The following is a 99,020-nucleotide window of genomic DNA, read 5'->3' on the forward strand; positions in this document are numbered from 1 at the left end:
TTATTGGTTGGGGGGGCGCCGGTTGGTGTGGTTTCCAAGAATTGCCCTTTTGTGCCCCCCCTTGCGGGGCTGTCGGTTCCCGGTAAACCCCCCACCCGCCCTGGGCGCGGCTCTACGGGACTTTGGGGACTTTCAGCTTCGCGGTTTACACCGCTCCCACAAAAATGATGCAAAAAAAAGCGCGGATCACCTGATCCGCGCTTGAGACGACGAGGGAGAGGGTCCCGCCGGCTCTTTACTCAGTAGCGCAGGTTCTGCTGCCAGTAGGTTTCGATCTGGCGGACCAGCGGGTCCGGCAGCGGCACGTAGTCCAGCTGACGGGCCTGGGCGTCGCCGTTGGCGTAGATCCAGCGGAAGTATTCGACTGCGGCCTTGGCGCCTTCAGCCGTCTTCGGCTGCTTGCGCATCAGGATGAAGTTGGTGGCGGTGATCGGCCAAGCCTGCTCACCCGGGGCGTTGGTCATCACCAGGTAGAAGTCACGTGCGTTCGCCCAGTCGGCGCTGGCGGCAGCGGCCGAGAAGGTCTCGTCGCGCGGCTGCACGAAGTTGCCGGCGGCATTCTTCATGCGCGAGAAGGTCAGGCGGTTCTGCAGGGCGTAGGAGAACTCGACGTAACCGATCGAGCCGCGGATCTGCTTGACATAGGCGGCCACGCCTTCGTTGCCCTTGCCGCCGATGCCGACCGGCCACTGGACGCTGGTGCCTTCACCGACGGTGGTCTTCCAGTCGGCGTTGACCTTGGACAGGAAGTTGACGAAGTTGAAGGTGGTGCCCGAGCCGTCGGAACGGTGCACGACGGTGATCTTGGTGTCCGGCAGGGTCAGGCCGGCATTGAGCGCGGCGATGGCCGGGTCATTCCACTTGCTGATCTTGCCCAGGAAGATGTTGGCCAGGGTCGGGCCATCCAGCTTCATCGCACCGGCTTCAACGCCCGGCACATTGAGTACCGGCACCACGCCGCCGATCACCGATGGGAATTGCACCAGGCCGGCCGCAGCCAGTTCTTCCGGCTTCAGCGGGGCATCGGACGAACCGAAGTCCACCGTGTTGGCCTTGATCTGGGCAATGCCGCCGCCCGAACCGATCGATTGGTAGTTCACGCGCTTGCTGGTAGCGGTGTTGTAATCCGCCGACCACTTGGACATGACCGGGTAGATGAAGGACGCGCCGGCGCCGGTGACATCGGCAGCGTTGGCGGCGAACACGGACGACGCAGCGAGGATGGCAACGGCTGCGCGCGATTTGATGGCGTGGATCACAAGTGGCTCCTGGGAGATGTGAATGTGCGGTGAGTTCCGCCCGGCGCCTATTCCATAACGATTTGATGACAGTGCAGCGTCTGTCACATGACGTTCAAATGACAATGCCTCATGTCATCAGAATGTTGCTTTGATCTCGCTGGGTAGCGGGTAGCTGCGACCCTTGGGCTGCAGCTTGAAACTGCGCACGGGGTGGTCCTCGCGCTCTTCACGGCAGTTGCCAGCTGCATCTTCGCGGCTGACGGTGCTGGCGCTGCGCTCACGTACCGTCAGCGTGGCCCAGCCCTGCGCCGGGGCGGGGCCAACCTCCAGCGTGCGCTTTGTTTCATGGAACTCACCGGCACAGCGTGTGTCCCATTCGCCGCCGCTGCTGGAGGTGACGATCTGTTCGGTAATCGCCTCCAGCTGGCTTTCGTTGATCACCAGTAGCTGCAGACGGGTTTCGCTGAAAGGGTTGGGCTGCGAAGAATTGCTGCGCGAGCTGCGGACACCGAACGCGCGCACGCCGGGTGAGAGGTTGTAACGCGCGGTATCCAGGCTGACGCTGTCGACATGGATGGCATCGCTGCTCATCACCTCGGGCAGGCGGAGGCTCGCGCGTGGGCGCAGGCTGGCGCTGTCGATCACCAGTACATCCAGGTCGCCTTGCTGGACCTCACCGTTGAACTCCTCCGGGCCCAGCACCGGCACCGCGATCAAGGTCAGGGAGGTATCGGCTGGCCAGACGCGGCATGCGCCGCGCTCGGCGTCGATGGCCCAGCCGGGGCGATCGGGCAGGGCATTGATATCGCGTTGCTGGTAGGCGTGGATGATGCGCGCTGCGCTGTCGTCGCCACAGTCCTGGGCGAATGCGGTGAAGGGCAGGGAGAGCAGCAGGGCGAGCAGGCAGGTGCGCATGGATCCGTCCGGTTGGAGCGCCCCCCTGAATGCGTTGTGGGAGCTGCGTAAGCTGCGAAGCTTACACAGCTTGGGCAAACGCAGCTGCGCCCGCTGTTGTAGGAGCGGCGTGAGCCGCGAAGCTCGTGCATTTTCAGTTTGCGAAAATCAGTCTCACGGCCGGACCACCAGCTTCGCGGCTTACGCCGCTCCTACAAAAGCGCAGTCGCTGCAACGACGAACGCCCCTTGCGGGGCGTTCGTGTAGTGCATACAGCCGCTGCTTACCAGAAGAACTGCAGGCGCGCTTCCAGGATGTCCGGCTTGTCGCTGACGAACTTCTTGCTGGACGAGGAGTACTTGTTGCTGTCGACCATCACGTAGTTCAGCGAGGCCTTGAAGTTGGAGCGCCAGTACCAGTTGGCGCCGACGGTCCAGATGTCCATCTTGCCGCCCAGCACGCCGTCCACCAGCGGGGTGCCGCCGACCACGGCCGGGGCCTTCAGGCCGCCGTCGTTCAGATCGATGTGATCAAAGCGCGCGCCCAGCTGCCACATGCCACGGCCCGGCTCATCCGGCAGACCCAGGCTCGGGGTGCCGCCCTTGTAACCCCAGGTCTCACCGGTGACGTTCCACACGCCACTGATGTAGTAGCCGTCGCTGCTGTAGTTGGCGTGGTCGTAACGCTTGGCCTTGGAGCTGTAGTACTCGCCCTGGGCCTTGAACGGGCCGCGCACGTACATGGCTTCGGCGCCGATGGTGCTCAGGCGGTCGGTGTCCTTCAGGTCGCCGCTGTCGACCAGACGCACGGTGGCCAGGTCGGCGTTCGGGCGGGCGCGCAGGCGCAGCAGGTCGGCGTCGGTGTCGTAGTCGACGTAGCTCAGGCCCAGGTGCAGGATGTTGCCCTTCTCATTGATCGGGGCGAAGGTGCCGCGCACGCCGTAGCCGCTGCCATGGGCCAGGTCGCGGGTCAGCTCGCGGCCGAAGGCCGAGGCGGTGACCGACCAGTTGGCATCGCCGATGCCGTAGCCGACACCGAGGCGGCGGGCAACCGCGTAGGTGTTGGTGACGGTAGCCTTGGAGATGAAGTCGTTGTTCTTGGTGCTGGACAGTTCTTCCAGGCTGTTCGGCTGCTTGAACTGGCCGGCCTGCAGGAAGTGGTTGCTGTTGCCGCCCAGCTTGTACTTGACGTTGGTGTCGAGGAACTTGTCAGCCTTGGCGTCGTAGCCGACCACCCACTCGATGTTGCCCGGGCCCTTGCCCTTCAGCACCAGCTCGGCGCGACGCAGCTCGAATTCGCTGTCCTTGCCGTTCTTGCCGGTGTTGCCGTTCAAGTCGGCCTTGTCATTGCTGAACCAGTTGCCGTCGGCCTGGACCAGGCCTTCGAAGGTGATTTCGGAACCGCCAATAACGTCGATGGCGACTTCAGCATGTGCAGCCGGCGCGAACAGTGCAGCAGCCACGGCCGCGGTAAGGAGTTGGCGATGCAGTTTCATTGGGTGGGTAGCCTTGCAGGCGGTTGGAGGTTGCTGCGAAGGCTAGGGCGTAAAGATTGCGTAAATGTGACAGTTCGGCGACCAGCTCTGGCCCCGTGGCACAAGGCCCTGCGTATTGGGCCTTGTAGCTGTTACGGGAAAGTGTCGTACAGATGGCAGCGGCCGACGTTCACGCAGCGTCGGCGGTCTTGTCCTTGAAGTGGCAGAGGTCGCGGATCACGCATTGCGGGCAGTCCGGTTTGCGTGCCTTGCAGACATAGCGTCCGTGCAGGATCAGCCAGTGATGCGCATCCTGCAGGAATTCTTCCGGGATGACCTTCATCAAGCCATCCTCGACGGCACGCACATCCTTGCCGGGTGCCAGCCCGGTGCGATTGGAGACCCGGAAAATATGCGTGTCCACCGCCATCGTCGGCTGGCCGAAGGCAGTATTGAGCACCACGTTGGCAGTCTTGCGGCCAACCCCGGGCAGGGCTTCCAGTGCGGCACGTTCGGCCGGCACTTCGCCACCGTATTTCTCCACCAGGATCGCGCAGGCGGCAATCACGTTCTTGGCCTTGGCGTTGAACAGGCCGATGGTGGCGATGTAAGGCTTCAGTCCTTCTTCGCCCAGGGCAAGAATGGCCTGGGCGGTATTGGCCACCGGGAACAATTTGCGGGTGGCTTTGTTGACGCCGACATCGGTGGCCTGCGCCGACAAGGTCACCGCTACCAGCAGCTCGAACGGCGAGCTGTATTCCAACTCGGTAGTCGGGTGCGGGTTGAGCTCACGCAGGCGTGTGAACATCTCCAGCACTTCGCCGGCATTCATGCGTTTGCTGCCACGTGTGGACGTGGCTTTCGCCGCTGCGGGCTTTTCTGCCGGAGCTTTCTTTACCGCGATCTTCTTGGCGCCGATTTTTTTTGCGGCGGTGTTCTTCGTCGTTGATTTCTTCACTGCCACTGCCGTCATGTGCCTGGCTTCTCTGCGGCGCGCGCCTTGGCCCGAGCCAGGATTGCTGCCGCTGCAGAGGGCAGGGCGGGTTTGCTATCCGCTAGCGGCGGCGGTGCACGGCGTGCCTGACGCTCGGCATCGCGACGTGCGAGACGCGATGCCCGGGCGCGATAACGCTCCCGCGCAGCCCAGGCCGTGTGCAACTGCTGCTGGGCCCGCTGCAGTTGCTGTGGCAGCTGCGGGTGCTCAGGGTCCAGCAGCGCGTCGCCGGGCTGTGGCAGGTAGTCCATCAGCCCGGCGCGCAGCGCCGCATCCAGATCATCGTCCAGTACGAATTGCAGCAGTTGGCGGGGCGTGGTGCTTGGGTTGGACATGGACAACTCAGCGATTCTTGAATTCCGGCTTGCGGCGTTCCAGGAAAGCACTGGTGCCTTCGCGCATGTCGTCGGTGGAGAACACCAGCCCGAACTGCGCGCTTTCGTACTCCAGTCCCTCCTCGATAGCGCATTCGCCGCCAACGTTGATCGCGTCGAGGATGCCGCGCAGCGCCAGCGGTGCCGCGTTGGCCAGCTGCTCGGCCAGTTTGGTGGTCTCTGCTTCCAGTTCGGCAGCCGGCACCACGCGGTTGACCAGACCCAGCTGCTGGGCGCGCTCGGCGCTGATCGGCGCACCGAGCAGGCAAAGTTCCAGCGCGGCCGCACGGCCGGCCAGGCGCAGCAGACGCTGGGTGCCGCCGAAACCCGGTACCAGCCCCAGATTGATCTCCGGCTGGCCGACCTTGGCGCTGTCGGCGGCGATGCGCAGGTGGCAGGCCATGGCCAGCTCCATGCCGCCGCCCAGCGCGAACCCGTTCACCATGGCGATGACCGGCTTGTTCAGGCGTTCGATCCGGCGCATCAGGCGCTGCCCGACCAGCGAGAAGTCGCGGCCCTGAACCGGGGTCAGCGTGTTCATTTCGGAGATATCCGCCCCGGCTACGAAGGCTTTGCTGCCGGCGCCGGTCAGGATCACTACTCTTACCTCCTCAGCCTGCGCCGCTTCGGCAAAGGCTGCATCCAGTGTTTCCAGGGTCAGCCGGTTGAGGGCGTTGAGCTTCTCCGGGCGCTGCACGGTGATGGTGCGGACGCCTGCCTGGGTGCTGATCGAAACCGGTGACTCGGACATAAGGAAAAAGCCTCGGAACGTTAAAAAAAAGTAATGAATTGAACTCTTTCAACCGAAGACGGTCATAGGTGAGCGTCGTCAGTGGCGGACAGCCTTTGTGACGGCTATCCTAACCCGTCGCCTCTAGCGGCATGCTTGCCCTGAGACACCATTCCTGGAGAACTGTTTGATGAAGTTGCGTTCTATCGCGGTCGCCGTGGCCGCCCTGGCCGTCACCGGCACCGCTTTCGCCCAGGACATCGCGTCCGAAAAGGGCAAGCTGAGCTATTACTTCGGCTATGACTACGGCAACAACCTGGCTGAGCTCACCGGTCGTGGCGAGCAGCTGGACATCGCTTCGGTGGTGAAGGGTCTGCAGGATGCCTACGCCAAGAAGCAGCCGGCCATCACCGCCGATCAGCTGAAGCCGGCCGTTGAAGCCTTCCAGCGTCGTGAGCAGGGTCGTGCCCAGGCTGCCAAGGCCGAGTACGAAAAGGCTGCCGCTGAAAACAAGACCCGCAGTGACCAGTTCATTGCCGCCAACAAGGCCAAGGCCGGCGTGCAGACCCTGGCCAGCGGCGTGCAGTACCGCGTGATCGAAGCCGGTGCCGGTGCCAAGCCGACCCAGGCCAGCACCGTTGCGCTGGAAGTTGCCGGTCCGTTCCCGTACGGCCAGCGTCCGACCGAAGCTCGCCCGGCACAATCGATTCCGTCGATCAAGCTGAGCGAAGTGGAAATGGCTGCCATGCGCGAAACCCTGCTGCAGATGCCGGCCGGCGCCAAGTGGGAAGTGACCCTGCCGCCGGACAAGGCCTACGGTGCCGATCCGCGTACCCCGTTCCCGCCGAACGTGGCAGTGCAGTTCGAAATCAAGCTGGTCAGCGTCAAGTAATACCGACCCAGTGATGCAATGGAAGCGCCGGTGGCAACACCGGCGCTTTCTTTTTGCCTGGAATGCGCACTCGATGCCGGTAGTGCCGAGCCATGCTCGGCAGGGGCTTTACCAGTGACACCAGCAGGAGCGCTTCATCAACGACCAGCCCAGTGCCGGCGCGCAACCGGCCAAAGCCGCAGTAGCCGACCATCGCAAGCTGGGTTGTTGCAGGCCAGGTAACTATCAGTGCCATGCAAAAAAGAAGAGCCGGCGCCATCAAGGCGTCGGCTCTTTGTTCACTATCCAGTGCTGTTTCTGGACGAACTGCTGGTTTCGCTTGTAGAGCCTCTGCCGAGCATGGCTCGGCACTACAGGCAATCCCTGCTCGCCCAGATCTACGGCGAGGTCACCTTTGCCGCGCAACTGCGGATGCCGGCCTGTTCAACGGTGCTGATCATGTTGATGGCTTTCAGCGAGGCAGCGGTGTCGTTCATGCAACGCAGGTAGAGCGCACGGTTGCCGTTGGCGGTGGTGCGGCACAGACGGTCCTGGGCCTGCACATTGGCGCCGGCGATCAGCCCCGGGTTCTTGAACAGCTTCACCCCCGTATCGCAACTGCCGATGCGCGCAGTACCTGCATTCAATTCCCAGCCCTCATCGACAAACGCCGCCAAGGTGAGGTCGACCATGCGCCCGGCATCGGTATTGGGGCTGTTAGCCGGCTCCATCAACGCGTCGGGTATCAACACACTTTCAAAGTGCGAGAAGGTCGAACCACTGGCAACCACCGCTGGGGCGTACAGCAGTGGGCGCCCGCTGGCATCGGCGCCGGCATAGCGTCCGGCAACTTCTCCCAGCGCTGCTGTGAGCGCCGTGCCAGCCTGCGCTGCCGCCTTGATCAGATTGGCATCGGTGAGGTTGACACTCAGGGTGGGGATGGTGGCGTTGACGCTGGGGTCTTCAGCCATGCCGGGGGCGGTGCCTGGATCGCCGGAACTGGCGACATTGCCGATGATCGCCGCGACTGCGCCTGCGGCCTGCGCATTGGCAGCCTTGATCTCGAACGCACAGCCGCCACGGTTGATGTAGGCAACCTTTCCGCTCAGGCTGCCGGCGGGGATCGCTTCGCAGGCATCAGCGGTGTCAGCGCCACTGCCATCGTTGGCGATCGCAACCGGACCGCTGAAGTTGGCGGGAGTGGCTGGTGGGCCGAACGATGCAGTACCAAAGAACTGCGTGACCACGCTGCTGCCATTGATCGACAGCACAACAGCGGGGTCAAGCCATAGCGGGGTTTGTGCCCTGGTGGTGGCGCCATTCCAGGCCGGTGCACCACGGGTCTTGATTGACGTGGCACGCAGCGCATTGGTCATGCCAGCTTCGGTGAAGCGTTTGCCGGACAGGTTGTCGAAGGCGTTCTCGGTATAGACATCCGAGTAGCCGTAGTACTGCGGTATACCGACGCGCGCGCCCAGCAGGCCGGTGTTGTAGTCGACGAAGCCGGAAAAGCCCAAGCCGTGGCCGATCTCATGCATCACCACGTCGAGGAAGCTGACCCGGTTGTCGGGTGCTTTGCCGTCCAGTCCGTAGTACCAGCCCGAGCCGGTCATGCACGGCGTGCCGTCAGGGTTGCTGCCGCCCAGGTTGTTGTTGAAACGGCTGGTGATATCGGTGCCCGCACCACTGATGGTTATACGGCTGCCATTGAGCGCATTGGCCAATGGCGCGTGATAGATCATGCCCAACGTCGACCCTGAAGGTGGCGTGGTTGCGATCCAGGAAGCGCCAGCAGAGCCCAAGGTGCCGCCGGTAGCGGTACAGGTAAGGTCCTGGAAGCTCGCACCGACGAAGGTCTCCACATCACTCTGCAGTACCGCACCCCATAGATCGGCGGCGAACTGATAGACGATGCGGCGTTGCTCGCCAACACTCTTGCCCGGGTTACCGCCTTCTGGTGCGCGTACGGTGGGATCGTTCAGGCCTTTGCCGGCAGGATCCTGATTGATCGGGGTGATGATCGCGGCGTTTGCCGATGCACCCAGCAGGGCGCTGCCGATGACGGCGGAAAGTAGCAAGGTCTTCATTCGGACACCTCCTGCCTGCCGTGCGAAAGCGGGGCGCCGTTCTCCAGGATCTGCACCTCGCCTGCAGCGTCGCGCTCGATGCTCAACGAATTCAGTGCCGACAGCGGCAGGTCGGCGGTGCTCATGCCGTTGCTTTGCAGCTTTATCGTCTTGGCGGCGTCGGTGCCGGTTTGCGGGATGCGCGCCCAGGCAGCATTGGTTCCGGCCGCGCTGCGGCTTGCAGACGGCATCGCGTTGGCCTTGTCGGCCAGCGCCCGGATCTCGGAATCGGTGAGTTTGCGCAGCTTGCCGGTCTTGGCATCGATGCCGGCGACCATGCCGCTTTCGGTAGGGGTACTTGGGTTGCCGTCCGTTGGCGGCTCATGGGCCTGTACTGAAAGGCTGGCGGACAGTGCCAGCGCCGATAACAACAAGGTGGGTTTTGCCATTCTCATTTCCGAGCTCCGCTTACAGAGTGAAAAGCGATAAGGCTCCATCCGTATGCAGGCGAGGCAGGCGTCGAACAGCCACGCTGATCGAGCGCGCATCACGCGCATCGGATGGTTCGTGTTCCCCCTGTCGGCAACTGGAGTGTGCCCTTAGATGAACCCAGGCTCAACCATAGTTTGATGCGCATCACATACTGAATGCGCTTGGGCAGCGCTGGGCTTGCTGAATTGGCCCGGGCGTTTGTCGCTGGTTTGCCATCCGGACAAGGCAAATCCCTTGCTGGCAAAGGCGGGAACTGGTCCGAAAGTGCGCCCCGCGTTACGCTAGCGTGATGTCGGAATTGATGGACGCACCTGCTCGTGTCATCTCCAGCCCCTGCCTTGGCATCTGCGCGCTTGATGAGCAGGGCTATTGCCGTGGTTGCTGGCGCAGTGGTGCCGAGATCGGTGGCTGGATGCGTATGAGCGAGGACGAGCGACGGCGGGTAATGGCACAGGAGTTGCCCCGGCGTGCGCGTCACGCGCAGGCGTTTGCCGAGCAACTGCAGGGCCGTGAACGGCTGCAGCAGGCCTTGATGCCACTGACCCAAGCGCCCACCGGGCCGGGTTGGAACCGGTCCGAGCTGGAGGATCTGTTGCCGCCTGGGCCGCCGGTGGAGGCGGCAGTATTGGCCGGGCTGGTGCCGCGCGCGCAGGGCACGCAGGTGATCCTGACCCGCCGAACGGAAGCGCTGCGCAACCATGGCGGGCAGGTTGGATTTCCCGGAGGCCGCATTGAAACCGTCGATCGCAATCCGCTGGCAGCTGCCCTGCGTGAGAGCGACGAAGAAATCGCCTTGCCGCGCAGTCAGGTGTTGGCCTTGGGTTACCTGGACCCCTTCATCACCATCACCGGCTTCCGGGTCACGCCGGTGGTCGCGGTGGTGGATCCCGCGTTCATCGCCCGGCCCGAGCCCGGTGAGGTCGCCGAGGTATTCGAAGTGCCGCTGGATTATCTGATGGACCCGGCCAATCTGCGCCAGGTGGATATCGAGCATGGCGGGCGTATTCGCCATGTCATGGAGTACAGCTGGCCAGGGCAGCGCATCTGGGGCGCTACCGCCGCCATTCTCTACAACCTTCGTCGTCGTTTGGAGCAGCTGGCATGAGCCAGACCAGTATTTCGTGGACAACGCTGGTTGATGCAGCGGACCTGGCCAATGCCTTGGCGCAACCCGAATTGCGTGTGGTCGATGCCCGTGCCACCGCCAGTACCGCGGTGCGGGTGGTGGATGCGCGCTATTCGCTGGCAGACAGGCAGTCTGGCGCCGCTGGCTATGCGGCCGGACATATTCCCGGTGCGGTCTACGCGGACCTGGAGAAAGACCTGTCGGACATGTACAGACAGGGGCATGGCCGCCACCCCTTGCCCGACAGTGCGGTCTTTGCAGCGCAGTTGGGACGTTGGGGCATTGCGCCTGATACCCAGGTGGTGGTCTACGATGCGGCCGATGGCAGCATGGCGGCGGCGCGCCTGTGGTGGTTGCTGCGGTTGATCGGCCATCGCAAGGTTGCCGTGCTGGATGGCGGCTTGGCGGCTTGGCGGCGTGGCAGGCGGCAGGGCAGGCACTTGATGCGGCCCCGGTTGCGGTGACGCCGTTGCCGACCTATCCAGGTCAGTTCGATATGACCCAGGTAGTCAGCGTCGAAGAGGTGCAGGCGCGCTTGTCGCAGACGCCGGCATGGCTGCTGGATGCGCGTGCCGGAGAACGCTACCGCGGCGAGGTCGAGCCCCTGGACCGGGTTGCCGGGCATGTGCCCGGTGCGTTGAACCGGCCATTCGGCATGAACCTGCGCGATGGTCGTTTCCGTCCTGCGCAGGAATTGCGCGACGAATTGGCGCCGCTGTTGTCCGGGCAGGCGCCGCAGCAGATGGCGGTGATGTGCGGTTCGGGTGTCACCGCTTGTCATCTGGCGTTGGCCTTTGCGCATGCCGGTATGCCCGGACTGCGTGTGTTCAGTGATTCCTGGAGTGGTTGGTCCAGCGATGCAGGCCGGCCAGTCGCCACAGCGTGAGTGATCAGTACGCCGCCAATGGGCGCGGTGCCTATCGGTATGAATGCTTCGGGGGAAGCGTGCGTTCATTGAAATGGCTGGGTGTAGCGCTGTTGGCGGCAGTTCTTGGTGCATGCAATGCGCCAGGTACTGGCCTGTCTGACGAAGCGGCGCGTCAGTATCTACGTGACATTGAACAATGGCGGGCGCAACGTCTGGCCGAGCTGCGTGCGCCCGATGGTTGGCTCAGCTACACCGGCTCGGGCCGGCTCAAGACCGGTGCGTACCGGGTGGGCAGCGCTGCTGCCAATGATGTGGTGTTGCCCAGTGGTCCTGCCGAGCTTGGCTTCCTGCAGGTAGACAAGGATGGCGAAGCCATCATCACCGCAGCTACCCGTGCGGGTGCGCAGATGAACGGCCAGCCGCTGCAGCGTGCGGTTCTCATCCCCGGTGTCGCCCATGTCAACGAGGCCAGCCGCGTTCAAGTGGGTGATTCGGAGTTCTATCTGGTGCGCACCGGCAGCATCCTGGGATGGCGCTACCGCGACCCGCAATCACCGCGGCGCCTGACATTTACCGCTATCGAGCACTTCCCGGTCGACCCGAAATGGAACATCAGCGCGCAATGGCGGTCGTTCCCGGCACCCAAGCAGGCGGTGTTGTTGACTTCGATCGGTACCCCATTGTCGGCGGTTGTGCCGGGTGAGGCAGTGTTTGAGGTCAATGGCCGCAGCTATCACCTGCAGCCGGTACTGGATGAGGCTGCGCCGCCATCGCGGCGTTTGTTCTTCCTGCTGTCGGACCGCACCAGTGGTCGCGACACCTATGGTGGTGCGCGTTATGTGTACGCAGCGATGCCCAGCGACGGTGTGGTGCAGTTGGACTTCAATCGTGCCGAAAACCCGCCCTGTGCGTTTACCCCGCATGTGGTATGCCCGATTGCGCCGGCGATCAACCGGCTGGATCTTGCGGTGACGGCCGGCGAAAAATTCCAGTACCTGCCGCAGTAAGCGGCGGCCAGGGAGTTGCTCAGTCCGGCAGCTGCTGCAGATCAACGGCGCGCAGCACCAGTTCCCAAGGGAACATCGGGCCCGGATCGAGCTTGCGTTGCACGCTGCGGCCGGGGGCATCGCTGGCCGGCTCCAGCGTGGTGTCCAGCTGCTCATGGCCGGCGATGTAGCGCAGCGATGGTACTGCCTGCGGCAGCCATTCCAGCAGCCGTACCAGCGCGGCGATCTGCGCTTCCGGGTAGGGCTCACTCATGGCCTGGTTGCTGGAGTCGAACCAGTTTGGCCAGCGCCCGCGGTTGACCAGCTCGATGCCGATCGAGCGCGGATTGATGCCGCGCACGTGGTGGGCGACGCGGTCCAGCGCGATGTATTGCTGGATGCTGCCGTCGCGGTCGATGTAGTAGTGGCCGCTGTTGCCGCTGCCATTGTCGTAGAGCGCACGCTCGCCGTACTCGCGGGCCGTGGCCAGGTCCGGCAGCTCGGTGCAGTGGATGACCACCAGATCGATGTCGGTGAGCTTGCGCTGCGCCAACTGGCGTTCGTAGGGCAGCGGTTTGGCAATGATGGGGGGCGGCAGGTGCATGTGTGGATGCTAGCATTCGCCCATGATTTCCCCCACGACCTGCCGCCAGCCATGAGCCGCGGCCATTGCATTCTGTCGCACGGCTTCGAGAGCGGCCCTGACGCCACCAAGGTCACCGCGTTGGCCGAGGTGGCTGAACGCCTCGGCTGGAGCCACGAACGCCCGGATTACACCGATCTGGACGCCAGACATGAGATCAGCAGGGTCGGCGACGTGCCGGCGCGGCTGCAGCGGCTGGTCGAGCGTGCGGCCGAGATGGCTGCGCGCGGCCCGCTGGTGCTGGCGGGGTCGAGCCTGGGCGCCTATATCTCGGCGATCACCTCGCTGCAGGTGCCGGTTGCCGGGCTGTTCCTGATGGTGCCGCCGACCACGATGGGACCGATGCCGGCGCTGGACGCCGCGGCGGTGCCGATCAGCGTGGTCCACGCCTGGAACGACGAGCTGATCCCGGCCGCCGACGTGATTGCCTGGGCCGCTGAGCGCAGGGCGCGACTGCTGCTGGTCGATGACGGCCACCGGCTGATGCGCCATGTGGACGCCTCCTGCCAGGCCTTCGAGGCCTTGCTGCGCGGTTTGTGAACGCGGCTGCCGGCTGAATCCGACGGCGCGGCGGGCAACTGCCTACAATAGTGGCCCTGGATGCCCCGGGGCTGGCCATCGTGCCTGCCCGTCTGGCTGGCCTGATTCCCCTTCTGAAAGTTGATATCTCCCGTGAATTTCTTTGTTTCCTGCGCCAAGGGCCTTGAATACCTGCTCGCCGACGAACTGCTGGCGATGGGCCTGCCGCGCGCGACCGCCACCATTTCCGGCGTCAATGCCGAGGGCGAACTGCGCGATGCGCAGCGCGTGGTGCTGTGGTCGCGCCTGGCCAGTCGGGTGCTGTGGCCGCTGCAGGAATTCGATTGCCCGGACGAGAACTCGCTGTACCAGGGCGTGGCGGCGATGCCGTGGGACCAGCACATCACTCCCGAGCTGACCTTGTCGGTGGACGCGCATGTATCCGGTACCGCCATCACCCATGCACGCTTTGCCGCGCAGCGGGTCAAGGACGGCGTGGTCGACAGCCTGCGCGGGCAGGGCATGGAGCGGCCGTCGGTGAACGTCGAGTTCCCGGATGTGCGCATCAACCTGTCGTTGCGCAAGGGTCGTGCCACCATCTCCATCGACCTGGGCGGCGGCCCGATGCACCGCCGCGGTTGGCGCATGGCGCAGAACGACGCGCCGTTGAAGGAAAACCTGGCCGCTGCGGTGCTGCTGCGCGCCAACTGGCCGAAGATCCACGCCGAAGGCGGTGGTTTGCTGGACCCGATGTGCGGCAGCGGCACCTTGCTGATCGAAGGCGCCCTGATGGCCGCCGACGTGGCGCCGGGCCTGCAGCGCCACGGCAGCATCCCACCGAGCCGCTGGCGCGGTTTCGACCAGGCGCAGTGGAAGGAACTGATGGCCGAAGCGCGCGAGCGCGAGCAGGCCGGTCGTGCCGCGCTCAAGCAGGTCATCCACGGCAGCGATATCGATCCGCAGGCCATCCGTGCGGCCAAGGAAAATGCCGAAGTGGCAGGTGTCAGCGAGGCTATCTGGTTCGGCGTGCGTGATGTCGCCGATGTGCAGGTGCCGCCGCAGGAAACCGGCTGCGTGGTCTGCAACCCGCCGTACGACGAGCGTCTGGCCGCGGATACCGTGCTGTATCGCCGTATCGGTGATGCACTCAAGCGGGCGGTGCCGACCTGGCGCGCGAGCCTGCTGTGCGGCAGCGCCGACCTGGCCTTCGCCACCGGCCTGCGTGCAAGCAAGAAGTACCAGATGTTCAATGGCGCCATCGAGTGCGCGTTGATTGTCTGTGATCCGATTGCGGTGCCGGAGCGCGAGAACGCCGGCCAGCCGCGCGAGCTCAGCGAAGGCGCGCAGATGGTCGCCAACCGCCTGCGCAAGAACCTCAAGAAGTTCAAGAACTGGCTGAACCGCGAAGGCATCACCTGCTTCCGCGCCTATGACGCCGATCTGCCGGAATACGCGGCGGCCATCGACGTCTACCGCGAAGACGGTGGCAAGAACCGCACCTTCCTGCATGTGCAGGAATACGCAGCACCGGCCACCATTCCGGACGTGGACGTGCGCCGCCGTCGCAACGAACTGCTTGCTGCGGCCCGTGAGGTGTTCCAGGTGCCGGCCGAGCAGGTCGCGCTGAAGTCGCGCGAGCGTGGCAAGGGCGGCAGCAAGTACGGCCGTTTCGAACAGCGCGGTGAGTTCATTTTGGTGCGCGAGAACAACGCGCTGCTGCGTGTGAATCTGTTCGATTACCTGGACACCGGCCTGTTCCTCGACCACCGCCCGCTGCGCACGCACATGGCGCAGGAAGCGCGCGGCAAGCGCTTCCTCAACCTGTTCTGCTACACCGGCGTGGCCAGCGTGGAAGCCGCGGTTGCCGGCGCCAGCTCGACCACCAGCGTGGACCTGTCCGGTACCTACCTGCAGTGGTGTGCCGACAACCTCGCGCTCAACGGCAAGGGCGGCAGCCAGCACACGCTGGTGCAGGCCGATGCGGTGACCTGGCTGGAAGCGGAGAAGAACCGCTACGACGTTATCTTCTGTGACCCGCCGACCTTCTCCAACTCGGCGCGCGCTGAAGACTTCGACATCCAGCGCGAGCACGTGCGCCTGCTGCGTGCAGCGATGGATCGTTTGACCTCCGACGGCGTGCTGTACTTCTCCAACAACTTCCGTCGCTTCAAGCTCGACGAAAATGCGGTTGCCGAGTTCGCCATCTGCCGCGAGATCTCCGCACAGACCATCGGCCCGGATTTCGAGCGCAACGCCCGCATCCACCGCGCCTGGGAACTGCGCCGGGTCTAAGCTTCACCCGTAGTGCCGAGCCATGCTCGGCAGAGGCCTTCCCGGCAATGCCAACCCGTAGTGCCGAGCCATGCTCGGCAGTAGCTTTCCCGGTAAAGCTCCAGCCGAGCATGGCTCGGCTCTACAACAGGCTTGCCGACGCCATCCCTGCGACTGGCAACACCCACGCCAATGGCGCGATCCAGCGCGGGCGGTAGGGGTACAGGCCGAACGCCAGCAGCAGGCCGGCGACGGTCATGGCACCCAGCCAGCACACCGGCCCCAGCGCCCAGCCGTGGCGCCAAACGCACAATGCAAACGCGGCAGCCAGCAGGCCCCAGCCCAGCCAACGCCATAGCCGCATACGTGAAGCGCTGGCGCGGTCCTTGCCATGCAGCTCCAACTGATGCTTCTCCATCGCCAATGACAAGGCGGCAAAGGCAGCGAACGACAAACCAAGTGTGAGCAGCATCATGTGCATGCCTCCGCCACGACAGCGGCCTGTTGCCTGCGTTTTTTTTCCGCCGCACTCAGCGGCGGCTGCCAGTGCTGCATGCGCCAGCCGCAGTACGCCAGCATCGCGCCAAAGGCGATCATGGTCAGGTCGAAGCTGGCCAAAACCCAATCACCGGCAGCGATGGTCGCACCGAGGTTCATAGGTGTGGTCAAGGCATTGAGCAACGGAATCAAGGCAAACAACGTCGCACCCAGATACAGCTGCCACGCCCACATCATCCGCTTCGGCCAGATGAAGGCGGCCAACAGCGACGCACCCCATGCATAGAAGAACACGCTGACCTCAGCGTCGCTGCGCTCGGCCAGCTGCACCGGCAACAATCGATTTCCCCAGAAATAAGCGGCAAAGGCAATCGGCAGGCCGGCGACGGCGCCGATGTTCAAAGCATCGACCAGACGCAGGCCGAAACCGGTCTTGCCGGACTTGGCATGCTTGGGCCGTTCCTTGACCGCCCACAGCACCACGCCACTGGCCACCATCAGGCAGCCGATCAATCCGGACAGGAAGAACAGGGCGCGCAAACCCCAATCGGCGAAGCGTGCCAGATGCAGCCCATACATCACGCCGCGCGTCTGTGTTGCGCCACCGGCGTTGGGACTGGCTTCCAGCAGCTCGCCACTGACTGCGTCATAGCGCAGCGACGGTGTATCCACCGACAGGCGCTTGCCATCGCGTTGCTGGATGTCGACCACTGCGTTGGCAGCACCCGGCCGATACACGGTGAAGCCGCCGATTTCGGCGCCGTTCCAGTGCCTGCGCGCACTGTCCATCAGTTGCTGGATCGGCACCGGCACTGCTTGGCCTTGCCCAGGTGATTCGATGTCGGCCATACGTGCGAAGGCCTCACTGAAGAACGCATCCTCGTCCTTGGGATAGGCAGTGCTCACGCCCCATGGCAGGTACATGAACATCAAGGTGACGATGCCGGTGTAGGTGATCATCGCGTGGTACGGCAGCGCCATCACCGCGCTGACGTTATGGAAGTCAAGCCACGAGCGCAGGCCTTTCTGCGGACGGAAGGTAAAGAAGTCCTTGAAGATCTTCTTGTGGGTGATCACGCCGGTGATGATCGCCACCAGCATGAACATCGCGCAGAAACCAACGATGTAGCGTGCCCACACAACGGGGATGTAGTGCAGGTCGAAGTGCAGGCGATAGAAGAAGTCGCCACCGCGTGTTTCGCGTGCGCTGACTTCAGTGCCGGTGTTGGGGTCGACGGTGGCGTCACCGAAGCGGCCGCCGCCGCGACGCCGACGTTTCTCGCCTTCGGTCGGTGGTTTGACCATCGACTCGGGGTTGCGCCAGAACATGCGCATTGCCGGATTGCGGGCGTCGGGCAGGGTGACGCTCCAGCTCTCGGCCAGCGCTGCCTTGTGCTGCAGGAAGTTGAGCGCGCGGGTGGCGGCGTCGTCGGCACTGACCGAGCTGCGTGGCAGCTCGGGGCGCATCCAACGGCTGATCTCCTCGCGGTAATAGCTGGCCGTGCCAGCCATGAAAATCAACAGCAGCAACCAACCGACCAGCAAGCCGGTCCAAGTGTGCAGCCACGCCATCGATTGGCGGAATCCGTTCTTCATGCGGCAGCTCCAAGCCACTGGGTGCCCAACCAGAACAGCGCGGTCGGGATCAGGATGCCGACCCATGCACGCAGCGCGCTGCGGGTGGCGAACGCCCACAGTGCGGCGCAGGCGCACAGCACGATGGCGACCAGCATGCCGGTCAGTACCGCCTGGCTGCGGGCGATCGGCAAGGCCACGGCGAAGAACATCGAGCATGTGGCGGCCAGCGCGTAGCCGCCGACGATGGCGGCAAGCGAGCGTGACAACACGCCCAACCAGGGGCGTGCGAAGAAACTGCCAAGACGGGTGTACCAAGGGCTGGCGAGAGGCGTGCTGTCCACGGGAACCTGCAAAGTCGGATCAATACGGACGCCACCGGCAAAGCCGGTGGCGTGGAATAAGTCGGCCGTCCCTGGCCGCCACTGCCGTGCAGTGGTTTCCCTGCAGGGATTACAGCTTCCAGCGCAGGCTCAAACGCACGTTGCGCGGCTCGCCCCAGTTGACGCCGTCATAGAAGCCGACGTTGCTGTAGTACTTCTTGTCGAGCAGATTGTTGATATTCAACTGCGCGGAGAAGTTGTCGTTGAACTGGTAACCGGCGAAGGCATTGACCAGTACCACCGCATCCTGGGTGATCGGGTATTTGTAGCGCTTGCCGCTGGTGAGGTAGTCGTCCGCCGGACGGTTGCTCATACGCCAGATTTCGCTCTGCCAGGTGACACCGCCACCCAGCGACAAGCGGCTCCATGCACCGCCTGGACGCCAGCTGGTGTTGAGGCGGAAGGTGTTGACCGGCGTGGTGGTGTTCTGGCGCACGCCGTCCTTGTTGCGGATGACGGTGTGTGCATAGCCGGCCGACAGGTTCCAGTGTTCGCTGATGCTGCCCTGGGCTTCCACTTCCCAACCCCTGACCTTGTTGCCCTTGCCGGTGGAGCGGTAGGCGGTCGAGCCATCGGGCAAGGAAGCCTCCGGTACCGAGTCATCGACTTCGGCAACGTTGTCCTTGACGCCCTTGAACACGGCTGCCGATGCGTTCATGCGACCGTCGAACAGCTCGGCCTTGACGCCGGCTTCCCACATATCGCCAACCACCGGTTCCAGGTAGTTGTTGTTCTTGTCGCGGTAGTTCTGCGGCTGGAAGATGTCGGTGTAGCTGGCATAGGCACTGAATGACTTGCTGAAGTCGTAGATCAGGCCGGCATACGGAGTGAGCGAGTCATCCGGCTTGTAACCGCCGCGGGTGGTGCCCAGCAGTTTCCCGGACGCGTCGCGTTCGTACTCCCAACTGCGGGTTTCCCAGCTGCCGTAGCGTGCGCCGAGCACCGCCATCAGCGGATCGGCAAGCTGCAGGCGTGCAGCAACATAGGCGGCGCGCTGCTTGAGCTCATCCTGCGAGGACAGCCAGTTGTAACGATTGACCTGCAGCGGCGCCACGTCGCCGGTCCAGTGACGCCAATCCGGCACCTTGTCATAGCCGTCGGCATAGTCGAAATCCGAGCCCGGGACTTCGCCCTTGCGCAGCGACTGGCCGAGGCCGACCACCAGCTCGTGCTCGCGGCCGAACAGTTTGAACGGGCCGCCGGCATTGAGGTCGAATACCTGCATGTCACCGCGTTCGCCGAAAGCGCCGATGTAGGCGGTCACGCCGGTACCGTCCGGACGCGGGTAGCCTGCCGCGCCGTACCAGACATTGCCTTCGGTCTCGCGCTTGGAGCGGGTATAGCTGGCCTTGATCGACCAGTCATGGCCCAGGCTCTGTTCCAGTCGTGCGAATGCGGTCTTCTCGACGATTGGCCAGCGGCTCCAGCGTGCCGACAGATTGGTCGAACGCGGCAGCTTGGCCGGCTTGCCGTCGACGCCCCAGTAAGGCACCACGCCCCAGGTAACGCCGGAAGTTTCCGGCGACTGGTATTCGTAGCCGACTTCGAGCAGGGTGCTGTCGCTCAGGTCAGCCTGGACAATGCCGTAGAACACATTCTTGTCCATCTGATAGACGTCGCGGAACGAGTCGCTCTGCTGCTTGGCGGCTACGATGCGCGCACGTACGCGGCCATCCAGTGCGACCGGGCCACCGATATCTGCTTCCAGGCGTTGGTTGCCCCAGCGGCCGAGCATCAGGTTGGCGCTCATCGCGAACGCATCGGTTGGGCGCTTGCGCACGTAGTTGATGGTGCCCGAGGGATCACCGGCGCCGGTGGTCAAGCCTGTCGCGCCGCGGACCACTTCGATGCGGTCATAGATGACGCTGTCGTTGTTGGTCTTGATGTAGCCACCGAAGGTGTTGAGCATGCCATCAACCTGGAAGTTGTTGATGGTGTAGCCACGCGAGACGAAGCTAATGCGCTCACTGTCGGTGACCGCTACGTGCACGCCGGTGACCTGGCCCATCACGTCGGACATCGCATACAGGCCCATGTCATCCAGGCGCTGGCGGGTAAGCACGGTCACCGACTGTGGCGTGTGCCGCAGCGACAGATCCAGCTTGGTGGCGGTACGCGCTTGTTTGACTGTGTACGAGGTGGGGATGTCGCCGTCGGCGACGACTTTCACCGTATCCAGATTGGTGGCGGCAGGCGCCGCTTCTTCCGCCCACGCGGAGGCGGCTGCGCTGCAGAGGGCGACAGAGAGTGCGGCGGCCAGTAGCGCTGGCTGTGGCAGGGTAGGACGGGAGGACATGGCGGATTCCTGTTGGGCAAAAGGATTGCCAACTACAGGAATCGCCCACGGCACAGCCCACACAATGCGTGGACGCCCCGGGTAGTGCCGCTCCCGCCAGCTGGCCTGCATGCACGGCGCAGCCGGCTACGGCGCGCGTGGCATCAGTTCGGATATCGGGGGTACACGGGGCGTGGCGGGATGGAGTGAAACATCCATGTCGCACGAGGCTGGGCGTACTGCCTAGGTGGTAACGATAATTGTTCGCATTTAAATAAGCAAGCGGATGTGTCATTGCTTCTGTGCTGGTTGCGCTCGCATCGTCATGCCGCTGACGCGTGCGCGATATCTCTCGCGGGGTGTTGTTGGGAGCGCTGGTGCGTGCCCATTGATGACGATTACGAGCAGTAGCAGTGAATGTCTGCTTGCTTCATTCAACAGTGCGTTGTGTTGTATGTGTCATCGCCGGGCAACACGTTGTTACGAGAATGCGAAGCTCCCTGCAGGCACTTGCCTGAAGCAGTCTTTCGAATTCCGGAGCAGCCAGTGAAGCGTTGTGCGTTGTCGATTGCAGTTGGATTGGTGGTGTTTGGTGGCGTGGCAAGCGGTGCACATGCGCAACAGATGGGAGCGACGCCAGCAGCAAAGGCGACCAACCTCGACGCTATGATCGTCACTGGTACGCGCGGTTCCAACCGCACCCAGTTCGATACGCTGGCGCCGGTGGATGTGTTCTCGCAGGAAGAAATCCAGGGCATCGAGTCGTCTGACCTTGCCGACGTGTTGGCGCAGCTGGTGCCCTCGTTCGTGGTGCAACGCATGCCGATGAATGATGGTCAGGTGTTCGTTCGCCCAGCCACGCTGCGTGGCCTGTCGCCGGATCAGACCCTGGTGCTGGTCAACGGTCGTCGTTTTCATCGCTCGGCACTGCTGGGTGCCCGTGGCGCGCAGGGGCCGGATCTGGCACAGATCCCGAAGAGCGCGATCCAGCGTATCGAAGTGCTGCGCGACGGTGCCTCGGCGCAATACGGTTCTGATGCGATTGCCGGCGTGATCAACATCATTCTTGATGACAGCGTTGGCACCGAAGTGAGCATGGGCCTGTCGCAATACAGTGAAGGCGATGGCACCTCGCGCAATGTCGGTGCACGTACCGGTATCGCGTTGGGTGATGCCGGCAGCCTCTCCTTGTTCGCTGACTACGACAATTCCGATGCGACCTCGCGCACCCGTCAGCGCGCAGATGCAATCGCTTTCCAGAACAAACATCCCGAATTGAAAGTGCCAAACCCGGTACAGCGCTGGGGCCAGCCGGAGCTTGAGAACAAACGCGCAGGCTTCAACCTCAAGCACTACCTGGGCGAAACCACCGAGATCTACGGCTACGGCCTGTATGGCAGGGGCGAGGGCCTGAGTGATTTCAACTGGCGCAACCCGGATGGCACCGCCTCGGTCTACAACACCACGGCGGTGTTCCCGGGCTGGGATGTGCGCACGCTATACCCGACTGGCTTCAGCCCGAAGTACGGCACCGACTATGACGATCTGCAGCTGCTGTTCGGTGCGCGCGGTCGCATTGGCGAGAATCTGGACTGGGATGTAAGTGGCAGCTACGGGCGCAACCGCATCGAGTACACCCTGGGGAATTCGATCAATGCCTCGCTGGGGCCGGACAGCCCTACCTCGTTCTACCTCGGTCGGCTGAGCCAGGAGGAGCGCAACCTCAACGCCGACTTCGTTTACAGCCTGCCATTGGCGGCGCTGGCGTCGCCGGTGAATATCGCCTTCGGTGCCGAGTTCCGTGAGGAGACCTATGGCGTGGATGCGGGTGACCCGGCCTCGTATGCAATCGGCCCCGGTGCGGTCGCCGGCCTGGCAGGCAACTCCAACGGGGCGCCTGGCTTCAGTCCAGCCAACGCCGGCAGCTGGGATCAGCGCAGCTATGCCGCCTATGTCGATGTGGAAGTACCGATGACCGCGCGCTGGAGCGTGGGCGCAGCAACGCGCTACGAACACTTCTCTAGCTTTGGCCAGACCGTGGATGGCAAGCTGTCCTCTCGCTTCGAGTTCACCCCGGATTTCGCCCTGCGCGGCTCGGTGTCCACCGGATTTCGTGCGCCTACACCTGGTCAGCTCTACACCACCAATACCCAGCAGGGCCTGGATACCGTCACGCTGCAGGTGTTCACCTCCGGGCGCCTGTCGCCCAGCGATCCGCTGGCACGCATGCTGGGCGCGAAGGATCTGAAGCCGGAGCAGTCACGCACCGCATCGCTGGGCCTGACCTGGCGCAACGATGCCGGCTTCTCGGGCTCGATGGACCTGTACGACATCAAGGTAACGGACCGTTTCAGCCAGTCGGCCTCGTTCCAGATTCCGGCCGGCGTCGCCAACCCGATGGGCTATACCTCGGTGAGTTATTTCACCAATGACTTCGACACCACCACACGTGGTATCGATCTGGTTGGCAGCTACGCCACCGATCTGGGGACGGGCCGTTTGAACGTGACCCTGGGCTGGAACTACAACAAGACCGAGGTCGACAAGGGCGCTACCGGCGTGGCGACCAATGCCAGTCAACGTGTGGTGTTCGAAGAGCGCCTGCCACGGCAGAAGGGCACCTTCAGTGCCAACTACGACGTCGGTAGTTGGAGTGTGCTTGGCAAGCTGCGCCACTACGGCGCGTGGACCGACTCATCGGGCAATGCCACCGGCGATATCTTCCAGCGCTTCGGTGCCATGCAGTTCTTCGATCTGGCAGTGAGCTACCGCATCAATGCGATGCACTCGCTGCGGGTCGGCGCTGACAATGTATTCAATCGCTATCCGGACGAAGCGACCTTCCAGGCCAGCCGTGGTCTGATCTACTCGCGCAATGCGCCATATGATACTGACGGCCGCAATGTTTACGCCGAATACCGGTTGAAGTTCTAAGCATGGATACCAATCGACGTCGTCTCCTGCGCTCGGCGGCCATGTTGCCGCTGATGGGCACTGCTGCCGGGGCGTTGGCATCGGCCACGCCAACAGCGTCACTGCCAAGCGCATCGGCAGGCAGGTCTGCCGCGCAGTTGGCCACGGATGAGACGTACTGGGCGGCAGTAGCCGCCCAGTACGAGCTCACCGACGAGGTGGTGATGCTGGACAACGGCTATTGGGGGGCAATGGCGCGGCCGGTAGTGCAGGCCTATCAACAGGCCACCGCTGAAGTGAATCAAGGCAATGCCTGGTTTGGTCGCGTCGAGTTCCCGAAGCGGGCGCGCTTGGTGCAGCAGCGTTTGGCTGCGTTCCTCGGTGTGGGTGAAGACGAGCTGGTACTTACCCGTGGCGCTACCGAGGCGCTGCAGGCGTTGATTGGTGGCTACAACCGGCTGCAGCCGGGTGACCAGGTGCTGTATGCCGATATCGACTACGACAGCACCATCACCGCGGTGCGCTGGCTGCAGCAGCGGCGCGGTGCCGAGCCGGTGGCGATCGTGCTGCCGGAGCCTTGCGATGCGGCAACGGTAGTGCAGGTCTATGCCGATGCGCTGGCCAGGTATCCGCGCCTGAAACTGATGCTGTTGACGCAGGTGAATCACCGCAACGGCATGCTGCTTCCGGTCGCCGAGATTGCGGCATTGGCCAAGGCGCGCGGCGTGGATGTCATCGTCGATGCCGCGCATGCGGTGGGGCAGGTGGACATGCAGGTTGGCGAACTGGGGGCTGACTTTGTCGGGATCAACCTGCACAAGTGGATAGGCGCTCCAGTCGGTGTAGGCGCGATGTATGTGCGGCGCGGGCGGGTGGCGGATATCGACCCGTATATGGGCGACCCGGATCGCGGTATCGCCAGTCGCATCCATACCGGCACGGCCAATTTTGCGGCCTTCCTTGCGCTGCCTGCGGCCTTGGATTTTCATGCCGCGATCGGTGTGCAGGCCAAGCGCGAGCGCCTGTTGCTGCTGCGCAACCGCTGGCGCGATGGGGTGCGCGAAGTGCCGGGCGTGCAGTTGCTGGGTAGCGACGAGGTGGCGTTGAGCAGCGCGATTTCATCGTTCCGGCTGCAAGGCCGCACATCGCTTGAGCAGAACGTGGCGATAGCGCGGCAGTTGCTGGAACAGCACGGTGTGTTCACCGTGCATCGTGATGGCTTGGCGCAGGGTGCATGCGTGCGGGTGACGCCGGGGATATTCACCTCGCCCGCGCAGATTGATCGGTTGGTGGATGCAGTGCAGGCGGTAGCGGCAAAGACTGCGTAGGGCGCCCCGCTTGTGGGAGGGGCGTCAGCCGCGAAGCTGACATGTATTCAATTCCACTGACCAACTGCAATCGGGAGATGCGGTTGGCTGTTGTGGATTGCAGAAATTACACGGGTCTGAAGGACTCCCGGCTTCGCGGCTTACGCCGCTCCTACGACAGCCGGGGTCAGAACTTCAGCCAGCCGGTCAGGGCATGCAGCAACAGGCCAATCAGGCCACCTACCACGGTGCCGTTGTAACGGATGTACTGCAGGTCGCGACCGACGCTGAGCTCCAACTGTTCGACCAGCTTTTTTTCGTCCCAGGCTTTCACGGTCTGGGCGATATGACTGGTGACGCCGCTGCGCAGGCGATTGGTCAGCTTTTCGGCGCCGGCCAGCATGTGCTGGTTCAGGGCGTCGCGCAGGGCGGGATCATTGCCGATGGTGGTGCCGAGCTTGCCCAGGCTGCGCTCCATGTGAGCTGCCAGTGCAGAGTCTTCGTGCGATAGATCATCACGAAGATAGTCGTGCACTCGTTGCCAAAGTCCTTGCACGTACTCTTGAACTGCGGGGTGATCGATCACCTGTTGCTTCAATGCATCGACCTTGGCAGCCAAAGCCGGATCTTCGCGGAGGCGGCGAATGTAGCCAGCGATCCACGCGGCGTAATCCTGGCGCAACGGATGCTCGGGCTGCGAAAGGATCGCCTGCAGCTCTTCCAGAGCCGCCCTGGCCAGTCTGTCGGCCATGGAATCGCCGATCTCGTCGATGGGTTTGACCCAGTCCACGGTGCTGGCCAGTTTTGGCCATTCCTTGCGGATGTAACGCACGATCAGGGCCGAGGCTTGCTGCCGCACCTTGTCGTTGTCCAGCCAGTGGGCAATGCGGGTGAGGCCTTCATCAAGCACGCGCTGATGGCGGTTGTCGGCGGTAAGCAGGCCCAACAGTTCGCCTGCGGTTCCTGCTGCGTTCCATTGCCGCAGCTGCGCCACCACGAAACCCTGGATGGAGCGGCGCACTGCAGCTTCGTCGAGCAGGTCCAGTGCCTGCACAGCCCAGCCGCGTGCCATGCCAGCCAGCATCTTGGCCTGCGCAGGTTGTGCCAGCCATTCGCCCAGGCGGGTGGCTGGATCGAATACCTTCAGCTTGGCCATCAGCGCCTCCGGCTCCAGGAAGTGGTCACGCACGAACACCGCCAAGCTGTCAGCGATGCGTTCCTTGTTGCGCGGAATGATGGCCGTATGCGGAATCGGCAGGTTCAGCGGTCGCCGGAACAGCGCGACCACCGCAAACCAGTCAGCCAAGGCGCCTACCGTCGCCGCTTCACAGAACGCACCTACCCAGGCCCACATACCGCGCTCACCGTTGAGGTGGCTGACGATGAAGCCGGCCAGCATCGCCAGCAGCATCGCCACGGCGTATAGCTTGAGCCGCCGCAGTTGCGCGCGGCGCGGATCGTCCTGGAGGCTCACGGTTTACTCGCCGTCCTTCTTGCTCACGGTGCGGCGGAAGCAATGGTTGCCGGCTGGGTGCGCCCATTCGCCAGCATTGCCGCGTTGGGGGCCCTCCGCGGTGCTGGTGTCGAACTGCGCGCACAACTCGTAGTGGGTGGCATCCAAGGCGCGGTAGCGGTAATCGGGCCCGCCAGCAGGGTCCTTGTAGGTCAGGATCATGCCGGGTTGCGCGGCGAGGGCGAGGAGGTTGGGCGGTAACGCGTCGTTCTCGCGCCAGTAGTTGCCGGCCGCGGTCTCCAGCGTCCGCAGATGCGATACGCGCGCATCATCCAGCCGCTTGAGTCGCTGTTGCGATGGCGAATCGATGACCCAGACGCCGGCTGCGATTGCGGCTGCAGTGACGATGCCGGTTGCCCAAAGTACGCGGGTGCCCCAAGCGGTGCGGCTCATGACTCGACCTCCTCTTGGCGCAGGTCCCACAGGTAGTAGCCGAACGCGGTACCGGCGATGACGCCGACCACCAGCACCTTGAGCAGGAAGCGCAGGCTCAGCTCGCCGCTGAGCAGGTTGTACACCAATGCGGTGAGGTCGCCGATCAACACGGTGGCGGCGACGAACAGGGTCAGGTAGGTGAGCCAGCGGCGTACCGGTGACAAGCGCTTGATTGGATGCCTGTCCACGTCGCGGCTGACCCGATGGGCGGCGAAGACGAATACCGGGAAGGCGATTACCAGTGCCGAGATTGCCCAGCGGATACCACCGCTCAACCGCAGCAGCTGCCAATCGGGATCGGCCGGGTCGGGCAGGGCATACTGGATCAGCTGGAACAGCAGGCTGCCCAGGTTCCAGGCGAAGAAGTACAGCGTGCTGAACAGCACCAGATAGGCGAAGGCTTCGCGTGCCGACAGTGAGGCGCGTGGGCGTGGCACAGGTAGCGGGAAATCAACTTCGGCCCAGCCATCGAGTACGCCGCTGATCTGCTGTTCGCTCCAGCCGGCGGCCAGCAATGCGCCGCTGACCTGCTGGCGGCTATGTCCGCGCATCAAGGCGTCGCGGACAAAGGTTTCAAGTTCGGGAGAGGCCGAGGCCATCACATGCTCCTTGCAGGGATGACCGCAGCCTAGGGTGCTGGCTCAGCGCAATCAAGCGTCGATGGGTTCTTCGACCTGTGCGGCCAGCATGCGCGCGCGCAGTGCGTCCAGTTCCATGCGCAGGGCCTGGTTCTCGGCGGTGAGCGAGGTCACGCGCTGACGCAGGGCCTGCAACTCGGCGCTGTCGCTGCTGCCGTCGAGGCCATCGGCTTCGGCCATGCTCAGCGGCTGTGCGTCGTCATCGGCGTCGTCACGCGCTGCCTTGGGTTTGCGCTTGGCATCACGCACGCGTTTGGCGGCCTGCTTCAGCTCGTCCTTGCCGCCACGCGCAGCTGCGCGCTGTTCGTCTTCGGGCAGGCTGGCCACGGTAGCGGCGGCGCTGAGCGAGATTGCGCCCACCCGCATCGCCTCGATCACTTCGGCGGTGGCGTGGTCGTGGATCTTTTCGATCATCGTCACCTGGCTGGGGCTGAGCTTGGCTTCGCGGGCCAGATCGGCCTTGGACAGCTTGGGTGCCGGGTCCCACGGCGGGCTGTCGCTGTCGGCGGCAGCGCTGGGCGCAGCCTCACCTTCGCTCTCGCGGCGCAGTTGTTCCTGCTCGCTGCGGCGCCGGGCTTCCAGGATGTCGCGCTTGCGCAGGGCAAGCACACCGCGCTGGTAATCGGACACGCTGCGGCGGCCCAGATGCTGCTCGATCATCCAAAGATGAACGTCGTCCATCGACTTGAAGCGGGTGTTCTGCACGGTATTGAAGGCGATACCGTGCTTGGAACAGATGCCGTAGCGGTTGTGGCCGTCGATCAGTACATCGCCCCACAGTACCAGTGCGTCGCGGCAGCCCTCGGCCAGCAGACTGCGCTCCAGCGCGTCGTGCTCGTCCTGCGTGAGCGGATCGATATAGGCCTTGAGTTCTTCGTTGACGATGATGTCCATGAGCGCTGCCGGAAACGTGGAGCGGCATTGTGAAGCCAGCAGGGGCCACGGCCAACCCTTGTATTTGCGGAAAATAACAGGTCCGTGCCGGTGCGCTACGGTGGCCGGCGTACCATGAACACCTGTTACAAGGCCTTGCTCACAGGAAACCATCCATGAACAGTCCCCATATCCGCGAACAATGGCAGGTGCTGGCCGACGGCCTGTCGCTGCGTACCCGCGCGTTCATAAACGGCCAGTATGTGGATGCCGTATCGGGCGCTACCTTCGACTGCATCAGCCCGATTGACGGGCGCGTGCTTGGGCGTATCGCCGACGGCGGTCAGCTCGACATCGATCATGCGGTAGCGGCGGCGCGGCGCAGCTTCAACGCCGCTCATTGGGCAGGCTTGAAGCCGGTCAAGCGCAAACAGGTATTGCTGAAGCTGGCGGCCTTGGTAGAAGCGCATGCCGATGAGCTCGCCCTGCTGGAAACCCTGGACATGGGCAAGCCGGTGGCGCAGGCACGGCAGGTGGATGTAGGCGGGGTGATCCGCTGCATCCAATGGACGGCCGAGGCGGCGGACAAGCTCTATGGTGAAGTCGCCCCGACCGGCGCCAACGAGCTGGGCTTGATCACCCGCGAGCCGCTGGGCGTGATCGGCGCCATCGTGCCGTGGAATTTTCCGCTGCTGATGGCGGTATGGAAGATCGCCCCGGCACTGGCCGCAGGCAATTCGGTGGTGCTCAAGCCTTCGGAGAAGTCACCCTTGAGCGCTCTGCGTTTTGCCGAGCTGGTGAGTGAAGCCGGCGTTCCTGATGGTGTGTTCAACGTGGTGCCGGGCAGTGGTAAGGGCGCAGGTGAGCCACTGGCGCTGCATATGGATGTGGACGGTTTGGTGTTTACCGGCTCTACTGCGGTGGGCAAGCGACTGCTGCAATGTGCAGGTCTTTCGAACATGAAGCGCGCCTACATGGAATGCGGTGGCAAGAGTCCCAACATCGTGTTTGCCGACGCGCATGATCTGGACAAGGCTGCCGAGGCCGCTGCGAGCGCGATCTTCTACAACCAGGGCGAGGTGTGTACGGCAGGTTCGCGCCTGTTGGTGGAGCGCTCGATCAAGGATGCGTTTGTCGCCAAGGTGATCGAGCACGGCCGGCATATGCAGCCTGCGCATCCATTCGAGCCGAAAGCGGCAATGGGGGCGATGGTGGATGAGGTGCAGACCACGCGCGTGCTGGGTTACATCGAGAAGGGGACGGCTGAAGGTGCGCGGCTATTGCTGGGCGGCAAGCGAGCGGATGTCGTTGCCGGCGGGTGTTACATCGAGCCAACGGTATTTGATGAGGTGAGCCCGCAACAGAGCATCGCCCGCGATGAGATATTTGGTCCGGTACTGTCCGTTATCGCATTCGACGGTGAGCAGCACGCCCTGCAGTTGGCCAATGACACCGAGTACGGGTTGGCGGCAGGCGTGTGGACGCGCGATGTTTCGCGCGCGCATCGGCTTGCGCGTGGCCTGCGTGCAGGCAGCGTGTGGGTCAACTACTGGGATGGCGGCGACATGACCGCGCCATTCGGCGGTTACAAGCAATCGGGCAACGGCCGCGACAAGTCGTTGCATGCCTTCGACAAGTACACCGAGATGAAGGCGACCTGGATAAATCTCGAAGGCTGATCTACTCCCTCCTGTTGGCCCTGCCGAGGGGCTGGGCTGTTCATTGAATCAATACGGATTTTGAAAGCCCATGCTGAAAGTGATTGCCGAGGATTTCATCAAGCAGGAACACATTGGCGATGTGCTTCCGCTGTACCGCGAGCTGGTGAAGGAAACACGACTGGAGCCATTATGTGTGGCCTACGATCTGTTCATCGATCAGAAGGACCCCGGGCACTTCATCTTCATCGAGCAGTGGCCGGACCGTGCAGCGTTGGACGCACATTGCGCCAGCGCGCACTTCCAACGTCTGGTTCCATTGATCGATCAGTACCAGCGTCAGCCGGGTAAATTTCTATTCATGGATGCTTTTGCCTGATCGCACCGCAGGGTCTTGCGGCAAGGGAATGACCGTCAAAGCAGGGATATTTGTCGTGTACCCGGGCGGCCGGGTACGGCGTTCTTGTATGGCACGCTGGAAGTCTTTGCAGGATTCCAGGCATCAGCGCCGAGAGGCAGCCCGGGGCAATGCCCGCGATACAGCATCCTGCGCAACGCATGCTTTCCAGCAGCGTTGCCGTGCGCAATGCGCCGTGGCCGCGCGCACTCACTGCGTTCTGGAAATAGCTGACGTTGGTGTAGTCCTGGGCTTCCAGTTGCGCGCGTACCTGCGCTGCGGTCAATGCATCCGTAGTGCCGAGCCATGCTCAGCAAGGGCCTCCCCGTGAACAGGCAGTGCTCAGGCTTGTGTAGGAGCGACGTCAGTCGCGAAGCCAATACACCATCTGATCGCGGCGATGCTTGCTTCTGATGCGATGCATGCTTCGCGGCTTACGCCGCTCCTACAAGGCTTCGTCGGGGTTCGCAGCCGAGGCCGGACACCCATGTGTCCGGCAACGTTCTGTCAGTGTTTAATCGTCGCCGCGCTTGCGCAGCTGGCCGGCAAAGCGATCCAGCCATTGCGCGAAGCCCTGCAGTACCGCACCGCCCTTGTCCTTGAGTCCGGCCAGCTCGGCTTCCAGACGCTCGCGGCGGGTGGACTCGCCCTCGTTGCTGGGCAGCGGTGGCAGGATGTGGGCGAAGTAGGTGTCGCCCAGGAACTTGTGCAGCAAGCGTTCGCCGATGAAGGGCTCGCCGTTGTTGAGAGCACGCGCACCCTTGAGCAGGTTGCGGATGTCGTATTGCGTGGGGCTGAGGTCGGGTACCTGCTTGGGCAGGTCGAGCAGGCTGTAGACCGCGATGCGCGCGGTGCGCACCGAGCTTTCCATGGTGAACACCACATCGTTGGCGGTCTCCACGAACTGGCCAACCAGCGCCAGGTTGGTGCAGCCGGCCGGCACCACATGCGGGCGATCACCGGCCGCGCGCGGCATGAACTGGGCGGTGATGTACGGCATCAGCGCCAGGCGCACCTTGGTGTGCGGGATGATGGCGCCGAGTTGATCGGTAATGCCAAGGTGATGACAAAGCTCGGCCACGATCTCGCGTCCCGTGCACTCAGGCATGGTCTTCTTGACGAAGTTGCCCGGCTGGTCCATCAGCAGTGCGTAAACCCACATCACCACCGTGTCCTTGGGCTGGCCGGGAAAATGTGGCTGACGGTTGATGGTGATGCTCAGCACCCAGTTCGAATCGGTGAAAGTGATGATGCCGCCGGTAGCGGTGCGGCCCGAGGTCGGGTCGTTGACCGAGAGCTCACGCAGCTTGTCGACCAGTGGCGATGGCTTGCAGGTCAGGGTGGCCGACTCCCACATGGAGCGGTCGATGTCACCACAGAATTTGTCGGGCTTGCCGAATACCGGTGAGTGCTTGGCAAGGTTGCGCCACAAGCCCCAGCTGCTGCCTTCGGCCGGACCGCCGTGGCGCTTCTTCAACACCGGCACGGTGTCCAGATCACCGTAGGCGGTGTCCTCGGTCATCGAGCCGGTCAGCGCGATCACCAGGTCACGCGGAGCGACGGTGAGGCGGCCTTCGCCGTCGGTGCCGCGTGTGTGCAGGGCAGTGACGGTGCGCTGCTCGCCCTGCACATCGAAGTCCATGTCCAGCACCTGCGTGCCGAGCTTTACCTGCACGCCTTTCTCGCGCAGCAGCTTGATCAGCGGGGTGACGAAGGTGTCGTACTGGTTGAACTTGGGGAAGACCAAGGTCGACATGTCGCCAAAGCCGTCGATGGCATCGAGGAAGCGGTGCATGTAGAGCTTCATTTCCAGCAGGCTGTGCCAGTTCTCGAAGGCAAACATCGAGCGGAACAGGAACCAGAAATTGCTGGCCAGGAAGCCTTCGCTGAAATGGTCTTCGATGGTCAGGTCATCGAGCTGGTCCTTGCGCTTGAGCAGCAGGCTCACCACTTCCCATTGCTGCTTGCGGCTCAGCCCAAAGCGGGTGAAGTCGGGCAATACCTGGCCCTGTTTGTGCATCAGCCGCGACTTGGACCAGTTCGGGTCTGCATCGTTGGCGAGCCGGTATTCGTCCAGCACGCTGAAGCCTTCCGGCAGCTCCAGCGCAGGCACGTCCTGGAACATGTCCCAGAGGTTGTCGTAGTTCCAGTTCATCTCGCGGCCGCCGCGCACGAGGTAACCGTCCTCGGGGTTGCCGGCACCGTCCAGCGAGCCGCCCTCAATACCGGCGCCTTCGATGATGGTGATGTTCTCGCCCGGCATATGGCCATCGCGGATCAGGTAGAACGCCGCTGCCATGCCGGCGATGCCGCCGCCTACGATCCACGCTTTGCGGGTCTGGATGCCTTCGGTGGGCAGTGGCTTGAAGCGCTGGTAGTTGCCGACCATGTCAGGTGGCGGCAGCGTGTTGAGGGGGGTGTTGTGCCAGTAGCGGGCGGTGGCGTCGGCTTCGTGCTCGAAGCGGGGGCTGGATTCAGTCATGAGGTTCTCCGGTCTTGGGGGGAGGTGCACAACGAACCGTCCCAGCCTAAACAGCGTTCGGGCTGGACGGGTTACATATCCGTGAATCGCGGAGCTGCAGGCTGTGATCGTGCGTGAGGCACGGTTGTGGGCTCAGCGGCGGCAACGCGCGCTTTCCTGCAGCAGTGCCGTGCGCAATGCGTCGCGGTCGCCGGCACTCACTGCGTTCTGGAAATAGCTGACGTCGCGCCGGCTCAGCGTGCAGGGATCGACCTCGTAGCCAGGCGGCCAAAATCCAAGGTAGCTGGCCACACCCTGGATCATCTGTTTCGGGCTCATCTGCGGCTTCAGCCGGAAGTAGCGAGGAGCGTGCTGGAACGTAGGGTCTTGGTTGAGGCGTCGAAACGGTTGTTGAGCGAAGCTGTCGGCGCTCAGTGGGGCGCCGCCGACGGCGTCTTCGGCAAGGCTCAGGTTCAACCGGGGCGGGGCTGGAGTCGCGGCCTGCGACGAGGCCGTGAGCGTTTGCTGATCGGTCGGTGGCCGGGAAGGGGATCTCGCCGACATCCTCGCTCTGGTGGTTTGCGCAGGTGCGTGCGGGGTTTGCAGGGCGGGTGCTGCGCTCGGAGGGCGCGGCAACCAGCGCAGGCTGGTACGCGGTCCGATGTCGGGCAGGCTCTGTTGGCGCGGCTGCAGCAGCCATAGCGCAAGGGCTGCATGGACTGCGACGACGGTGATGGCAGCACTCAGGTGGGCGAGCGGGTGTCGGAAACGTCCGGAAGTGGTCGTCATCGGCAATGCATCCATGCGGGGGCAGATGCTGTGACCGCCGGCTGTGCCAATAGTTTCCTGCTTTCAGGGTGAAAGCGGCAGCGTCGTCAAGCAACGGTGTCGGCTGCAACCAAATGGCGGCCGCCGCGGCACTGCATGGCAGACTGCGGCCATTATTTCCTCTGTTACGACCATGTCGACCGCCGCCAGCTCCGCACCTTTGAACTCCCCGCGCCGCGTATTGGCGGCCAGCCTGATCGGCACCACCATCGAATTTTTTGATTTCTACATCTATGCCACCGCGGCGGTGCTGGTGTTTCCCAAGCTGTTTTTCCCTGAGAGCAGCAACGACGCGGCACTGCTGCAGTCGCTGGCGACCTTCGCGGTGGCCTTCATCGCCCGGCCGGTCGGCTCGGCGGTGTTCGGGCACTACGGGGACCGGATCGGGCGCAAGGCAACCTTGGTCGCTGCGCTGCTGACGATGGGCCTGTCCACGGTGGCGATCGGCCTGCTGCCGACCTATCACGACATCGGCGTGACCGCGCCATTGTTGCTGGCCTTGTGCCGTTTCGGGCAGGGCCTCGGTCTGGGCGGGGAATGGGGCGGTGCGGTGTTGCTGGCGACCGAAAATGCGCCGCCGGGCAAGCGTGCCTGGTACGGCATGTTCCCGCAGCTGGGCGCGCCGCTGGGCTTCCTGCTGTCGGCCGGCACCTTCCTGCTGCTGGGGCGGGTTCTGGACGATGCCAGTTTCCTGTCCTGGGGTTGGCGCGTGCCGTTCGTCGCCAGTGCGCTGCTGGTGATCGTCGGGCTGTGGGTGCGTTTGAACATCCGCGAGACGCCGGATTTCCAGAAGGCGCTGGACCAGGGCCAGCGCGTGCGCCTGCCGATGCGTGAGGTGCTGGTCAGCCATGGTTTTGCGGTGGTCGTGGGCACCTTGGCGGCGTTCGCCACCTTCGTGCTGTTCTACCTGATGACGGTGTTCACCCTGGGCCATGGCACGTCGGTGCTGCGCTATGCGCGCGAGGACTTCCTGCTGCTGCAGATGGTCGGCATCCTGTTCTTCGCTGCCGGTATTCCATTGGCGGCGCTGTACGGCGATCGTCATGGCACGGTCAAGGCGATGTTGTGGGCGACCCTGGGCATCTTCGTGTTCGGCCTGCTGTTCCAGCCCCTGTTCCAGGCCGGGCATCCGTTGCAGGTGTTGCTGTTCCTGTCGTTGGGCCTGTTCCTGATGGGCCTGACCTATGGGCCCTGCGGGACCATGCTGGCCAGCCTGTATCCGGTGCAGGTGCGCTATACCGGGGCATCGCTGTCGTTCAATCTGGCCGGCATCCTTGGCGCCGCGCCAGCGCCTTATGCGGCAACCTGGCTGGCCGGGAAATTCGGCATCGCCGCAGTTGGCGGCTACCTGTGCATCACCGCGCTGGCAACGGCATTGGCCTTGCTGGCGATCAGCCGTTGGCAACGGAAGGGTGCCGCAGGGACGCCGTAAGTCGCGACCATCGCCGGTCCCACACAAGACCGGCGACCTGTGCGCCTTGCGGCGTTCCTGCAGCGATAAAACGCAGGAACGGCGGGGAGGGGATATCTGGGGGGATGTCTGCAGCCACGCCGTTCCTGCAAAAACTACCTTGACGGTCAGTCAGCGGAACAGGCGCTTCAGCGTACGTCCCAACCAGCTGCCTTCCTGGTGCTCCTTGGCAAACTGGTTGAGGTGGCGCTTGACGTGCTCGGCATAGGCCTTGTCGTCGCCGCGGATGTGGTTGAACAACCAGCGCGACAACATGTTGCGCAGCTCGTCGGTAACGTCTTCGCCGGACTGGAAGCGCATGCGGTACTCGGAGACGCGCTTGCCGAACACTTCATGCACACGCTTGTGCGCGGCGCAGAAAGGGTAACCTGCTTCTTCCATCAGCTCTTCTTCGAAGGCGAAGTGCGACATGGTGTAATCCACCAGTTCGTCGATGACTTCAGCCACGGCGACCCGTTCCAGGCTTTTCTGGGCGACGTGGAGGTGGTTTAGCATCTCCACGATGCGCATGTGCTGATGGTCGATGACCTCGACACCCGTATTGAGATCGTCCTGCCAAACCAGTAGTGCCACCGCCACTTCTCCCTCGTGTGCTTTGAGCTGCACTGTAGGGAGCGGGCCGGACAGGCGCGTTGATCTGGATCAATGCCTGCCGCGAGGCACCGATTTCATCCAGATATCGGGGTGAGGGTAATCAGTGCGTATCGGCGCTGCAGACGCGGTTGCGACCAGCAGCCTTGGCCAGATACAGCTGGCGGTCGGCTTCGGTGATCAGCGAATGCAGGTTGCCGCTGCGCAAGGGCATGCGGCAGACGCCGATGCTCACCGTCATGCTCAGGATGCTGTCACCAAAAGGCAGCCGCAACGCCGCTACCGATTGCCGCACTTTCTCGAAGTGCGCAGCACTGGCGGCTGCATCCAGGCCGGAGACCATCAGGCAGAACTCCTCGCCGCCAAAGCGCGAGCTGATGTCCTGGCTGCGGGTATTGGCCTGCAGCACCGAGGCGACGGCGCGGATGGCCTGGTCACCGGCTTCGTGGCCGAGGCTGTCATTGATGTGCTTGAAGTGGTCGATATCGACCATGGCCACGGCGACCATGCCGCCGTTGTTGGCCGCACCGAGCTGGCGCTGGCTTTGCTCGAGGAAACTGCGACGATTGGGCAGGCCGGTCAGGAAGTCGCGCGTGGCCAGGTCCTGCAAGGTGCCGATGAGTTCCAGCTGATCGACATTCTGCGAGACGCGGCAGAAGAACTCCTCGCGCGAGAAAGGCTTGCGCAGGAAGTCATTGGCACCATTCTTGAGGAAGCGCGGAATCAGTGACGGGTCCGAGTTGCCGGAGATGCCGATCACCGCCACCTTGTCGCGCGCACGCAGCGCTCGCAGCCGGCGGGTCAGCTCCACGCCCTGCATGCCGGGCATTTCCTCGTCGACGATGACCAGCCGGATCGCAGGGTCGGCCTCGATGGCGCGCAGTGCCGCATTGCCGTCATCGGCTTCGATGACGTGGTAGCCGTACATGGTGAGCAGGGCGGAGGCGTAGGCGCGGGCCGACGGCGAGTCGTCCACCACCAGGGCGGCGATACGGCGGTTGCGTTCCATGCGCTGCACCAGCCAGACCAGGTAGTCGATGCTGCCCGGTGTGTTTTTCAGCACGTAGTCGATGATCTGCTGCTGCAGCACGCGTTTGCGCAGATCCTCGTCGTAGACACCACTGACCACAATGGTGGGCAGGCCGCGGTCGACGAAGTACTGCACCACTTGATCGCGGTCGCCATCTGCCAGTACCAGCCCGGTCAGGACCAGGAACCAGCCATCCTCACTATCCAGCAGTTCGCCGGCCTCGGCCAGGCTGGAGGCCACACTGACCGGCAACTCCAGCCGTTGCTCGATGGCCTCGCGCAGCATTGTGGTGAAGGTGCGCGAGTTCTCAACCAGCAGGATGCGCTGCGGCAACGGCGCGATCGACGGGCTGTCGAAGGCGGCCTGTGGCGTGCTGGTGGTGGCGAGAGTCGGGAGCATCGGAAGTCATAGCGGCCGCTGGCACAGAAGCTTGAGGCTGTGTGTAGCTGGGATTGGGGATGCAGAACCAGACAAGCTGCATGGACGTCGCTTTTGCTTGCGAATCCCGAGTCCCAGCTTCACCACAACAGATCGCGCAGCTTGTACCAGGACATCGCCGCCACCAGCATCGGCATCCGCAAGGCCTTGCCGCCGGGGAAGACGCCGTGCGGAATGCGCTCGAATACGTCCAACCGCTGTGCCTGGCCGGCAATCGCGGCGGCGATCACTTCACCGGCCAGCCCGGTACTGGCAACGCCGTGGCCGGAAAAGCCTTGCGCGAAGTACACGTTCGGGGTGATCCGCCCCCAGTGCGGGGCGCGGTTGCGGGTGATGTCGATATAGCCGCCCCACACGTATTCCATCTCCACGTCGGCCAGCTGTGGGAATACCCGGCGCATGCGCCGGGTCATGCTGGCACGCAGGCCCGGCGGCGGCAGCGCCGAATAATTAGCCTGCCCCCCGAACAGCAGGCGGTGATCGCGGCTGAGCCGGAAGTAGTCCAGCGCCCAGTTCACGTCGGCCACCGCCATGTCATTGCGGATCAACGCCCTCGCGCGTTCGGCGCCCAGCGGCCGGGTGGCGCCGATATAGGTGCCGACCGGCATCATCCGGGTTTCCAGCTCGGGCGCGATGCCCTGCAGCCAGGCGTTGCCTGCGAGTACGACGAAATCCGCGTCTACGCGGCCGTGGGCGGTGATCAAGGCCGCTTGCGTACCGCGTTCGAGCCGGGTGACCGGTGATTGTTCATGGACAGTGACACCAGCGGCTTCAGCGGCCTGGGCCAGACCCTGCGCATAAGCCAGCGGATGCAGGTGGCCGCTGGCAGCATCGTACACAGCGCCCAGGTAGCGGTCGCTGGCCAGCTCCTGCTGCAGGCGCGGGCGGTCCCACCATTCCAGCGGATAGTCGTACCGCTGCGCCATGCGCTCGATGTCATTGCGCAGGGCACGTTCCTGGCGCGGTTGGATTGGCACGCTGGCATGGCCGTCACGCCAGTCACAGTCGATGCCGTGTCTGGCGATGCGCTGCTTGAGCATGTGCATGCCGTCGCGCGAGAAATCGAACAGCAACCGTGCATCGGCGTCGCCGACCAGGGCTTCCAGTGTGTCCTGCTCGCAGCCATAACCAACGATGGCTTGGCCGCCGTTGCGGCCTGAGGCGCCCCAGCCGACACGCTCGGCCTCCAGCACGGTGACCTTGTAGCCCTTTTCGGCCAATGCCAGCGCGGCGGTCAGGCCGGTATAGCCAGCACCGAGCACGGCCACGTCGGCGCGCGCCTGCCCATGCAGGGGCGCGCGTAGCGGGAGTTCGGGTTGGCTGGCGGCGTACCAGCTCGGGGGATAAACGGATGCAGCGGCGTCCACGGACATCAGGCCGAATCAGGGGCGGGAAGTGTAACGACCCCGGCGTATGCGGCGCGCGCAGGCCGGTGAAGAACCTGTGTAGTGTGCCTTGCGTTACTTGAATGCCGGATGGCGCTTGGTTGCCTAAACAGCGGGGCAGGGGTAGCGTGCTGGCACGTCTCATGAGCTTTACCCATGGCCAGCCTGCCGCTGGTCGGCTTGCCTACTGATAGCAAACCGATTGGCTCCCATCCGTTTCTTGTCGTTGGTGAAAAGTATGTGCGCGCCGTTGTCGATGGCGCGCAGGCCACGCCGCTGCTGCTGCCTTTGCTGCAACCACCGCTGCCGGCGGAGGCCTGGTTGGCGACGCTGGATGGCCTGCTGCTGACCGGGGCAACCAGCAACATCGAGCCGCACCACTACGATGGCGGCGACAGCTGGCCGGGTAATCCGCATGATCCGGCGCGCGATGCCAATGTGTTCGGGCTGATCCCGCAGGCGTTGGCGCTGGGCATGCCGATCCTGGCGATCTGCCGTGGTTTCCAGGAGGTCAACGTCGCCTTTGGCGGCAGCTTGCATCCCAAGGTGCATGAGGTGCCCGGGCTGGCTGATCATCGTGAAAACCCGGCGTCATCGTTGGAAGTGCAATATGGGCCGGCGCATGCACTGCAGCTGAGCCCCGGTGGTTGGCTGGCGGGCATTGCCGGTGGCAACGAGGTGATGGTCAACTCGGTGCACGGGCAAGGCGTAGCCAGGCTGGGCGAAGGGCTGCAGGTCGAGGCCTGCGCGCCCGACGGGCTGATCGAGGCGTTTCGTGGCAGCGGACCGTCGTTCCTGCTCGGCCTGCAGTTCCACCCGGAATGGCGGGTTACCGAAAACCCGTTCCATCTGGGCATATTCCAAGCCTTCGGCGAGGCCTGTCGCCGCTATCGGTCAAACAAACAAGTTGGTTCCCCATGACGTCGCGCCCCCGCACCCGCAGCCGTAAAACCGCCACCGCCGTCCAGGAAGAAAGCCTGCTGTTGCGCTGGCTCAAGGAGCGGCACATCACCGAGGTCGAATGTCTGGTGCCAGATATCACCGGCAACGCACGCGGCAAGATCATCCCGGCCGACAAGTTCTCGCACGATTACGGCACGCGCCTGCCCGAGGGCATTTTCGCTACCACGGTGACCGGCGATTACCCGGATGACTATTACGAGCTGACCTCGCCGGCCGACGCGGACATGATCCTGCGTCCGGACCCGGACACCGTGCGGATGGTGCCGTGGGCGACCGATCCCACCGCGCAGATCATCCACGACTGCTACACCAAAAGTGGCCAGCCGCACGAGCTGGCACCACGCAATGTGCTGCGGCGCGTCTTGGCTGCGTATGAGGAGCTTGGGCTGAAGCCGGTGGTTGCGCCGGAGGTGGAGTTCTTCCTGGTGCAGAAGAACACCGACCCGGATTTTCCGCTGCTGCCGCCTGCTGGCCGCTCCGGTCGCCCGGAGACGGCACGTCAGTCGTATTCGATCGATGCGGTCAATGAATTCGATCCCATCCTCGACCTGATGTACGACTACTGCGATGCGATGAAGCTGGACGTGGATACCTTGATCCACGAGTCCGGCGCCGCGCAGTTGGAGGTCAACTTCACCCATTCCGACGCGATGTCGCTGGCCGACCAGGTGTTCCTGTTCAAGCGCACCATGCGTGAGGCGGCGCTGCGTCACGGCATCTATGCCACCTTCCTGGCCAAGCCGATGGAGACCGAGCCTGGCAGCGCCATGCACATCCACCAGAGCCTGGTGCGCATTGCCGATGGTCGCAATGTGTTCGCCGGCCACGCCGAAGGTGAGTACAGCGAAACCTTCGACAACTATTTGGCCGGTCTGCAGAAGTACGTGCCGGCGGCGATGGGCTTTTTCGCCCCGAACGTGAACTCCTATCGCCGGCTGGTATTCGGCGAGGTATCGCCGAGCAATGTGGAGTGGGGCTTCGACAACCGCACCTGTGGCCTGCGTGTGCCGATGGATACGCTGGAGAACAATCGCGTGGAAAGCCGCTTTGCCGGCTCCGACGCCAATCCCTACCTGGCGATGGCAGCGACGCTGGCCTGTGGCCTGCTGGGCATCCGCGAAAAGCTGACGCCGACCACTCCGATCAGCGGCAATGCCAAGGAGCTGGGTTACGAACTGCCACGCTCGCTGGGCGAGTCGCTGGATGCGCTGGAGGGCTGCGACGCCCTGCAGGAGCTGCTGGGGCGACGTTTCTGCCGCGCCTATGTCTCGGTCAAGCGCAAGGAATACGAGACCTTCTTCCGCGTGATCAGCTCCTGGGAGCGCGAGTTCCTGCTGCTGAATGTTTGATCGCGAGGCTTGCCTCCCTCCCTTTTGCGCAGCAAAGGGGAGGGCTGGGGAGGGGTAGCTCTGCTGTGGCGTTTCAAGCATTGCCAGCTTCGCGGCTCACGCCGCTCCCACAAGCCCTATACCCATCTTCTACACACGAAGCGGCCGCAGATGGGACAATATGCCCACTTCCCGGCTTGGCCGGTCCCCCATACCGCTCCCGGATCACACTGGAGAACCCATGAATCTGCGCATTCTGACCGTTGGTGTCGCCATTTCCCTGCTTGCTGCCTGCGGTGGCAAGGAACCCGGCGCCAAGCCCGCTGAAGGCGGCGAGGCCAAGGTCCTCAATGTCTATAACTATTCGGACTACATCGCCGAAGACACCATCCCGAACTTCGAGAAGTCGACCGGCATCAAGGTCACCTACGACGTGTTCGACAGCGATGAGATGGTCGAGACCAAGTTGCTGACCGGTGACAGCGGCTACGACATCGTGGTGCCGACGCTGAACTTCTTCGGCCGCCAGATCCAGGCCGGCGTGTTCCTGCCGCTGGACAAGAGCAAGATCCCGAACCTGGCCAACCTCGACCCGGCGGTGATGCAGCGTATCGCTGGCCAGGACCCGGGCAACCAGTACGGCGTGCCGTACATGATGGGCAGCACCGGCATTGGCTACAACGTGGCCAAGCTGAAAGAGCGTTTCGGCGGCAGCGCCGACATTGCCAACAGCTGGGACCTGGTATTCAAGCCGGAAAACATCGCCAAGATGAAGGACTGCGGCGTGACCCTGCTGGACACCCCGGCCGACATGATCCCGGTGGCCCTGCATTACCTGGGCGAAGACCCGCACAGCGCCGACCCGGCCGTGCTGCAGAAGGCGGCGGACCTGCTCAAGTCGATCCGCCCGTACGTGCAGAACTTCCACTCCTCGCAGTACGTCGGTTCGCTGGCCAATGGCAGCACCTGTCTGGTGGTCGGCTGGTCGGGCGACATCATCCAGGCCCGTGACCGTGCCGAAGAGGCCAAGAACGGCGTGGAAGTGGCCTATTCCATCCCCAAGGAAGGCGCACCGCAGTGGTTCGACATGCTGGCAATCCCCAAGGATGCCAAGCACCCGCAGAACGCTTACGCCTTCATCAACTACCTGCTGGAGCCCGAGGTAGCGGCCAAGAACACCAACGTGACCCACTACGCCAACCCGGTGAAGTCGGCGACCTCGCTGGTTGATCCGGCCATCCGTGACGACAAGACCATCTACCCGGCCGAAGACGTGGCCGCCAAGATGTTCACCTATGCGATCAACAGCCCGGAGACGGACAAGCTGTATACCCGCCTGTGGACCGAGGTTAAGACGGGTCGTTGATTTCAGGCTGGTTTAGCGTCTGAATCTTTGCAGCGCCTCCCTCTTGCAGGGAGGCGTTGTTGTTTGTGGCGTTCGCGGGGTGTCGGTTGCCAGCGGAGATGGCGGAGCCGGCGCTTGGCCCCCTCCCTTTGGCGCAGCCAAGGGGAGGGCTGGGGAGGGGTAAGCTTTGGGGGGGGCTTTGGGCATTGCCAGCTTCGCGGCTGACGCCGTACTGGACGTGCTGCGTGTAACGCCCCTGCCGAGCATGGCTCGGCACTACAGTGGCGCCAGCAGGCTGCGGCTTGTCTCCCTCCCTTTGGCGTAGCCAAGGGGAGGGCTGGGGAGGGGTAAGCCCTTGGCGCCTTCACGCACTGTGAGCTTCGCGGCTCACGCCGCTCCTACAGGTCGTGCAGCTTCAATTGGACCCCAACCGCCACAGCCAGCGGTGTCGCCGACAAAAATGGGGGGCTAAACTACGCGCGTTTGTTCATCTGCCCGCTTCCGGAGCCCTACATGCCCGTTGACGCCAAGCCAGAGGCCATCGCTTTGAACAGCGAGCCCGGCTACCTGTCCATCCGTGATCTGCGCAAGGAATTCGATGGTTTCGTCGCCGTCGACGACGTCAACCTGGACGTGCGCAAGGGCGAAATCTTTGCCCTGCTGGGCGGTTCGGGCAGCGGCAAGTCCACCCTGCTGCGCTGCCTGGCCGGCTTTGAAACGCCTACCAAGGGCACGATCCTGCTCGATGGCCAGCCGATCACTGCGCTGCCGCCGTACGAGCGGCCGATCAACATGATGTTCCAGTCCTATGCGCTGTTCCCGCACATGACGGTGGAGCAGAACATCGCGTTCGGCCTGAAGCAGGATGGCATGGCCAAGGACGCCATCACCCGCCGCGTCGGCGAGATGCTGGAGCTGGTGCAGCTGCAGAAGCTGGGCAAGCGCAAGCCGCACCAGCTGTCCGGCGGCCAGCAGCAGCGTGTAGCGCTGGCCCGCTCGCTGGCCAAGAGCCCCAAGCTGCTGTTGCTGGACGAGCCGATGGGCGCGCTGGACAAGAAGCTGCGCTCGAAGATGCAGCTGGAGCTGGTCAACATCATCGAGCAGCTCGGCGTCACCTGCGTCATGGTCACCCATGACCAGGAAGAAGCCATGACCATGGCCACCCGCATCGCGGTGATGGACCAGGGCTGGATTCAGCAGATCGGCAAGCCGGACGATATCTACGAGCAGCCGGCCAACCGCTTCGTGGCCGGTTTCATCGGCTCGGTGAATTCCTTTGAAGGTGTGATCGACGAGGACCTGCCCGAGTACGTCACCGTGCGTACCGCCGACTTCCCGGCGCCGATCTACGTCGGCCACGGCATCACCGGCTACGAAGGCCAGCCGGTGGCGTTTGCGCTGCGCCCGGAGAAGGTGCATATCGCCAAGGAAGAGCCCGAGGGCGACACCAACAAGGCCTTCGGCGTGGTCGAGGACATCGCCTATTTCGGCAGCCATTCGGTCTACCACGTGCGTCTGCCCAGTGGCGCCAAGATCCTGTCCAACTTCGCCAACATGAAGCGCTGGGACAGTGACGGCATCACCTGGAACGACGAAGTCTGGGTGTCCTGGGACGACAACGACGGCGTGGTGCTGACCTCATGAGCGCGACCAATCCACTCGCCAGCGGTTGGCGGCGTTGGCTGCCGGGTGCACGCGCCGGTGTGATCGGTGTGCCCTACCTGTGGCTGCTGCTGTTCTTCGCGATCCCGTTCCTGATCGTGTTGAAGATCTCCTTCGCCAAGATGGCGGTGGCGATGCCGCCGTATACCTCCATCGTGGAGTACGTGGACAACGCCTTCACGGTAAACCTCAACCTGGGCAACTACACGGCACTGTTCACCGACAGCCAGTACGTGGTGGCCTACTTGAGCTCGATCAAGATCGCGGTGATCTCCACACTGCTGACCTTGTTGATCGGCTACCCGATGGCCTACGTGATCTCACGCATGTCGCCGTCGGCGCGCAACATCGCGATGATGCTGGTGGTGCTGCCGTCTTGGACTTCGTTCCTGATCCGCGTCTATGCCTGGATCGGCATCCTTGACAGCAATGGCCTGATCAACCGCACGCTGATGGGCATTGGTTTGATCGACGAGCCACTGCGCATCCTCTATACGCCGGTAGCGGCCTATATCGGCATCGTCTATTGCTACCTGCCGTTCATGGTGCTGCCGCTGTACGCCAACCTGGTCAAGCTCGACCACCGCCTGCTGGAGGCGGCCTACGACCTCGGTGCCAAGCCCTGGCAGGCCTTCCTGCGCATCACCTTGCCGCTGTCGCGCAGCGGCATCATCGCTGGCTGCATGCTGGTGATGATCCCGGCGGTGGGTGAATTCGTGATCCCGGAAATGCTGGGTGGCCCGGATACCTTGATGATCGGCCGCGTGCTGTGGGGCGAGTTCTTCAACAACCGCGATTGGCCGCTGGCCTCGGCGGTGGCAATCGTGATGCTGATCCTGCTGCTGATCCCCATCATCATCTTCAACCGTTCACAGCAGCGTGAGCTGGAAGGGAAGCTGGCATGAGCATGACCCGGCGTAGTTCCTGGTTGGGTTGGAGCATCCTGCTGCTCGGCTTCGCCTTCCTGTACCTGCCGATCCTGTTGTTGATGGTGTACTCGTTCAACTCCTCGCGGCTGGCGACGGTATGGGCTGGCTTCTCGACGCAGTGGTACGGCGAGCTGTTCCGTGACCGTCAACTGCTGCAGGCGGCGTGGATCAGCATCAAGATCGCGTTCTGGACCGCCTCGGCTTCGATGGTGATCGGCACCATGGCGGCGATGGCGATGACCCGCTTCAAGCGTTTTCCCAGCAAAACCATCTTCGGTGCACTGGTGACCGCGCCGCTGGTGATGCCGGAAGTAATCATCGGCCGGTCGATCCTGCTGATGCTGGTGTCGATGGGCGGCCTGTTCGGCTTGCCGTCCAAGGGGGTGGTGGCGATCTGGATCGCGCATGTCACCTTCACCATTTCGTTCGTGACGGTGGTGGTGTCCTCGCGCCTGCAGGAACTGGACCGCTCGCTGGAAGAAGCGGCGATGGACCTGGGCGCGAACCGGCTCAAGGTGTTCTTCCTGATCACCTTGCCGATCATCGCCCCGGCGCTGCTGTCCGGCTGGCTGCTGGCCTTCACCTTGTCGCTGGACGACGTGGTGATTGCGAGCTTCGTCGCTGGCCCCAGCTCGACAACGCTGCCGATGAAGATCTTCGCCTCGGTGCGCATGGGCGTGAGCCCGAAGATCAACGCCCTGGCCACGCTGATGGTGCTGGCGGTATCGACGGTCGCGGTCTTGGGTTGGTGGATATCGGCCCGTGCCGACAAGCGACGCCAGCGTGACATGCAGCTGGCGTTGCAGGAAAACGGCTGAGGCATGGTGTAGTGCCGAGCCATGCTCGGCAGGGGCTTCACCAGCAATGCCCATGTAGTGCCGAGCCATGCTCGGCAGAGGCTTTACTAAGTATCCATCAGCCGCTCCCACAATTGGTGATGGATTGCCGGTAAAGCCCCTGCCGAGCATGGCTCGGCACTACCGGGTCGCTTGGGATTTACCTGCGCGCAACATTCGCGGCGCTACCATCCCTGCATTCGTTGAATGCAGGTGAGTCCATGGCGTCGTATCAGACTATCAATCCCTTCAATGGCGAGATCGTGCGCACGGTTGAGCTGCTGACTGCCGCCACCATCGAGCAGCGTCTCGCCGCAGCTGAATCAGCGTTCCCACAGTGGTCCGCATTGTCGCTGGAGCAGCGTGGTGACTATCTGCGCAAAGTCGCAGCAGGTCTGCGTGAGCGCCGCGACGAGATCCAGCGCGTGATGACTGCCGAGATGGGCAAGCTGCGCCGCGAGGCCCTGGCAGAGATCGAGAAGAGCGCCGCCGGTTGCGAGTACTACGCCGATCACGCCGCCGACTACCTGAAGCCGCAGCCGATCCCGACCGAAGCCCAGCGCAGCTACGTGATCTACCAGCCCATCGGCTGCGTGATGGCGGTGATGCCGTGGAACTTCCCGATCTGGCAGGTGATCCGCTTTCTCGCGCCGGGTTTGATGGCCGGCAATGTCGCCCTGCTCAAGCACGCCAGCAATGTGCCCGGCTGTGCGGACCTGCTGCGCGAGGTGGTTATCGCGGCCGGTATTCCGGAAGGTGTGTTCGATGTGCTGCATATCGACAACGATCAGGCCGCCGAGGTGCTGCGTGATCGCCGCATCAAGGCGGTCACGCTGACCGGCAGCGAGCGTGCGGGGCGGTCGATTGCGGCCAACGCGGGCGACCAGCTGAAAAAGTGTGTGATGGAACTGGGCGGCAGTGATGCCTTCGTGGTGCTGGATGATGCAGATCTGGACCTCGCCGCGGCTGCGGCGGTGCGTTCGCGTTTCGACAATGCTGGCCAGACCTGCATCGCGGCCAAGCGCTTCATCTTGGTCGAGTCGATTGCCGATGCTTTCGTGCAGCGTTACGTCGAAGCTGCGCAGGCGCGTGTTTACGGTGATCCGCAGGATGAGGCGAGCACGCTTGCGCCGATGGCGCGCGCGGACCTGCGCGACGAGCTGCACAAGCAGGTGCGCGCCAGCATCGACAAGGGCGCGAAGGTATTGCTGGGCGGTTCGCCGGTGGCCGGTAGCAATGCGGGCTACGAGGCGACGATCCTCGACAAGGTCGGGCCGGGCATGCCGGCCTACGAAGAAGAGTTGTTCGGGCCGGTGGCGGCGATCATCCGGGTCAAGGATGAAGCCGAGGCGGTACGTGTCGCCAATGACACCAATTTTGGCCTAGGTGGCAGCGTCTGGACCCGCGATGTGCTGCGCGGCGAGAACGTTGCAGTGAAGCTGCAATGCGGCGCGGCCTTCGTCAATTCAGTAGTGAAGAGTGACGCGCGGTTGCCGTTTGGTGGCACCAAACGGTCTGGATTTGGGCGCGAGCTGGCGGGACCGGGTATCCATGAGTTCATGAACATCAAGACGGTGTACGTCGCCTGACGGCGAAGTTGTAGGAGCGGCGTAAGCCGCGAAGCTGGCAATCCATACGCGCCCACGAAAACCCGCAACTGCAGTGAAGCGGATTGCAGGCTCTTGAAGTGCTTCGAGCATCGCTGGCTTCGCGGCTTATGCCGCTCCCACATGGGCAGTTGGTAAAGCCCCTGCCGAGCGTGGCTCGGCACTACGCTCCCTCCCTTTCGCGCAGCGAAGGGGAGGGTTGGGGAGGGGTAGGCTTTTCGGCTTCTGATTTTGCAGTTGCTTCGCGGCTTACACCGCTCCTACAAGAACACCAATGCCGCTCCAATCACCCAAACGGCTGGTCGATCGACTTGCTCTGCTGGGTCATCAGGGCGGCACCATCCTCGGTGACGTAGAGGATGTCTTCCAGACGCACGCCGAAGCGGTCCGGGATGTAGATGCCGGGTTCGTCGCTGAAGGTCATGCCCGGTTCCAGCAGGTGCTTGTTGCCACGTACCAGGTAGTCCCATTCGTGCATGTCCAGGCCGATACCGTGACCGAGACGGTGGCTGAAATAGCGGTAGTCCGGGCCATAGCCGGAGTCGCTGATCACCTTGCGGGCAGCGGCATCCACATCGCCCATCGCCACGCCCGGGCGTGCGGTATTCAATGCGGCCGTCTGTGCCTTCAACACGATGTCGAATACCTTGCGGATCTCGTCATCGGGCTGGCCCAGCACCACGGTGCGGGTGATGTCGCTGGTGTAGCCACCGGCGCGGCAGCCACCGTCGAAGATGATCGGGGTGCCTTCGACCAGGTGCTGCGGTTTGTCCGAGCCATGCGGTGAGGCGGTGTACTTGCCGACGTTGACGCTGGCATCGCCATTCAGGCCGGTACGCGCGTAGGCCATGGCCAGCAGGCCGCTGATGTCCTGCTCGGTCATGCCCGGCTTCAAGGCCTTCCAGACTGCTTTGTATACCGCCAGCGTGGCTTCATTGGCCAGCTTCATCAATGCCAGTTCGGCCGCGCTCTTGACCCGGCGGCAGCCGGCTACCACCGGCCATGCCGGTACCACCTTGGCCTGCGGCAGGGCATCGGCAATGCCTTTGGCACGGAAGTAGGGCACGGCTTCTTCCATGCCCAGCGTACCGGTGGCATGGCCCATGTCGCGCAGCACCTTGGCGACCAGGGCATAGGGGTCTTCGTCTTCCTGCCAGCCGCGCACATCGTTGCCGAGTTTGATCTGCTCCAGCGTGCGCACGCGCTCGAACTCCGGTGTCACGTAGACCGGCTCGCCCCTGCGCGGAATGATCACGCCGGTGAGGCGTTCGCTGTCCCACCAGTGCATGCCGGTGAAATAAGTCAGTGAGCTGCCCGCGCCTATGAAGACTGCGTCGATGTGATGCTCGGCCATCAGTCGTTGTGCCTTGGCAACGCGCGCGATGCGCTCGTCATTGCCAATCGGTACAACCTGCGCGGCGACCGATTTCAGGGCGCGCATCGATTCCGGCAGGCCTGTGTCGTTGCTGCTGGCGGTTTGCGCGGAAGCGATCTGTGACAGCGGCAGCGCGGCGGCACCGGCGATCAGCGAATTGCGCAGGAAGTTGCGGCGTGCGGGATTGGTGTGGTCATGCTGCATGGTTGCTCTCTCGAAAGACGAAGTGGCTGATCAAAGCCAGCCGGAACGTTTGAACAGGCGGTAAAGTACGACGCAGATCACGCCGACGCCGACCATCAGCAGCGGGTAGGCGTAGCGCCCTGCCAACTCCGGCATGTTCGCGAAGTTCATGCCATACCAGCTGGTCACCAGGGTCGGCGCTGCCAGCAACGCGGCCCAGGCACCGAGCTGCTTGACCGTTTCGCCCTGTGCCAGCGTCACCAGTGACAGGTTGACGCTCAGTGCGGTGCCCAGCATTTCGCGCAGGGTATCGATGGCTTCGTTGACCCGTGCGGCGTGGTCCTGCACATCGCGCAGGTACAGGCGTACTTCTTCGTTGATCAGCTGCGCCTGGTTGCGTTGCAGCTGCGCCAGGGCATCCTGCAGCGGCGCAACGGCCAGTCGCATCTTGTTGAGCTCGCGCTTGAGCTCGTACAGGCGGATCACCGTACGCCGCTCATAGGTGTCGGCGAAGATGTTTTTTTCCAGCAGGTCCAGGGTGTCGCGGAAGCTGTCGGTGATTGGCAGGTAGTGATCGACCACCGCATCGAGCACCGAGTACAGGCAGAACGAGGGGCCCATCGCCAGCAGTTCGGGCTCCTGTTCCAGTCGCGCGCGCACCGGCGCATACGACAGCGAGGCGCCGTGGCGCACCGTCACCAGGAAGCGCGGGCCGAGGAATGCATGGGTTTCGCCGTAGCGGATGCGCTCATCCACCACCTGGGCGGTGTGCACCACCACGAACAAGGAATTGCCGTAGGTTTCGATCTTGGGCCGCTGGTGCGCCTTGCGGGTGTCTTCGATCGCCAGCGGATGCAGGTCGAATTCTTCCTGCACCTTGTCCAGGATCGCGTCGCTGGGTTCGTACAGGCCGACCCAGACGAATCCCTTGGCGTCGTCGGCGAGTACATCGCTGATGCTGTCCAGGTCGAGCGGACGCTGGGTGCCGTCGGCACCGTACCAGGTGCAATTGATCACGCAGGCCGGGTTGGCCTGGGCGGGAGTTGGAGTGATGCCGGTAGTCATCCCGGCATCGTGCCTCAGCTGGCCGACAACGCCAAGCTGCGGCGCCCCAGGATCAGCGCCAGTGTGACGTGGATGGGCAGCAGCAGCACGATCCACTGCATATTGAACTGCGCCTGCAGCGACAGCCAATGCAGCGGCAACGCCAGCAGCGCAATGCCGGTCATCAGCCACAGGACGACGCGGAACCAGGCGCGCGGTTGACGTCCGCGCAGCAGGCTCCATGCGCCAGGAATCAACAGCAGTGCCAGTGGGTTGAGCAACAGCAGGTTGCGATTGGCCCAGGCCGCCTGGTGCTCGCTGAAACCCCACAGGAAGGCCAGCAGGCCACCGGCAATGCCGCAGAACAACCAGAACGGCAGTGCGAACCCACCGATCAGGCGCAGCTTGCGACGTGCGGCGTACAGTGCAGCAGCAACTGCCAGCCCGATCAGCAGCCATGGCCACCAGGAGCGCTGCTTTTCCTTTGGCTCCGGCGGCAGACGCTGCGGTAGCAGTTCCTGTTCGGCCTGTACCAGCGGCCGGCCTTCACTGTTGCGTACTTCGCGCAGGCTGTCGGCCAGGCGCATGGGGACGAAGGCTTCCTGCCAGCGTGACAGCGGCTGGTCGGCATTCGGGCCCAGGCCGATGTCGAAGCCAAGCCACATCCACGGCGAAGGTGAGGCCAGTCGCACCGACTCGCTGCGGTAACTGTTGCCACGCGAACGACCCGCCAGCTGCGATTGCAGGGCGCCACCCATGGCCTGGTCCAGGCTGTCGCGCACCATGGTGGCGCAGTTGGCGGTGAAGTAGTCGTAGCGGTAGCGTGCGTTTTCGGGCTTGGCGCGCTCGGCCAGTGCATCGGCCAGCGCCTGTGCCTGAGCCGGCGGCAGATCCAGCCATTGGATGTTTGCGCCACGGCCGACGCTCTCGTATTGCGCCAGGTCCTGCTCCAGCGGCAGCGCGACCAGGTAATACATCATCCTGCCGCGCACGAAGTTGCCGATGAAATCCGGCTCGGACGGATCGAAGAAGCCAAAGTTGTACGAGGTTGCCTGCCCCGTTACCGGGTCCAGCACCACCAGTGCGTCATGGCCGAAGCGTTCAAAGAACACTTCGCCCGGAAGCATGGTCACCACGCCGATGCGTGGTGCCGGGTGTGCGTTGGTTTGGCTGGGTTGGTTGGCGACAGGTTGTGCGCTGCTGGCCATTGCGGCCAGCAGCAGGAACAACGACGCAAACGCGGACAGCAGCCGCGGCAGGCGCAGGGTGATCAAGCTTCGTCCTGGTCTTCAGGTGGCAGGATGGTCACGTGGAAGGCCTGCACGCGGCGCGCATCGGCCTTGGCCACCCGGAACACGAAGCGCTCCAGGGTCAGCTCATCGCCGATTTCCGGCAGATGGCCGACGGCCTCGGTGACCAGTCCGCCAATGGTGTCGTAATCGTCATCGGAGAACTCGGCGCCGAAGCGCTCGTTGAAGTCACCGATGGTGGTCAGCGCGTCCACCACGTAGCGGCCATCGGCGAGGATGGCGATCTGCGAGGTGTGGTCTTCGGTCTCGTCGTGCTCGTCGTCGATCTGGCCGACGATTTGCTCCAGCACGTCCTCGATGGTGACCAGGCCGGCGACGCCGCCGTACTCGTCGACCACGATGGCCATGTGGTTGCGCGAGAGCCGGAACTCCTTGAGCAGCACATTGAGCTTTTTCGATTCGGGGATCAGCACTGCCGGACGCAACAACTCGCGCACGCTGGCATGGCTGTTGTCGGCGACCACGCCGCGCAACAGGTCCTTGGCCAGCAGGATGCCGAGGATGTCGTCCTTGTTCTCACCGTGCACCGGGAAGCGCGAATGGCCGGAATCGACCACCTGCTTCATCAGCTCGATGAAAGGCCGGTCCACCGGCAAGGACACCATGTGCGAGCGCGGGATCATCACGTCGCCGACGGTCAGCTCGGCCACCGAAATGGCGCCTTCCATCATCCGCAGGGTGTCTGCGGCGATCAGGCCGTCCTGCTGTGCGGTCTGCAGGATGCCAACCAGCTCGTCGCGGGTATGGGGTTCACTGGAGAACGCCGAACCCAGGCGCTCCAGCCAGCTGCGTTTCTTCTCGCCGTTTTCGGGCGAGGTACTACTGTCGTCTTCAGACATCTCTTGGTTTGACTGCACCCGGCACGCCGGGCGGTGCCTGCAAGTCTAGCAGGATGTTTGCCGCCGCCCGCTCAAGCCGCCGGTGGGTTGGGGGTCTGCACGCTGGGCGCTACCGGCGGCACATCGGCCGGGGTATCGGCCGGTTTGGCTGGCGCAGGTGGAGCTTCTCCCTCGGCCGGCAGGTCCAGGCTGTAGGTGCAGCCGGCCAGGGTTTTGCCGGGGTGGGATTTGACCGTGGACACGCCCAGGATCACCGATTCAATCAGCGCTTCGCCGGTTTTGGCGTCGTTGACATCGCGGCTGACCAGCTCGCGGCCGGCCATGAACTTGTCCGGTGCGTCATAGCCGGTTTCCAGCTCCAATTGCTTGGCCAGCGGGCGCGGATCGGGCATGTCGAGGATGGCGATGATGGTGCCGCCGGCCATGGCGATATGGTCGGCGCTATGGCCGAACACCGTGATCGGAGTGTTCAGCATGTACTCGGCCATGAACAGGTTGCCCTGCGGCAGCGGCCGCCAGCCCAGTGCAACGGCCTTCAGCGGATCATTGGCGATGGGGGCCAATGTCGCGAACTCACTGACGCTCTGCCGGCACTCGATCAGCGCGGGCAGGTCGATGGTGGGCTGGGCGGCGGCCGAGCCGGTTGCGGCGAGCAATAGGGGGAGCAGGCAAATCGAGCGCACGGCATTCATTTGGTGAAGTGCAGGAGCCGATGATAGCGGCATTGAGGCGCAGTGCTGTTTTGTAGGAGCGGCGTCAGCCGCGAAGCAGATACATCTCCTGATTGCAGTCATTCCAGGCGCTCATGGAATGTCAGCTTCGCGGCTGACGCCGCTCCTACAGCCTCGCAGCCTATCGGGCAGGCGCGTGCCGAGCATGGCGCGGCACTACATGGGCCTTTCGGCCTTGACGTTTGCCCTTCTCCCGCTTACGGGATATGGGCTGGGATGAGGGGCGCTTTTGATCTTGCGGGGAAGGCCCCTGCCGAGCATGGCTCGGCACTACTGCTCGTTGGCGTAGGGGTCGGCGATGCCCAGGTCGGCAAGGATCTCGCGCTCCAGCTGTTCCATGGCTTCGGCTTCCTTGTCGTCCTCGTGATCCCAGCCCAGCAGATGCAGCACGCCGTGCACGGTGAGGTGGGCGTAATGCGCGTTGAGCGCCTTGTCCTGTTCCTCGGCCTCGCGGGCGACTACCGGGGCGCAGATCACCAGATCGCCCAGCAAGGGGAACTTCACGCCCTTGGGCAGGCCTTCGGGCAGCTCGGCCGGAAAGCTGAGCACGTTGGTAGCGTAGTCCTTACCCCGGTAATGGCGGTTCAGTGACTGCCCTTCCTTGGCATCGACTACGCGGATGGCCAGGTCGGCCTCGCGGATGCGGCCCTTGAGGGCGGCAGCCACCCAGCGACGGAAGCTCACCGCTGCCGGCAGGCCGGCGCGGGGCAGGGCGTAGCTGACGGCGACATCAAGGCGCTCGGGACCCTTGGTCATTCGCTTGCTCCGGGTTTGACCTGCTGCAGATCGCGGCGGTCATAGGCGCTGACGATGCGGGCCACCAAGGGGTGGCGCACCACGTCGCGCGATTCAAAGAAGGTGAAGCTGACCCCGTCCACGCCGCGCAGTACTTCGATGGCGTCGCGCAGGCCGGATTTGACGTGCTTGGGCAGGTCGGTCTGGGTCAGGTCGCCGGTGACCACGGCGGTCGAGCCGAAACCCAGGCGGGTCAGGAACATCTTCATCTGTTCGATGGTGGTGTTCTGGGCCTCATCCAGGATCACGAAGGCGTCATTGAGGGTGCGCCCGCGCATGTACGCCAGCGGGGCGATCTCGATGACGTTCTTCTCCAGCAGTTTGGCCACCTTTTCCACGCCCAGCATCTCGTACAGGGCGTCGTACAGCGGGCGCAGATAGGGGTCGACCTTCTGGGTGAGGTCGCCGGGCAGGAAGCCCAGCTTCTCGCCGGCTTCCACCGCCGGGCGCACCAGGATCAGGCGTTGCACGCGTGATTCGTTCAAAGCATCGACGGCCATCGCCACCGCCAGGAAGGTCTTGCCGGTGCCGGCCGGGCCGATGCCGAAGCTGATGTCGTGGGTGGCGATCTGGTGCAGGTAGCTGGCCTGGTTGAGGCCGCGACCACGCACGGTGCCGCGCTTGACCTTGATCGCTACTTCCTGGGCTTCATAGGCCTGTTCGGTCACGTGATCGACATTGGCCCGGTTCAGGCGCAGATGGATGGCGTGGCTGTCGAAGACGGCTTCGGCGGCTTCTGCGTAGAGCGCCTTGAGCAGCTTTTCCGCTTCCAGTGCGGTCTTGCCAGGGCCGCTGACGCGGAAGACATTGCCGCGGTTGGCGATTTCCACGCCGAGTTTGAGTTCTACCTGGCGCAGGTGTTCGTCGAACGGCCCGGCCAGATTGGCCAGCCGCTCGTTGTCAACAGGGTCGAGCGTGAAATCGCGATGCGTTGTAGTGGTCATGTTCACCAGCAGTTACTGGCCGGCGAAGCCGTGCCTTGGACCGGAGAAGGGTACCCCCGTGGCTGGCGGACCACCAGCGCGAGAGCCGCCGTCAGGGTTCTCCACAGTCGATGTGGATGTGGCGTGGGCCAAGCTGTGGATATCCCTGTCCAGCCCTTGCGGCATAAGCCTCTTGGTGGGTTGGTTAAAAAACCGCCACATTTGACGGTTATCAGCTGACGAGTTGTCCACAATTTATGTGGATCGATTCGGGATGAACATGTGGATAACCGTGCGCAGCCCAACAACGGCGGGCTCCGAGTCGGTGTGGCGAATAAATGACCGCAGCCGCCGGGCAACAGCCAAACAAGCGGCGAAGGCTCTCCCCTCTCCCGCTTGCGGGGTGAGAGGGGCGGTTTGCGAACCACTGGTTCGCTGCCCATCGAACGACCTTGCGCCAGCGCAGGGGCCGGGGCGCGGCGGCAGGGGGTGAGGGGGCTCCTGCTTCGGACCAGCGAACTTCGGTCCAAGCCCTCGCAGCCCTTTGTCCGCAAGAAGTGGCTCCGCCAACCAAGCCCGGCAATCCTGGGTCAGGCAACCTCAGTCCTGCGTAACCACACGCCCACGCAGCGAATTGCTGAAGGCCTCGGTGATCAATACATCGACAAACTGCCCGATCAGCCGCGAACTGGCCGGGAAGTTCACCGAACGCATGTTCTCGGTCTTGCCGGTCAGCTCATTCGGGTCCTTGCGCGAAGGGCCCTCGACCAGCACGTTCTGTACCGTGCCGACCATGCGCGCGGAGATGCCGGCTGCATGTTCATTGATATGTGCCTGCAGCCGCGACAGCCGGGCGTGCTTGTCAGCATCGCTGGTGGTGTCTTCCAGGTCGGCAGCCGGGGTGCCGGGGCGGCGCGAATAGATGAAGGAGAAGCTCTGGTCGAAGCCCACGTCCTCGATCAGCTTCATGGTCTTCTCGAAATCGGCATCGGTTTCGCCAGGGAAACCAACGATGAAGTCCGAGCTGATCGAGATGTCCGGGCGGACCGCGCGCAGCTTGCGGATCTTGGACTTGAACTCCAACGCGGTGTAGCCACGCTTCATCGCACTGAGCACGCGGTCGCTGCCGGCCTGTACCGGCAGGTGCAGGTAGTTGGCCAGTTTCGGCACGTCGCGGTAGGCGTCCACCAGCGAATCACTGAACTCCAGCGGGTGCGAGGTGGTGAAACGGATGCGGCCAATGCCGTCGATCTCGGCAAGGGTGCGGATCAGCAGGCCGAGGTCAGCGATCTCACCATCGCCATACGGGCCACGGTAGGCGTTGACGTTCTGGCCGAGCAGGTTGATCTCGCGTACGCCTTGCTCAGCGAGCTGGGCGCATTCGACCAGTACGTCCTCGAACGGGCGGCTGACCTCGGTGCCACGGGTATACGGCACCACGCAGAACGAGCAGTACTTGGAGCAGCCTTCCATGATCGAGACGAAGGCCGACGGGCCCTCGGCGCGCGGCTCGGGCATGCGGTCGAACTTCTCGATCTCGGGGAAGCTGATGTCCACCTGCGGCTTGTTCTGCTCGCGGCGGGCGCGGATCAGCTCAGGCAGGCGGTGCAGGGTCTGCGGGCCGAACACCAGATCCACGTAGGGCGCGCGCTTGACGATGGCTTCGCCTTCCTGCGAGGCCACGCAACCGCCGACACCGATGATGACGTCGCGGCCATTGGCCTTGAGCGCCTTCCAGCGACCGAGCTGGCTGAATACCTTCTCCTGCGCCTTCTCGCGGATGGAGCAGGTGTTGACCAGCACCACGTCAGCTTCTTCGGGGTTGTCGGTCAGCTCCAGGCCCTCGGCGGCGGCGAGTACGTCGGCCATCTTGGTCGAGTCGTACTCGTTCATCTGGCAACCGTGGGTCTTGATGTAGAGCTTGCCGCGCGCGCCGCCGGCAACCGTCGGCCGCTGGCCGGGCAGGGGAATCAATTCAGGTGTGGTCATTTCAACAGTAGGCGCGGCAGAGCCGGCCGTGATCGGCAAGGGGGTAGCTGGCGTCCCGGGCATGGCGCTTATTCCAGACGGGTGGGCGGGCACGCAGCCGCTGGGGCTGCATTCGTAGCTGGCTATTGTATCGGTCTGCCGGCCCCAGCACGAAAACCGCTGCGTCAAATACTTGGCAAGCCCCGGCGAAGCTGGGAGACTCCCACCCATGAAGGGGATTTTGGGGATCACCGGCTTTCTTGCAGCTGCATTGGTCGCTTTGCCGGCCTGTGCCGGCACGCTATACAAGTGTGTTGGCAGTGATGGAGTACCCAATTACGTCAGCAAACGTGTCAGTGGCGCGAGCTGCAGCGTGGTCAGCAGCTATCGGCCGACGCGCGATGTACCGCGCTATGTGCCGCCAGCCCCTGCGCCCGTCGCAGCCCCGGTTGCGGCGGCTACGCAGGCGGCGGCTCCCGCAACCAGTGAAAGTGGCAGTTCGACGGCGGTGGCTGCGCAGGCCGCCCCCGTCGCAGTGCCGCCCACGCCAGCGCCAGCAACCGCAGGACGGGCGCAGCGGGTGGTCAGCGGGCAGGTCTACTCTTATATGAAGGATGGGGTGCGCCACTACACCAGCAGCCGGCCAACCCAGGTGGCCAACATCGGTGCGGTGCGCACCATTCAATACAGTTACATCGAGCGCTGCTTCGCCTGCGGCGTGAACTCACGCGTCAACTTCGGCTCGGTGCGGCTGAACACACAGGCCTACAGCACCGAGATCGCCTCGGCCGCGCGCGAGTTCGGTGTCGAGGAAGCGGTGGTTCGCGCCATCATCCATGCCGAGTCGGCGTTCAACCCGACCGCACTCAGTCGCGCCGGGGCCCAGGGACTGATGCAGTTGATGCCGCCTACGGCGCGCCGCTTCGGGGTGTCCGATTCCTATGACGCCGGCCAGAACATCCGCGGTGGCGTGCAATACCTGTCGTGGTTGCTGCGTCGTTTCAATGGCAACCTGACCTTGGCCGCAGCAGGCTACAACGCTGGCGAAGGCGCGGTGGACCGGCATGGAGGTGTGCCCCCGTACAAGGAAACCCAGTACTACGTGCAGCGGGTCGCACAGCTGGCCGACCGCTACCGTGGCGAACTGGCCACACGCCAATAGACTGTCCCCGAATGATTCTGTTGCAGCAGGCCGTGACAAATTTCGCGGACTGGTGTTTGATCGCGTTGTGTCAGCGTTAAGCGTTCCGCTACACTCCGGAACGATTCGATTCAGAGCGGGATGGCCCCCACCAGACCGTTGGCAGCCTCTAGCTACCTAATCATTATCGGAGTGCCGGATGGCAAACGATGGGGTAAATGATCCAGTCAACACCGGACGTCGGCGGTTTTTGACAGCGACCACAGCTGTGGTCGGGGCAGTCGGTGTTGGTTTCGCCGCAGTTCCTTTCATCAAGTCGTGGAATCCCAGTGCCCGTGCCAAGTTGGCCGGTGCTCCGGTGACTGCCGATATCAGCGCTTTGCAGGAAGGCCAACGGCTGATCCTGGAATGGCGTGGCCAGCCGATCTGGATCGTCAAACGTTCCAAGGCCATCCTGCAGGCATTGCCTACCCTGGATGCGCGGCTCAAGGATCCGGAGTCCGGCAACAAGGACCAGCAGCCGGATTACGTGCTCAAGGGCAATCCCGAATTCCGCTCGATCAAGCCGGATATCTCCGTGCTGGTGGGCCTGTGTACCCATCTGGGCTGTTCGCCCGAGATGGTTGCCGAGATCCGCCCCGAGCCTTACGACGCGCAGTGGAAGGGGGGCTATTTCTGCCCCTGCCACAAGTCGCGTTTCGACATGTCCGGGCGCGTGTTCCAGGACGTGCCGGCGCCGATCAATCTGCTGGTGCCGCCGCACCATTATGTGGATGACAACACCCTTGTCATTGGCGTTGATCCGCAGGGGGCAGCCTGATCATGGCCGACAACATTCTTACCCGCACCGTCAGTGGAGTGGCCGACTGGGTCAATGAGCGTGCGCCCGGCCTGGTGCCGGTATACCGCAAGCATGTGAGCGAGTACTACGCGCCGAAGAACTTCAACTTCTGGTACTACTTCGGCTCCTTGGCGATGGTGATCCTGGTCAACCAGATCGTCACCGGCATCTTCCTGACGATGCACTTCAAGCCCAGCGCGGCCGAGGCGTTCGCCTCGGTCGAGTACATCATGCGTGACGTGGAGTGGGGCTGGCTGATCCGCTACATGCACAGCACCGGTGCCTCGCTGTTCTTCATCGTGGTCTACCTGCACATGTTCCGCGGGCTGATGTACGGCAGCTACAAGAAGCCGCGCGAATTGGTGTGGATCCTGGGCATGCTGATCTACCTGGTGCTGATGGCCGAAGCCTTCATGGGCTATGTACTGCCCTGGGGCCAGATGTCGTTCTGGGGTGCCAAGGTCATCATCTCGCTGTTCGGTGCCATTCCGGTGATCGGCAATGGCCTGACCGAATGGATCATGGGTGACTACCTGCCCGGCGACGCCACGCTCAACCGCTTCTTCGCCTTGCACGTGATCGCGATGCCGCTGGTGCTGCTGTTGCTGGTGGTGCTCCATCTGGGTGCGCTGCACGAAGTGGGGTCCAATAATCCCGACGGTGTCGAGATCAAGAAGGGGCCCAAGGGCAACCGCTGGTCGCCAACCGCACCGGCCGATGGCATCCCGTTCCATCCGTATTACACGGTCAAGGATCTGGTGGGTGTCGGCTTCCTGCTGACCCTGGCAGCTTTCATCATTTTCTTCGCGCCGGTGTTCGGCGGTCTGTTCCTTGAACACGACAATTTCACCGAGGCCAACCGCCTGGTGACACCTGAGCACATCAAGCCGGTCTGGTATTACACGCCGTATTACGCGATGTTGCGGGTGGTGCCGAACAAGCTGGGCGGTGTGATGGTGATGTTCTCGGCCATTGCCATCCTGTTCCTGGTGCCGTGGCTGGACAAGGCCAAGGTCAAGTCGGTGCGTTACCGTGGCCCGATCTCCAAGGTGATGCTGGGCATCCTGGTGGTGTGTTTCGTGTGGCTGGGCGTGATTGGCTCCGGCCCGGGCACGGCGATCTGGGAGACCTGGGTGGGCCGTGTGCTGACCTTCCTGTACTTCGCCTTCTTCATCACCATGCCGCTTTGGACGAAGATCGACAGCACCAAGCAGGTACCGGACCGGGTGACGACGCATGACTGACAAGTGGATTGTGCGGTTGGCGATGGCTGCCGCGATGCTGTTCTGTGCCCCGGCGTTTGCCTCCGGTGGCGGCAAGCTGATGCAGGCTGGCAATGACCTGGGTGATCGCGCATCGCTGCAGCGTGGTGCACAGGCTTACATGAGCTACTGCTCGGGCTGCCATTCGCTGAAGTACCTGCGTTACTCGCGCATGGGCGAGGATCTCGGCCTGACCGAACAGCAGGTGATGGACAACCTCAACTTCACCGGCGCGGCCTACGGAGAGCAGATCCAGGTGGCGATGCCGCATGACGAAGCGACCAAATGGTTCGGCAAGATGCCGCCGGACCTGAGCCTGATTTCGCGGGTACGTGGCAGCGATTGGATCTACAGCTATCTGAAATCGTTCTATGTGGACGAATCGCGGCCGCTGGGTTGGAACAACAGCGTGTTCCCCAATGCCTCGATGCCAAACCCGCTGTGGGAGCTGCAGGGCATGCAGCACGCCATCCACGGCAAGGCCGAGCAGGAAGGTATTGATCCGCCTGTCGTGGGCTTCAAACTTGCAGGGCCCGGGAAGGTTGATGCGCGGGCCTATGACCAGACGGTTCGCGACATCACCAACTTCCTGGAGTATGCAGGCGAGCCGGCTGCGCTCAAACGGCAGAGTCTGGGCGTCTGGGTGGTGTTGTTCCTGGCCTTGCTGACCTTCTTGGCCTATCTGGTCAAGACCGAGTACTGGAAAGACGTGCATTGAGCTGGGTGCAAGCCGGGGGCTGTGCGCAGGGGGCCTTGGCAACTGCGCCTGTGGCTTGGCACACTCGGGTAACCGTGGTCACCGTCGGCAAAGTGCTGGCGGGGCCGTAAGGTTGGCGGAATCCGACCGATGGAGAGCCTTTGATGGCGGCGAGTGTGCGTATGCGTAATACCCTGACCTTGTTCTCTGCAAACGACGATGCCCTGTGTCATCGGGTGCGGCTGGTGCTGGCGGCCAAGGGCGTGACTTACGATCTGGTGCCGGTCGATGCGCAGAACCCGCCGGAAGATCTGATCGATCTGAATCCGTATCACTCCGTGCCGACCCTGGTTGAGCGCGAGCTGGTGCTGTACGCCGCTTCGGTGGTGAGTGAGTACCTGGACGAGCGCTATCCGCACCCGCCGTTGATGCCGGTTGACCCCTTGTCGCGGGCACGGCTGCGTCTGGCGATGCTGCGCATCGAACATGACTGGGTTCCGCAGGTGCAGGCTATTCAGATGGGCAACAAGAGCCAGGCGGAGGCCGGGCGCAAACGCCTGAAGGAACTGGTGGCGCAGTCAGTGCCGCTGTTCAAGGCGTCGAAGTTCTTCCTGAACCCGGAAATGAGCCTGGCCGACTGCGCGATAGCTCCTATCTTGTGGCGGCTGGAGGCATTGGGTGTTGCGCTGCCCAAGGATGGCAAGGCGATCGAAGACTATTGCAATCGCATCTTCCGTCATCCGGGTTTCGTGCGGAGCCTGACCGATCAGGAAAAGAAGCTGCGCGAACTGCCAGGCTGAGCAGCTGCTGGCTGTATCCGAACTTATCGATCACCGCCCTTGGGCGGTGATCGCGCTTCAATGCCGCGTACACTTGTGTGATGACTGAAGAAACTTTCCGGATGAGCAGCCATCGCCCCTATCTGTTGCGGGCGCTGGTGGAGTGGATCAACGACAACGGCATGACGCCGCACGTGATGGTTGATGCCGGGGTTCCCGGCGTGCAGGTGCCGAGCAGTGCGGTGAAGGAGGAGCGGGTCGTGCTCAATATCGCCGAGCGCGCGGTTGTTGGCCTGCATATCGACAATGACGCGGTGAGCTTCACAGCGCGCTTCTCTGGAACCAGTTTCCCGGTCTATGTTCCGATCTCGGCCATCCTGGCTGTCTATGCAAGGGAGACCGGGCAGGGGATGGCCTTGCCGGATGACATTCCCGGCACCGAGACCACGCCGGATGACGACGATACGCCGCCGACTGATCCGCCAGAGCGTCCGCAACCTACAGCAAAGCGCCCGTTCCTGCGGGTAGTCAAATAATTCCACCGCCGCCGCAAGGCGGCGGTTTTGTTTGGGGGCATTGTGTAGTGCCGAGCCATGCTCGGCTGGGGCTTCCCACGCAGTGCCTGCAGGTGGTTGCGGGAGCGGCGTCAGCCGCGAAGCCACGGTCCTGTCAGGTCGCTGGCATGTTCGCAATTTCCGGTGCATCAGCTTCGCGGCTTACGCCGCTCCCACAAAATGCGTGCCGCGTCATGGGTTTGTCGGCAAGGCCCCTGCCGAGCATGGCTCGGCACTACCGGTCGGGTGTGCTGGTGATGCCCCTGCCGAGCATGGCTCGGCACTACCGTGGATCAGATGTCTTCGGCTTCTTCTGTGCTTTTGCGCAGGCGGCCGATCTGTGCGGCGGCGGGGCCGCTGAACGAGATCAGTTCACGGCCGCGCAACACCATGCGGCCGGTGTGGCGATCCTGGCCGTCGTAGGAATAGTCGAAACGGAAGCTGCGCTCGAAGCCCAGCCAGCCATTGGGCAGGCGGCACAGGCGCAGGCCGGTGCTGTGCACGCTCTGGTCAAGCCATTGCACGTCGGCAGCGCGGCAGGCATTGCGACCCAGTTCGGTGGCGCGGTCGGCAGCGGCGCGGGAGCGGTCCCAGAAGGCAAAGCCAACCGCGCCGACAATCATCAGGATAAGAAGGGTAGGCATGCGAGCACTTTAGGCGATCTGCTCATCCATGCGCAGCCCTTCCGTTCGCAGCGGATGCCTGCGTGCTGCGCAGGCAAGCCTCAGTGGGTGACAGGTGCAGGAATCGGTTCGTCCGGAGGTGGTGGCAAGGGCGCGGTTGAATTGAATGCCGGTGCGGGGTTGCTGGCGGTCAGCTTCAACAGTGCCGCCCAGTCCTGTCGATTGAGGTTGCATTCTTCCTCGTGGCCCGGTGAGCAACTCTGCTCTATCGCTGAGTTGCTTGCCTGCGCAGCGCTGGTTTTGGGCAGTTCGAGCAGGCCTGTGCGATCAAGCATGAGCTTGCGCATCACCACTGAGTTGGCGACGTTGCCGCCGATCAGATATAGCGTGCGGTCGCCGCCCATGTTGGCGCTGACCACGATTTCGCAATGCGACTTCCAGTTGCCAGCGCGGCCGCTGCCAAGCGCCTGGACAAGTCCGGCGTAATTCAAGGTGCTGCTGCGGTCGCGCAGGAAGCACAACATGTCGCCGGGGGCCGGTTTTTCGCTTGCCGGATCGGCGAGCCGGTACGGCATGCCGTTGCTGCCGCCTTGATAGGCGGCGCGGATGTAATCGATATGGCGCGGCGAGCGGACGAAACCCGGCACGGCTGCGCGTGTCATCACCCAGGAAATGAAGGCCGCCGACCACGGGTTGTCGATCAGGAATGCGCGGCAGTCGCTGTCGGTGTAGCGATTGCCGGCCGGCTGGGCGCAACTGCTGGCCCCCGGGATCGCTCCCATCGGTCCCAGCGTGCCGCTATCACGCCAATAGCCGACGACGCGCTGCCAGGCGATCAGGCCGTTGTCGGCCAGATGCTCGTTCTCGGCCTCGGTAACGCCAAGGCTGGCGATGCGGCCATCGCGGTCGATGAAGGGCCGATACCATAGCCGGTGTTCGCCGCAGGCGGCAGCGACCACAGCCTTGGCGGCTTCGCTTACGCCGTAGCGCGGCGGCACATCGCAGGCTTCGGCTGCCATCGCGGGCAGGGCTGGTAGCAGCAGGGTCAGGCCGCACAACAGGAAACGATATGCCACAGCGGGCTCCGCGGGGGGTGGGGGGGGGAGTGTCGCAGCCGGGGCCGTGTGCGTGTCGTGAGTCAGCGCGGCGGCGGACCCAGCTTCAGCGACAGATCGATGGCCTGTACGTGCTTGGTCAGGCCGCCGATGGAGATGCAGTCCACGCCGTCTTCGGCGATGGCGCGCAACGTGCTCATGTCGACGCTGCCGGAGACTTCCAGTGGAATCCGCCCTGCAGTGATGCGCACTGCATCGCGGCGCATCGCCGCGCTGAAGTCGTCGATCAGGATGCGCTCGCAGCCGGCGGCCAAGGCCTCCTGCAGCTGCTGCAGGTCTTCCACTTCGACCACCAGCGGTAGCTTGGGTTGCTGTGCGCGTGCGGCGTGCACGGCGGCAGTCAACGAGCCGGCGGCGCGGATGTGGTTTTCCTTCAGCATGACCGTATCGAACAGGCCGATGCGGTGGTTGTCGCCGCCGCCGCAGCGCACCGCGTACTTCTGCGCCAGCCGCAGGCCGGGCAGGGTTTTGCGGGTGTCGAGGATGCGCGCCTTGGTGCCTGCCACCGCCGCGACGTAGCGCGCGGTGATGGTGGCGGTGCCGGACAGGGTCTGCAGGAAGTTCAGCGAGGTGCGCTCGGCGCTGACCAGGCTGCGGCTGCGCCCGCTCAGAGTGGCCAGCACCGTGCCGGCACTGACGTGGTCGCCTTCCAGCACCCGCCAATCGATCCGCACCTGCGGGTCCAGTGCACGGTGGGTGGCGTCGAACCAGGGCCGGCCGGCGATCACCGCGTCCTGCTTGCACAGCAGGTAGGCGACGTCGGCGGCATCGGGCAACAGTGCGGCGGTGACGTCGCCGCTGCCGATGTCCTCGGCCAGGGCGCGGGCGACATCGGCGTCGATCTGTTCCTGCGGCGGGGCCAGCGGCGGGTGCGGCAGCATTATTTGGCCGGGAAGTCGGTGATCTGGGCGGTGGCGATGGCTTCATCGGCCAGCAGCACCGGGATGCCGTCATCGACGCGGAAGACCTGCTTGCGGTCGCCGCTGATCAGGGCCTCGCGCAGTGGCTGGGCCTGCGGGCTGCCGTCGGCGCGGATCACGCTGCCGTTGCCGATGGCGCGGTTGAGGGCTTCCAGGCCGGCGCTTTCCAGCAGGAACAGCGGCTGGCGGGTGTCGGGGGAGACGAGCAGGTCGAGCAGTTTGCGGTCCATCAGTTCGTGGTCTTGCGGGGAAGACGGCTAGAATACGTCTTTGCAGCAGGTGACGGCCAATGACCCCCAACCACCCCGCGCCGCTAGTCGGCATCGTGATGGGTTCCCGCTCAGACTGGGAAACCATGCAGCACGCCGCCCAGAAGCTTGATGCTTTGGGCGTTCCGTATGAAGTGAAGGTAGTTTCAGCGCACCGGACCCCGGATGTGCTGTTCAGCTATGCCGAGCAGGCGGGCCCGCGTGGTCTGCGCGCGATCATCGGCGGTGCCGGTGGTGCGGCGCACCTGCCGGGCATGCTGGCCGCCAAGACCGCCGTGCCGGTGCTGGGCGTGCCGGTGCAGTCCAAGGCACTCAATGGCATGGATTCGTTGCTGTCGATCGTGCAGATGCCTGCGGGCATCCCGGTGGCGACCTTTGCCATCGGCAATGCAGGCGCATCCAATGCGGCCTTGTTCGCCGCGGCGATGCTGGCTGCCGAGCAGCCACAGATTGGTGCCGCGCTGGAAGCCTTCCGCGCACGCCAGACCGAAGACGTGATGGCTGCGGACGATCCGCGCCAATGATCACGGTTGGCATTCTGGGTGGCGGCCAGCTGGCTCGCATGATGGTGCTGGCGGGAGCTCCGCTGGGCCTGCGTTTCGTGGTGTTCGATCCTGCCGCCGATGCGTGTGCAGGGCAGGTGGCGCCGTTGCAGGTGGGTAACTTCGATGACACCGAGGCACTGGCTGCGTTTGCAGCCAAGGTCGACGTCATCACCTTCGATTTCGAAAATGTGCCTGCTGCCAGTGCGCATTGGCTGGCCGAGCGCAAGCCGGTGTTCCCGAATCCGGCCGCGCTGGCGGTGGCGCAGGATCGGCTCAGCGAAAAGACCTTGTTCCAGGAGCTGGGCATCGCGCTGCCGGCCTTTGCCGATATCCGCAGTCGCGACGAGCTGGCCGCCAAGGTCGCCGAGTTCGGCATGCCGTGCATCCTCAAGACGCGGCGCTTGGGCTACGACGGCAAGGGCCAGTTCCGTATACGTGACGCGGCGGACATCGATGCGGCCTGGCAGACGCTGGGTGCGCAGGTCGACAAGACCGGGCTGATCCTCGAGGGCTTTGTGGCGTTCGAGCGGGAAGTCAGCGTGGTGGCCGTACGTGGTCGCGACGGCGAATTCCGCGCCTGGCCGTTGACCGCCAACTGGCACGTTGATGGTGTGCTGTCGGCCAGTCTGGCACCGGCCTCTTTGTCTGCCCGGCAGCAAGCCACCGCGATTGCCTATGCGCGTCGCGTTGCCGAGCGCTTGGACTATGTTGGCGTATTCGCGCTGGAGCTGTTCTGTCGTGGCGAAGAACTGCTGGCCAACGAAATGGCGCCACGCGTGCACAATTCGGGCCATTGGACCAGCGATGGTGCTGAAACCTCGCAGTTCGAGAACCATGTTCGCGCCGTGCTTGGCCTGCCATTGGGCGATACCCGCATGCTCGGCCACGCCTGCATGCTGAATTGGCTGGGACAGATGCCTGACGCTAAGCCTGTACTGGCCGAAGCTGCCGGTCACTGGCACGACTATGGCAAGCAGGCCCGCGACGGTCGCAAGGTTGGCCACGCCAACCTGCGTGATGACGCCCCGGCGGCGCTGGCTGACGCCCTGCTGCGCGTCGGCGAAGCTTTGGGTCGTCAGGCGCAGGTTGCGCCGGTGGTGGAAACGCTGCGTCGTGGTGGCATGACGGCGAGCTAATCATTGCCGGAGTAAGGTTCTCCAGTCCCAACTGGAGAACCTCCCATGCTCGACTGGAATGATTACCGCCGTGAGTTGAAGGGGCGTATTGGCGAGCTCGGCAAGCTCTCGCCGGATACGCTCAAGGGCTACATCACCTTGAGTGGTGCTGGTGCGCAGACCAATCATCTGGACGGCAAAACCCGTGAGCTGATCGCGCTGGCGGTGGCGGTGACCACGCGCTGCGATGGCTGCATCACCACCCATGTGGACGCTGCCTTGAAACAGGGCGCCAGCCGCGAGGAAATCGCCGAGGCGCTGGGTGTGGCGGTGGCGCTCAATGCGGGGGCGGCCTTGGTGTATTCGGCACGTGTGCTGGATGCGGTGGCTGCGCACGAGTGAGTTGCGTTGGAACGGCGCGGAAATTCTCAGGGCATCATTCCCGCGCAGGCGGGAATGACGGCTCAAGCCAAAGCCAAAGGATCGCGGGCATAGTGTCCGGTTGCGCTGTCAGGCGCTCTCAGCGCAGCTGCGCCTCAACGAAATCCCAGTTCACCAGCTTCCAGAACGCCTGCAGAAAGCGCGCGCGCTCATTCTGGTAGTCGTTGTAATACGCGTGTTCCCACACATCGCAGACCAGCAGTGGCGCGCTCTCTCCGGTCAGTGGAGTGTTGGCGTTGCGGGTGCTGACGATAGCCAGCTTGCCGTCCGGGTGTTGCACCAGCCAGGTCCAGCCCGAGCCAAATACTGCCAGCGCAGCCCGATTGAATTCCTCACGCAACTTCTGCACATCGCCGAACTGGCGATTGATGTGCTCGGCCAGCACGCCGCGTGGGTCGCCGCCGGCACGTGGGTGCAGGCATTGCCAAAAAAAGTCGTGGTTCCACGCCTGCGCCGCTGCCTGGAACAGGCTGCCCTGGCTGTTGCGCACGATCTCCTCCAGCGGCAGCTCGTCCAGCTCGGTGCCGGCGATGCGCGCATTGACCGTATCCACGTAGCCACGGTGGTGCCTGCCGTGGTGCAGGTCCAGGGTTTCGGCGGAAATGTGCGGTTGCAGCGCGGTACGGGCGTAGGGCAGTTCAGGCAGTTGGACGGGCATCGGGCATTCTTTTCGGGGCAGGGCGGCGGGAGTTGGCCGGCTCGGCTTACAATGGTCAACCACGGGAAAGTCTATCCGACCAGGACGGGCCGTTCTTTCGCAGTAGGGAGAATTCGAATGCCGGTGATGGAACAAATCCAGGCTGAGGTGGAGCAATACCCCCTCGTTCTGTTCATGAAGGGTACGCCGCAGTACCCGATGTGTGGCTTTTCCAGTCGCGCGGTGCAGGCCTTGACGGCAGCCGGAGCGGTCAACCTGCGCACGGTCAACCTGCTGGAGTTCCCGGAGGTGCGGGCCAACCTGCCGCGCTATTCGAACCTGGCGACCTTCCCGCAGTTCTTCATGCATGGGGAGTTGATCGGCGGCTGCGACATCATTCTGGAGCTGCTGGAATCCGGTGAGCTCAAGCGCATCGTTGCCGAGGCCGGGCAAGCGTGAGTGCCCAGCCTCGGGTGGGCGAGGGCGCCGATCTGGCCGGTCGGGTAATTCTGGTGGCGGGCGCAGCGGGCGGTCTGGGCGCTGCGGCGACCCGGGCCTGCGCGGAGGCTGGCGCGACGGTGGTGATGCTGGGCCGCAAGGTTGCCAAGCTCAATCGCGTCTACGACAGCGCAGCGCAGCTTGGGCCTGAGCCAATGCTGTATCCGCTGGATATGGAGGGCGGCAGCCCCGATGACTACGCAGCCTTGGCCGAACGGCTGGAGTCCGGGCTCGGACGGCTGGACGGCGTGCTGCATTGCGCGGCCGATTTCGCCGGGTTGACCCCGTTTGCGTCCGGTGATCCGGCAGCCTTCGCGCGGGCGATCCACGTCAACCTGACCGCCCGTGCCTGGTTGACCCAGGCCTGCCTGCCGCTGCTGCGCCAGCGTGAGGACGCGGCGGTGGTGTTCGCGCTGGATGATCCACGGCGGGTGGGGCAGGCCTATTGGGGCGGCTATGGGGTAGCCCAGTACGGGCTGCGCGGGCTGATCGAGAGCCTGCACCACGAGCTGCGCAACGGTCCGGTTCGGGTCTGTGGCATGCAGCCGGGGCCGATGCGCACCGGGCTGCGGGCGCGCGCATTCACCCATGAAGAAGATGCGGCACCGGTGGATCCAGCCAATTACGCCGCTGCCAGTGTGCAGTTGCTTGCCGCCAGCGGCGCGCAGTGGCGTGGAAAGGTGCTGGACCTGGCGCCGTGACCATCCTTTCGGCGGCCCTGCTGCTGTTTTTGATTCTTGATCCGCTGGGCAATATCCCGGTATTCCTCAGCCTGCTCAAGCCGTTGACGCCCCGGCGTCAGCGGGTGGTGCTGGTGCGTGAGCTGCTGATCGCGCTGGCCGTGCTGATGGCCTTTCTATGGGGCGGCAAATACGCGCTGGAGTTGATGCACCTGCGTCAGGAGTCGGTGGCCATCGCCGGCGGCATCGTGCTGTTCCTGATCGGCATCCGCATGATCTTCCCGCGTCCGGAAGGCCTGATGGGCGCGATACCGGACGGTGAACCGTTCATCGTGCCGATGGCGATCCCGCTGATAGCCGGGCCTTCAGGCATGGCTGCGGTGATGTTGATGGGGAGCAACGAGCCTCAGCGGCTGGCTGATTGGAGTCTGGCCCTGCTGCTGGCCTGGGGGGCGACCGCTGCGATCCTGATGTCGGCAACCTTGCTGTACAAGCTGCTGGGTGCGCGCGCACTGACCGCGCTGGAGCGCCTGATGGGCATGCTGTTGGTCGCAATTTCGGTACAGATGCTATTGGATGGTCTGGGGACCTATCTGGCGTCAATCCGCTAACTGATTGATCTGCCGTAAGGAAAACTGCTGCAGCGCAATATCGCTGTCTTCTTGCAGTCATAAATTGTCATTACCGTGTTAACCTTATCTTAACCGTTGCGGCTGAAACCGCCTCGGAAGGGACCCCCAAGATTCAAGACGATCAGGCGCCCGGTTGACCCCGGGGCTGATGGATCGCGTTTTTTCTCAATCGCCAACTCGTATCGAGGCTACCCATAATGAACCACCCTCGCATCCGGATGTCCAAGCTTGCTCTTGGTCTTGTCGCCGCACTTGCGGCTGCTCCGGCTTTCGCACAAAGCACCTCTGCCGGCGTCGGCGGTCAGGTCATGAACAACGGCGGCCAGCCGGTTGCTGGCGCTGAAGTCACCATCACCCACGTCGAGTCGGGCACGGTCAGCCGTGCTACCACTGACGCGGCTGGTCGTTACAACGCCCGCGGCCTGCGCGTGGGTGGTCCGTACACCATCACCATCACCAAGCCCGGTGAAGGCACCAAGACCGAAGATGGCGTGTACCTGGGCGTGAACCAGACCGGCACCATCAATGCCCAGCTGACCGGTGACCTGGCTGCTACCAACCTGGAAGCCATCCAGGTCGTCGGCGTCGGCGGCGGCTCGGAAGTTTTCAGCGCCACCAAGATGGGTTCGGGCACCAACCTGAGCCAGGTGCAGATGGAAGCGCTGCCGTCGATCGGCGGCAACATCCAGGACTACATGCGCCTTGACCCGCGCGTGGCCTTCGTTGACCGCGCTTCGGGCGCGATCTCGGCCGGTGGCCTGAACCCGCGTTACAACTCGATCAACATCGACGGCGTCTCCGCCAGCGATACCTTTGGTCTGGAAGGCAACAACATGACCACCCGGCGTCAGCCGGTGTCGATGGAAGCCATCGAAGCGCTGGACATCAACCTGTCCAACTATGACGTGTCCATCGCCAGCGCTGCCGGTGCAACCGTCAACGCCGTGACCAAGTCCGGTACCAATGAATTCCACGGCTCGGTGTACGGCACCTACCGTGATGGCGACTGGTTCGGCAACAACCCGGACGGCAAGAAGTTCAACGGCTTCACCGAAGAAAAGACCTACGGCGCCACCTTCGGCGGCCCGATCCTCAAGGATCGCCTGTTCTTCTTCGCCAACTATGAGAAGTTCAAGCAGGCCGCTCCGGGTGCCGACATCGGCAGCAGCGTGCTGGGCAAGGCGAGCGCCAAGTACGGCATGGCTGAAGTTGCCAAGGCGCAGCAGATCGCCAAGGACACCTACGGTATCGATGCCGGTGGCCTGTCCAGCAACGGCGATACCGAGCTGGAAGAGTACGCGCTGAAGATCGACTGGAACATCAACGACGATCACCGCGCCAGCGTCCGCTACAGCAAGCTGGACCAGAGCAAGCTGCGCATCAACGGCATGGGCAGCAGCAGCCAGGCCTCGCTGAGCTCGTACTGGTACCAGCAGAACAAGACGGTCGAGAGCTATGTCGGCCAGTTGTTCAGCGACTGGAGCGACAACTTCTCCACCGAGTTCAAGGTCTCGTACCGCGATTTTGCCTCCGAGCGCGTCGTGCCGACCAATGCACCGAGCATCGCCATCTACTTCGACGGCACCCAGGCGCGTCCGTCTGGCGATGTGCTGTTCATGGGTACCGAAATCAACTCGCAGGGCAACATCCTGCAGACCAAGACCTGGAACTACTCCGGTTCGGGTAGCTACATCCTCGGCGACCACACCCTGAAGTTCGGTGTCGACTACAGCGACAACGACATCTACAACCTGTTCGGCCGCGCCAGCTGGGGTGTTTACACGTTCTTCGGCCTGGACAACTTTGCCAAGGGCAACTGGTCCAACTACCAGTTCAACAAGGAGCGCGCTCCGGGTTCGATCGCGGCCAACTACAAGAACAGCAACCTTGGTCTGTTCGTGCAGGACACCTGGTACGTCAACAACAATCTGACCCTGACCCTGGGTCTGCGTGGTGATCGTCCGGAAGTCAGCCCGTCGCCGCAGTACAACGCACCGGCGGATGCCTACTTTGGCTATAACAACAGCAAGGTGTTCGGTAGTGGCTTCCTGATCCAGCCGCGCGCTGGTTTCAACTACACCTTCGATTCGGATCGCCCGACCCAGTTGCGTGGTGGTGTTGGCCTGTTCCAGGGTGATGCGCCGCAGGTGTGGATCAGCAACAGCTTCTCCAACACCGGCTTCAACTACGATTCGTACAACATCACCAATGAGCTGGCCACTCCGCCGCTGCCGTTCAGCCCGGATGGTAGCAACCAGCCGGTTCCGACCACTGAAGGTGCAGCTCAGGGTGTGAGCTTCGTTGGCAAGGACTTCAAGTTGCCGTCGCTGTACAAGGCCAACCTGGCGTTCGACCATGAACTGCCGTGGTATGGCATCGTTGCGTCGGCCGAGGTGCTGGTCACCAAGGTCAAGGACGGCCTGTACTACAAGGCGTTGAACATCGGTAAGGTCGTGGATGGTGAAACCGTGCCGTCCTTCATCGGTCCGGATGGCCGTGACATGTACTGGAACCCGTCCAAGAGCGTGAATGGCGCTTGGGCTTCCGGGGACAACCGTTTTGGTCGTAACCGTGATTACGCAGATGTCTTCCTGATCGAGAACACCGACAAGGGCCGCACCAACCAGTTCACCGTGTCGCTGAGCAAGCCGTTCAGCGAAGACAGCGACTGGTCCTGGAGCCTGGGTTACACCTACACCGACGCCACCGAAGTTGGTTCGCTGACCAGCTCCACCGCCAGCTCGGGTTGGGGTAACCAGTATTCCTTCAACGTCAACTCGAACACCGAGACCACCTCGCGTTACGAGATCAAGGACCGAGTCTCCGGTTCGCTGGACTGGAAGCACAAGTTCTTCGGTGACTACCAGACCCGTGTTGGCCTGGTGTACGAAGGCCGCAGTGGTCGTCCGTACAGCTACATCTTCAACGGCGACGCCAATGGTGATAACCGTAGCTCGAACGACCTGTTCTACGTGCCGAAGGGTCCGGGTGATGTGCTGTTCGGCGCCCTCGACGCCAAGACTGGCAAGTTCACCGCTGATCCGAAGCTGGAGCAGCAGTTCTTCGCCTGGTTGGCAGAGAACCCGCAGCTGGCCAAGTACGCTGGCAGCTATGCGCCGGCCAACGGCTTCCGTACCGGTTGGATCAACACCTTCGACATCCGCGTGTCGCAGGAACTGCCGGGCTTCATGAAGGGCCACAAGTCGGAAATCTGGCTTGACGTGCAGAACGTTGGCAACATGCTGAACAAGAAGTGGGGTCAGATCTACGACTACGGCTTCTATGCAAATGCCCGCGTTGCCAACCTGGCGGGTATGTCCAACGGCAAGTACGTGTACGACAAGCTGTACACGGACAAGCCGACCGCCGCCAACGCGGACGCCGATGGTTTCAACCAGGGCGTCTCGCAGTGGTCGCTGCAGCTGGGCTTCCGCTACCAGTTCTGATCGTCTGATTGATCGGATGTAAACCGAAAACGGCCGGGGCAACCCGGCCGTTTTCTTTTTAATGGGGGGAGCGCTAAAGTCGATCGCCAAAGAGGAAGGAGCAGTTGTGGAAATGACCAAGAATGAAGGGGCAGCGAGGGCGTTGCCGGTGCAGGACGCACGTATTTACCCGCGCGGTGGGCTGGATGTGCTGTCGCGGGCAGAAGTGGCGCGTTTGCGCGACGCTTCCGGCGGCGGCATGCATGAATTGCTACGGCGCTGTGCACTGGCCGTGCTGACCAGTGGCAGTGCTTCGGATGACCCGCGCGCTGCGCGCGACCTGTATCCGGACTTCGATGTGCAGGTGACCCAGCAGGACCGCGGTGTCCGCATCGATCTGAGCAATGCGCCGGCAGTCGCGTTCGTTGATGGTGAAATCATCCGCGGTATCGCCGAGCTGTTGTTCTCGGTGGTGCGCGACCTGGCCTATATGGCGATCGAGCTGGGGCCGGAATATGCCTCCGATCTGGAGACCTCCGACGGCATCACCAACGCGGTGTTTGGCGTGCTGCGCAATGCGCGGATTCTGGCGCCCAGCGACCCGAACCTGGTGGTGTGCTGGGGCGGTCACTCGATCTCGCGTGACGAATACCTGTACACCAAACAGGTCGGTTATGAGCTGGGCCTGCGCGGCCTGGACATCTGTACCGGCTGCGGCCCGGGAGCGATGAAGGGGCCGATGAAGGGTGCCACCATTGCTCATGCCAAGCAGCGCAAGACCAATACCCGTTACATCGGCATCACCGAGCCGGGCATCATCGCCGCCGAGTCGCCGAACCCGATCGTCAACCATCTGGTGATCATGCCGGACATCGAGAAGCGCCTGGAGGCGTTTGTCCGTCTCGGCCACGGCATCATCGTGTTCCCGGGTGGCGTCGGCACCGCCGAGGAGATCCTCTACCTGCTCGGCATCCTGCTGAGCGAGGAGAACAAGGACCTGCCGTTCCCGTTGATTCTCAGTGGCCCGGCCATTGCTGCGCCGTACTTCCAGCAGATCGACCGTTTCATCCGTTTGACCCTGGGTGACAAGGCCGCCGAGCGTTACGAGATCATCGTTGGTGACCCGGTTGGCGTGGCCCGCAGGATGTCGCAGGGCATCAAGCGTGTGCGTGAATTCCGTCTGGCGCAGCGTGACTCGTTCTTCTACAACTGGCAGGTGGATATCCCGCTCGCCTATCAGCAGCCGTTCGTGCCAACGCATGAAGCCATGGCAGGTCTGGACCTGCACAAGGGCCGCCCGGCGCCGGACCTGGCCGCCGACCTGCGGCGTGCGTTCTCCGGCATCGTCGCCGGCAACGTCAAGGAAGAAAGCATGGCCCGGATCGAGGAATTCGGCCCGTTCAAGATCCATGGCGACAGCGAGATGATGCAGGCCTTGGACGAACTGCTGCGCGCGTTTGTCGAGCAGCGCCGGATGAAGATCTCCGGTGAGTACCGTCCTTGTTATCAGGTGGTTGCCTGATCGGTGGGATCAGGCGGGTAGGGTAATGGTGGTGATGTGGCGGCCGTCCTTGATTCGCGTCGTCACGTCACCTCGCCCGCCAGTAAGTGCACGGATCCTGGCCTTGGAGGATTCCAGCCCAACTTTGTGACCAGTGTGCAGGTTGGGTGCGTGGGCAGGAGGGAGGTCGTTTTCTATCAGGATTTCCAGCCTGTCTGACAATCGCAGCAAGCGAACAAGTATCTGTCCGCCGTTGGGCGCAGGTTCGACGCCGTGGCGGATGGCGTTCTCGATCAGGGGCTGGATGGAAAGGGTTGGGACCTGCAGCGACGGGATTGGGGAGGGGATATCCCATTGAATCCGCATGCGCTCGCCAAATCGCAGGCCCTCGATTTCGGCATAGCGGCGAGACAGCGCGAGCTCCTCGCTCAGGGGTATTTCGCGGGGGCCTGCAAGTGCAGCCCGGAATAGATCTGCGAGATCCAGCAGCAGTCGCTCGGCGTCCTGCGGGCGTAGATGCACCAAGGCTGCGCCGGTATTGAGGGTGTTGAACAGGAAGTGAGGGCGGATCCTCGCTTGCAGCGCTTCCAGTTCGGCCTGCTTCGCCCTCACCGCCAATTGCCTGAGTCGCCAGTGGCTCTGGAAGGCAATCAATGCCAATAGGCCGACCAGCAGGGCCAGCGTGCTGATTTTCGCTGCAAACGGCAGCCAGCCCTCGGGCGGGGAAAGCCAGGTGTCGTGGAGTACCGCCCAGGCTAGAGCGGTTACCAGCCACGTGCTGCAGAGCAGGGCGATCAGTGCGACACCTGCGATCTGTGCTGGACTGGCGCGGCGCAGCCTGCGACGCGCCAGATAGAGCAGCGCAAGCGATGCAAGTGCCACCCATTGGATGGTGAAAGAGGCCAGTCCGAAATAGGTGAGCAGGTCCACGCGCGCGCTTTGGGACAGCGTCAATAGTGCGGCCAGGGCTTCGCCGGTAAGCATGATGCGGATGATGGTCTGGGCCTGCGAGAGCGGGTCCAGTGGGTTGAGCTCGGCCTGCTGCGGTGAGGACATGTGGTCGATGGTCCTGGGGGTAAGTAGCCATTCATGCGCCGGATCGGGCCGTTCATCCCGCAACTGCTGGAGTGTCCCTACGGTGCCAAATAGAGTAAGGCGTCCAAATGGGGAAAGGTATGCCCAGTAATCTTCCAGTCGTTCGTCGCGCAGGCGTGCGTCGACGCGACAAGGGATTCAGCCTGGTGGAACTGGTGGTGACGGTGGCCATCGCTGCGATCCTTGCCGCAATCGCCATCCCATCGTTCCGCTCGATGATCAATTCCAGTCGTTTGAGCAGCAACGCCAATGAGCTGGTTGCGTCGCTGCAGTTGGCGCGTAGCGAGGCAATCAAGCGAAATGCCCGCGTGTCGGTTTGTGGCAGTGCCAATGGAGCGACCTGTGGCGGAGGCTGGGCAAAGAACTGGCTGACGGTCCTGGAGTCGGATGGTTCCGTGCTGCGGGCCAATGCTGTGAAGGAGCCGGTCCAGTTGAGTTCCGGTGTCGCCCGGATCACTTTCCGGGCCGATGGTCTGTCCAGCACTGCGGTCAACAGCACTATTACCGTATGCCTACCGACGACATCCCCGGCAGACAATCAACGCGTCATCACCCTTGCCTCGGCTGCGCGTATCAGCAGTAGTCGGGTCGATGGTGGTGGCGCATGTCCTTGATACGGGGTGCATGGATGAAAAGTGAATTGGTTCGTTGCCGGCAGGCGCCCTCGCGAGGTTGTCAGAAGGGTGTCAGCCTGATCGAGGTGATGGTCTCGGTGCTGGTGCTGGGCATTGCCTTGCTGGGCATTGCCGCGATGCAGGCTACGGCGTTGAGAAATGGCCAAAGCTCATTGGAGCGCAGCCAGATTGTCGCCTACACCTATTCGGCTATTGACGCCATGCGCTCCAATCGCCAGGAAGCATTGGCAGGCGCCTACAACACCGATGGCATGGAATGCAGTGTGCCGGGCGGCGGCAGCCTGGCCCAGGACGACGTGAGTCGATGGCTGACGTCGCTGAAGAATGGCATCACCAAAGATCCGAATGACGACAGCGTGTGTGGACAGATAGCCTGCGCCGCCGGGTTATGCACGGTTACCGTGCAATGGGATGACACCCGCGGCAAACAAAGTGACGCTGCTGCGGACAATGCCGACAATGTCGAGGGCGGTGTGCAGCGCCAGGTGCAAACGGTGGTGCGACTATGAGTGGTGTACGTGCAACGACCTTGGGTTCGCGGGCCCGCATGGCCGGTATGACCCTGATCGAACTGATGATCTCGCTGATTATCGGGCTGGTGGTGCTTGGCGCGGTGGCGATGATTTTCGTCTCCAGCCAGCAGGCGTACCGGACCACGGATGGCCTAGGCAAGGTGCAGGAGAACATGCAGTTCGGCTTCGAGATGATGGCGCGCGATATCCGCGAGGCGGGCGGCAATCCTTGTGATATCGGACTACCGGTGGCCAATGTGGCAGACCTGGGTGGGGCAAGTTGGTGGAGTACCTGGTCGCAGCCCGTACGTGGATATGACAATGGCGCCCTGGGGGGCTCGGCCGCAGGCACTGATGCCCTGCAGTTGTTGCTGGTGGGGCAAGCGATTGCCAACGTCAGTGCGCATGCCGGTACGGTGCTTACTGTCGACAATGGCAGCAAGTTCGCTACCAATGACGTGCTGATGGTATGTGATACAAGGCAGTTGGCGGTGTTTCGCGCAGGTGCGGTCAGTGCCACCAGCGTGAGTCACGCCAATGGCGGCAATTGCAGCAACAGCCTCAATGTATTGCCGGCCCCCTGCAATGCGTCGGCGCCGCCGTACCTGTATCCGCGCAATTCGGTGATCAGCAAACTCGATGGCGTGCGCTGGTTTGTCGCCGACAATGGTCGCGGTGGGCGCTCACTGTTCCGCGTGTTCAATGGTGCGGCGCGGGAGGAAATGGTCGAGGGCGTGAATGACATGCAGCTGTCGTATCTGCAGGATCCGGCCACCACCAAGTATGTGGCAGCTGGTGCGGTCGCGGGTTGGCAGGACGTGTCAGCCATCCGCATCACATTTACGGTCAACAGCGACAGCGCGGTCGGTAGCGGCAACGTGCCCTTGAGTCGTGATCTGGAATATGTGGTGACCTTGAGGAGTCGCGCGCAATGAAAAATATCCATTTCAAGCCTGCGCAGGCGCTCTCGCAGCGAGGTGCCAGCCTGTTGGTTGTGCTGATCATCCTGGTGGTGATTACCTTGATCGGTCTGGCCAGCATCCGCGGCACGCTGCTGCGTGAGCGGATGAGCGGCAACATGTATGACCGCAGTCTGGCGTTCCAGTCGGCTGAATCCGCATTGCGGGAGGCCGAGGTGGCAGTGCGCGCCGCCGTGGTATCGGGTAACTCAATTGGAGTGGACTGCAGTCTGGCCAGTACGGCCTGCCCGATTCCGCCGGCAAGTACCTACACCGGCGGTGGCGCCGGCTGGGTCAATGGCACGGCCACGCAGACACTGGCTGCCGGTAGGCCTCAGTACTACGTCCAGTACCTGGGGCAGCGCGAAAGTACCGACGAACTGCAGCAGAACCAGAGCGCCAATGCCAATCAATACGGCGGTGGTGGCGGTATCACGTTGGAATCGTTCTACCGCATCATCGCCCGCAGCCACGATCCCGCAGCGGTGACTGACCGCGCTGTGGTGGTGCTGCAATCCAATATCACGGTCAAGTAAGTACCGTCGCCTTGGGGCTCCGAAAGATCATGAACAAGAACAACCTTCAAACCAGTGGTAGGTCGGCGGCGATACGTCGGCGTCTCGGTGCCTTTTCGATTGGCCTGTTTGCCGCCATCTGTTCGATGCAGGTGCCCGCCGTCGAGATCGCGCAGTCACCCATGTATGTCGGCAGTGATGTGCCGGGCAATCTGGTGCTGGTGCCGTCGGTGGAATATCCGACCATTCATAGCCAGGCCAATATCGGTGATTATTCCGCTACCCGGCGCTACTCAGGCTATTTCGACCCGACCAAGTGCTATCTGTATAGCTACAGTGACAATGAGCCTGACCGGTATTTCTACCCTATTGGGCTGGCGACGGACTTCAAATGTACTGCTGCCAAGCAGTGGAGCGGAAATTTCATGAACTGGGCAGCTACCCAGACGATTGATCCGTTCCGCTCAGGTTTGACCGGTGGCTACCGTGTCAAGGATACGACGACCGAGACCTGGCTTGAGAAGGCGCGGCACGCACCGGGTTATGGCGGCTATGCCAATCGTCGTCTTCCGGCGTCAGGTAATAATGCCACTTTGGTTGCCAGTGCCACGGGATCTACCTGGTCGAACTTCACCCTGAAAATCGAGGGGCTGGGTAACCAGATGCAGTTTACTTCAACTGGTACTTCCGATTTTGGAGATTCCAAGAAGGTTCTGTCCTACGACCCGTCGAAGCATACCTTGACGACCGGCAGCAAGGGTGACGAAGGCAAGGTGTATCAAGTCAGTGTGCGGGTCAAGGTCTGTGATACCTCTGTCCTGCCGCTGGAAAGTAATTGTGTGAAATATTCGGGGTCTTACAAGCCCGAGGGGTTGATTCAGGAGTATTCAAAGCGCATCCGCTATAGCATCTTTGGTTTCCTCAACCAGTCTGGCAATGGCCGGAACGGTGGCGTGATGCGAGCGCGGCAGAAGTTTGTCGGCCCGAACAGCTATTATCCCGAGAATGGTATTACAACGAATGCCAATGCCGAATGGGACGCAGCAACAGGTGTGCAGGTTCGCAATCCTGATAGCAGGGACGCGACGGCTACGGGTTACGGTGTGGCAGACAGTGGTGTAATCAACTACCTGAACAAATTCGGGCAGATGACGTCAGCCAGCCCAAAAAGCAATGACCCGGTCAGCGAGCTGTACTACGCTGCGCTGCGCTATTTTCGGAATCAGGGGAATATTGCTGAATACAGTAATATCAGTACCAACAGCACTGCTACCAGCTACAGTTACGCAGATGGTTTTCCTGTAATCACCGATTGGGATGATCCAATTCGCTATTCATGCCAGGTCAACGCCGCCCTGGGTATTGGTGACGTGAATACCCATGAGGACAGGGATATCCCGAATACGCCCGACAAGGATTATGATCTGGCGGTGAAATACACGCAGAAGATCTTCGATCTGGAGGGGATAGCCAAGAGGGCCGATGCGAGCTCTTTCAGTGGCCGCGGAAACTCGGCGTTCATTGCGGGCTTGGCGTATTACGCCAACACCAACGACATCCGCGCGGATAAAGCTGGCAAGTTGAACACCATTGGTACGCAGAGCCTGTCTACCTATTGGGTGGATGTTCGTGAAAACCAGGTTCTGGAGCCCAAGGAAAACAATCAGTATTGGTTGGCGGCCAAGTACGGCGGTTTTGATGTGCCGCTTGGTTTTGACCCGCTGACGACTACCGCGTTGCAGGAGTCCTGGTGGCATAAAAATCTGGATTACCTGACCAGTGGTACGGGTGGTGGTGTCACCAGCACCAAAAACAACTATCCGCGTCCGGACAATTTCTATGTCGCCAGCGAAGCTGACAAGATGGTCGCCAGTCTGCGGCAGGCATTCGAAGCTATCGCCAAGAAGGCGGAAGGTTCGGCCAGTTCATTTGCTGCGAACACCACCAAGCTCGAGGCCGGTGCACGTACTTTCCAGGCGCAGTTCGTCACGGGCCAGAAACGCGAATGGGCAGGTCGTCTCTATGCCTATGATGTTGATACGGATACCCGTGCCCTGACCCAGGCCTGGTCGGCGGCCGATCAGTTCCCGGTCTGGGGGCCGACCAATGCCACCACCAATGCCCGAAAGATTTTCTACAACAGTGGCGGCACGCTGACTGCGTTCCAGGGCGCGGTTGGCGGTCTTTCCGCGGCGGTGGTCAATTACCTGCGCGGTGATCGTTCTGGTGAGCAAAGCAATGGCGGTACGTACCGTAATCGGGTGAGTCTGCTGGGCGACATCGTCAACTCGCAACCAGTATATGTGGGTAAGCCCAATAGCCGTCTGTACATCAACAGTACGTTCGCAGGTGCCAGTACTTACGCCGCATTTGCATCCGCGCAGGCTACCCGCACCCCGGTCGTATATGTGGGGGCCAATGACGGCATGTTGCACGGGTTCAACGCCGATACCGGCAGGGAGTTGTTTGCCTTCGTGCCTACCGAGGCGATGGCCCAGCTGTCTGGTACCCAGAAGTTCACCGATCCGAACTACGAGCATACCTATACCGTTGACGGTGCAATGACCGCGGCAGACTGGTTCGACGGTTCGCGCTGGCGTACCGCGATGGTCGGTACCATGGGGCGTGGTGGCAAGACCATCTTCGCCTTGGACGTCACCAATCCGGCTTCGCCCACATTGATGTGGGAGATCAGCAATGCAGCGCTTGGTAACAACCTCGGCCAGCCCATTGTCTCCCAGGTTGCCAGTGGCGACTGGCGCGTTGTGTTGGGCAATGGCCCCAACAGCGCGGACGGTATTGCCAAGCTGGTTACGATCAACCTTGCCAATGGCAATGTCTCGACCATATCCACCGCGGTTGGCGGTGACAATGGATTGTCGGGCATAAATGCCTGGTCCGCCGCCGGCAATGGTCTGGTGGATACGGTGTATGCGGGCGACCTCAAGGGTAATGTGTGGCGTTTCAAGCTTGCTACCGGAACCGCCAGCCTGTTGTTTGCTGCTGGGGCGAGCAAGCCGATCACCGCTGCACCGTTGGTGGCAGTGAATCCCAAGACCCTGCAGACCTGGGTCTTCCTGGGAACTGGTCGTTACCTGAATTCGGCTGACCGTGCCAACAAGGATGTGCAGACGTGGTATGGCCTGATCGACAAGGGCTCGACTATTTCGGGCACCGCCGGCATGAAGCAGGTGAGTGTCATCGCCGAGGGCAAGTCGGATGATGGCTATGATCTGCGTGCGCTGGAGCGCGTGTCGGCACCGGGCGCGGACGGTTGGTATATGAACCTTCTGCCGTCTACGGGTGTTGCTGCTGGTGAGCGCATGGTTGTTCCGAACTTCTTCCAGGGTCTGACCCTGGTGGGTACGACGCGTATTCCTGATTCGGATGATGTTTGCAGCCCGACCGGCAAGGGTTACACGATGGCGATCGATCCATTTACCGGTGGCCGGCTTTCCGGTGGCTTCTTCGATGTGAACGGCGATGGCGTTGTCGACGGCAAGGACTCATTGGATGGCGTGCCGGTATCGGGTATCGGTTACGGGAGCAGCCCCAACAACCCTATCTTCATCGGCGACACCATGTATACGAGCTTGGACGACGGTTCTTACAAGAAGATCAAGACCAATAACAATAATGGCAACATCAAGCGCGTTTCCTGGCGCGAGTTGGTCGGGGAGTAAGGGGGATGAACAGCATGGTTCGTGTGCAGCGTAGGTATGGTGCAACCTCGCGTGAGGCGGGCTTCACCTTGGTGGAGTTGATGATTGTTGTTGCGATCATTGCGATCCTTTCAGCCATCGTCTATCCCAATTATCGGGAGTATGTGGTCAAGGCGCGACGTACCGCGGTTGCAGGTTGCCTGCAACAGCATGCGCAAACCATGGAAAGGTTCCACACTACCAATCTGACTTATGTGGGGGCGCCTGCACCAGTTTGTGAGGCCGATTTGAACAGTTTCTACGTGGTTGGCTTCCAGGGTGGGGATCCAACCGCGCGTGCCTACATCCTGCAGGCGGTACCAACATCCAGTCAGAAGGACCCGAAGTGCGGGACGCTGAGCCTCAATGCGCAAGGTGTACGTACCAAGAGTGGTACGGCAGCGCTTGCCCAGTGTTGGTAAGGTCACAGTCATGAGGAAAAGCCCGCCAGCAATGGCGGGTTTTTTTCTGGATTGACTGGTGTTGGAGCCTTGGCGAGGTGCTGCTGTGCACAGAAAACACAAAGCCCACCTTTCGGTGGGCTTTGTGTTTTTTATCTGGCGCCCGAAGTTGGACTCGAACCAACGACCCCCTGATTAACAGTCAAGTGCTCTAACCGGCTGAGCTATTCGGGCGGGGAGGCGAATTCTACTCAGCGAAACGGCGGAGTGCAAGACCTGTGTTTCATCGAGGGCAGTTTCGCGTGCCGTCGGCTCGCGTGTTGCGCACACGGCCGCTGTTGTTGATGATCACGCTGGCATGCAGGGTGCCCTGATGGTCGCACAGGACGATGGTCTGATTTGAGCCCGCGCTGCGTCCATCGGCGAGGTAGCGCAGGTGCGGGCGTCCGGATGAGCCGAGTACCCTCAGGTGATCCTGCCTGGTGCCCATGGTGACGCGGATGATGTCGATTTGGGTGTTGGGCATTCCATCGCCGTCCGGGTCCAGGAAAATCAGCCAGGACGTTCCCCAGTCGCTGTCTTGGGAGCAATGGTGGCCATTGGTCGTTGGGCAGATCTGCGTGGTCTGGCGGCGCCACAGGGCGGTCGCACGCGCCAGATGCAGGTGGGCCACCAGCGAGTTCTGGATGTTGATTGCACGCTGTCTGCGTAGCGAGAGCTGCAATTCCGGCAGGGCGATGGCGGCCAATATCGCCACTACCGCAACGCAGGCGATGAGTTCGATCAGCGTGAAGCCGCGTCGGGGCCCGCGATGGCAGGGGGAGGAGGGCTGGACTGGCATTGGATTTTGGGCGGCGCGGAAGTACAGCGTTGCCGAAGAGGGCTGTTGCTGCACTAGCCGGGATCTGCGTCTGAACCTGGGTTTAGCGCCTGCCTCGGCGTGGGCGTCCGGCTCGTTATACTGAAATGTCCCTAAAGCAGCGTTGACCTCATGTCCGACAGCTTCCAGCTCGTATCGCCGTATTCGCCTTCCGGCGACCAGCCGGCCGCCATCGAAAAGCTGGTGGCCAACTTCGAGGCCGGCATCGCCAAGCAGACGCTGCTGGGTGTGACCGGTTCGGGCAAGACCTACACCATCGCCAATGTGATTCAGCAGGTGCAGCGACCAACGCTGGTCATGGCGCCGAACAAGACCCTGGCCGCGCAGTTGTACGGCGAGTTCAAGGCGTTCTTCCCGAACAACGCGGTGGAGTACTTCGTCAGCTACTACGATTACTACCAACCTGAAGCCTATGTGCCGTCCTCGGACACCTTCATCGAGAAGGACAGCTCGATCAACGAACACATCGAGCAGATGCGCCTGGCGGCAACCAAGACCTTGCTGTCTCGGCCGGATGCGATTGTGGTGGCAACGGTATCGGCCATCTACGGCCTGGGCGCGCCGGAAGACTATCTGTCGCTGCGCCTGATCCTGTCCAAGGGCGAGCGCATCGATCAGCGTGATCTGATCAAGCACCTGACCCAGTTGCAGTACACCCGCAACGAGTACGAACTGCAACGTGGCACCTTCCGTGTGCGTGGCGAGGTGATCGATGTGTTCCCGGCCGAGCTGGACAGCGAGGCGCTGCGCATCGAGCTGTTCGATGGCGACATCGAGCAGTTGAGCATGTTCGACCCCCTCACCGGCGAAAGCCTGCGCAAGATGCAGCGCTACACCATCTATCCGAAGACCCACTACGCGACCACGCGTGAGCGCGTGCTGGCGGCGGTGGAGACCATCAAGGTCGAGCTGAAGGAGCGGTTGGAGCAGTTGTACGCGCAGAACAAGCTGGTTGAGGCGCAGCGCCTGGCGCAGCGCACCCAGTACGATCTGGAAATGATGGCCGAGGTTGGTTACTGCAACGGCATCGAGAACTACTCGCGCCACCTCACCGGCAAGGCGGCTGGCGATCCGCCACCGACCCTGTTCGATTACCTGCCGCCGGATGCGTTGCTGGTCATCGACGAATCGCACGTGACCATTCCGCAGATCGGCGCCATGTACAAGGGTGACCGTTCGCGCAAGGAGACGCTGGTCGAGTTCGGCTTTCGTCTGCCGTCTGCGTTGGACAACCGTCCGCTGCGCTTCGAAGAGTGGGAGGCGCGTTCGCCGCGTGCCATCTATGTGTCGGCGACGCCGGGTCCGTACGAACTTCGCGAGTCGGGCGATGACATCACCGAGCTGGTGGTGCGCCCGACCGGCCTGATCGATCCGCAGGTGGAGATCCGCCCGGTTGGCACCCAGGTCGATGATCTGATGTCGCAGGCGACTGAGCGCATCAAGATGGGCGACCGAGTGCTGGTCACCACCTTGACCAAGCGCATGGCCGAGAACCTCACCGAGTACCTGGGTGAACACGGCATCCGCGTGCGCTACCTGCACTCGGACGTGGATACGGTCGAACGCGTGGAAATCATCCGCGATCTGCGCCTGGGCAAGTTCGATGTGCTGGTCGGCATCAACCTGCTACGCGAAGGCCTGGACATGCCTGAGGTGTCGCTGGTCGCGATCCTCGATGCCGACAAGGAAGGCTTCCTGCGTTCAACCGGCTCGCTGATCCAGACCATCGGCCGCGCGGCGCGCAATGTGCGCGGCAAGGCGATCCTGTATGCCGACAAGATCACCCGTTCGATGCAGGCGGCGATCGACGAGACCGACCGTCGTCGGCAGAAGCAGGTGGAGTACAACGAGGCGCACGGCATCGTGCCGCAGTCGGTGATGCGGCCCATCGTCGACATCCTGGAAGGAGCGCATGAGGAAAGCTCGCCCAAGTCCAGTGCCAAGGGCAAGGGCCGTCGCGTGGCCGAGCCCGAGGCGGATTACCTGCCGCTGGAGCCGGCCAAGCTGGCGGCGCGCCTCAAGGAGCTGGAGCAGACCATGTACCAGCACGCCCGCGACCTGGAGTTCGAGGATGCCGCACGTATCCGCGACCAGATCCATCGCCTGAAGGAAGCGAATCTGGGTTGAGCCGGCCCGGTGTGAAATATTTCAAAAAAACGGTTGTTCTTCGTGAAGAGCAGGGTTAAGATACGCGCCCTCGCAACGCTTAATTGTTGTTGAGAAGGGCGGTTAGCTCAGCGGTAGAGCACTACCTTGACATGGTAGGGGTCACAGGTTCGAACCCTGTACCGCCCACCACTTCCTCGCGAAGTGGCCACGAAAGCCCGGCGCTGGCCGGGTTTTTTGTTTTCAGGTGATGTTATGCGTTGCAGTGCGGCTGATTCGGCCCTCGTAACGTAGAAAGGCTTCAAACGGGCGGTTAGCTCAGCGGTAGAGCACTACCTTGACATGGTAGGGGTCACAGGTTCGAACCCTGTACCGCCCACCACTTGAAACCCGGCGCAGCGGTTTCGGTGGAATCACATGAAGAGCGAATCAGGCCTGTGGGCCTCGCATTCCGCCTCATCTGCCCGGAGGCTTCCGTGGCGATCCGGATTTATTCGCTGATGGTCAAGGCTGAGCAGCCTTGCTTGGCTTCGTGCTGTATTGGTTCCACCCGCCTTCGCTCGCGACAGCGCCTTCATCAGCTGGGCGGGACTATTCGCTTGTGCTGTGGAACAGGGCCTCTGCTGGCGCCTTCCGCATCGGTAGTTGCCGGTTCACATATGCCTGTTGGCTGTCTGATGAAATCGCCACCTATCCTTGAGGTGATGTGATGTTGAACCGTAGGCAGTTTCTTGCGCAGCTCTCCGTTGGCCTTGGCGCGGCGGCATCTATCAAAAGTGGCTTGTGTGCGCCGTTGGATGCAGCAGGGCAGGGCTGGCGCATGCCGGCGGAGGAGATGGCGCAGGAGCGTGTGTTTCTGGCCTATGCCGCATCCAGGGCTGTCTGGCGTGATTGGGCTGCGCCTGTGAACAGGACTGTCGCGCTGCTCGCCCGCACGATTTCCCGCTATCAACCCGTCACTGTGCTTTGCCGTCAGGCGCAGGAGGCTGAGGCTCGGCGTGCTTGCGGCAATGCCAATATCCGCTACATGCCGATGCCGCTCGATGACATCTGGGTACGCGATTACGGCGGTTGTTTTGTGCTCGGGCGCGATGCGCAGCTCGGGCTGGTTGATTTCAATTTCAACGGTTGGGGGCGCAAGCAGGCCTTCGCTGGCGATACCGCTGTGGCGAAGGCGCTGAGTGCGGACCTTCGGGCGCGCTATATGTGCAGCCGGCTCATCGGCGAAGGCGGTGGTATCGAGGTGGACGGTGACGGCACGGCGATCATCACCGAGAGTTGCTGGGTCAACGACAACCGCAATCCGGGCATGAGCAGGGCGCAGGTCGAGGCTGAACTGAAGTCGCTGCTCGGTCTGCGCAAGATCATCTGGCTGCCGGGAATCAAGGGGCAGGACATCACCGATGCCCATGTTGATTTCTATGCCCGTTTTGCCTCGCCAGGTGTGGTCATTGCCAATCTCGACAACGACCCTGAGTCCTATGATTTCGCGGTTACCCGCCGTCATCTGGAGATTCTGGAAGCAGCCACCGATGCGGCCGGGCGACGCTTGCAGGTGCATACGCTGTCACCGCCGCAGACGCCGCGCGACAACATGTATACGCGTGAGGCTGACTATGCAGCTGGCTATATCAATTTCCTGCCGATCAATGGTGCGGTCATCGCTCCCGAGTTCGGTGATGCCGAGGCGGATGCGCGCTGCAGGGATCTGCTGAAGTCGCTCTATCCGGGGCGCGAGATCATCCAGCTCAATATTGACCCGATTGCTGCCGGTGGCGGCGGCATTCACTGCGTGAGCAAGAATCTTCCGGTTTTTGGTGGGGCTGGGCGGCAGCTGGGTGTGGCTGGGCATTGAGGATTCGTGGGTGTGCGGCCGCTTCGATGAGGTCGGCTGGTTGGGTCGTCGGTTGCTGACCGCAGGCGGCCATCGGGGCCTTCCCCTTGTTGCCGGTTTTACGGGTTTTGCCGGGCTTTCGGGGCGGTCCCGGGTTGCTGGCCGGCGCGACGCTTGGGCGCCTTGATTCTGCTGAAGTCCGGCTGCGGAGGCTGGGGTTCAGGCTTCTGGCGCTGAGGGCGGCGTGTGGCGCGGAAAGCCCCCCAGAGCAGGTTTGCCCCGATTGGTTTACTATCTCCCCCAACAACCCCTTCGGCAATCGAGGTGGCCCGCGCCAAGCGCCGGCCGAGCGTGTGACATGAGCACTACCATCGCCCACTGCTGATCTTCCGCCACCGCCCTGATGCAGGCGCCGTCGTGGCGCTTTTTTATTGCCCAGAATTCCATGAACTCGTGAAATCGCGCCTGTCGGCGTTGTTTCCAGCCCGCCCGGCGGGCCGTGACCCTTGGTGAATCCCATGATCAACATCACTCTCCCAGACGGCAGCGTCCGTCAGTTCGAAAACCCGGTCAGCGTCATGGACGTTGCCCAGTCCATTGGTGCGGGCCTGGCCAAGGCCACCATTGCCGGCGCCGTTGATGGCGTGCAGGTCGATGCCAGCGACGTGATCGATCACGACGCTTCGCTGCGCATCATCACCGCCAAGGACGAGGAGGGCGTGGAGATCATCCGCCACTCCTGCGCCCACCTGGTCGGCCATGCCGTGAAGCAGCTGTACCCGGAGGCCAAGATGGTGATCGGCCCGGTCATCGCTGAAGGCTTCTACTACGACATCTACAACGAGCGCCCGTTCACGCCGGAAGACATGGCGGCGATCGAGAAGCGCATGGGTGAGTTGATCGCACAGGACTACGACGTGATCAAGAAGGTCACGCCGCGCGCGGAAGTGGTCGAAATCTTCAAGGCACGTGGCGAGGACTACAAGCTGCGCCTGATCGAAGACATGTCCGATGACATCACTGCGATGGGCATGTACTACCACCAGGAATACGTGGACATGTGTCGTGGTCCGCACGTGCCGAACACGCGTTTCCTGAAGTCCTTCAAGCTGATGCGCATCTCCGGTGCGTACTGGCGCGGCGATGCCAAGAACGAGCAGCTGCAGCGCATCTACGGCACCGCCTGGGCCGACAAGAAGCAGCTTGAGGCCTACATCAAGCGCATCGAAGAAGCTGAAATGCGCGACCACCGCCGCATCGGCAAGCAGCAGGATCTGTTCCACCTGCAGGAAGAGGCGCCGGGCCTGGTGTTCTGGCACCCGAAGGGCTGGTCGATCTGGCAGGTTGTCGAGCAGTACATGCGCAATGTCTACCGCCAGAGTGGTTACGGCGAAGTACGTTGCCCGCAGATCCTCGACGTGAGCCTGTGGAAGAAGTCCGGTCACTGGGACAACTACCAGGACAACATGTTCTTCACCGAATCGGAGAAGCGCACCTATGCGCTGAAGCCGATGAACTGCCCGGGCCACGTGCAGTTGTTCAACCAGGGTCTGCACAGCTACCGCGACCTGCCGATCCGCTACGGCGAGTTCGGTGCCTGCCATCGCAACGAGCCGTCCGGCGCGCTGCACGGCATCCTGCGCGTGCGTGGTTTCACCCAGGACGACGGCCACATCTTCTGCACCGAGAGCCAGGTCGAAGCCGAAGTGACGGCCTTCCACCAGCAGGCGCTGGCGGTGTACAAGGCGTTCGGTTTCGAGGAAATCCAGATCAAGATCGCGCTGCGTCCCGAATCGCGCCTGGGTGACGATGAGACCTGGGACAAGGCCGAGGGCGCGCTGCGCACCGCGCTGTCCAGCTGCGGCGTCGAGTGGCAGGAGCTGCCGGGCGAGGGCGCCTTCTACGGCCCGAAGATCGAGTACCACCTGAAGGATGCCATCGGCCGTACCTGGCAGCTGGGCACCATGCAGGTCGACTTCATGATGCCGGGCCGCCTCGGCGCTGAATACGTCGATGAGAACAGCCAGAAGCGCCATCCGGTGATGCTGCATCGTGCGATCGTGGGCTCGATGGAGCGTTTCCTGGGCATTCTGATCGAGCAGCACGCCGGCGCGTTCCCGACCTGGCTGGCGCCGGTGCAGGTGGTGGTGGCCAATATCACCGACGCCCAGGCCGATTACGTCGACGAAGTTCGCAAAAGCCTTGCAAATCAAGGCTTCCGGGTTGACGCCGATTTGCGCAACGAGAAGATCGGCTATAAGATTCGCGAGCATACGCTGCAGCGCGTACCGTACCTGCTGGTCGTGGGCGACCGCGAGAAGGAGAACGGGGCCGTGGCGGTACGCACGCGGTCCGGTGAAGACCTTGGTTCGATGTCGGTTCAGGCCTTCGTCGAGCGGCTGCAGGCAGAATTGAAGCATTGAAGTAAGTAGGGCCCCGGCCCCGGCGGACACTCCGCAGGGCCGGTACTAATCCACTTGGAGATTGCAATATCAGTATCCCTGACAACAAACAGAACCGCCGTAATCAGGAAATCCGGGTGCCGCGCGTACGCGTGATCGGCAGTGACGGTGAAATGATTGGCGTGTTGTCGCGCGACGAAGCGCTGTCCATGGCCGAAGATGAAGGCCTGGACCTGGTTGAAATCCAGCCCCAGGCCGATCCGCCTGTCTGCAAGATCATGGACTTCGGCAAGTTCAAGTTCGAGATGCAGAAGAAGGCCAACGAGGCCAAGAAGAAGACCAAGCAGGTCGAGATCAAGGAAGTGAAGTTCCGTCCGGTCACGGATGAGGGCGACTACCAGATCAAGCTGCGCAACATGCGCCGTTTCCTCGAGGACGGCGACAAGATCAAGGTCAACATCCGCTTCCGTGGCCGCGAAATGAGCCATCAGGAACTGGGTCGCGAGATGGCCAACCGGATCGAGGCTGATCTGGGTGAGGACATCGTGATCGAGTCCCGTCCGCGCCTGGAAGGCCGGCAGATGGTCATGATGATCGCGCCGAAGAAGAAGTAAGCCGTCGGCCCTCGGGCCTGCTGCTTTGCTGAACAGGGAGGGGCTTCGGCTACCTCCCTGTTTGCTTGCCTGTTCAGCCAATGTCAGTGCCAACCTGCTTGCAGTTTGCAAGTAGCTGGTGCGCAAGGCATAATGGGCGGCCCGGTTCGCCGGGTTTGTTGTTTGCTTCACCCTAGGACCTGCCTGCCTCCAGTGGGAGCGCGGGCTTTTGACAGACAAGGGCAAGGATGGAAAGTGTGGGTCAGCCCACCGCCCAGTCAGTAAAGAGACCATCAAGGACATAGCAATGCCCAAGATCAAGACCAACCGGGCGGCGGCCAAGCGTTTCCGCAAGACCGCCTCCGGCAAGTACAAGTGCGGTCACGCCAACCGTAGCCACATCCTCACGAAGAAAGCGACCAAGCGGAAGCGTAACCTGCGTCAGACGAATCACGTCCGCGCAGAAGACGCAGGCCGTCTGGACCGTATGCTTCCCTACCTCTGAGGACTGAACCATGGCACGAGTAAAGCGTGGTGTGCAGGCGCGCCGCCGCCACAAGAAAGTATTGGATCTCGCCAAGGGCTATTACAACGCCCGTCGCAAGGTCTTCCGCGTTGCCAAGCAGGCAGTCATCAAGGCACAGCAGTACGCCTACATTGGCCGTAAGCAGAAGAAGCGCAATTTCCGTTCGCTGTGGATCACCCGCATCAATGCGGCTGCCCGCATCAACGGCCTGAGCTACAGCCGTTTCATGAACGGCCTGCTGAAGGCTGGTATCACCCTGGACCGTAAGGTTCTGGCTGATATCGCCGTGCACGACGCAGCCGGTTTTGCCGCTCTGGCAGAAAAGGCCAAGGGCGCACTGGCGGCATAAGTTCTTCCTGCAGCAGTTGTAGCGTTCACGCGCAGCGGCTGTGGTGAGACAATGCATGGGGAAGGGCGCAAGTCCTTCCCCATTCTTTTTTGTGCTGGTTGCCGCTGCCGATGGCTGTGCGGCGGTCAGCCACTGGTGGCGACGGGGGTCGGCCCGGCGCGTACCGCGTAGGCAAGCCGGCCAGAGGTTTCGTCGATCCCATGAGTGACATCCAATCCTTGACCGCGCAGGCGCTGGCCGATGTAGCCGCGGCGCAGAGCCCGGAAACGCTGGAAAACCTGCGTGTTTCGCTGTTGGGCAAGAGTGGCAGCATCACTGCCCAGCTCAAGCAGCTTGGCGCCTTGCCGGCCGAGGAGCGCAAGGCGGCAGGCGAGGCGATCAACATCGCGCGCGATGCCGTGTCCTCTGCCTTGGGTGAGCGCAAGGCGCTGCTGGAAAACGCTGCGCTGGACGCACGCCTGGCCTCTGAAAGCATCGATGTCACCCTGCCGGGCCGTCATGGCGAACGCGGCGGCCTGCATCCGGTCACGCGCACCCTGGAGCGCATCACCGAAATCTTCGCCCGCCTCGGTTACGAACTGTCCGAAGGCCCGGAAATCGAAGACGACTGGCACAACTTCGAGGCGCTGAATTTCCCGCCGCACCACCCGGCGCGCGCCATGCACGACACCTTCTACTTCGGCGATGGCCGCCTGCTGCGCACGCATACCTCTGGTGTGCAGGTGCGCTACATGGGCGAGCACAAGCCGCCGCTGCGCATGATCGCGGCCGGCAAGGTGTACCGCAGCGACAGCGACCAGACCCATTCGCCGATGTTCCATCAGGTCGAAGGCCTGCTGGTCGACGAGCACTCCAACTTCGCCGACCTCAAGGGCACCTTGTCCGAGTTCGTGCGTGCGTTCTTCGAGCGCGATTTCGAGATGCGTTTCCGCCCGAGCTACTTCCCGTTCGTGGAGCCGGGTGCGGAAGTGGACATCGCCTGGCAGCAGCCCGATGGCAGCACCCGCTGGCTGGAAGTGCTGGGCTGCGGCATGGTCCACCCGAACGTGTTGAAGTCGGTAGGCATCGATCCGGAGCGCTACACCGGCTTCGCCTTCGGCCTGGGCGTGGAGCGTTTCGCGATGCTGCGTTACGGCGTCAACGACCTGCGCGCCTTCTTCGAGAACGACGTCCGCTTCCTAAAGCAGTTCGCGTAACCGCAGCTGTAGTGCCGAGCCATGCTCGGCAGCTTTTAAGCGTTGACCAACCCCAGGCGCAAAGCGCCGGGTTTCAACAAAAAACCGCAACGGGAGGCGCGCCTCCCATCAAGGTAGACACATGAAATTCTCTGAAAGCTGGCTGCGCAGCCACGTACCGACCACCGCATCGCGCGACGAACTCAGCGCCGTGCTGACTGCCATCGGTCTGGAAGTCGAAGACGTCACCGCGCTGGGCGCAGGCCTGGACAACGTGGTGGTCGCGCGCATCGTCGAAGCGACCCGTCATCCGGAAGCCGACCGCCTGCAGATCTGCAAGGTCGACGCCGGCCAGGCTGAACTGCTGCAGATCGTCTGCGGCGCACCGAATGCGCGTCCGGGTCTGGTCGCGCCGCTGGCCATGGTTGGCGCGCAGATCGGCGAGCTGAAGATCAAGCCGGCCAAGCTGCGCGGCGTCGAATCCAACGGCATGCTGTGTTCGGCCAAGGAGCTGGGCCTGGACAACGATGCCTCCGGACTGCTGGAACTGCCGGACGACGCACCGGTCGGCACCACGCTGGTTGAGTACCTCGGCCTGCCGGATTCCAGCATCGAGATCAAGCTGACCCCGAACCGCGCCGATTGCTTCAGTGTGCGTGGCATTGCGTTCGACGTCGCCGCAGCTACCCGCAGCGAAGTGAAGCCGTTTGCCGCTGATGCGGTACCGGCACAGGGCGCGCATGAGCTGAGCATCCAGCTCGACGCCGGTGCCGAAGCACCGCGTTATCTCGGCCGCGTGATCGAAGGCGTCAATGCCGCCGCGACCACTCCGCTGTGGATGGCCGAGCGCCTGCGCCGTAGTGGCGTGCGCCCGGTGTCGCTGCTGGTCGATATCACCCAGTACGTGATGCTGGAACTCGGCCAGCCGATGCATGCCTACGACCTGGATACGCTGAAGGGGCAAATTGCCGTGCGCCGCTCGCGTGCTGGTGAAAGCCTCAAGCTGCTCGACGGCCGCGACGCCGCGTTGGACGACAGCTTCCTGGTGGTCACCGATGCCGACCGTCCGGTCGGCCTGGCTGGCCTGATGGGCGGCTTCGATACCCGCGTCACCGATGCGACCAGCAAGGTGTTCCTGGAAGCGGCGCACTTCGCCCCGGCGGCGATCATGGGCCGTGGCCGCAAGCTGGGCCTGCACACCGATGCCGGTCACCGCTTCGAGCGTGGCGTTGACCCGCAGCTGCCGCGCATTGCCATCGAATACGCCACCCGGCTGGTGCTGGACCTGGCCGGCGGCACGCCGGCGCCGGTCACCGAGACCGTGCGCGAGGCCGACCTGCCGGTCGCCGCCAAGATCCTGCTGCGTCGCGCCCGCATCCTGCGCGTGCTCGGCATCCAGATTGAAGACGCCGAAGTCGAGCGCATCCTGCGCGCGCTCGGCATGCAGGTCGAGGCTGTGGCCGATGGTTGGAACGTTACCGGCCCAAGCCGTCGTTTCGATATCGCCATCGAAGAGGACCTGATCGAAGAGCTGGCCCGCATCCACGGCTACGAATCCATCCCGACCACCTTGCCGGGCGGCGCCGCACGCATCGCCATGCCCAGCGAAACCCGTCTGGATGACCTCAGTGTGCGCCGCCAGCTGGTGGCCCGCGAAATGCTGGAAACCATCAACTTCGCCTTCGTCGATGCCGAGCTGCTGAAGCAGTGGCAGCAAAGCGAAGGTTTGGTTGCGCTGGCCAATCCGCTGTCGGCCGAGCTGGCGGTGATGCGCCCGCTGCTGCTGCCGGGTCTGGTAGCAACGCTGGGCCGCAACGTGGCCCGCCAGGCTGGTCGCGTGCGCCTGTTCGAGATTGGCCGCGTGTTCGCGGCGCAGGTCGGTGAGGGCAAGCCCGCACCCAAGGAAACCGTTCGCGTTGCTGCTGCCGTGTGCGGCGACGCTGCCACCCTGCAGTGGGGCGAGAAGGCGCGCAAGGTCGATTTCCATGACCTCAAGGGCGACCTGGAATCGCTGGCCGCGGCCTCTGGCGCTACTCTGGAGTTCCGCGCCTCGCAGCGCCCGTATGCGCACCCGGCCCGATCGGCGGACATCTGGCGCGACGGCGAATGCATCGGCTGGATCGGCCAATTGCACCCGCGCCTGACCAAGGCGATGGAGGTGGATGCCGATGTCTACGCTTTCGAGCTGGACCTGGCCCCGCTGGCGGCGCGTTCGCTGCCGCGTTCGAGCGATTTGTCGCGTTTCCCGGCGGTGCGTCGCGATCTGGCGGTGGTCGTAGCTGAATCGGTCAGCTGGGCTGACTTGTCGGCCACCATCCGCGCTGCCGGCGGCGAGCTGCTGCGTGAGGTGGCGCTGTTTGACCGCTATGTCGGCCAGGGCGTCGAGCCGGGTTTCAAGAGTTTGGCTATGGGCTTGATTTTGCAGGACAAGTCGCGCACATTGACGGACCGTGACGTGGAAGCCGTAGTCACCGATGTGGTGGCGGCGATTGATCGCGGGCACGGCGCAAAGATCCGTGGCTGAGGCGGGATACAGGGAGCAGGCATGGCATTGACCAAGGCGGAGATGGCGGATCGGTTGTTCGACGAAGTTGGTCTGAACAAGCGTGAGGCCAAGGAATTTGTCGACGCGTTCTTCGATGTGTTGCGCGATGCATTGGAACAAGGACGTCAAGTGAAGCTGTCGGGCTTCGGCAATTTCGATCTGCGGCGCAAGAACCAGCGCCCGGGTCGCAACCCAAAGACCGGCGAGGAAATTCCGATTTCCGCCCGTACGGTAGTCACCTTCCGTCCGGGCCAGAAGCTCAAGGAGCGGGTGGAGGCATATGCTGGATCCGGGCAGTAACCGCGAACTTCCGCCGATTCCGGCCAAGCGCTACTTCACCATTGGTGAAGTGAGCGAGCTGTGCGATGTAAAGCCGCATGTGCTGCGCTACTGGGAAACCGAGTTTCCCAGCCTTGAGCCGGCCAAGCGCCGTGGCAACCGCCGCTACTATCAGCGCCACGATGTGCTGATGGTCCGGCAGATCCGCGGCCTGCTGTACGAACAGGGCTACACCATCGGTGGCGCCCGCCTGCGACTGGAAGGTGAGGGCGCTCGCGAAGAGTCGGCGCTGAGCAACCAGATCATCAAGCAGGTGCGCATGGAGCTGGAAGAAGTACTGCAACTGCTCCGTCGCTGAACTTTTTTGTGTGAAAACCGGTATAATCACCGGCTCGCCGCAAGGCGAAAGCAGTAACGATCGGGGCGTAGCGCAGCCTGGTAGCGCATCTGCCTGGGGGGCAGAGGGTCGTCGGTTCAAATCCGGCCGTCCCGACCAATTACTGTTTTAAGAACAAGGGCTTACGGCATTCGTCGTGAGCCCTTTTTCGTTGTGGTCACTAAGTGTCCACTATTCGTCCACTATCGAGGCAACGAAATGCCGGTGGAAACTGCTTGCCACGGCGCTTCATGGCCACCGAGATAGTGCTCGGTCATCGCCACATTGCTGTGGCCCATCAACGCCTGGATCTGCTCGTTGGTCCAGCCAGCTTCCTTCAGCAGGGCGCCACCCAAGCTCCGGATCTCATGGAAGGTCGGTGGGTTGTCCCCATCAATGCCGGCCGCATCGCGTGCCGTGGCGAACGCCCGTGACAGCTGCTCCGGTAACACCTGGGTGTGATGGTCCCGGTCTTTGGCTCGCATGTTGCTTGGCCGCGCCTTCTCCGGTAGCCGGTGGATCAGGTAGGGCGACACCACAGCATCACGGCAGCAGGCCAGCAGGTCGCCTGGAGGGCCGCTAGCTGCGATCTGTAGGCGGACGTTTGTGGAGCCTTCGGTTTTCGATGGCACCACCCAGAGCGCGCCATCGTGCAGGTCAGCGAAACGAGCGGAAACCACGTCCTCGCGGCGCAGCAGCGTGAGCAGCGACAGGTCCATAGCGTTGCGCACCCACTGCGGCGCGGCATCCCAGATTGCGCGGTCGACCTCGATCGACAGACGCTCGCGCTTGCGGCGGTGGGTGAACTTGCGGGTGGCCAGAGCCGGATTGGAGTCGATCCGGCCTTCTTCGACCGCGCAGGCCAGAGTCCAGCCCAACACTAGTCTGAACTGCTGGCGCGCGCTCCGATTCGGTCACTTCGCGAATGAGGGTGGCGTATGCCTTCACTGTCAGTTCTGCAACCGGCGTGGCGCCCAGGCCTGCCTCGATGCGTCGGATGATGGTCTCGTACACTTCCGCCGTCTTCGGTGCCCATTTGCGACCGGGAATATCGTCAGCGCGGAATACCTTGATGGCGTCAGCCATTGTTTCGCCCGGCGTCAGCACGGAAGCCACCAAATCATTCCCCGGCATCAGGAGCGCATTGAGTTTCTCAAGCAAGATCGACCCGGGCCGTGCTGACTGGACGCCTCAAAATCCGGACTCTTCCGAAGACAGGGCGGTTCGAGATCTACGGTACTTCATCTTCCGGCAGGGGGGGGCTGGGAGAGGCCAACATTCCCGACGCAACTTCCGCACCCGATACCATCTTCATCCCCGATTTGAGTGAGGAAATTACTTATCGCCGAGACGTTGCCCTCTTTAAGGATCTCCCCCGCGGGCAATTTCATATGTACGAATGCGGAGGTACGCCTATCGCGCGTATGGCACCGCCCCTGCGCTAGTCAAGCGGAGTAGCTGGTTTGCGGAGCTTCGTCGGAGGCGCGATGTGGCGATCTTGCGGACCACTCTAGATGCCAGCGCGACGTTGACAAGGCATTGACAGTGTTTAAGTTTCAATGCGCCGTCGGCACCAGCCATGTGCCCCTCTATGGACCTGGGGGTAGGAGAGGGGCGCTGGCTGGGCCCCATGTGCTTCCAATTCTGCCCTAGCGGAGAATTGGGCGGAGAGCGCCAATTATGGGGAAATCCCGTAGTGAGATTGCCAGCATTTGCCTGGCCATCTGCCGCGCCAATCTCGGGCCGTTTCAGGCCAAAACCACTTGATACGACTGCGTTTCATTCCTGGCCAAACATGGGCCTGGCAGCGGTACCAAGCGAGTGGACAGCCCCCAGGTGCTTGATTTTGGGATCTGTGGCAATAAATGAGTTCCAGTGGACGGGCAGAATCGCCGTGCTCGCAATCGGCTTTGTCGTTGGTTTCAAATTGGGTTGCGAGCGGGGAAGTTTTGGAAAACGGAAGTTCAACTCTTGAGGGTGAGATCAATGAGAATAAATGGACGTTACGCGATATGTACTGCGATTCTTGTAGCAGGGTTTTTTGCGTTGGGCTCGGCGAGTGCCGCAGTTCAAACCATTACATCTCGATCGTCAACATCTGGCGGTTATACGGGAAACGGTACTGCGACTTCAGCCTCAGTAATCACTTGCACTTCAGCAACCGCAAGCATGGGGACCAATAACGGGTGTGTTATTACAGCGCCAGGCTTCAGTGGCCAGGTCAGGCAGGGACAGTCAATTGGGACCAGTGGCGCGGGGGCCGTGACTCTATCGTGTACGGGGCAATATGACTTCAACTACGGGCGTTTGGATTGCCAAGCGAAAATCGACGATGTTACTTGTATGCCCGAACAGTCGATAAATGCGAATTCAACCGGCGGCGGATCAAAGTCAGGCTTGGCCGCGGTAAAAGGTGCAGCGTTAATAACCTGCACTTCGCTCACTGGTGGGCTGAGTGGCACGGGGCGGTGTTCATTTCAGGGCCCAGGAACGTCAGCCGATTTGATTGCCGGGCAACAGACGGCTTCTACTGGCCCTGGCACCGTAAAGCTCAGTTGCTCGGGTTTGTATTCGGCGACTGGCCCGGGACTGCAGTGCGGGGCTCAAGTTAGCCAGGTTTGTCCGTAGCGGGACGCTGCGCAATTTTGTGGCTATATAGGCCCCGCCAAGTGCGGGGCTTTTCACCACAAGGTGCCGTGTAACCTGCACCCTATCTGCACGTAAGTGACTGACGTATATGAGCCTGTTCGACCATGTTTGGCGGCTGCCCCCCCCCCTTGATTTCCCCTTGAAATCAATACGGCAGGACAGGTCGTCGCCCATACCTGGGGGCAGAGGGTCGTCGGTTCAAATCCGGCCGTCCCGACCAATTACTTGCTTTGGATGAAGGGCTTGCGGCTTACGTCGCGAGCCCTTTTTCATTTGGCTGCCAGGTGTTTGCTGCTTCGGCGATGAGACACCGGTGCTGATTGCTTGCCACGGCGCTTTGGGCCTGCCTGGATGGTGCTCGGTCTGGATGCTATGGAACGCCGATTGGCCGTCTCCGGCCTCCAGTCCATCCGTTGCAGGCAACCCATAGGATGAACCCCAACGCATGAATCACCGGCTCGCTGGGCGCTATGCTCAGGCCAGATCTAGGGCCGTCAGTGCCAGGTCGGGTCCGTGTCCTGCCTGTGTCGGGCTGATGTCGTCACGCAAGGCCGGGAGCGGCGAGATGATGTCGGCGAGCCAAACAACTGATTCAAGGGGTCTTTCATGCACATCAACAGCGCCCGACTTCGCGAGCTCCGCGCTGGTCGGCAATGGTCGCAGGAGCAGTTGGCCAATCTGAGCGGTTTGAACCTGAGGACCATCCAGCGCCTGGAGTCCGGCGCGAAGATCTCGACGGAATCCTTACGGGCACTGGCTGCCGTCTTCGAGGTGCCTGCCGAAAGCCTGTTGGCGGGCAATCCGTCCCCCAGTCAGCCTGCGCTGGAGGCGATGCGCGAAGGCGTGCTTCGTGGCTTGGACTTCACCGGCACAACCCCGCGGGCGGATTTCTGGTGGTTTGCACTGGCTGTTGCGATGGTGCTTGCCTTCGCCCAGCTTTTCGCTGAGGCCAATGGCCAATGGGCGCTGGAGATCACCTTGCTACTGGTGTTGCTGCCCTGGATCGCGGCCTGCACCCGACGCCTGCGTGACGCTGGCTTGAACCCGTGGTGGCAGCTGATCAGTCTGGCGCCAGTAGGTGGCATCCTGGTGCTGCTCTATCTGCTTACATATCCCACCAAGGCGAGGGAGGTGGCCGAGGTGGCTGCGGGTTGAGCGACGGCCGCCGGCAGTTGGGTGATTGCCTTGGTACTGGCGCGCTGTGTACCTATCGGTTATCCGCTATCTTGTTAATCGGATGTTGCAACCCTGAGATCGAGTTGCATCGAAGAGGGGGCGGGCCATCGTGCAACGCGCAATGGAAAATATGTACAACCGGCCCAAGGGGGCTGGTTGCCAGATAGTTAGCCAGGAAAGGAAGCATGCGCATACTTATCGTTGTTGCACTTCTCATCGGCCTCTATATTTTCATACCGTATGTGCTCCAGTTTTCACCAAACAAGTTTTACCTATTGTTCTGCCTGGGCATTTCGCTGGCATCGTTGAGGGCGATTTATCGCTACATCCTGAATCATTGGAAAGAGCGTCCTGAACTCACTCAGACGCTCAAACTCAATGCTTCTCATGTGGCTTTCCAGGCCGTAAGTGCTACAGGCGGACTCTTCATCGTTCTCTGCTTCGCCTTGGGCATGTTGACTACCTCGATCCTAGGGAAGGTCTGATCAAAGCGCTCTGATACTTGGATTTCAGCGTCAAGGCGCCAAGTCGACCTCGATATGATCGATTTTGCGCCGTTTCTGACGCTTTTCGACGGGTTT

Annotated in this window: 88 protein-coding genes, 4 tRNA genes and 1 pseudogene; 53 read left to right on the forward strand and 40 right to left on the reverse strand. The window is 62.7% G+C overall.

From position 1 onward, the window contains the following. Positions 1–239 precede the first annotated feature (239 nt). From pstS to ACVOL0_RS00620, 6 genes are all read right to left on the reverse strand, one after another. Positions 240–1,259, reverse strand: a complete 1,020-nt coding sequence (gene pstS / locus ACVOL0_RS00595; RefSeq protein WP_481508972.1) for a phosphate ABC transporter substrate-binding protein PstS — start codon at positions 1,257–1,259, stop codon at positions 240–242. 117 nt (positions 1,260–1,376) lie between these two features. Further along, entirely contained in the window at positions 1,377–2,156 is a 780-nt protein-coding gene (locus ACVOL0_RS00600; protein ID WP_481547424.1) for a PA3715 family protein, read from the reverse strand. 262 nt (positions 2,157–2,418) lie between these two features. Next, on the reverse strand, positions 2,419–3,630 hold the full coding sequence (locus tag ACVOL0_RS00605) for an OprO/OprP family phosphate-selective porin (RefSeq protein ID WP_313494208.1): 1,212 nt from the start codon (positions 3,628–3,630) through the stop codon (positions 2,419–2,421). Between the two features lie 169 nt (positions 3,631–3,799). Then, the gene (gene nth / locus ACVOL0_RS00610) at positions 3,800–4,441 is read right to left on the reverse strand and encodes an endonuclease III (protein ID WP_481547488.1); all 642 of its coding nucleotides are present in this window, start codon (positions 4,439–4,441) and stop codon (positions 3,800–3,802) included. Between the two features lie 137 nt (positions 4,442–4,578). Continuing rightward, on the reverse strand, positions 4,579–4,938 hold the full coding sequence (locus ACVOL0_RS00615; RefSeq protein ID WP_481547425.1) for a hypothetical protein: 360 nt from the start codon (positions 4,936–4,938) through the stop codon (positions 4,579–4,581). Positions 4,939–4,945: 7 nt separating this feature from the next. Beyond that, on the reverse strand, positions 4,946–5,728 hold the full coding sequence (locus ACVOL0_RS00620) for an enoyl-CoA hydratase/isomerase family protein (RefSeq protein ID WP_481547426.1): 783 nt from the start codon (positions 5,726–5,728) through the stop codon (positions 4,946–4,948). A 169-nt stretch (positions 5,729–5,897) separates the two neighbouring features. Between ACVOL0_RS00620 and ACVOL0_RS00625 the strand changes: the two genes are divergently transcribed. Then, positions 5,898–6,599 (forward strand): FKBP-type peptidyl-prolyl cis-trans isomerase N-terminal domain-containing protein, encoded by a 702-nt coding sequence (locus tag ACVOL0_RS00625; protein WP_313169427.1) that lies wholly within the window; start codon positions 5,898–5,900, stop codon positions 6,597–6,599. Here the strand turns inward: ACVOL0_RS00625 and ACVOL0_RS00630 are convergent. The 3 genes from ACVOL0_RS00630 to ACVOL0_RS00640 form a co-directional block, all read right to left on the reverse strand. Continuing rightward, positions 6,592–6,858: a hypothetical protein gene (locus ACVOL0_RS00630; protein WP_481547427.1), complete on the reverse strand. Its 267-nt coding sequence runs from the start codon at positions 6,856–6,858 to the stop codon at positions 6,592–6,594. The two genes, ACVOL0_RS00625 and ACVOL0_RS00630, sit on opposite strands and share 8 nt — an antisense overlap. Before the next feature lie 118 nt (positions 6,859–6,976). After that, on the reverse strand, positions 6,977–8,665 hold the full coding sequence (locus ACVOL0_RS00635; protein WP_481547428.1) for a PA domain-containing protein: 1,689 nt from the start codon (positions 8,663–8,665) through the stop codon (positions 6,977–6,979). Further along, positions 8,662–9,201 carry a post-PEP-CTERM-1 domain-containing protein gene (locus ACVOL0_RS00640; RefSeq protein WP_481547429.1) on the reverse strand — a complete coding sequence of 180 codons (540 nt, stop codon included), beginning with the start codon at positions 9,199–9,201 and terminating at the stop codon, positions 8,662–8,664. The genes ACVOL0_RS00635 and ACVOL0_RS00640 overlap by 4 nt, the downstream gene beginning before the upstream one ends. Before the next feature lie 236 nt (positions 9,202–9,437). On the opposite strand from ACVOL0_RS00640, the gene ACVOL0_RS00645 reads away from it, so the two are divergent. From ACVOL0_RS00645 to ACVOL0_RS00655, 3 genes and pseudogenes are all read left to right on the forward strand, one after another. Continuing rightward, positions 9,438–10,241, forward strand: a complete 804-nt coding sequence (locus ACVOL0_RS00645; RefSeq protein WP_481547430.1) for a CoA pyrophosphatase — start codon at positions 9,438–9,440, stop codon at positions 10,239–10,241. Then, positions 10,238–11,148 (forward strand): annotated as a pseudogene (locus tag ACVOL0_RS00650) (sulfurtransferase). The gene ACVOL0_RS00645 and the pseudogene ACVOL0_RS00650 overlap by 4 nt, the downstream one beginning before the upstream one ends. Positions 11,149–11,216: 68 nt before the next feature. Further along, on the forward strand, positions 11,217–12,137 hold the full coding sequence (locus tag ACVOL0_RS00655; protein WP_481547489.1) for a DUF1684 domain-containing protein: 921 nt from the start codon (positions 11,217–11,219) through the stop codon (positions 12,135–12,137). Positions 12,138–12,156: 19 nt separating this feature from the next. Here the strand turns inward: ACVOL0_RS00655 and ACVOL0_RS00660 are convergent, their stop codons facing one another. Further along, on the reverse strand, positions 12,157–12,720 hold the full coding sequence (locus ACVOL0_RS00660) for an N-acetylmuramoyl-L-alanine amidase (protein ID WP_481547431.1): 564 nt from the start codon (positions 12,718–12,720) through the stop codon (positions 12,157–12,159). Between the two features lie 51 nt (positions 12,721–12,771). Between ACVOL0_RS00660 and ACVOL0_RS00665 the strand changes: the two genes are divergently transcribed. Then, entirely contained in the window at positions 12,772–13,299 is a 528-nt protein-coding gene (locus tag ACVOL0_RS00665) for a hypothetical protein (RefSeq protein ID WP_481547490.1), read from the forward strand. Between the two features lie 132 nt (positions 13,300–13,431). Then, positions 13,432–15,570 (forward strand): bifunctional 23S rRNA (guanine(2069)-N(7))-methyltransferase RlmK/23S rRNA (guanine(2445)-N(2))-methyltransferase RlmL, encoded by a 2,139-nt coding sequence (gene rlmKL / locus ACVOL0_RS00670; RefSeq protein WP_481547432.1) that lies wholly within the window; start codon positions 13,432–13,434, stop codon positions 15,568–15,570. Between the two features lie 121 nt (positions 15,571–15,691). Here the strand turns inward: rlmKL and ACVOL0_RS00675 are convergent, their stop codons facing one another. From ACVOL0_RS00675 to ACVOL0_RS00690, 4 genes are all read right to left on the reverse strand, one after another. Continuing rightward, on the reverse strand, positions 15,692–16,024 hold the full coding sequence (locus ACVOL0_RS00675) for a DUF3325 domain-containing protein (RefSeq protein WP_481547433.1): 333 nt from the start codon (positions 16,022–16,024) through the stop codon (positions 15,692–15,694). After that, positions 16,021–17,643 carry a PepSY-associated TM helix domain-containing protein gene (locus ACVOL0_RS00680; protein ID WP_481547434.1) on the reverse strand — a complete coding sequence of 541 codons (1,623 nt, stop codon included), beginning with the start codon at positions 17,641–17,643 and terminating at the stop codon, positions 16,021–16,023. Before ACVOL0_RS00680 ends, ACVOL0_RS00675 begins: the two co-directional genes overlap by 4 nt. Further along, positions 17,640–17,966: a DUF3649 domain-containing protein gene (locus ACVOL0_RS00685; RefSeq protein ID WP_481547435.1), complete on the reverse strand. Its 327-nt coding sequence runs from the start codon at positions 17,964–17,966 to the stop codon at positions 17,640–17,642. The genes ACVOL0_RS00680 and ACVOL0_RS00685 overlap by 4 nt, the downstream gene beginning before the upstream one ends. Positions 17,967–18,075: 109 nt before the next feature. Continuing rightward, entirely contained in the window at positions 18,076–20,301 is a 2,226-nt protein-coding gene (locus ACVOL0_RS00690) for a TonB-dependent siderophore receptor (RefSeq protein ID WP_481547436.1), read from the reverse strand. A gap of 525 nt (positions 20,302–20,826) precedes the next feature. On the opposite strand from ACVOL0_RS00690, the gene ACVOL0_RS00695 reads away from it, so the two are divergent. Next, positions 20,827–23,214 (forward strand): TonB-dependent receptor plug domain-containing protein, encoded by a 2,388-nt coding sequence (locus ACVOL0_RS00695; RefSeq protein ID WP_481547437.1) that lies wholly within the window; start codon positions 20,827–20,829, stop codon positions 23,212–23,214. 2 nt (positions 23,215–23,216) lie between these two features. After that, on the forward strand, positions 23,217–24,521 hold the full coding sequence (locus tag ACVOL0_RS00700) for an aminotransferase class V-fold PLP-dependent enzyme (RefSeq protein ID WP_481547438.1): 1,305 nt from the start codon (positions 23,217–23,219) through the stop codon (positions 24,519–24,521). A gap of 166 nt (positions 24,522–24,687) precedes the next feature. Here the strand turns inward: ACVOL0_RS00700 and ACVOL0_RS00705 are convergent, their stop codons facing one another. Genes ACVOL0_RS00705 through ACVOL0_RS00720 form a run of 4 tightly spaced genes read right to left on the reverse strand, consistent with a single transcriptional unit; the run spans position 24,688 to position 27,980 of the window. Next, positions 24,688–25,974 carry a DUF445 domain-containing protein gene (locus ACVOL0_RS00705; protein WP_481547439.1) on the reverse strand — a complete coding sequence of 429 codons (1,287 nt, stop codon included), beginning with the start codon at positions 25,972–25,974 and terminating at the stop codon, positions 24,688–24,690. Between the two features lie 3 nt (positions 25,975–25,977). Further along, positions 25,978–26,406: a hypothetical protein gene (locus ACVOL0_RS00710; protein WP_481547440.1), complete on the reverse strand. Its 429-nt coding sequence runs from the start codon at positions 26,404–26,406 to the stop codon at positions 25,978–25,980. Next, a complete protein-coding gene (locus ACVOL0_RS00715) occupies positions 26,403–27,047 on the reverse strand; it encodes a DUF5671 domain-containing protein (RefSeq protein WP_481547441.1) in 645 nt (214 codons plus the stop codon). Before ACVOL0_RS00715 ends, ACVOL0_RS00710 begins: the two co-directional genes overlap by 4 nt. Positions 27,048–27,098: 51 nt before the next feature. Next, positions 27,099–27,980: a ParB N-terminal domain-containing protein gene (locus tag ACVOL0_RS00720; protein ID WP_481547442.1), complete on the reverse strand. Its 882-nt coding sequence runs from the start codon at positions 27,978–27,980 to the stop codon at positions 27,099–27,101. A gap of 155 nt (positions 27,981–28,135) precedes the next feature. Between ACVOL0_RS00720 and ACVOL0_RS00725 the strand changes: the two genes are divergently transcribed. Together ACVOL0_RS00725 and ACVOL0_RS00730 are read left to right on the forward strand one after the other, a co-directional pair. After that, positions 28,136–29,638 carry an aldehyde dehydrogenase gene (locus tag ACVOL0_RS00725; protein WP_481547443.1) on the forward strand — a complete coding sequence of 501 codons (1,503 nt, stop codon included), beginning with the start codon at positions 28,136–28,138 and terminating at the stop codon, positions 29,636–29,638. Positions 29,639–29,708: 70 nt separating this feature from the next. Further along, positions 29,709–29,996, forward strand: a complete 288-nt coding sequence (locus ACVOL0_RS00730) for a putative quinol monooxygenase (protein ID WP_481547444.1) — start codon at positions 29,709–29,711, stop codon at positions 29,994–29,996. A 532-nt stretch (positions 29,997–30,528) separates the two neighbouring features. Here ACVOL0_RS00730 and ACVOL0_RS00735 read toward each other — a convergent pair. Together ACVOL0_RS00735 and ACVOL0_RS00740 are read right to left on the reverse strand one after the other, a co-directional pair. Then, positions 30,529–32,496 (reverse strand): oleate hydratase, encoded by a 1,968-nt coding sequence (locus ACVOL0_RS00735; protein WP_481547445.1) that lies wholly within the window; start codon positions 32,494–32,496, stop codon positions 30,529–30,531. Between the two features lie 132 nt (positions 32,497–32,628). Next, positions 32,629–33,264 carry a hypothetical protein gene (locus ACVOL0_RS00740; RefSeq protein WP_481547446.1) on the reverse strand — a complete coding sequence of 212 codons (636 nt, stop codon included), beginning with the start codon at positions 33,262–33,264 and terminating at the stop codon, positions 32,629–32,631. Between the two features lie 172 nt (positions 33,265–33,436). On the opposite strand from ACVOL0_RS00740, the gene ACVOL0_RS00745 reads away from it, so the two are divergent. Continuing rightward, the gene (locus ACVOL0_RS00745; protein ID WP_481547447.1) at positions 33,437–34,735 is read left to right on the forward strand and encodes an MFS transporter; all 1,299 of its coding nucleotides are present in this window, start codon (positions 33,437–33,439) and stop codon (positions 34,733–34,735) included. A gap of 150 nt (positions 34,736–34,885) precedes the next feature. On the opposite strand, the gene ACVOL0_RS00750 is transcribed toward ACVOL0_RS00745, so the two are convergent. The 3 genes from ACVOL0_RS00750 to ACVOL0_RS00760 all read right to left on the reverse strand — a co-directional run bounded on the left by ACVOL0_RS00750 (position 34,886) and on the right by ACVOL0_RS00760 (position 38,206). Beyond that, positions 34,886–35,347: a bacteriohemerythrin gene (locus ACVOL0_RS00750; RefSeq protein WP_313169472.1), complete on the reverse strand. Its 462-nt coding sequence runs from the start codon at positions 35,345–35,347 to the stop codon at positions 34,886–34,888. A 121-nt stretch (positions 35,348–35,468) separates the two neighbouring features. Further along, the gene (locus ACVOL0_RS00755) at positions 35,469–36,794 is read right to left on the reverse strand and encodes a GGDEF domain-containing response regulator (RefSeq protein ID WP_481547448.1); all 1,326 of its coding nucleotides are present in this window, start codon (positions 36,792–36,794) and stop codon (positions 35,469–35,471) included. 119 nt (positions 36,795–36,913) lie between these two features. After that, positions 36,914–38,206: an NAD(P)/FAD-dependent oxidoreductase gene (locus tag ACVOL0_RS00760; RefSeq protein ID WP_481547449.1), complete on the reverse strand. Its 1,293-nt coding sequence runs from the start codon at positions 38,204–38,206 to the stop codon at positions 36,914–36,916. Between the two features lie 168 nt (positions 38,207–38,374). Here ACVOL0_RS00760 and ACVOL0_RS00765 point away from each other — a divergent pair, with 168 nt between their 5' ends. From ACVOL0_RS00765 to ACVOL0_RS00795, 7 genes are all read left to right on the forward strand, one after another. Further along, on the forward strand, positions 38,375–39,139 hold the full coding sequence (locus tag ACVOL0_RS00765) for a gamma-glutamyl-gamma-aminobutyrate hydrolase family protein (protein WP_481547450.1): 765 nt from the start codon (positions 38,375–38,377) through the stop codon (positions 39,137–39,139). Further along, positions 39,136–40,530 carry a glutamine synthetase family protein gene (locus ACVOL0_RS00770; protein ID WP_481547451.1) on the forward strand — a complete coding sequence of 465 codons (1,395 nt, stop codon included), beginning with the start codon at positions 39,136–39,138 and terminating at the stop codon, positions 40,528–40,530. The genes ACVOL0_RS00765 and ACVOL0_RS00770 overlap by 4 nt, the downstream gene beginning before the upstream one ends. A gap of 220 nt (positions 40,531–40,750) precedes the next feature. Next, entirely contained in the window at positions 40,751–41,875 is a 1,125-nt protein-coding gene (locus ACVOL0_RS00775; protein ID WP_481547452.1) for a polyamine ABC transporter substrate-binding protein, read from the forward strand. A gap of 492 nt (positions 41,876–42,367) precedes the next feature. After that, entirely contained in the window at positions 42,368–43,498 is a 1,131-nt protein-coding gene (locus ACVOL0_RS00780) for an ABC transporter ATP-binding protein (RefSeq protein WP_481515605.1), read from the forward strand. After that, the gene (locus tag ACVOL0_RS00785; RefSeq protein WP_481547453.1) at positions 43,495–44,421 is read left to right on the forward strand and encodes an ABC transporter permease subunit; all 927 of its coding nucleotides are present in this window, start codon (positions 43,495–43,497) and stop codon (positions 44,419–44,421) included. The genes ACVOL0_RS00780 and ACVOL0_RS00785 overlap by 4 nt, the downstream gene beginning before the upstream one ends. Next, complete coding sequence (locus ACVOL0_RS00790; protein ID WP_481547454.1) at positions 44,418–45,263, forward strand: ABC transporter permease subunit; 846 nt, start codon at positions 44,418–44,420, stop codon at positions 45,261–45,263. Before ACVOL0_RS00785 ends, ACVOL0_RS00790 begins: the two co-directional genes overlap by 4 nt. Positions 45,264–45,502: 239 nt before the next feature. Beyond that, on the forward strand, positions 45,503–46,870 hold the full coding sequence (locus ACVOL0_RS00795) for an NAD-dependent succinate-semialdehyde dehydrogenase (RefSeq protein WP_481547455.1): 1,368 nt from the start codon (positions 45,503–45,505) through the stop codon (positions 46,868–46,870). A gap of 304 nt (positions 46,871–47,174) precedes the next feature. On the opposite strand, the gene ACVOL0_RS00800 is transcribed toward ACVOL0_RS00795, so the two are convergent. From ACVOL0_RS00800 to miaB, 8 genes are all read right to left on the reverse strand, one after another. Further along, entirely contained in the window at positions 47,175–48,467 is a 1,293-nt protein-coding gene (locus tag ACVOL0_RS00800) for a M24 family metallopeptidase (protein WP_481547456.1), read from the reverse strand. Between the two features lie 30 nt (positions 48,468–48,497). After that, positions 48,498–49,511: a magnesium and cobalt transport protein CorA gene (locus ACVOL0_RS00805; RefSeq protein WP_481547457.1), complete on the reverse strand. Its 1,014-nt coding sequence runs from the start codon at positions 49,509–49,511 to the stop codon at positions 48,498–48,500. A 14-nt stretch (positions 49,512–49,525) separates the two neighbouring features. After that, entirely contained in the window at positions 49,526–50,698 is a 1,173-nt protein-coding gene (locus ACVOL0_RS00810; RefSeq protein ID WP_481547491.1) for a lipoprotein N-acyltransferase Lnb domain-containing protein, read from the reverse strand. Positions 50,699–50,760: 62 nt separating this feature from the next. Then, the gene (locus ACVOL0_RS00815) at positions 50,761–51,639 is read right to left on the reverse strand and encodes an HlyC/CorC family transporter (RefSeq protein WP_282272562.1); all 879 of its coding nucleotides are present in this window, start codon (positions 51,637–51,639) and stop codon (positions 50,761–50,763) included. A gap of 71 nt (positions 51,640–51,710) precedes the next feature. Beyond that, positions 51,711–52,331 carry a hypothetical protein gene (locus tag ACVOL0_RS00820; RefSeq protein WP_481547458.1) on the reverse strand — a complete coding sequence of 207 codons (621 nt, stop codon included), beginning with the start codon at positions 52,329–52,331 and terminating at the stop codon, positions 51,711–51,713. 309 nt (positions 52,332–52,640) lie between these two features. Beyond that, a complete protein-coding gene (ybeY, locus tag ACVOL0_RS00825; RefSeq protein ID WP_481547459.1) occupies positions 52,641–53,126 on the reverse strand; it encodes an rRNA maturation RNase YbeY in 486 nt (161 codons plus the stop codon). Beyond that, positions 53,123–54,109 (reverse strand): PhoH family protein, encoded by a 987-nt coding sequence (locus tag ACVOL0_RS00830; RefSeq protein ID WP_303746860.1) that lies wholly within the window; start codon positions 54,107–54,109, stop codon positions 53,123–53,125. The genes ybeY and ACVOL0_RS00830 overlap by 4 nt, the downstream gene beginning before the upstream one ends. 579 nt (positions 54,110–54,688) lie before the next feature. Further along, positions 54,689–56,140, reverse strand: a complete 1,452-nt coding sequence (gene miaB / locus ACVOL0_RS00835) for a tRNA (N6-isopentenyl adenosine(37)-C2)-methylthiotransferase MiaB (protein WP_481547460.1) — start codon at positions 56,138–56,140, stop codon at positions 54,689–54,691. Between the two features lie 145 nt (positions 56,141–56,285). Here miaB and ACVOL0_RS00840 point away from each other — a divergent pair, with 145 nt between their 5' ends. The 6 genes from ACVOL0_RS00840 (at position 56,286) to ACVOL0_RS00865 (ending at position 61,312) form a co-directional block, all read left to right on the forward strand. Beyond that, positions 56,286–57,218, forward strand: coding sequence for a lytic transglycosylase domain-containing protein (locus ACVOL0_RS00840; protein ID WP_481547461.1), 933 nt, complete (start codon positions 56,286–56,288; stop codon positions 57,216–57,218). Positions 57,219–57,396: 178 nt separating this feature from the next. Continuing rightward, positions 57,397–58,017, forward strand: coding sequence for a ubiquinol-cytochrome c reductase iron-sulfur subunit (gene petA, locus ACVOL0_RS00845; protein ID WP_057629370.1), 621 nt, complete (start codon positions 57,397–57,399; stop codon positions 58,015–58,017). 2 nt (positions 58,018–58,019) lie between these two features. After that, positions 58,020–59,282 (forward strand): cytochrome b, encoded by a 1,263-nt coding sequence (locus ACVOL0_RS00850; RefSeq protein WP_062166378.1) that lies wholly within the window; start codon positions 58,020–58,022, stop codon positions 59,280–59,282. After that, positions 59,275–60,018 (forward strand): cytochrome c1, encoded by a 744-nt coding sequence (locus tag ACVOL0_RS00855; RefSeq protein WP_481547462.1) that lies wholly within the window; start codon positions 59,275–59,277, stop codon positions 60,016–60,018. Before ACVOL0_RS00850 ends, ACVOL0_RS00855 begins: the two co-directional genes overlap by 8 nt. Before the next feature lie 143 nt (positions 60,019–60,161). Then, positions 60,162–60,797 carry a glutathione S-transferase N-terminal domain-containing protein gene (locus ACVOL0_RS00860; protein WP_481547463.1) on the forward strand — a complete coding sequence of 212 codons (636 nt, stop codon included), beginning with the start codon at positions 60,162–60,164 and terminating at the stop codon, positions 60,795–60,797. Positions 60,798–60,877: 80 nt separating this feature from the next. Beyond that, the gene (locus ACVOL0_RS00865) at positions 60,878–61,312 is read left to right on the forward strand and encodes a ClpXP protease specificity-enhancing factor (RefSeq protein ID WP_481515592.1); all 435 of its coding nucleotides are present in this window, start codon (positions 60,878–60,880) and stop codon (positions 61,310–61,312) included. 311 nt (positions 61,313–61,623) lie between these two features. Here ACVOL0_RS00865 and ACVOL0_RS00870 read toward each other — a convergent pair whose 3' ends face one another. The 4 genes from ACVOL0_RS00870 to ACVOL0_RS00885 all read right to left on the reverse strand — a co-directional run bounded on the left by ACVOL0_RS00870 (position 61,624) and on the right by ACVOL0_RS00885 (position 64,218). Continuing rightward, a complete protein-coding gene (locus tag ACVOL0_RS00870) occupies positions 61,624–61,974 on the reverse strand; it encodes a DUF3301 domain-containing protein (RefSeq protein ID WP_481546165.1) in 351 nt (116 codons plus the stop codon). Between the two features lie 80 nt (positions 61,975–62,054). Beyond that, on the reverse strand, positions 62,055–62,972 hold the full coding sequence (locus ACVOL0_RS00875) for a DUF2272 domain-containing protein (protein WP_481547492.1): 918 nt from the start codon (positions 62,970–62,972) through the stop codon (positions 62,055–62,057). A 119-nt stretch (positions 62,973–63,091) separates the two neighbouring features. Then, complete coding sequence (gene nadC, locus ACVOL0_RS00880) at positions 63,092–63,949, reverse strand: carboxylating nicotinate-nucleotide diphosphorylase (RefSeq protein WP_481547464.1); 858 nt, start codon at positions 63,947–63,949, stop codon at positions 63,092–63,094. After that, positions 63,949–64,218 carry a Trm112 family protein gene (locus ACVOL0_RS00885; RefSeq protein ID WP_481547465.1) on the reverse strand — a complete coding sequence of 90 codons (270 nt, stop codon included), beginning with the start codon at positions 64,216–64,218 and terminating at the stop codon, positions 63,949–63,951. Before ACVOL0_RS00885 ends, nadC begins: the two co-directional genes overlap by 1 nt. Positions 64,219–64,277: 59 nt before the next feature. On the opposite strand from ACVOL0_RS00885, the gene purE reads away from it, so the two are divergent. The 3 genes from purE to ACVOL0_RS00900 are packed head-to-tail and all read left to right on the forward strand — an operon-like array spanning position 64,278 to position 66,319. Further along, entirely contained in the window at positions 64,278–64,781 is a 504-nt protein-coding gene (purE, locus tag ACVOL0_RS00890) for a 5-(carboxyamino)imidazole ribonucleotide mutase (RefSeq protein ID WP_057629361.1), read from the forward strand. After that, a complete protein-coding gene (locus ACVOL0_RS00895) occupies positions 64,778–65,938 on the forward strand; it encodes a 5-(carboxyamino)imidazole ribonucleotide synthase (protein WP_481547466.1) in 1,161 nt (386 codons plus the stop codon). The genes purE and ACVOL0_RS00895 overlap by 4 nt, the downstream gene beginning before the upstream one ends. A gap of 45 nt (positions 65,939–65,983) precedes the next feature. After that, entirely contained in the window at positions 65,984–66,319 is a 336-nt protein-coding gene (locus ACVOL0_RS00900; RefSeq protein ID WP_282267792.1) for a carboxymuconolactone decarboxylase family protein, read from the forward strand. A gap of 118 nt (positions 66,320–66,437) precedes the next feature. On the opposite strand, the gene ACVOL0_RS00905 is transcribed toward ACVOL0_RS00900, so the two are convergent. Next, positions 66,438–67,016, reverse strand: a complete 579-nt coding sequence (locus tag ACVOL0_RS00905) for a superoxide dismutase (RefSeq protein WP_481547467.1) — start codon at positions 67,014–67,016, stop codon at positions 66,438–66,440. A 117-nt stretch (positions 67,017–67,133) separates the two neighbouring features. On the opposite strand from ACVOL0_RS00905, the gene grxD reads away from it, so the two are divergent. From grxD to ppnN, 5 genes are all read left to right on the forward strand, one after another. After that, complete coding sequence (grxD, locus tag ACVOL0_RS00910; protein WP_481547468.1) at positions 67,134–67,454, forward strand: Grx4 family monothiol glutaredoxin; 321 nt, start codon at positions 67,134–67,136, stop codon at positions 67,452–67,454. After that, positions 67,451–68,194 (forward strand): SDR family NAD(P)-dependent oxidoreductase, encoded by a 744-nt coding sequence (locus tag ACVOL0_RS00915; protein ID WP_481547469.1) that lies wholly within the window; start codon positions 67,451–67,453, stop codon positions 68,192–68,194. Before grxD ends, ACVOL0_RS00915 begins: the two co-directional genes overlap by 4 nt. Continuing rightward, on the forward strand, positions 68,191–68,784 hold the full coding sequence (locus tag ACVOL0_RS00920) for a YhgN family NAAT transporter (RefSeq protein WP_481547470.1): 594 nt from the start codon (positions 68,191–68,193) through the stop codon (positions 68,782–68,784). Before ACVOL0_RS00915 ends, ACVOL0_RS00920 begins: the two co-directional genes overlap by 4 nt. A gap of 239 nt (positions 68,785–69,023) precedes the next feature. Next, positions 69,024–72,251, forward strand: coding sequence for a TonB-dependent receptor (locus ACVOL0_RS00925; RefSeq protein WP_481547471.1), 3,228 nt, complete (start codon positions 69,024–69,026; stop codon positions 72,249–72,251). A gap of 112 nt (positions 72,252–72,363) precedes the next feature. Next, positions 72,364–73,752, forward strand: coding sequence for a nucleotide 5'-monophosphate nucleosidase PpnN (gene ppnN / locus ACVOL0_RS00930; protein ID WP_481547472.1), 1,389 nt, complete (start codon positions 72,364–72,366; stop codon positions 73,750–73,752). 9 nt (positions 73,753–73,761) lie between these two features. Here the strand turns inward: ppnN and ACVOL0_RS00935 are convergent, their stop codons facing one another. Continuing rightward, complete coding sequence (locus ACVOL0_RS00935; RefSeq protein ID WP_481547473.1) at positions 73,762–74,787, reverse strand: sensor histidine kinase; 1,026 nt, start codon at positions 74,785–74,787, stop codon at positions 73,762–73,764. 119 nt (positions 74,788–74,906) lie between these two features. Between ACVOL0_RS00935 and ACVOL0_RS00940 the strand changes: the two genes are divergently transcribed. From ACVOL0_RS00940 to ACVOL0_RS00965, 6 genes are read left to right on the forward strand one after another with little or no spacing between them, the layout of a single operon-like run. After that, positions 74,907–75,440: a GspH/FimT family pseudopilin gene (locus ACVOL0_RS00940; protein WP_481547474.1), complete on the forward strand. Its 534-nt coding sequence runs from the start codon at positions 74,907–74,909 to the stop codon at positions 75,438–75,440. A gap of 14 nt (positions 75,441–75,454) precedes the next feature. Then, positions 75,455–75,970: a type IV pilus modification protein PilV gene (gene pilV, locus ACVOL0_RS00945; RefSeq protein ID WP_481547475.1), complete on the forward strand. Its 516-nt coding sequence runs from the start codon at positions 75,455–75,457 to the stop codon at positions 75,968–75,970. Next, positions 75,967–76,908: a PilW family protein gene (locus ACVOL0_RS00950; protein ID WP_481547476.1), complete on the forward strand. Its 942-nt coding sequence runs from the start codon at positions 75,967–75,969 to the stop codon at positions 76,906–76,908. The genes pilV and ACVOL0_RS00950 overlap by 4 nt, the downstream gene beginning before the upstream one ends. Next, positions 76,905–77,468 (forward strand): pilus assembly PilX family protein, encoded by a 564-nt coding sequence (locus ACVOL0_RS00955; protein WP_481547477.1) that lies wholly within the window; start codon positions 76,905–76,907, stop codon positions 77,466–77,468. The genes ACVOL0_RS00950 and ACVOL0_RS00955 overlap by 4 nt, the downstream gene beginning before the upstream one ends. 29 nt (positions 77,469–77,497) lie before the next feature. Continuing rightward, entirely contained in the window at positions 77,498–81,130 is a 3,633-nt protein-coding gene (locus ACVOL0_RS00960) for a pilus assembly protein (protein ID WP_481547478.1), read from the forward strand. Between the two features lie 5 nt (positions 81,131–81,135). After that, on the forward strand, positions 81,136–81,570 hold the full coding sequence (locus ACVOL0_RS00965; protein WP_481547479.1) for a type IV pilin protein: 435 nt from the start codon (positions 81,136–81,138) through the stop codon (positions 81,568–81,570). A gap of 136 nt (positions 81,571–81,706) precedes the next feature. Here ACVOL0_RS00965 and ACVOL0_RS00970 read toward each other — a convergent pair. Further along, positions 81,707–81,783, reverse strand: a tRNA-Asn gene (locus tag ACVOL0_RS00970). A 49-nt stretch (positions 81,784–81,832) separates the two neighbouring features. Beyond that, on the reverse strand, positions 81,833–82,444 hold the full coding sequence (locus ACVOL0_RS00975; protein ID WP_481547480.1) for a GspH/FimT family pseudopilin: 612 nt from the start codon (positions 82,442–82,444) through the stop codon (positions 81,833–81,835). A gap of 96 nt (positions 82,445–82,540) precedes the next feature. On the opposite strand from ACVOL0_RS00975, the gene uvrB reads away from it, so the two are divergent. The 13 genes from uvrB to ACVOL0_RS01040 all read left to right on the forward strand — a co-directional run bounded on the left by uvrB (position 82,541) and on the right by ACVOL0_RS01040 (position 94,734). Next, positions 82,541–84,556: an excinuclease ABC subunit UvrB gene (uvrB, locus tag ACVOL0_RS00980; protein ID WP_481547481.1), complete on the forward strand. Its 2,016-nt coding sequence runs from the start codon at positions 82,541–82,543 to the stop codon at positions 84,554–84,556. A gap of 96 nt (positions 84,557–84,652) precedes the next feature. Next, positions 84,653–84,727 (forward strand) — tRNA-Val (locus tag ACVOL0_RS00985). A 115-nt stretch (positions 84,728–84,842) separates the two neighbouring features. Next, a tRNA-Val gene (locus tag ACVOL0_RS00990) sits at positions 84,843–84,917 on the forward strand. Positions 84,918–85,244: 327 nt separating this feature from the next. Next, the gene (locus ACVOL0_RS00995; RefSeq protein ID WP_481547482.1) at positions 85,245–86,390 is read left to right on the forward strand and encodes an agmatine deiminase family protein; all 1,146 of its coding nucleotides are present in this window, start codon (positions 85,245–85,247) and stop codon (positions 86,388–86,390) included. Between the two features lie 497 nt (positions 86,391–86,887). Then, positions 86,888–88,792: a threonine--tRNA ligase gene (gene thrS / locus ACVOL0_RS01000; RefSeq protein WP_481509864.1), complete on the forward strand. Its 1,905-nt coding sequence runs from the start codon at positions 86,888–86,890 to the stop codon at positions 88,790–88,792. Between the two features lie 68 nt (positions 88,793–88,860). Next, positions 88,861–89,385: a translation initiation factor IF-3 gene (gene infC, locus ACVOL0_RS01005; RefSeq protein ID WP_481547493.1), complete on the forward strand. Its 525-nt coding sequence runs from the start codon at positions 88,861–88,863 to the stop codon at positions 89,383–89,385. A gap of 286 nt (positions 89,386–89,671) precedes the next feature. Beyond that, on the forward strand, positions 89,672–89,869 hold the full coding sequence (gene rpmI / locus ACVOL0_RS01010; RefSeq protein WP_002811096.1) for a 50S ribosomal protein L35: 198 nt from the start codon (positions 89,672–89,674) through the stop codon (positions 89,867–89,869). Positions 89,870–89,879: 10 nt separating this feature from the next. Continuing rightward, positions 89,880–90,239: a 50S ribosomal protein L20 gene (gene rplT, locus ACVOL0_RS01015; protein WP_054657697.1), complete on the forward strand. Its 360-nt coding sequence runs from the start codon at positions 89,880–89,882 to the stop codon at positions 90,237–90,239. A gap of 200 nt (positions 90,240–90,439) precedes the next feature. Next, positions 90,440–91,435, forward strand: coding sequence for a phenylalanine--tRNA ligase subunit alpha (pheS, locus tag ACVOL0_RS01020; protein WP_481547483.1), 996 nt, complete (start codon positions 90,440–90,442; stop codon positions 91,433–91,435). A 121-nt stretch (positions 91,436–91,556) separates the two neighbouring features. Beyond that, on the forward strand, positions 91,557–93,938 hold the full coding sequence (gene pheT, locus ACVOL0_RS01025; RefSeq protein WP_481547484.1) for a phenylalanine--tRNA ligase subunit beta: 2,382 nt from the start codon (positions 91,557–91,559) through the stop codon (positions 93,936–93,938). 21 nt (positions 93,939–93,959) lie between these two features. Continuing rightward, the gene (locus tag ACVOL0_RS01030) at positions 93,960–94,259 is read left to right on the forward strand and encodes an integration host factor subunit alpha (RefSeq protein ID WP_054657702.1); all 300 of its coding nucleotides are present in this window, start codon (positions 93,960–93,962) and stop codon (positions 94,257–94,259) included. Beyond that, complete coding sequence (locus ACVOL0_RS01035; protein WP_057629341.1) at positions 94,240–94,596, forward strand: MerR family transcriptional regulator; 357 nt, start codon at positions 94,240–94,242, stop codon at positions 94,594–94,596. Before ACVOL0_RS01030 ends, ACVOL0_RS01035 begins: the two co-directional genes overlap by 20 nt. A gap of 61 nt (positions 94,597–94,657) precedes the next feature. Beyond that, positions 94,658–94,734: transfer RNA gene (locus tag ACVOL0_RS01040), tRNA-Pro, on the forward strand. 83 nt (positions 94,735–94,817) lie between these two features. Here ACVOL0_RS01040 and ACVOL0_RS01045 read toward each other — a convergent pair. Further along, a complete protein-coding gene (locus tag ACVOL0_RS01045; protein WP_481547485.1) occupies positions 94,818–95,495 on the reverse strand; it encodes a tyrosine-type recombinase/integrase in 678 nt (225 codons plus the stop codon). A gap of 2,374 nt (positions 95,496–97,869) precedes the next feature. Here ACVOL0_RS01045 and ACVOL0_RS01050 point away from each other — a divergent pair. Together ACVOL0_RS01050 and ACVOL0_RS01055 are read left to right on the forward strand one after the other, a co-directional pair. After that, a complete protein-coding gene (locus tag ACVOL0_RS01050; protein ID WP_481547486.1) occupies positions 97,870–98,418 on the forward strand; it encodes a DUF805 domain-containing protein in 549 nt (182 codons plus the stop codon). A 206-nt stretch (positions 98,419–98,624) separates the two neighbouring features. After that, entirely contained in the window at positions 98,625–98,924 is a 300-nt protein-coding gene (locus tag ACVOL0_RS01055) for a hypothetical protein (protein WP_481547487.1), read from the forward strand. The last annotated feature ends 96 nt before the right edge of the window (positions 98,925–99,020 follow it).

The organism is Stenotrophomonas sp. STEN021, from assembly GCF_056760175.1.

What these genes read in the sequence shown, in the direction of transcription:
- ACVOL0_RS00600 (WP_481547424.1), bottom strand. Translation starts at nt 2,156, where the DNA reads ATGCGCACCTGCCTGCTCGCCCTGCTGCTCTCCCTGCCCTTCACCGCA.
- ACVOL0_RS00605 (WP_313494208.1), bottom strand. Translation starts at nt 3,630, where the DNA reads ATGAAACTGCATCGCCAACTCCTTACCGCGGCCGTGGCTGCTGCACTG.
- nth (WP_481547488.1), bottom strand. Translation starts at nt 4,441, where the DNA reads ATGAATGCCGGCGAAGTGCTGGAGATGTTCACACGCCTGCGTGAGCTC.
- ACVOL0_RS00615 (WP_481547425.1), bottom strand. Translation starts at nt 4,938, where the DNA reads ATGTCCAACCCAAGCACCACGCCCCGCCAACTGCTGCAATTCGTACTG.
- ACVOL0_RS00620 (WP_481547426.1), bottom strand. Translation starts at nt 5,728, where the DNA reads ATGTCCGAGTCACCGGTTTCGATCAGCACCCAGGCAGGCGTCCGCACC.
- ACVOL0_RS00625 (WP_313169427.1), top strand. Translation starts at nt 5,898, where the DNA reads ATGAAGTTGCGTTCTATCGCGGTCGCCGTGGCCGCCCTGGCCGTCACC.
- ACVOL0_RS00630 (WP_481547427.1), bottom strand. Translation starts at nt 6,858, where the DNA reads ATGGCGCCGGCTCTTCTTTTTTGCATGGCACTGATAGTTACCTGGCCT.
- ACVOL0_RS00635 (WP_481547428.1), bottom strand. Translation starts at nt 8,665, where the DNA reads ATGAAGACCTTGCTACTTTCCGCCGTCATCGGCAGCGCCCTGCTGGGT.
- ACVOL0_RS00640 (WP_481547429.1), bottom strand. Translation starts at nt 9,201, where the DNA reads ATGCGCGTGATGCGCGCTCGATCAGCGTGGCTGTTCGACGCCTGCCTC.
- ACVOL0_RS00645 (WP_481547430.1), top strand. Translation starts at nt 9,438, where the DNA reads ATGGACGCACCTGCTCGTGTCATCTCCAGCCCCTGCCTTGGCATCTGC.
- ACVOL0_RS00660 (WP_481547431.1), bottom strand. Translation starts at nt 12,720, where the DNA reads ATGCACCTGCCGCCCCCCATCATTGCCAAACCGCTGCCCTACGAACGC.
- ACVOL0_RS00665 (WP_481547490.1), top strand. Translation starts at nt 12,772, where the DNA reads ATGAGCCGCGGCCATTGCATTCTGTCGCACGGCTTCGAGAGCGGCCCT.
- ACVOL0_RS00675 (WP_481547433.1), bottom strand. Translation starts at nt 16,024, where the DNA reads ATGATGCTGCTCACACTTGGTTTGTCGTTCGCTGCCTTTGCCGCCTTG.
- ACVOL0_RS00680 (WP_481547434.1), bottom strand. Translation starts at nt 17,643, where the DNA reads ATGAAGAACGGATTCCGCCAATCGATGGCGTGGCTGCACACTTGGACC.
- ACVOL0_RS00690 (WP_481547436.1), bottom strand. Translation starts at nt 20,301, where the DNA reads ATGTCCTCCCGTCCTACCCTGCCACAGCCAGCGCTACTGGCCGCCGCA.
- ACVOL0_RS00700 (WP_481547438.1), top strand. Translation starts at nt 23,217, where the DNA reads ATGGATACCAATCGACGTCGTCTCCTGCGCTCGGCGGCCATGTTGCCG.
- ACVOL0_RS00710 (WP_481547440.1), bottom strand. Translation starts at nt 26,406, where the DNA reads ATGAGCCGCACCGCTTGGGGCACCCGCGTACTTTGGGCAACCGGCATC.
- ACVOL0_RS00715 (WP_481547441.1), bottom strand. Translation starts at nt 27,047, where the DNA reads ATGGCCTCGGCCTCTCCCGAACTTGAAACCTTTGTCCGCGACGCCTTG.
- ACVOL0_RS00720 (WP_481547442.1), bottom strand. Translation starts at nt 27,980, where the DNA reads ATGGACATCATCGTCAACGAAGAACTCAAGGCCTATATCGATCCGCTC.
- ACVOL0_RS00725 (WP_481547443.1), top strand. Translation starts at nt 28,136, where the DNA reads ATGAACAGTCCCCATATCCGCGAACAATGGCAGGTGCTGGCCGACGGC.
- ACVOL0_RS00730 (WP_481547444.1), top strand. Translation starts at nt 29,709, where the DNA reads ATGCTGAAAGTGATTGCCGAGGATTTCATCAAGCAGGAACACATTGGC.
- ACVOL0_RS00735 (WP_481547445.1), bottom strand. Translation starts at nt 32,496, where the DNA reads ATGACTGAATCCAGCCCCCGCTTCGAGCACGAAGCCGACGCCACCGCC.
- ACVOL0_RS00740 (WP_481547446.1), bottom strand. Translation starts at nt 33,264, where the DNA reads ATGACGACCACTTCCGGACGTTTCCGACACCCGCTCGCCCACCTGAGT.
- ACVOL0_RS00745 (WP_481547447.1), top strand. Translation starts at nt 33,437, where the DNA reads ATGTCGACCGCCGCCAGCTCCGCACCTTTGAACTCCCCGCGCCGCGTA.
- ACVOL0_RS00755 (WP_481547448.1), bottom strand. Translation starts at nt 36,794, where the DNA reads ATGCTCCCGACTCTCGCCACCACCAGCACGCCACAGGCCGCCTTCGAC.
- ACVOL0_RS00760 (WP_481547449.1), bottom strand. Translation starts at nt 38,206, where the DNA reads ATGTCCGTGGACGCCGCTGCATCCGTTTATCCCCCGAGCTGGTACGCC.
- ACVOL0_RS00765 (WP_481547450.1), top strand. Translation starts at nt 38,375, where the DNA reads ATGGCCAGCCTGCCGCTGGTCGGCTTGCCTACTGATAGCAAACCGATT.
- ACVOL0_RS00770 (WP_481547451.1), top strand. Translation starts at nt 39,136, where the DNA reads ATGACGTCGCGCCCCCGCACCCGCAGCCGTAAAACCGCCACCGCCGTC.
- ACVOL0_RS00775 (WP_481547452.1), top strand. Translation starts at nt 40,751, where the DNA reads ATGAATCTGCGCATTCTGACCGTTGGTGTCGCCATTTCCCTGCTTGCT.
- ACVOL0_RS00780 (WP_481515605.1), top strand. Translation starts at nt 42,368, where the DNA reads ATGCCCGTTGACGCCAAGCCAGAGGCCATCGCTTTGAACAGCGAGCCC.
- ACVOL0_RS00785 (WP_481547453.1), top strand. Translation starts at nt 43,495, where the DNA reads ATGAGCGCGACCAATCCACTCGCCAGCGGTTGGCGGCGTTGGCTGCCG.
- ACVOL0_RS00790 (WP_481547454.1), top strand. Translation starts at nt 44,418, where the DNA reads ATGAGCATGACCCGGCGTAGTTCCTGGTTGGGTTGGAGCATCCTGCTG.
- ACVOL0_RS00795 (WP_481547455.1), top strand. Translation starts at nt 45,503, where the DNA reads ATGGCGTCGTATCAGACTATCAATCCCTTCAATGGCGAGATCGTGCGC.
- ACVOL0_RS00800 (WP_481547456.1), bottom strand. Translation starts at nt 48,467, where the DNA reads ATGCAGCATGACCACACCAATCCCGCACGCCGCAACTTCCTGCGCAAT.
- ACVOL0_RS00805 (WP_481547457.1), bottom strand. Translation starts at nt 49,511, where the DNA reads ATGACTACCGGCATCACTCCAACTCCCGCCCAGGCCAACCCGGCCTGC.
- ACVOL0_RS00810 (WP_481547491.1), bottom strand. Translation starts at nt 50,698, where the DNA reads ATGGCCAGCAGCGCACAACCTGTCGCCAACCAACCCAGCCAAACCAAC.
- ACVOL0_RS00815 (WP_282272562.1), bottom strand. Translation starts at nt 51,639, where the DNA reads ATGTCTGAAGACGACAGTAGTACCTCGCCCGAAAACGGCGAGAAGAAA.
- ACVOL0_RS00820 (WP_481547458.1), bottom strand. Translation starts at nt 52,331, where the DNA reads ATGAATGCCGTGCGCTCGATTTGCCTGCTCCCCCTATTGCTCGCCGCA.
- ybeY (WP_481547459.1), bottom strand. Translation starts at nt 53,126, where the DNA reads ATGACCAAGGGTCCCGAGCGCCTTGATGTCGCCGTCAGCTACGCCCTG.
- ACVOL0_RS00830 (WP_303746860.1), bottom strand. Translation starts at nt 54,109, where the DNA reads ATGACCACTACAACGCATCGCGATTTCACGCTCGACCCTGTTGACAAC.
- miaB (WP_481547460.1), bottom strand. Translation starts at nt 56,140, where the DNA reads ATGCCCGGGACGCCAGCTACCCCCTTGCCGATCACGGCCGGCTCTGCC.
- ACVOL0_RS00840 (WP_481547461.1), top strand. Translation starts at nt 56,286, where the DNA reads ATGAAGGGGATTTTGGGGATCACCGGCTTTCTTGCAGCTGCATTGGTC.
- petA (WP_057629370.1), top strand. Translation starts at nt 57,397, where the DNA reads ATGGCAAACGATGGGGTAAATGATCCAGTCAACACCGGACGTCGGCGG.
- ACVOL0_RS00850 (WP_062166378.1), top strand. Translation starts at nt 58,020, where the DNA reads ATGGCCGACAACATTCTTACCCGCACCGTCAGTGGAGTGGCCGACTGG.
- ACVOL0_RS00855 (WP_481547462.1), top strand. Translation starts at nt 59,275, where the DNA reads ATGACTGACAAGTGGATTGTGCGGTTGGCGATGGCTGCCGCGATGCTG.
- ACVOL0_RS00860 (WP_481547463.1), top strand. Translation starts at nt 60,162, where the DNA reads ATGGCGGCGAGTGTGCGTATGCGTAATACCCTGACCTTGTTCTCTGCA.
- ACVOL0_RS00865 (WP_481515592.1), top strand. Translation starts at nt 60,878, where the DNA reads ATGACTGAAGAAACTTTCCGGATGAGCAGCCATCGCCCCTATCTGTTG.
- ACVOL0_RS00870 (WP_481546165.1), bottom strand. Translation starts at nt 61,974, where the DNA reads ATGCCTACCCTTCTTATCCTGATGATTGTCGGCGCGGTTGGCTTTGCC.
- ACVOL0_RS00875 (WP_481547492.1), bottom strand. Translation starts at nt 62,972, where the DNA reads ATGGCAGCCGAAGCCTGCGATGTGCCGCCGCGCTACGGCGTAAGCGAA.
- nadC (WP_481547464.1), bottom strand. Translation starts at nt 63,949, where the DNA reads ATGCTGCCGCACCCGCCGCTGGCCCCGCCGCAGGAACAGATCGACGCC.
- ACVOL0_RS00885 (WP_481547465.1), bottom strand. Translation starts at nt 64,218, where the DNA reads ATGGACCGCAAACTGCTCGACCTGCTCGTCTCCCCCGACACCCGCCAG.
- purE (WP_057629361.1), top strand. Translation starts at nt 64,278, where the DNA reads ATGACCCCCAACCACCCCGCGCCGCTAGTCGGCATCGTGATGGGTTCC.
- ACVOL0_RS00895 (WP_481547466.1), top strand. Translation starts at nt 64,778, where the DNA reads ATGATCACGGTTGGCATTCTGGGTGGCGGCCAGCTGGCTCGCATGATG.
- ACVOL0_RS00900 (WP_282267792.1), top strand. Translation starts at nt 65,984, where the DNA reads ATGCTCGACTGGAATGATTACCGCCGTGAGTTGAAGGGGCGTATTGGC.
- ACVOL0_RS00905 (WP_481547467.1), bottom strand. Translation starts at nt 67,016, where the DNA reads ATGCCCGTCCAACTGCCTGAACTGCCCTACGCCCGTACCGCGCTGCAA.
- grxD (WP_481547468.1), top strand. Translation starts at nt 67,134, where the DNA reads ATGCCGGTGATGGAACAAATCCAGGCTGAGGTGGAGCAATACCCCCTC.
- ACVOL0_RS00925 (WP_481547471.1), top strand. Translation starts at nt 69,024, where the DNA reads ATGTCCAAGCTTGCTCTTGGTCTTGTCGCCGCACTTGCGGCTGCTCCG.
- ppnN (WP_481547472.1), top strand. Translation starts at nt 72,364, where the DNA reads ATGACCAAGAATGAAGGGGCAGCGAGGGCGTTGCCGGTGCAGGACGCA.
- ACVOL0_RS00935 (WP_481547473.1), bottom strand. Translation starts at nt 74,787, where the DNA reads ATGTCCTCACCGCAGCAGGCCGAGCTCAACCCACTGGACCCGCTCTCG.
- ACVOL0_RS00940 (WP_481547474.1), top strand. Translation starts at nt 74,907, where the DNA reads ATGCCCAGTAATCTTCCAGTCGTTCGTCGCGCAGGCGTGCGTCGACGC.
- pilV (WP_481547475.1), top strand. Translation starts at nt 75,455, where the DNA reads ATGAAAAGTGAATTGGTTCGTTGCCGGCAGGCGCCCTCGCGAGGTTGT.
- ACVOL0_RS00950 (WP_481547476.1), top strand. Translation starts at nt 75,967, where the DNA reads ATGAGTGGTGTACGTGCAACGACCTTGGGTTCGCGGGCCCGCATGGCC.
- ACVOL0_RS00955 (WP_481547477.1), top strand. Translation starts at nt 76,905, where the DNA reads ATGAAAAATATCCATTTCAAGCCTGCGCAGGCGCTCTCGCAGCGAGGT.
- ACVOL0_RS00960 (WP_481547478.1), top strand. Translation starts at nt 77,498, where the DNA reads ATGAACAAGAACAACCTTCAAACCAGTGGTAGGTCGGCGGCGATACGT.
- ACVOL0_RS00965 (WP_481547479.1), top strand. Translation starts at nt 81,136, where the DNA reads ATGAACAGCATGGTTCGTGTGCAGCGTAGGTATGGTGCAACCTCGCGT.
- uvrB (WP_481547481.1), top strand. Translation starts at nt 82,541, where the DNA reads ATGTCCGACAGCTTCCAGCTCGTATCGCCGTATTCGCCTTCCGGCGAC.
- ACVOL0_RS00995 (WP_481547482.1), top strand. Translation starts at nt 85,245, where the DNA reads ATGTTGAACCGTAGGCAGTTTCTTGCGCAGCTCTCCGTTGGCCTTGGC.
- thrS (WP_481509864.1), top strand. Translation starts at nt 86,888, where the DNA reads ATGATCAACATCACTCTCCCAGACGGCAGCGTCCGTCAGTTCGAAAAC.
- rpmI (WP_002811096.1), top strand. Translation starts at nt 89,672, where the DNA reads ATGCCCAAGATCAAGACCAACCGGGCGGCGGCCAAGCGTTTCCGCAAG.
- rplT (WP_054657697.1), top strand. Translation starts at nt 89,880, where the DNA reads ATGGCACGAGTAAAGCGTGGTGTGCAGGCGCGCCGCCGCCACAAGAAA.
- pheS (WP_481547483.1), top strand. Translation starts at nt 90,440, where the DNA reads ATGAGTGACATCCAATCCTTGACCGCGCAGGCGCTGGCCGATGTAGCC.
- pheT (WP_481547484.1), top strand. Translation starts at nt 91,557, where the DNA reads ATGAAATTCTCTGAAAGCTGGCTGCGCAGCCACGTACCGACCACCGCA.
- ACVOL0_RS01030 (WP_054657702.1), top strand. Translation starts at nt 93,960, where the DNA reads ATGGCATTGACCAAGGCGGAGATGGCGGATCGGTTGTTCGACGAAGTT.
- ACVOL0_RS01035 (WP_057629341.1), top strand. Translation starts at nt 94,240, where the DNA reads ATGCTGGATCCGGGCAGTAACCGCGAACTTCCGCCGATTCCGGCCAAG.
- ACVOL0_RS01050 (WP_481547486.1), top strand. Translation starts at nt 97,870, where the DNA reads ATGCACATCAACAGCGCCCGACTTCGCGAGCTCCGCGCTGGTCGGCAA.
- ACVOL0_RS01055 (WP_481547487.1), top strand. Translation starts at nt 98,625, where the DNA reads ATGCGCATACTTATCGTTGTTGCACTTCTCATCGGCCTCTATATTTTC.